The sequence below is a fragment of the Pseudomonas sp. MWU13-3659 genome (assembly GCF_023757525.1).
In the GTDB taxonomy this organism is placed as follows: Bacteria; Pseudomonadota; Gammaproteobacteria; order Pseudomonadales; family Pseudomonadaceae; genus Aquipseudomonas; species Aquipseudomonas entomophila_E.
In genome coordinates this window covers 1-90,963 of sequence record NZ_JAMSHW010000019.1, presented here as the reverse complement: position 1 = coordinate 90,963, position 90,963 = coordinate 1, and the positions used below count along the sequence as shown (strand labels likewise).

84 protein-coding genes are annotated in these 90,963 nt (G+C 64.2%); 37 read left to right on the top strand and 47 right to left on the bottom strand.

Annotated elements, in window-relative coordinates; translation table 11 throughout:
- The first annotated feature begins 74 nt into the window (after positions 1-74).
- Positions 75-407 carry a DOPA 4,5-dioxygenase family protein gene (locus tag NGM28_RS20885; protein ID WP_252091280.1) on the top strand — a complete coding sequence of 111 codons (333 nt, stop codon included), beginning with the start codon at positions 75-77 and terminating at the stop codon, positions 405-407.
- Positions 408-508: 101 nt separating this feature from the next.
- On the opposite strand, the gene trpA is transcribed toward NGM28_RS20885, so the two are convergent.
- Together trpA and trpB are read right to left on the bottom strand one after the other, a co-directional pair.
- The gene (gene trpA / locus NGM28_RS20880) at positions 509-1,318 is read right to left on the bottom strand and encodes a tryptophan synthase subunit alpha (RefSeq protein WP_252091279.1); all 810 of its coding nucleotides are present in this window, start codon (positions 1,316-1,318) and stop codon (positions 509-511) included.
- Entirely contained in the window at positions 1,315-2,532 is a 1,218-nt protein-coding gene (gene trpB / locus NGM28_RS20875) for a tryptophan synthase subunit beta (protein WP_110736082.1), read from the bottom strand. Before trpB ends, trpA begins: the two co-directional genes overlap by 4 nt.
- A 110-nt stretch (positions 2,533-2,642) precedes the next feature.
- Here trpB and NGM28_RS20870 point away from each other — a divergent pair, with 110 nt between their 5' ends.
- Positions 2,643-3,539 (top strand): LysR family transcriptional regulator, encoded by an 897-nt coding sequence (locus NGM28_RS20870; RefSeq protein WP_252091278.1) that lies wholly within the window; start codon positions 2,643-2,645, stop codon positions 3,537-3,539.
- Here the strand turns inward: NGM28_RS20870 and NGM28_RS20865 are convergent.
- Positions 3,536-3,859, bottom strand: coding sequence for an ElaB/YgaM/YqjD family protein (locus tag NGM28_RS20865; RefSeq protein WP_011531495.1), 324 nt, complete (start codon positions 3,857-3,859; stop codon positions 3,536-3,538). The genes NGM28_RS20870 and NGM28_RS20865 overlap by 4 nt on opposite strands.
- A 117-nt stretch (positions 3,860-3,976) precedes the next feature.
- Between NGM28_RS20865 and NGM28_RS20860 the strand changes: the two genes are divergently transcribed.
- Positions 3,977-4,192 carry a dodecin gene (locus NGM28_RS20860; RefSeq protein ID WP_011531496.1) on the top strand — a complete coding sequence of 72 codons (216 nt, stop codon included), beginning with the start codon at positions 3,977-3,979 and terminating at the stop codon, positions 4,190-4,192.
- A 103-nt stretch (positions 4,193-4,295) separates the two neighbouring features.
- Positions 4,296-4,517 (top strand): DUF1161 domain-containing protein, encoded by a 222-nt coding sequence (locus NGM28_RS20855; RefSeq protein ID WP_213659008.1) that lies wholly within the window; start codon positions 4,296-4,298, stop codon positions 4,515-4,517.
- Between the two features lie 130 nt (positions 4,518-4,647).
- Here NGM28_RS20855 and NGM28_RS20850 read toward each other — a convergent pair whose 3' ends face one another.
- The gene (locus NGM28_RS20850; RefSeq protein WP_252091277.1) at positions 4,648-5,643 is read right to left on the bottom strand and encodes an LLM class flavin-dependent oxidoreductase; all 996 of its coding nucleotides are present in this window, start codon (positions 5,641-5,643) and stop codon (positions 4,648-4,650) included.
- Positions 5,644-5,806: 163 nt separating this feature from the next.
- Here NGM28_RS20850 and NGM28_RS20845 point away from each other — a divergent pair, with 163 nt between their 5' ends.
- The gene (locus NGM28_RS20845; RefSeq protein ID WP_011531499.1) at positions 5,807-6,040 is read left to right on the top strand and encodes a DUF1161 domain-containing protein; all 234 of its coding nucleotides are present in this window, start codon (positions 5,807-5,809) and stop codon (positions 6,038-6,040) included.
- Positions 6,041-6,114: 74 nt separating this feature from the next.
- Here NGM28_RS20845 and NGM28_RS20840 read toward each other — a convergent pair whose 3' ends face one another.
- Both NGM28_RS20840 and NGM28_RS20835 read right to left on the bottom strand, forming a co-directional pair.
- Positions 6,115-6,528, bottom strand: coding sequence for a PA0061/PA0062 family lipoprotein (locus tag NGM28_RS20840; protein ID WP_240064147.1), 414 nt, complete (start codon positions 6,526-6,528; stop codon positions 6,115-6,117).
- Between the two features lie 55 nt (positions 6,529-6,583).
- A complete protein-coding gene (locus NGM28_RS20835; RefSeq protein ID WP_240064146.1) occupies positions 6,584-6,997 on the bottom strand; it encodes a PA0061/PA0062 family lipoprotein in 414 nt (137 codons plus the stop codon).
- 88 nt (positions 6,998-7,085) lie between these two features.
- Between NGM28_RS20835 and NGM28_RS20830 the strand changes: the two genes are divergently transcribed.
- Positions 7,086-8,204: an aminopeptidase gene (locus NGM28_RS20830; protein WP_252091276.1), complete on the top strand. Its 1,119-nt coding sequence runs from the start codon at positions 7,086-7,088 to the stop codon at positions 8,202-8,204.
- A 23-nt stretch (positions 8,205-8,227) separates the two neighbouring features.
- Here the strand turns inward: NGM28_RS20830 and NGM28_RS20825 are convergent, their stop codons facing one another.
- Together NGM28_RS20825 and NGM28_RS20820 are read right to left on the bottom strand one after the other, a co-directional pair.
- Positions 8,228-8,878: an HAD family hydrolase gene (locus NGM28_RS20825; RefSeq protein WP_252091275.1), complete on the bottom strand. Its 651-nt coding sequence runs from the start codon at positions 8,876-8,878 to the stop codon at positions 8,228-8,230.
- Between the two features lie 100 nt (positions 8,879-8,978).
- A complete protein-coding gene (locus NGM28_RS20820; protein WP_240064143.1) occupies positions 8,979-9,527 on the bottom strand; it encodes a gamma carbonic anhydrase family protein in 549 nt (182 codons plus the stop codon).
- A 102-nt stretch (positions 9,528-9,629) separates the two neighbouring features.
- On the opposite strand from NGM28_RS20820, the gene prlC reads away from it, so the two are divergent.
- From prlC to NGM28_RS20805, 3 genes are all read left to right on the top strand, one after another.
- Positions 9,630-11,681, top strand: a complete 2,052-nt coding sequence (gene prlC, locus NGM28_RS20815; RefSeq protein ID WP_252091274.1) for an oligopeptidase A — start codon at positions 9,630-9,632, stop codon at positions 11,679-11,681.
- A complete protein-coding gene (locus NGM28_RS20810) occupies positions 11,678-11,956 on the top strand; it encodes a YheV family putative zinc ribbon protein (RefSeq protein ID WP_240064141.1) in 279 nt (92 codons plus the stop codon). The genes prlC and NGM28_RS20810 overlap by 4 nt, the downstream gene beginning before the upstream one ends.
- A 201-nt stretch (positions 11,957-12,157) precedes the next feature.
- The gene (locus NGM28_RS20805; protein WP_252091273.1) at positions 12,158-13,213 is read left to right on the top strand and encodes a PA0069 family radical SAM protein; all 1,056 of its coding nucleotides are present in this window, start codon (positions 12,158-12,160) and stop codon (positions 13,211-13,213) included.
- Positions 13,214-13,259: 46 nt separating this feature from the next.
- Here the strand turns inward: NGM28_RS20805 and NGM28_RS20800 are convergent, their stop codons facing one another.
- From NGM28_RS20800 to NGM28_RS20775, 6 genes are all read right to left on the bottom strand, one after another.
- A complete protein-coding gene (locus NGM28_RS20800) occupies positions 13,260-20,207 on the bottom strand; it encodes an SPM autocatalytic domain-containing protein (protein ID WP_252091272.1) in 6,948 nt (2,315 codons plus the stop codon).
- 494 nt (positions 20,208-20,701) lie between these two features.
- On the bottom strand, positions 20,702-21,088 hold the full coding sequence (locus NGM28_RS20795) for a hypothetical protein (protein WP_096049026.1): 387 nt from the start codon (positions 21,086-21,088) through the stop codon (positions 20,702-20,704).
- 170 nt (positions 21,089-21,258) lie between these two features.
- Positions 21,259-21,789 (bottom strand): hypothetical protein, encoded by a 531-nt coding sequence (locus NGM28_RS20790; protein ID WP_252091271.1) that lies wholly within the window; start codon positions 21,787-21,789, stop codon positions 21,259-21,261.
- 90 nt (positions 21,790-21,879) lie between these two features.
- Positions 21,880-23,295, bottom strand: a complete 1,416-nt coding sequence (locus NGM28_RS20785; RefSeq protein WP_252091270.1) for an HlyD family type I secretion periplasmic adaptor subunit — start codon at positions 23,293-23,295, stop codon at positions 21,880-21,882.
- 31 nt (positions 23,296-23,326) lie between these two features.
- Positions 23,327-25,453 (bottom strand): type I secretion system permease/ATPase, encoded by a 2,127-nt coding sequence (locus NGM28_RS20780; protein WP_252091269.1) that lies wholly within the window; start codon positions 25,451-25,453, stop codon positions 23,327-23,329.
- Between the two features lie 119 nt (positions 25,454-25,572).
- Positions 25,573-26,994, bottom strand: a complete 1,422-nt coding sequence (locus NGM28_RS20775; RefSeq protein ID WP_252091268.1) for a TolC family outer membrane protein — start codon at positions 26,992-26,994, stop codon at positions 25,573-25,575.
- 437 nt (positions 26,995-27,431) lie between these two features.
- Between NGM28_RS20775 and NGM28_RS20770 the strand changes: the two genes are divergently transcribed.
- Entirely contained in the window at positions 27,432-28,151 is a 720-nt protein-coding gene (locus NGM28_RS20770; protein ID WP_213659026.1) for a carbonic anhydrase, read from the top strand.
- 188 nt (positions 28,152-28,339) lie between these two features.
- Positions 28,340-29,875, top strand: coding sequence for a SulP family inorganic anion transporter (locus tag NGM28_RS20765; protein ID WP_252091267.1), 1,536 nt, complete (start codon positions 28,340-28,342; stop codon positions 29,873-29,875).
- Between the two features lie 121 nt (positions 29,876-29,996).
- Here NGM28_RS20765 and NGM28_RS20760 read toward each other — a convergent pair whose 3' ends face one another.
- A complete protein-coding gene (locus NGM28_RS20760; protein ID WP_011531510.1) occupies positions 29,997-30,638 on the bottom strand; it encodes a hypothetical protein in 642 nt (213 codons plus the stop codon).
- A 379-nt stretch (positions 30,639-31,017) separates the two neighbouring features.
- Between NGM28_RS20760 and coxB the strand changes: the two genes are divergently transcribed.
- Genes coxB through NGM28_RS20740 form a run of 4 tightly spaced genes read left to right on the top strand, consistent with a single transcriptional unit; the run spans position 31,018 to position 35,238 of the window.
- Positions 31,018-32,145 (top strand): cytochrome c oxidase subunit II, encoded by a 1,128-nt coding sequence (gene coxB, locus NGM28_RS20755; protein ID WP_240064133.1) that lies wholly within the window; start codon positions 31,018-31,020, stop codon positions 32,143-32,145.
- 31 nt (positions 32,146-32,176) lie between these two features.
- Positions 32,177-33,766, top strand: a complete 1,590-nt coding sequence (gene ctaD, locus NGM28_RS20750; RefSeq protein WP_240064132.1) for a cytochrome c oxidase subunit I — start codon at positions 32,177-32,179, stop codon at positions 33,764-33,766.
- Between the two features lie 10 nt (positions 33,767-33,776).
- Positions 33,777-34,334 carry a cytochrome c oxidase assembly protein gene (locus NGM28_RS20745; RefSeq protein WP_240064131.1) on the top strand — a complete coding sequence of 186 codons (558 nt, stop codon included), beginning with the start codon at positions 33,777-33,779 and terminating at the stop codon, positions 34,332-34,334.
- Positions 34,335-34,350: 16 nt separating this feature from the next.
- A complete protein-coding gene (locus NGM28_RS20740; protein WP_240064130.1) occupies positions 34,351-35,238 on the top strand; it encodes a cytochrome c oxidase subunit 3 in 888 nt (295 codons plus the stop codon).
- Positions 35,239-35,324: 86 nt separating this feature from the next.
- On the opposite strand, the gene NGM28_RS20735 is transcribed toward NGM28_RS20740, so the two are convergent.
- Positions 35,325-35,528: a twin transmembrane helix small protein gene (locus NGM28_RS20735; protein ID WP_011531515.1), complete on the bottom strand. Its 204-nt coding sequence runs from the start codon at positions 35,526-35,528 to the stop codon at positions 35,325-35,327.
- A gap of 63 nt (positions 35,529-35,591) precedes the next feature.
- On the opposite strand from NGM28_RS20735, the gene NGM28_RS20730 reads away from it, so the two are divergent.
- From NGM28_RS20730 to NGM28_RS20710, 5 genes are read left to right on the top strand one after another with little or no spacing between them, the layout of a single operon-like run.
- A complete protein-coding gene (locus NGM28_RS20730; protein ID WP_252091266.1) occupies positions 35,592-36,335 on the top strand; it encodes an SURF1 family protein in 744 nt (247 codons plus the stop codon).
- Complete coding sequence (locus NGM28_RS20725; RefSeq protein ID WP_252091265.1) at positions 36,301-36,879, top strand: PA_0111/PP_0108 family redox-active disulfide protein; 579 nt, start codon at positions 36,301-36,303, stop codon at positions 36,877-36,879. Before NGM28_RS20730 ends, NGM28_RS20725 begins: the two co-directional genes overlap by 35 nt.
- Positions 36,880-36,888: 9 nt before the next feature.
- Positions 36,889-37,962 carry a COX15/CtaA family protein gene (locus NGM28_RS20720; RefSeq protein WP_240064127.1) on the top strand — a complete coding sequence of 358 codons (1,074 nt, stop codon included), beginning with the start codon at positions 36,889-36,891 and terminating at the stop codon, positions 37,960-37,962.
- Positions 37,947-38,846 (top strand): heme o synthase, encoded by a 900-nt coding sequence (gene cyoE, locus NGM28_RS20715; RefSeq protein WP_252091264.1) that lies wholly within the window; start codon positions 37,947-37,949, stop codon positions 38,844-38,846. The genes NGM28_RS20720 and cyoE overlap by 16 nt, the downstream gene beginning before the upstream one ends.
- Positions 38,843-39,475, top strand: a complete 633-nt coding sequence (locus tag NGM28_RS20710; protein ID WP_252091263.1) for an SCO family protein — start codon at positions 38,843-38,845, stop codon at positions 39,473-39,475. The genes cyoE and NGM28_RS20710 overlap by 4 nt, the downstream gene beginning before the upstream one ends.
- Positions 39,476-39,597: 122 nt before the next feature.
- Here the strand turns inward: NGM28_RS20710 and NGM28_RS20705 are convergent, their stop codons facing one another.
- The 7 genes from NGM28_RS20705 to zur all read right to left on the bottom strand — a co-directional run bounded on the left by NGM28_RS20705 (position 39,598) and on the right by zur (position 45,143).
- Positions 39,598-40,368, bottom strand: a complete 771-nt coding sequence (locus NGM28_RS20705) for a MetQ/NlpA family ABC transporter substrate-binding protein (RefSeq protein ID WP_213659038.1) — start codon at positions 40,366-40,368, stop codon at positions 39,598-39,600.
- 64 nt (positions 40,369-40,432) lie between these two features.
- The gene (locus tag NGM28_RS20700) at positions 40,433-41,104 is read right to left on the bottom strand and encodes a methionine ABC transporter permease (protein ID WP_011531522.1); all 672 of its coding nucleotides are present in this window, start codon (positions 41,102-41,104) and stop codon (positions 40,433-40,435) included.
- On the bottom strand, positions 41,104-42,111 hold the full coding sequence (locus tag NGM28_RS20695) for a methionine ABC transporter ATP-binding protein (RefSeq protein WP_011531523.1): 1,008 nt from the start codon (positions 42,109-42,111) through the stop codon (positions 41,104-41,106). Before NGM28_RS20695 ends, NGM28_RS20700 begins: the two co-directional genes overlap by 1 nt.
- A 176-nt stretch (positions 42,112-42,287) precedes the next feature.
- Positions 42,288-42,995 carry a PA5502 family lipoprotein gene (locus NGM28_RS20690; protein ID WP_213659040.1) on the bottom strand — a complete coding sequence of 236 codons (708 nt, stop codon included), beginning with the start codon at positions 42,993-42,995 and terminating at the stop codon, positions 42,288-42,290.
- Between the two features lie 117 nt (positions 42,996-43,112).
- Positions 43,113-43,895, bottom strand: a complete 783-nt coding sequence (znuB, locus tag NGM28_RS20685) for a zinc ABC transporter permease subunit ZnuB (RefSeq protein ID WP_011531525.1) — start codon at positions 43,893-43,895, stop codon at positions 43,113-43,115.
- Positions 43,888-44,661: a zinc ABC transporter ATP-binding protein ZnuC gene (znuC, locus tag NGM28_RS20680; protein WP_240064121.1), complete on the bottom strand. Its 774-nt coding sequence runs from the start codon at positions 44,659-44,661 to the stop codon at positions 43,888-43,890. The genes znuB and znuC overlap by 8 nt, the downstream gene beginning before the upstream one ends.
- Positions 44,658-45,143 (bottom strand): zinc uptake transcriptional repressor Zur, encoded by a 486-nt coding sequence (gene zur / locus NGM28_RS20675; RefSeq protein WP_252091262.1) that lies wholly within the window; start codon positions 45,141-45,143, stop codon positions 44,658-44,660. The genes znuC and zur overlap by 4 nt, the downstream gene beginning before the upstream one ends.
- 18 nt (positions 45,144-45,161) lie before the next feature.
- Between zur and NGM28_RS20670 the strand changes: the two genes are divergently transcribed.
- On the top strand, positions 45,162-46,115 hold the full coding sequence (locus tag NGM28_RS20670; protein WP_286089044.1) for a zinc ABC transporter substrate-binding protein: 954 nt from the start codon (positions 45,162-45,164) through the stop codon (positions 46,113-46,115).
- A 97-nt stretch (positions 46,116-46,212) separates the two neighbouring features.
- Here the strand turns inward: NGM28_RS20670 and NGM28_RS20665 are convergent, their stop codons facing one another.
- Together NGM28_RS20665 and NGM28_RS20660 are read right to left on the bottom strand one after the other, a co-directional pair.
- On the bottom strand, positions 46,213-47,163 hold the full coding sequence (locus tag NGM28_RS20665; protein WP_252091261.1) for a homoserine kinase: 951 nt from the start codon (positions 47,161-47,163) through the stop codon (positions 46,213-46,215).
- 64 nt (positions 47,164-47,227) lie between these two features.
- Positions 47,228-47,518, bottom strand: coding sequence for a DUF2782 domain-containing protein (locus NGM28_RS20660; protein ID WP_011531530.1), 291 nt, complete (start codon positions 47,516-47,518; stop codon positions 47,228-47,230).
- A gap of 74 nt (positions 47,519-47,592) precedes the next feature.
- Between NGM28_RS20660 and polA the strand changes: the two genes are divergently transcribed.
- Positions 47,593-50,349, top strand: coding sequence for a DNA polymerase I (gene polA / locus NGM28_RS20655; protein WP_252091260.1), 2,757 nt, complete (start codon positions 47,593-47,595; stop codon positions 50,347-50,349).
- A 408-nt stretch (positions 50,350-50,757) separates the two neighbouring features.
- On the opposite strand, the gene yihA is transcribed toward polA, so the two are convergent.
- On the bottom strand, positions 50,758-51,390 hold the full coding sequence (gene yihA, locus NGM28_RS20650) for a ribosome biogenesis GTP-binding protein YihA/YsxC (protein WP_011531532.1): 633 nt from the start codon (positions 51,388-51,390) through the stop codon (positions 50,758-50,760).
- Between the two features lie 208 nt (positions 51,391-51,598).
- On the opposite strand from yihA, the gene NGM28_RS20645 reads away from it, so the two are divergent.
- The 7 genes from NGM28_RS20645 to NGM28_RS20615 all read left to right on the top strand — a co-directional run bounded on the left by NGM28_RS20645 (position 51,599) and on the right by NGM28_RS20615 (position 58,959).
- A complete protein-coding gene (locus NGM28_RS20645) occupies positions 51,599-51,901 on the top strand; it encodes a c-type cytochrome (protein WP_252091259.1) in 303 nt (100 codons plus the stop codon).
- Positions 51,902-51,932: 31 nt separating this feature from the next.
- Positions 51,933-52,550 (top strand): c-type cytochrome, encoded by a 618-nt coding sequence (locus NGM28_RS20640; RefSeq protein ID WP_213659044.1) that lies wholly within the window; start codon positions 51,933-51,935, stop codon positions 52,548-52,550.
- A 238-nt stretch (positions 52,551-52,788) separates the two neighbouring features.
- Entirely contained in the window at positions 52,789-53,424 is a 636-nt protein-coding gene (dsbA, locus tag NGM28_RS20635) for a thiol:disulfide interchange protein DsbA (RefSeq protein WP_252091258.1), read from the top strand.
- 12 nt (positions 53,425-53,436) lie between these two features.
- Positions 53,437-54,291, top strand: a complete 855-nt coding sequence (locus NGM28_RS20630; protein WP_252091257.1) for an endonuclease/exonuclease/phosphatase family protein — start codon at positions 53,437-53,439, stop codon at positions 54,289-54,291.
- Between the two features lie 85 nt (positions 54,292-54,376).
- Complete coding sequence (locus NGM28_RS20625; protein ID WP_240064113.1) at positions 54,377-56,356, top strand: GGDEF domain-containing protein; 1,980 nt, start codon at positions 54,377-54,379, stop codon at positions 56,354-56,356.
- A 108-nt stretch (positions 56,357-56,464) separates the two neighbouring features.
- A complete protein-coding gene (locus NGM28_RS20620; protein WP_252091256.1) occupies positions 56,465-57,241 on the top strand; it encodes an N-acetylmuramoyl-L-alanine amidase in 777 nt (258 codons plus the stop codon).
- Positions 57,242-57,339: 98 nt separating this feature from the next.
- Positions 57,340-58,959, top strand: a complete 1,620-nt coding sequence (locus tag NGM28_RS20615; protein ID WP_252091255.1) for an EAL domain-containing protein — start codon at positions 57,340-57,342, stop codon at positions 58,957-58,959.
- Between the two features lie 120 nt (positions 58,960-59,079).
- On the opposite strand, the gene NGM28_RS20610 is transcribed toward NGM28_RS20615, so the two are convergent.
- Together NGM28_RS20610 and algB are read right to left on the bottom strand one after the other, a co-directional pair.
- Positions 59,080-60,858, bottom strand: coding sequence for a KinB sensor domain-containing domain (locus NGM28_RS20610; RefSeq protein ID WP_240064110.1), 1,779 nt, complete (start codon positions 60,856-60,858; stop codon positions 59,080-59,082).
- A complete protein-coding gene (algB, locus tag NGM28_RS20605; RefSeq protein ID WP_213659051.1) occupies positions 60,855-62,201 on the bottom strand; it encodes a sigma-54-dependent response regulator transcription factor AlgB in 1,347 nt (448 codons plus the stop codon). Before algB ends, NGM28_RS20610 begins: the two co-directional genes overlap by 4 nt.
- Before the next feature lie 497 nt (positions 62,202-62,698).
- Here algB and NGM28_RS20600 point away from each other — a divergent pair, with 497 nt between their 5' ends.
- The 5 genes from NGM28_RS20600 to NGM28_RS20580 all read left to right on the top strand — a co-directional run bounded on the left by NGM28_RS20600 (position 62,699) and on the right by NGM28_RS20580 (position 67,153).
- On the top strand, positions 62,699-62,983 hold the full coding sequence (locus NGM28_RS20600) for a hypothetical protein (protein WP_240064109.1): 285 nt from the start codon (positions 62,699-62,701) through the stop codon (positions 62,981-62,983).
- A 43-nt stretch (positions 62,984-63,026) separates the two neighbouring features.
- Positions 63,027-63,188 (top strand): DUF1328 domain-containing protein, encoded by a 162-nt coding sequence (locus NGM28_RS20595; RefSeq protein WP_011531543.1) that lies wholly within the window; start codon positions 63,027-63,029, stop codon positions 63,186-63,188.
- A gap of 3 nt (positions 63,189-63,191) precedes the next feature.
- Positions 63,192-63,662 (top strand): inhibitor of vertebrate lysozyme family protein, encoded by a 471-nt coding sequence (locus NGM28_RS20590; RefSeq protein WP_240064108.1) that lies wholly within the window; start codon positions 63,192-63,194, stop codon positions 63,660-63,662.
- Positions 63,663-64,392: 730 nt separating this feature from the next.
- Positions 64,393-65,727, top strand: a complete 1,335-nt coding sequence (gltP, locus tag NGM28_RS20585; RefSeq protein WP_011531545.1) for a glutamate/aspartate:proton symporter GltP — start codon at positions 64,393-64,395, stop codon at positions 65,725-65,727.
- Positions 65,728-65,923: 196 nt separating this feature from the next.
- Positions 65,924-67,153 (top strand): spore maturation protein, encoded by a 1,230-nt coding sequence (locus tag NGM28_RS20580; protein WP_011531546.1) that lies wholly within the window; start codon positions 65,924-65,926, stop codon positions 67,151-67,153.
- Here the strand turns inward: NGM28_RS20580 and NGM28_RS20575 are convergent.
- From NGM28_RS20575 to NGM28_RS20535, 9 genes are all read right to left on the bottom strand, one after another.
- A complete protein-coding gene (locus NGM28_RS20575; RefSeq protein ID WP_240064107.1) occupies positions 67,135-67,749 on the bottom strand; it encodes an ABC-type transport auxiliary lipoprotein family protein in 615 nt (204 codons plus the stop codon). The two genes, NGM28_RS20580 and NGM28_RS20575, sit on opposite strands and share 19 nt — an antisense overlap.
- Positions 67,746-68,684 (bottom strand): MlaD family protein, encoded by a 939-nt coding sequence (locus NGM28_RS20570; protein WP_240064106.1) that lies wholly within the window; start codon positions 68,682-68,684, stop codon positions 67,746-67,748. Before NGM28_RS20570 ends, NGM28_RS20575 begins: the two co-directional genes overlap by 4 nt.
- A gap of 3 nt (positions 68,685-68,687) precedes the next feature.
- Entirely contained in the window at positions 68,688-69,479 is a 792-nt protein-coding gene (locus NGM28_RS20565) for an ABC transporter ATP-binding protein (RefSeq protein ID WP_252091254.1), read from the bottom strand.
- Positions 69,476-70,609 carry an ABC transporter permease gene (locus tag NGM28_RS20560; RefSeq protein ID WP_240064104.1) on the bottom strand — a complete coding sequence of 378 codons (1,134 nt, stop codon included), beginning with the start codon at positions 70,607-70,609 and terminating at the stop codon, positions 69,476-69,478. Before NGM28_RS20560 ends, NGM28_RS20565 begins: the two co-directional genes overlap by 4 nt.
- A 178-nt stretch (positions 70,610-70,787) precedes the next feature.
- Positions 70,788-71,810, bottom strand: a complete 1,023-nt coding sequence (locus tag NGM28_RS20555; protein WP_240064103.1) for a DUF5924 family protein — start codon at positions 71,808-71,810, stop codon at positions 70,788-70,790.
- A 136-nt stretch (positions 71,811-71,946) separates the two neighbouring features.
- Positions 71,947-73,350 carry a M16 family metallopeptidase gene (locus NGM28_RS20550; protein ID WP_252091253.1) on the bottom strand — a complete coding sequence of 468 codons (1,404 nt, stop codon included), beginning with the start codon at positions 73,348-73,350 and terminating at the stop codon, positions 71,947-71,949.
- A 31-nt stretch (positions 73,351-73,381) separates the two neighbouring features.
- Positions 73,382-75,040 (bottom strand): Na/Pi cotransporter family protein, encoded by a 1,659-nt coding sequence (locus tag NGM28_RS20545; protein WP_240064101.1) that lies wholly within the window; start codon positions 75,038-75,040, stop codon positions 73,382-73,384.
- A gap of 293 nt (positions 75,041-75,333) precedes the next feature.
- Positions 75,334-76,104, bottom strand: coding sequence for a TerC family protein (locus NGM28_RS20540; RefSeq protein WP_213659062.1), 771 nt, complete (start codon positions 76,102-76,104; stop codon positions 75,334-75,336).
- A 72-nt stretch (positions 76,105-76,176) separates the two neighbouring features.
- The gene (locus NGM28_RS20535) at positions 76,177-77,484 is read right to left on the bottom strand and encodes a CitMHS family transporter (protein WP_213659063.1); all 1,308 of its coding nucleotides are present in this window, start codon (positions 77,482-77,484) and stop codon (positions 76,177-76,179) included.
- Positions 77,485-77,752: 268 nt separating this feature from the next.
- Here NGM28_RS20535 and NGM28_RS20530 point away from each other — a divergent pair, with 268 nt between their 5' ends.
- Positions 77,753-78,154, top strand: coding sequence for a GFA family protein (locus NGM28_RS20530; RefSeq protein WP_252091252.1), 402 nt, complete (start codon positions 77,753-77,755; stop codon positions 78,152-78,154).
- Positions 78,155-78,286: 132 nt separating this feature from the next.
- Here the strand turns inward: NGM28_RS20530 and NGM28_RS20525 are convergent, their stop codons facing one another.
- From NGM28_RS20525 to NGM28_RS20480, 10 genes are all read right to left on the bottom strand, one after another.
- Positions 78,287-80,245: a DUF7844 domain-containing protein gene (locus NGM28_RS20525; RefSeq protein WP_240064099.1), complete on the bottom strand. Its 1,959-nt coding sequence runs from the start codon at positions 80,243-80,245 to the stop codon at positions 78,287-78,289.
- Positions 80,242-80,562, bottom strand: coding sequence for a DUF2388 domain-containing protein (locus tag NGM28_RS20520; RefSeq protein ID WP_011531558.1), 321 nt, complete (start codon positions 80,560-80,562; stop codon positions 80,242-80,244). The genes NGM28_RS20525 and NGM28_RS20520 overlap by 4 nt, the downstream gene beginning before the upstream one ends.
- Before the next feature lie 33 nt (positions 80,563-80,595).
- Positions 80,596-80,889 carry a DUF2388 domain-containing protein gene (locus NGM28_RS20515; RefSeq protein ID WP_240064098.1) on the bottom strand — a complete coding sequence of 98 codons (294 nt, stop codon included), beginning with the start codon at positions 80,887-80,889 and terminating at the stop codon, positions 80,596-80,598.
- 89 nt (positions 80,890-80,978) lie between these two features.
- Entirely contained in the window at positions 80,979-81,296 is a 318-nt protein-coding gene (locus NGM28_RS20510; protein WP_240064097.1) for a DUF2388 domain-containing protein, read from the bottom strand.
- Positions 81,297-81,594: 298 nt separating this feature from the next.
- A complete protein-coding gene (locus NGM28_RS20505) occupies positions 81,595-81,807 on the bottom strand; it encodes a DUF1127 domain-containing protein (protein ID WP_240064096.1) in 213 nt (70 codons plus the stop codon).
- Between the two features lie 501 nt (positions 81,808-82,308).
- Positions 82,309-83,802 carry a succinyl-CoA:acetate CoA-transferase ScpC gene (gene scpC, locus NGM28_RS20500; protein ID WP_011531562.1) on the bottom strand — a complete coding sequence of 498 codons (1,494 nt, stop codon included), beginning with the start codon at positions 83,800-83,802 and terminating at the stop codon, positions 82,309-82,311.
- 186 nt (positions 83,803-83,988) lie between these two features.
- Positions 83,989-85,425 carry an NAD(P)(+) transhydrogenase (Re/Si-specific) subunit beta gene (locus tag NGM28_RS20495; RefSeq protein WP_240064094.1) on the bottom strand — a complete coding sequence of 479 codons (1,437 nt, stop codon included), beginning with the start codon at positions 85,423-85,425 and terminating at the stop codon, positions 83,989-83,991.
- Positions 85,426-85,427: 2 nt separating this feature from the next.
- Positions 85,428-85,742, bottom strand: a complete 315-nt coding sequence (locus NGM28_RS20490; RefSeq protein ID WP_008097413.1) for an NAD(P) transhydrogenase subunit alpha part 2 — start codon at positions 85,740-85,742, stop codon at positions 85,428-85,430.
- A gap of 11 nt (positions 85,743-85,753) precedes the next feature.
- On the bottom strand, positions 85,754-86,875 hold the full coding sequence (locus tag NGM28_RS20485; protein WP_240064093.1) for a Re/Si-specific NAD(P)(+) transhydrogenase subunit alpha: 1,122 nt from the start codon (positions 86,873-86,875) through the stop codon (positions 85,754-85,756).
- A 428-nt stretch (positions 86,876-87,303) separates the two neighbouring features.
- Entirely contained in the window at positions 87,304-88,218 is a 915-nt protein-coding gene (locus tag NGM28_RS20480) for a LysR family transcriptional regulator (RefSeq protein ID WP_252091251.1), read from the bottom strand.
- A gap of 168 nt (positions 88,219-88,386) precedes the next feature.
- Between NGM28_RS20480 and NGM28_RS20475 the strand changes: the two genes are divergently transcribed.
- Both NGM28_RS20475 and NGM28_RS20470 read left to right on the top strand, forming a co-directional pair.
- Positions 88,387-89,568: an acyl-CoA dehydrogenase gene (locus NGM28_RS20475; protein ID WP_213659072.1), complete on the top strand. Its 1,182-nt coding sequence runs from the start codon at positions 88,387-88,389 to the stop codon at positions 89,566-89,568.
- Positions 89,569-89,583: 15 nt separating this feature from the next.
- Positions 89,584-90,804 carry a CaiB/BaiF CoA transferase family protein gene (locus tag NGM28_RS20470; RefSeq protein WP_252091250.1) on the top strand — a complete coding sequence of 407 codons (1,221 nt, stop codon included), beginning with the start codon at positions 89,584-89,586 and terminating at the stop codon, positions 90,802-90,804.
- Positions 90,805-90,963: the final 159 nt, after the last annotated feature.

Genomic DNA, 90,963 nt, shown 5'->3' with positions numbered 1-90,963 from the left:
AAGCCGAACAAAGCCGCTCCTACAGGGATGGCGTAGACTTCGAGATGTTCGCATTACCGCTATCAGGAGCCACCGTGCAAAGGATCAAGGGCTATCACGCCCACGTGTACTACGACGCAGCGACCATGGAGCAGGCCCGTGAGCTGTGCGAGGAGGCGACACGCCTGTTCCCCGTGACCATGGGGCGCATGCACCAGAAACCGGTCGGCCCGCACCCGGACTGGAGCTGCCAGCTGGCCTTCGGGCCGGAGGTGGTGGGCGTGGTGCTGCCGTGGCTGGCGCTGTATCGCAAGGGGCTGGTGGTTTTCCTGCATCCGGAAACCGGGGATGAGCTGGCGGATCACCGCGATCATGCGATCTGGATGGGGGCGATCAGGCCGTTGGACCTGTCAATATTCGAAGGTTAGGTTGTGCTGGCTGACGCTGTTCGCCGGCAAGGCCGGCTCCTACAAGGGATCGCCGTATAACCTGTAGGAGCTGGCCTTGCCGGCGAACAAGGCGACGCGGATCAGGCCCGAGCGGCGCGCACGCCTTCAGCCAGCGCCGAGCACAGGCTCAGCACATCTTTCACCGCCTGACCGGCATCCTTGGCCTGGGCGATCTTGTCGACCAGCGCCGAACCCACCACCACACCATCAGCCAGGCGGGCAATGGCTGCGGCCTGCTCCGGCGTACGAATACCGAAACCAACGCTGATCGGCAGGTCGGTATGTCGGCGCAGACGGGCAATGGCCTCGGTCACATGCTCAGTAGTCGCCGAACCCGCGCCCGTCACACCCGCCACCGACACGTAGTAGACGAACCCGGAGCTGCGCTCCAGTACACGCGGCAGGCGCGCGTCGTCGGTGGTCGGGGTGGTCAGGCGGATGAAGTCGATGCCTGCGGCCTGGGCCGGGGTGGCCAGCTCGGCGTCGTGTTCCGGTGGCAGGTCGACGATGATCAGGCCATCGACGCCGGCTTCCTTCGCCTCGGCGACGAACTGCGCCACACCGAAACGGTGGATCGGGTTGTAGTAACCCATCAGCACGATGGGCGTGGTCTGGTTATTCACACGGAATTCGCGAACCATCCGTAGGGTCTTGGCCAGGGTCTGGCCGGCTTCCAGGGCGCGCAGGGTGGCGAGCTGGATGGCCACGCCGTCGGCCATCGGGTCGGTGAACGGCATGCCCAGTTCGATCACGTCGGCACCGGCGGCCGGCAGGCCCTTGAGGATCTGCAACGAAGCATCGTAGCCCGGGTCGCCGGCGGTGACGAAGGTGACCAGTGCCGAGCGGCCTTCGGCCTTGAGTTCGGCGAAGCGTTGTTCGAGACGGCTCATGCCTGTTTCTCCTGGGCGGCCATGTGGTTCATCACGGTTTGCATGTCCTTGTCGCCGCGACCGGACAGGCAGATCACCATCAGGTGGTCCTTGGGCAGCTTCGGCGCGCGCTTGATCGCCTCAGCCAGGGCGTGGGAGCTTTCCAGCGCCGGGATGATGCCTTCCAGGCGGCAGGTGGCGTGGAAGGCGTCCAGGGCTTCGTCGTCGGTGATGCTGACGTACTCCACGCGCTTCACTTCGTGCAGGTAGGCATGCTCCGGGCCGATGCCGGGGTAGTCCAGGCCTGCCGAAATCGAGTGGGCGTCGGTGATCTGGCCGTCGTCGTCCTGCAGCAAGTAGGTGCGGTTGCCGTGCAGCACGCCCGGCACACCGCCGTTGAGGCTGGCCGCGTGCTTGTCGGTGTGCACGCCGTGGCCGCCGGCTTCGACGCCGATGATCTGCACGCTGGCATCGTCAAGGAAGTCGTGGAACAGGCCCATGGCGTTGGAGCCGCCGCCGACGCAGGCGATCAGGCTGTCGGGCAGGCGCCCTTCCTTCTCTTGCAGCTGGGCGCGGGTTTCCTTGCCGATGATCGACTGGAAGTCACGGACCATCGCCGGGTACGGGTGCGGGCCGGCCACGGTGCCGATCAGGTAGAAGGTGTCGTCGACGTTGGTGACCCAGTCGCGCAGGGCCTCGTTCATGGCGTCCTTGAGCGTGCCGGTACCGGCAGTGACCGGGACGATCTCGGCGCCCAGCAGCTTCATGCGGAACACGTTGGCCTGTTGGCGCTCGATGTCGGTGGCGCCCATGTAGATCACGCACGGCAGGCCGAAGCGCGCGGCGACGGTGGCGGTGGCCACGCCGTGCATGCCGGCGCCGGTCTCGGCGATCAGGCGTTTCTTGCCCATGCGCTTGGCCAGCAGCACTTGGCCGATGCAGTTGTTCACCTTGTGCGCGCCGGTGTGGTTGAGCTCTTCACGCTTGAAGAAGATCTTCGCGCCGCCGCAGTGCTCGGTCAGGCGCTCGGCGAAGTACAGCGGGTTGGGGCGGCCGATGTAGTCGCGCTGGAAGTAGGCGAGTTCTTCGAGGAACTTGGGATCGGCCTTGGCGGCTTCGTATTCGCGGGCAAGGTCGAGCACCAGGGGCATCAGGGTTTCGGCCACGTAGCGGCCGCCGAACGAGCCGAACAGGCCGTTGGCATCGGGGCCGGCGCGGTATTGGGTCTGGGTCATGGGGCGCTCCAGGGCGTATTGGATGAGTGATGGGCTTTACTCTAACCACGACGCGGCTGGCTGAAAACCGATAAGATTGCGCAAACCTGTCAGGAAAACTCACAAGTCAAATGGCCCAGGACCTTCCTCCCCTCAACGCCCTGCGGGCCTTCGAGGCAACCGCCCGGCTCAATAGCGTCAGCCAGGCAGCCGAGGCGCTTCATGTGACTCACGGCGCTGTAAGCCGACAGATCAAGGTGCTCGAGGAGCATTTGGGCGTGGCTTTGTTCGTCAAGGACGGACGTGGCGTCAAACTCACAGATGCCGGTGTGCGCTTGCGCGATGCGAGCTTCGAAGCGTTCGAACGATTGCGCAGCGTCTGCACCGAGCTTTCCCGCAATGCTGACGAGGCGCCGTTCGTGCTTGGCTGCTCCGGCAGCCTGCTGGCGCGTTGGTTCATCCCGCGCCTGGGCCGTTTGAAAGCCGACCTGCCAGAGTTGCGCTTGCACCTGTCAGCGGGCGAAGGCGATCTAGATCCTCGCCGCCCGGGGCTGGATGCCCTGCTGGTATATGCCGAGCCACCCTGGCCGGCGGACATGCAAGTGCACGTGCTCGCCGAAGAGCGAATCGGCCCGGTGATGAGCCCGCACTTCGAAGGCTTCGATCGTTTGAAAGCCGCGCCAGCCGTGGCTTTGCAGCAAGAGGCAGTGCTCCACACCACCTCGCGTCCGCAGGCCTGGCCGACCTGGGCGCAGCAGCACGGCATCGACCCCGGCGCGCTGAGTTACGGCCAGGCATTCGAGCATCTGTACTACCTGTTGGAGGCGGCTGTGGCAGGGCTTGGGGTGGCCATCGCGCCACAACCACTGGTCGCGGACGACCTGAAAGCCGGCCGGCTTGCCGCGCCGTGGGGGTTCTCTCCCACCCGCGCGGTACTGGCCTTGTGGGTGCCTCGGCGCGCCGCCGACGGGCGCGCCGAGCAACTGGCGCAGTGGCTGCGCCGGGCGTTGCAGCAGCAGGCGGGTTAGTCGCGACGGCACATCAGGTAGGCGGCCAGCAGGCCCAAGGCGCCGATGGCCACGCCAGCGGTGGTCCAGGGGTGTTGCTGGGCGTAATCGCGGGTGGCGACGCCGGTCTGGCGGGTGCGGGTCTTGACCTCCGAGTAGGCATCGCTGAGCAGGCTGCGCGAATGCTTTAGGGCGTTCTCGGCATTGCCGCGTAGTGCCTTCATGGTCTTGTGGGACTCTTCCGAGGCATCGTGCTTGAGGTGCTCCAGCGTCTTGAGCAGGCTCTCGATCTCCGCTTCCATGCTTTCCAGCGAGGCGTTGCGCAGCGAGTTGTGGGCCATGGTGACTCTCCTTCGCGGTGGTGGGCTGTAAGAGTTGCGACTGCGCAGGCCGGCGAAAGTGCGATCGGATTTTGCGCTGCTAGGCTCAGTTGACACTTCACCATTAGGAGAACACTGATGTCCGATCATCACACCTACAAGAAGATCGAGCTGGTCGGGTCCTCGCCCACCAGCATCGAAGAGGCGATCAACAATGCCCTGGCCGAAGCCGGCAAGAGCATCAAGCACCTGGAGTGGTTCGAGGTGGTCGATACCCGTGGGCATATCCGCGACAACAAGGCTGCGCACTTTCAGGTGACGCTGAAGGTCGGGTTCCGGATCGCCAACAGCTGAAACCAGGCTGGGCTAGGCTTGCCCGGCGTGATGGAGTAAACAAGGTGCCAGGGCGCGGGCTTCGCGCCCTTTTCGTCTTTGATCTGTACAAGGAAAGCGATCGATGAAGAAGTTGATGTTGGCTGTGGGGCTGATGGTGCTGGCCGGTGGCGCGATGGCGGCGGGCAAGCCGTGCGAGGAGCTCAAGGCGGAGATTGCAGCGAAGCTGGATGCCAAGGGTGTGAAGGGGTACACGCTGGAGATCGTCAAGAAGGGAGAGCCGGCGGGCAAAGTGGTTGGTACCTGTGAGGCTGGACGCAAGGAGATTGTCTACCGGCGTGGTTGATGCGGTGGATTCATCGCGGCTAAAGCCGCTCCTACAGACGACGCTGCCGTCTGTAGGAGCGGCTTTAGCCGCGAAGCAAGCGACGCGGTGATTGGCACCGGCTCGCCGGTGTTCGCGGCTGAAGCCGCTCCTACAGGGCCTGCGCCATCAGCTCATAAGACCTGATCCGGTCGGCATGCTCATACAGGTCGCTGGTGAAGATCAGCTCATCCGCACCGGTCTGCTCCAGCAGCACCTCCACCTTGCCTCGCACCTTTTGCGGGCTGCCAATCATCGCCAACCCCAGGAAGCTGCTCACCGCATCGCGCTCATGGGGCAGCCACAGGCCATTCATGCTCTCTACAGGCGGGCGCTGCATCAGGCTCTGTCCACGGATCAGCGCAAGGATGCGCTGGTACACCGAGGTCGCCAGGTACTCGGCCTTCTCGTCGGTTTCGGCCACCACCATCGGGATGCCAAGCATCACGTAGGGCTTGTCCAGCGTCGTCGAGGGCTTGAAGTGGTCGCGGTAGATGCGGATCGCCTCATGCATGTAGCGCGGCGCGAAGTGCGAGGCGAAGGCATAGGGCATGCCGCGCATGCCGGCTAGCTGGGCGCTGAAAAGGCTGGAGCCGAGCAGCCACATTGGCACTTCGGTGTCGTGACCCGGTACGGCGATGACCTTTTGGTCGTCGGTGCGCGGCCCCAGGTAGCGCGACAGCTCCTCCACATCATCCGGGAAGTCGTCGGCGCTGCCGGAGCGTTCGCGGCGCAGGGCGCGGGCGGTCATCTGGTCGGAACCGGGGGCACGGCCCAGGCCCAGGTCGATGCGGCCAGGGTACAGGCTGGCCAGGGTGCCGAACTGTTCGGCGATTACCAGCGGAGCGTGGTTGGGCAGCATCACGCCGCCGGAGCCGATACGAATGGTCGAGGTGCCACCGGCCAGGTAACCGATCAGCACGGCAGTGGCGGAGCTGGCGATGCCGTCCATGTTGTGGTGTTCGGCCACCCAGAAACGGTTGTAACCGAAACGCTCGACATGCTGTGCCAGGTCCAGCGAGTTGCGCAGCGACTGTGCCGGGCCGCCGTCGGCGCGCACGGGCACCAGGTCGAGGGTGGATATCTTCAGGTCACGCAGGTGCGTCATCGGAGCCTCCGCAGTAAGTGGTGGGCCAGGGGCCTTTGAGACTCTGTATGGGCACATTCGAAGGATTCAATGCCTGCGAGCATTTGCCCCGAGGCGCAACGGCGGCGGTTTCCTGTAGTCTAACCAGCGTTGGCAGCGTGTCTGCCCTGTCAGGAGCCGTTCCATGATCCGCGTAGCAATCGCCGTGCTGGCATCCCTGCTGGCCACGGCCGCACTGGCCGCCCCCAAGCCGTGCGAAGAACTGAAAGCCGAGATCGAGGCGAAGATCCAGGCGCGCGGGGTCACCTCCTACACGCTGGAGATCGTGCCCAACAGCGAGGTCAGCGACCCGAACATGGTCGTGGGCAGCTGTGATGGCGGGACGAAGAAGATCATCTATCAGAAGAACGACCGGTAGTTCGGTTCGCCGGCAAGCCGGCTCCTACAAGGGTTGCGCCTTGTTTGTAGGAGCCGGCTTGCCGGCGAATGACTTCAAGGAATGCAGAACACCTCGCTCGGTTCATCCACCACCACTTTGCGACTGGCGTCGTATAGCAGCACCTGCGGTTGCATCACCGGCGCCCGGGCTTCCAGCCGGTAACGTTCGCCGGCCTTGAAGTCGTTGAAGCGTACGGTGAGGTAGCAGGTGCGTTCGCTGGGATCGGTGGTGAAAAGACCGGAGGACACTTCGAAGTCGAAACGCACCACCAGTTCGTGCTTGCCGGGCGTCACCTGGAAGTAGCGACCGTCATCCAGGCGCTTGCCATCCAATCGGTCGGCCATGATGGTGCGACCGGGGGTGATGGTGTAGAGGTCGACCCAGGCCTTGGACGGGTCGACCGGTGGCAAGGGGCTGGCGCAGGCCCCGAGTGCGCTGATGGCGAACAGCATCATGGGCTGGCGCATGGCGAAACTCCCGCTCGCGGTTCACAGCAAACAAGCATAGCGCCATTTGCGGGGTTCAGCTGCGTTGGCAGCCTGCTGGCTCACCTTGGCCGAGCAGTTTCTGCTGCTGGTCATAGAGCTTGATCCAGGGGCGGAAGCCGATGCTGCCCGCCTGCATCTGATAGCGCTGGCCGGCGGTGAAGTCCTTGAACGTCAGGTTGAGCTGGCAGTCGCGCCACAGCGGCTCGTCCACTGCGCCGATATTGCTGGGCGTCACAGGGAACTGGTAGCGCACCGTCAGCTCATGATTGCCGGGCTGCACCTCGAAGTAGCGGGTGTCGGCCCAGTCGCGTTCGTCCACCTGCACTGCGTGCAGCGAGTCGTTGTTGCCTGGAGCCAGGTCGATCCAGGCCTGTTTCGGGTCTGGGTCTGGCAATGTGGAGCAGCCTGAAAGCAGCACGAGCGTGCTGGCGGCAAACAGAGTACGCATGGCGAAGCTTCCCCTTGGCGAGATAGTCTTGGTCGCATTCGGCCGACGAGCGAGATAGACAGCCTCGATGTTTGGACTTTTTCTTTTCATGCGCTGCAGCCGTCGGGCTCTCGACCGCGTTTTCATCCGGTTTGTTCCCGTGACGGTCGCGTTCCTGCTGAACGGTTGCTCCAGCGTGGGTTACTACGGGCAGTTGGCCGAGGGCCAATGGCAGTTGTTGCGGGCGCGCCAGCCGGTGGCGCAGGTCGTCGCCGACCCGGCCACCCAGCCGGTGTTGCGTCAGCGTCTGCAGTTTGCCGAACAGGCCCGAGTATTCGCCAGCGAGCACCTGAAGCTTCCGGACAACGGCAGTTACCGGGTCTATGCCGACCTGAGGCGGCCTTACGTGGTGTGGAATGTGTTCGCGACCCCGGAGTTGTCGTTGCAGCCGGTGACCCATTGCTTCCCCATCGCCGGTTGCGTGGCCTACCGCGGCTATTACCAGCAGGGCGATGCCCGTGGCGCGGCGGCGCTGATGCGCCAGGAAGGGCTGGATGTCTACGTGGGCGGTGTGGAGGCTTACTCGACGCTGGGCTGGTTCGATGACCCGATCCTTTCGAGCATGGTCGCCTGGGGGGATGAGCGGCTGGCCACGGTGATCTTCCATGAACTGGCGCACCAGCGTTTCTATGTGCAGGACGACACTGAGTTCAACGAGTCGTTTGCCACCTTCGTCGAGCAGGAAGGATCGCGGCAATGGCGCATGGCGCGTGGGCTTGCGGCGGTCGAGGATGGTAGTGTGAAACAACGCGAGCAGTTTACCCGACTGATACTGGCCAGCCGTGAGCGGTTGCAGGCGATCTATGCGGGGCCACTGGATGAGGCGGGCAAGCGGGCGGCCAAACAGACGGAGTTCGAGCGGTTGCGCACGGAATATCGCGAGGTGCGCGACCGGGATTGGGCAGGGGATCGACGGTTCGATGCCTGGATCTACGCGCCGATGAACAATGCCAAGTTGCTGCCGTTTGGGCTGTATGACCAATGGGTGCCGGCGTTTTCGCGGCTGTTCAAGGATGTTGATGGGGACTGGGCGCGGTTTTACGAGCGGGTCGAGGCGTTGGGGCGGCTTTCGATCGAGGAGCGCAAGGCGGCGTTGGTGCGTTTGCTGCAACCTGGGGCCGCGTTGCGGCCCATCGCCGGCAAGCCGGCTCCTACAGGTGCGGTGTAGGAGCCGGCTTGCCGGCGAAAGGCTCAGTTGCGCATGAACGCCTGGTGCAACGCGGCCAGTGTCTCGAAGTGGAACGCAGGCGCCTCGGCCTCCAGTTCCTCTCGGCTGCCGAACCCATATCCCACCGCTACTGCCTGCAACCCATTGCTGCGAGCGCCGATCAGGTCATGCTTGCGGTCGCCGATCATCAGGGTCTGCGCCGGGTCCAGCCGTTCTTCATCCAGCAGGTGGCGAATCAGCTCGACCTTGTTGGTGCGGGTGCCGTCCAGTTCGCTGCCGTAGATCACCTTGAAGTGCTGGTCGAAGGCAAAATGCCGGGCGATTTCGCGGGCATATTCCCACGGCTTGGAGGTGGCGATGTACAGGGTGCGGCCTTGGGCGTTGAGGGCTTGCAGCAGCTCCGGCACACCGTCGAAGACCAGGTTCTCGTACAGCCCGGTCACCTTGAAGCGTTCGCGGTAGAAGTTCACCGCCTGCCACGCCTTGGCTTCGTCGAAACCGTAGAACTGCATGAAGGCCTGCAGCAAGGGTGGGCCGATGAAGTGTTCGAGGCGGGCAAGGTCGGGCTCGTCGATGCCCAGCTTGGCCAGGGCGTACTGGATCGAACGGGTGATCCCTGAGCGCGGGTCGGTCAGGGTGCCGTCGAGGTCGAAGAGGATGTTCTGCTGGTGCATGTAGGGGTTCCACTCGAATCTTGGGTCGACTGCTTCGCGGGTAAACCCGCTCCTACAGGGGCTGGGCAAGCCTGTGGGAGCGGGTTTGCCCGCGAATGGGTTATTCCGGTTGGTCGTAGCCTTCGGCCAGGTGCTGGTCCTTGAGCTTCACGTAGTTGCCGGCGCTGTAGGGGAAGAACGCGTGTTCCTGCTCGCTCAGCAGGCGCACCTGCTTCACCGGGCTGCCCATGTACAGGTAGCCGCTGACCAGGCGCTTGCCCGGTGGTACCAGGCTGCCGGCGCCAATGATCACCTCGTCCTCGACGATGGCGCCGTCCATGATCGTGCTGCCCATGCCCACCAGGATGCGGTTGCCCAGGGTACAGCCATGCAGCATGACTTTATGACCGATGGTCACCTCGTCGCCGATGATCAGCGGGAAACCGTCCGGGTTGAAGGGGCCGGCGTGGGTGATGTGCAATACGCTGCCGTCCTGCACGCTGGTGCGCGCGCCGATGCGGATGCGGTGCATGTCGCCCCGTACCACGGTCAGCGGCCAGATCGAGCTGTCCGCGCCGATCTCGACGTCGCCGATGACCACCGCCGAACGGTCGACGAAGGCCCGTGCTCCCACTTTCGGCGAGTGTTGCTGGAAGGTCCGGAGGGCCATGATAGTGTTCCTCTGCAATGCCGATAGGCAGGCTGCCTGCTGCGGTCGGCGTCGATTGTAATTAAGATGGTCCTGTGTTTCTCCTGCCAAGGTACCCGAACCGTGAGTGCGAACAACCCGCTGCTGCAGTCCCATGATCTGCCGCCCTTCTCGGCAATCCGCGCCGAGCATGTGCTGCCGGCGATCGAGCAGATCCTCGCCGACAACCGCAAGGCCATCGCCGACATCCTCGAACAGCAGGGCAAGAACCCGACCTGGGCTGGCCTGGTGCTGGCGATGGACGAGCTCAACGACCGCCTGGGCGCCGCCTGGAGCCCGGTCAGCCACCTCAACGCGGTGTGCAACAGCAAGGAGCTGCGCGAGGCCTACGAGTCGTGCCTGCCGGCCCTGAGCGCCTATTCCACCGAGCTGGGCCAGAACCGCGCGTTGTTCGAAGCGTATGAGGCCCTGGCCGCCAGCCCTGAAGCCGCCGGTTTCGACGTCGCGCAGAAGACCATCATCGACCATGCCCTGCGCGACTTCCGTCTGTCGGGCATCGACCTGCCGGCCGACAAGCAGCAGCGCTACGCTGAAGTGCAGAGCAAGCTCAGCGAGCTGGGCAGCCGCTTCTCCAACCAGCTGCTCGATGCCACCCAGGCCTGGACCAAGCACGTCACCGACGAGGCCGCCCTTGCCGGCCTGACCGACTCGGCCAAGGCACAGATGGCCGCCGCTGCCCAGGCCAAGGGCCTCGACGGCTGGCTGATTACCCTGGAGTTCCCCAGCTACTACGCAGTGATGACCTACGCCAGCGACCGCGCCCTGCGCGAAGAGCTGTACGCCGCCTACTGCACCCGTGCCTCCGACCAGGGCCCGAACGCCGGTCAGTTCGACAACGGCCCGGTGATGGAAGAGATCCTCGACCTGCGCCAGGAATTGGCCAAGTTGCTGGGCTACCAGAACTTCGCCGAACTGAGCCTGGCCACCAAGATGGCCGAGTCCAGCGACCAGGTGCTGAGCTTCCTGCGTGACCTGGCCAAGCGCAGCAAACCGTTCGCCGCCCAGGATCTGGAGCAGCTCAAGGCTTATGCCGCCGAGCAAGGCACCCCGGAGCTGGCCAGCTGGGACGCCGGCTACTTCGGCGAGAAGCTGCGCGAGCAGCGCTACAGCGTGTCGCAGGAAGCCCTGCGCGCCTACTTCCCGATCGACAAGGTGCTGACCGGCCTGTTCGCCATCGTCCAGCGCCTGTACGGCATCGAAATCGCCGAACTCAAAGGCTTCGACAGCTGGCACCCGGACGTGCGCCTGTTCGAGATCAAGGAAAACGGCCAGCATGTCGGCCGCTTCTTCTTCGACCTCTATGCCCGCGCCAACAAGCGTGGCGGTGCCTGGATGGATGGCGCCCGCGACCATCGCCGCACCGCCGCCGGCGCGCTGCAAAGCCCGGTGGCCAACCTGGTGTGCAACTTCACCCCGGCCACGCCCGGCAAGCCTGCGCTGCTGACCCACGATGAAGTCACCACCCTGTTCCACGAGTTCGGCCACGGCCTGCACCACCTGCTGACCCGCATCGAGCATGCCGGCGTTTCCGGCATCAACGGCGTGGCCTGGGACGCGGTGGAGCTGCCCAGCCAGTTCATGGAGAACTGGTGCTGGGAGCCGGACGGCCTGGCGTTGATCTCCGGCCATTACGAGACCGGCGAGCCCCTGCCCCAGGACCTGCTGGACAAGATGCTGGCGGCGAAGAACTTCCAGTCCGGCATGATGATGGTGCGCCAGCTGGAGTTCTCGCTGTTCGACTTCGAGCTGCACGCCACCCACGGCGACGGCCGCGGCGTGCTGCAGGTGCTCGAAGGTGTGCGTGACGAGGTCTCGGTGATGCGTCCGCCGGCCTACAACCGCTTCCCCAACAGCTTCGCGCACATCTTCGCCGGCGGTTACGCGGCGGGTTACTACAGTTACAAGTGGGCTGAAGTGCTGTCGGCCGACGCCTTCTCGCGCTTCGAGGAAGAAGGTGTGCTGAACGCCGAGACGGGCCGTGCCTTCCGCGAAGCCATCCTCGCTCGCGGTGGTTCCCGTGAACCGATGGTGCTGTTCGTCGACTTCCGTGGCCGTGAGCCTTCCATCGATGCATTGCTGCGCCACTGCGGTCTCTCCGAGGACGCGGCGGCATGAGCGAGGTAGCCGTGAGCAAGACCAAGCGACGCTTTATCGCCGGGGCTGTATGCCCGGCGTGCAGCGAGATGGACAAGCTGATGATGTGGAACGAGGACGGCGTGCCGCACCGTGAGTGCGTGGCCTGCGGGTTCACCGACACCCTGAACGAACAGGGCTTGTCGGTACCCAAGGAGCTGGGTACCCGGGTTAACCACCTGGAACCGAAGGCAGCGCCGGCCAAGGTGCAGACCGTGCAGTTCTTTCCCAATCCGAAGCTGAAGAAGCCAGAGTAAGCCCGGGCCCGCTTTGCGGGCTATCGCCGGCAAGCCGGCTCCTACCCTGACCGCGCTGATCCATCGACCGGCGCTGTACCTGTAGGAGCCGGCTTGCCGGCGAAGCGGCCGGTACCGGCAACGTTCATCCGTCTGACGGTCCTGGCCTTCGGAAAGAACCCGATATACTGTATTTCCATACAGTATATCGGGACCTTCACCATGACCCCTGCCCCCCTCCGTGGTCGCGGCACCGCCGCCAACCCCCACAATCGCTTCGCCCCAAGCCGCTCGGTGGCCGAAGACGACGGCTGGTACCAGGAAGTCCCGCCCACCCAGGGCACCGAGGTGCGGATCGAGACGGCCAAGACCATCATCGCCCGCAACACCTCACCCGACCTGCCCTTCGACCGTTCCATCAACCCCTACCGCGGCTGCGAGCATGGCTGCATCTACTGCTACGCCCGCCCCAGCCACGCCTACTGGGACCTCTCCCCCGGCCTGGACTTCGAAACCAAGCTGATCGCCAAGACCAACGCCGCCGAAGTGCTCGAACAGCAACTGAGCAAGCCCGGCTATGTCTGCGCGCCGATCAACCTCGGTTCCAACACCGACCCCTACCAGCCCATCGAGCGCGAGCAGCAACTCACCCGGCGCCTGCTCGAAGTGCTGCTGCGCTACCGCCACCCGGTGACCATCGTCACCAAGGGTTCGCTGATACTGCGCGACCTTGATCTCATCAGCGAACTGGCCAGCCAGCGGCTGGCGCGGGTGATGATCAGCCTCACCACCCTCGACGACGAACTCAAGCGCACGCTGGAGCCGCGTGCGGCGGCGCCCAAGGCGCGTCTGCGGGCGATCCGGGTATTGCGCGAGGCGGGAGTGCCGGTGGGCGTGCTGTGTTCGCCGATGATCCCGATGATCAACGACAGTGAACTGGAGCGCCTGCTGGAGGCGGCGAAGGAGGCCGGCGCGCAGAGCGCGGCGTACATGATGTTACGCCTGCCGCTGGAAGTGGCGCCGCTGTTCGAGCAGTGGCTGCAGGATCACCATCCACAGCGCGCCGCCCATGTGCTGAGCCTGATCCGCCAAAGCCGCGGTGGTGAGCTGTACGACAGTCGGTTCGGTGCGCGGATGCGCGGTGAAGGGGTGTTCGCCGAATTGCTGGCGCAGCGCTTTCGCAAGGCGGCCAGACGGCTGGGGTTCGAAGGGCGGGAGGAGTTGGAGCTGGATTGCAGCGCATTCTGCCCGCCAGGCGGGCAGATGGCGTTGTTTTGATCAGGATGCCGTCACCTGGAGGCTCGCAAGCCTCCAGGCATCAGCGTTAGCGCCAGTTGGCAGCGAGCACCGGCTGCAAGGCTTGCGCCTGCGCCGCGTCAAAGCTGGTGGCTGCCGCGCCGGGCGGCGCGAACGCCGCCATGGCCTGGACCAGTTGCTCGACATCGCGGTCCGACAGGCGCTGGCCGTTACCGGCAACAATGTTGCCGGCCCGGGCAGGCGAGCTGGCGTACCAGTCATCCAGGGTGACCTGCTGTTCACTGCCGATATGGCTGATCAGCAGGTCATCGCCCTGGTGCTGGAACCACAGCTGTTCGGGCAACACGGGCTTGCCGAAGGTCAGGGTGCTCATGTTGCCTTTGAACGCGACTTCGGTACGGCCTTCGCCGACCGTCACGTTGCTCATGCTGCCTGTGACGACCAGGTCGTTGTGGCCCTTGCCCAAGGTGATGTCGGCAAACGAGGAGGATGACTCGATGTGGTTGTCGCCATCGCCGACCACCAGTTTGCGCACCGCACCCTTGACGCTGTTGCGGCCGTTACCCAGTGTGATCTCGGCGAACGAACCCGAACTTTCGATCTGGTTGTTGCCATCACCGACCAGCAGATTGCCGACCTCGCCTTTGACGGTGTTGTGGCCGTTGCCCAGGGTGATCTTGGCGGATGAGCCCGAACTTTCGATGTGGTTGTCGCCATTGCCGACCACCAGCTTGTCGATCTTGCCCTTGATGGTGTTCTGGCCATTGCCCAGCGTGAGGTTGGAGAACGAGGCCGTGGTTTCGACGAGGTTGTCGCCATGGCCGGCCACCAGCTTGTCGACGCCGCCCTTGACCGTGTTGTTGCCGTCGCCCAAGGTCACCTCGGCCCTGGAGCCTGCGGCGAAGACCTGCTGGTCTTCCTTGCCGAGCAAGGTGGCCGTGGTGCCGTTACCCAGCAGCGCCAGATGGCGCCCGCCGTTGGCGGTCACCTGGGTGAACGAGTTGCTCAGGTTCACCGCGTACTGGTCGTCGGCCAGGGTCACGCTGTCGAACGTCGGCACGGTCAGCAGCGTCGGCTGGACCATCAGGTGCAGCACGGCGCTGGCTTCGCTGCCGGCATTGACCTTGATGTCGTAGATCGCGTTGAGGCCGGCCAACGGTGTTCCCGTCAGCGAAGCCTGGGCGGGATCGAAGCTCATCCAGGCAGGCAGCGGCGAGCCGTCGGCCAGGCTGACCTGGTAGACGGGTGCCTGCTCCTTCAATGCCTGACCGAACAACCCGCCCAGCGAACCGGCGCTCCAGGCCTGGCCCGCGGCGATCAGCTGGTAGGCCTGGGCCGGCGCGGTACTGGCCACGGGGCGTGTTGCAGTCGTGGTGTCGGCTGGCTTGGGACGCTTGAAATCGCTGCTTGTGTCGATGTCCGGCACCTTGACCTCGAAGTCGTGGTGATCGATGACTGTCGGCTTGATGTCCGGCAGTGTCACCGGATTACGCTCGGTCCGCTCGCGCTTGCGTTCCTCGAAACGGCGCTTCGATTCTTCGTAGAGCGAGCCGGAATCGGTGCTTGGATGCAGGTCGAGCTCCGTTCGATCAGGGATTCTGATCTCCGGGATTTCGATGGGTGTTGGCCGGATGTCAGGGATCTCGACAGGCCGGGTCGGTACGCTCGGATGGTCATCGAAGCGCTTGCGCATCTCCTCCATGCGGCGGTCGCTTTCCGCCATGATCTGCTCGCGCCGGCGCCTCGCTTCTTCGAGGATCGAGTCGATATCGGTGCTTGGGCGCAGGTCGACCGCTGGTCGGTCAGGGATTCTGACCTCCGGGATTTCGATGGGCGTTGGCCGGATGTCAGGGATCTCGACCGGCCGGGTCGGTACGCTCGGGTGGTCATCGAAGCGCTTGCGCCAGTCGTCCGTGCCGCGATTGAGCAGGTCGTTCAGATCCGGGATCCGGTGATCCGGAATGCTGAAGTCCGGAACCCGGGTATCGGGAATCTTGATATCAGGCCGCTCGATGATCGGCGTGAGCCGGTCAGGGATCTCGATAGGCTTGACTCGGTCCGGCAGCGACAGGTCGATCCCCGGCAGGCGGGTCGGCGGCAGCGCGGGCTGGCCGGTTTCCACCGGCAGGTGGGCGCTGGCGAAGATGAAGTCGCCGGCATCGAGCTGGGCCACTTCGATGGCATCGAGGTAGGCCAGGTTGACCGGCTGAGCCGCGCCACGCAGCACGTTGGTGCTCAGTTCCACACCATGGATCTGCGACAGGCCATTGATGGTGCCACGGTTCTTCTGGGCGATGCTCAGCTCTTCGAAACGGGTGACGCCGACCTGGCTCAGGTCGATCTTGTCGATGCCATGACGGAAGCCGCGCAAGGCATTGCGGTAGTCACTGGCATTGAGCTGGTGGCTGATGACGAAGCGGTCCGAGGTGGCGCTGTCGTGGCTGTACACCTTGCCGGCCAGCGCGGCGACCAGTTGGCCGTCGGCGCCGCTGCTGAAGCTTACGCCCTGGCCTCCGCCGTTGAGCACCACGGTGCCGGCGACGGTGCCGGTGTCCACGATCGGCCGGCTGCTGTCGACATAGTTGGCCGGGGCGACGAAGCGGTCCTGGAACTGGAAGTTTGCCGCGCTGATGTTGCCCAGCGACTGCCCGCTCAGCAAGATGTGCTGGCCATTGCCCAGGTCGACGCGGACATCCGCGCCCTGCTGCTGCAGGGCCAGGTCGGCAAAGGTCTTGCCGGTGAAGCCGACCAGGTCGATGACCTCCCCTTTCGCCGCCTCGAAGCGGTGCACGGTGTCCTGGCCGCCCTCGCGGCGATGGACCACGAAGTAGTCCTTGCCGCTGCCGCCGGTCAGGCTGTTGTTGCCTCGGCCACCGTCGAGCAGGGCATCGGCGTTGCCGGCCACCAGGGTGTCGTTGCCGTCACCGCTGATGAGGTTGTGCACGCCGTTCGGGTTGCGCAAGGTCAGCGCCGCGCCGCCGATGCTGGCCACGCCGGTGGCCAGGTTGACCTGGACATCGCCGCTGACCGCCGCGGCGTTGAGCGTATTGCGCCCGCCTGCGGTGCCGTTGCCGGCGTCATCCAGCACGCCGCGGCTGGCCTGGCCCTGCACCGCCTTGAGGTACTCGTCGGTGTAGAAGTAGGTGTCGTCCGCGCCGGCCTTGCTGCCATACAGGCGCAGGGCCCAGTTGTTGAGGGTCACCGGTTGGCCGTTGCTGGCGTCCTTGACCTCGAGGGTCCAGGTGCCGGCCGAGCGTTCGCCCCAGTCGCGGGTGCTCATGAAGCTGTACTTGAAGGCGCCGGAGCGTGTGCTGCCGACGTCGCTGTCGCTGGCCCCGGCCATGCCTTGCGGCACTTTGCCGGTGCGGTCGAGCAGGATGCTGCGGGTGCCGTCGGGCGATACCAGGGTGACCGTGAGGTCGCCAAGGCGGCCGACGCTGGCATCCAGGTCGATTTCCACGTGCTCGACGTTCAGCCCGGCATCCATCTGCACCGAGCTGCTCAGGCTGCCGCCACCGGCCAGGGTCTTGCCCAGGGCACCGCTGCTGGCGCTGAACACGCTTTCGTCGGCGCCGGTGCTGCGGGTCATCCAGCTTTCGGCCAGGCGCACCGCGGCGCGGGCGTCCACTTCGCCGAAGCCGTAATCGTGGCTGGTGTGCATGCCGCCGCCGTTCCAGTTGCGCGCGCCGTTGTCGTCCCAGCGGGTAGCACTGTCGTTGACCCGGCGGGCCGACAGCGCAAGGATCTGCTGCACGTCGCGGTAGCCCAGGTTGGGGTTGGCTTCGAGCATCAGTGCGGCCACGCCGGAGACGATCGGCGCGGCGAAGCTGGTGCCTTGCATGCTGGTGTAGTCGTTGCCGAAGGTCGAGCCGCGTTCGGTCTCCACCAGGCGGCTGGTGGACAGCACGTTGCTGCCCGGGGCCGAAACCAGCAGGCTGGCGCCGGGGTTGGAGAACGGCGTCGAGCCGATCTGCAAGGTCGACAGGTCGCCCTGGGCGTTGATCGCGCCCACCTCGATCGAGAAGCGGTTGTTGTTGGTCAGCGAGCCTTGGGCGCTGCCGCCGTGGGCGCGCTGGTTGCCGCCTGCGGTGACGATCACCGTGCCAAGGCCGCCGCGACCGTTGTGCGCGGCATAGCGGGCGTTGGCCGCCAGGGCGCTGGCGGTGTCGATGGCGCCGTTCTGCAGGTTGCTGATGGCGAAGTCGTTCTGGAAGCCCCAGCTGTGGTTGGCGACATCGTAGTTGACCATGTTGCCCAGGCCGGTCAGGTCGTCGCCCTTGTTGGCCAGGTAGAAGCCGCTGAGCTTGGCGCCATAGGCCACGCCCACGCCGCCCTGGTCGTTGCGCCCGGCCACCATCACTCCGGCGACCATGGTCGCGTGGTTGGAGGCCAGTTCTGGCAGCACGCCTTTGTCGCGCTGGGTCTTGAGCCAGGCCTGGTCGACGTTGGCGGCCAGGTCCGGGTGCTGGATGTCGAAGATTTCCGGCGCCGTGGCGAACTCGCCACCGGGCTCGAACATGGCGATGCGCACGCCCTTGCCGGTGTAGTCGTGCCATACCGGCAGCACGTTGGTGTCGCTCAGGTACCACTGCTGCGCGGCCAGCGGGTCATCCGGCATGTTAGCGTCGAGCAGGGTCACGCTGGCGCGCATCGGCGCGGTCTGGCCGCTGCCCAGGTCGACCACCGAGGCCGACTTGTTGCCCTGGGCATCGATGATGCCGTACTTGAAGCCCATCATGCCGGTGTAGCCGGCCAGCGGGGTGAACAGCACGTCACCTTGGGCGGTGAGGCTGACCGAGCCGCCGGTGGCATCGCCGACGTTGTCGATGCGCAGGCCGCCCTTGCTGTCGAGCAGCAGGTCGTTGGCCAGCAGGCTGGAGGCGGCGACCAGGTGCGTGCGCTGGCGGTCGAAACGCTGGCCGTCCTTGTCCAGGCGCAGCACATCGGCCACCGGCATGGCGTTGGGGGTGGACAGGTCGACGGCGGAAATATCGGCGAAGTTGAGCTTCTGGATATTGCGCAGTTGCACGGTACCGTCGCGACCGGTCACGTTGTCGGCTACCTGGTAGCCGTTGCTGGTATGGGTGATGCGGTACTCACCGTACTTGCCGTGCAGGGTGACCAGGTTGGTGCCGCCGCCGCCGTCGATCTGCGCGTTGCCGTGACCGACCTCGATCACATCGTCAGCCGCACCGCCGTGTATGACATCGTTGCCGCCACCAGCGTGGATGATGCTGCCGCCTGCGGACGCGTAGATCAGGTCGCCGTTGGGCCCGGCATAGATCACCGCCTTGCCGCTGCCGCCGATAAGCGTGTTGTGGCCGCTGCCGCCGACCAGTACATCGTTGCCGGCGCCGCCGATCAGGGTGGCATTGCCCTCCCCGCCCTTGATGAACACGCCAGCGCCACCGCCGCTGCGGATCACATCGTCGCCGCGACCGCCCTGGGCAATGGTCAGCCCGGCCTTGGCCATGTTCAGCTCTACGCCCTGGTCACCGACGATCAGCGCCGTGTCGCGGCCACCGTTGCCGTGGATGTTCTGTGGGTTGTCGCTGGCGCTGATGACGAAGACGTCGTCGCCGGCACCGCCGATGTAGGTATTGCTGCCAGCACCACCGACCAGCCAGCTGCCGCCGGCCGCCGCAGTGAGTTGGTCGTTGCCGCTGCCGCCATACAGGTTGTTCACCCCAAGGGTCGTGGCGTCCAGCTGTTCGCCCTGGTTGCTGGTGCTGCTGTAGGCGATGGTGGTGGCGCCGTCGCTGCTGGAGACCACGCGGATGCCATCGCCCTGGCGGGTGGTGGTGCTGCTTACCGGGTCGCCCAGGAAGTCCACGGCCAACGCTTCCCGGCTGGCGCCGCCGATCGTGAACGAACTCCGGGCCAGCACACGGCTGCCATCGCGGGTCTCGCCCGGCGTGCCAGCGGCGCGCACGTTGATCTGGGTGATGCCCAGTTCGGCCAGGGTCTTCAGCTCACCGCCGTCGACACGGGCGTCATGGCTGGCATCCACCCACACACGCAGCTGGTTCCAGATCGGGTCACGGGCATCGATGATGCCATCGCCGTTGCCATCCTCGCTGGCCAGCGCGGCAAAGCCGTCTTTGAAGCGGGCCTCGCCAGCCGCGCCGTTCACACCGGCCTTACCCTTGTAGTACTCGGAGAACATCTGGCTGACGTCCTTGACCTGGCCGCTGCCGTCGTCGATCACCAGCATGCCGGTCTTGCGGTCGGCCCAGGCGCTGCGCTTGAGCGTGCCGCTGTGGTCGGTGTCGAACAGCACCGCATCGCTCAAGTCGGTCATGCGCACGCCTTCGCCGCCCAGGTCGAGCAGCAGTGGGTCGACGTAGGTGTTGCGGGTGGTCATGGCCGACAGGCCGTTGAGGGTCACCGCGTTGCGCAGGCTGAAATCGAAGCTGCTGGTGCTTGGCTGGTCGAGGTAGAACTTCGACAGGTGGCTGTTGGGGCGGGCGTTCGGGTCCAGTTGCATTTCGCCAGGGCGGATGCCGCCGGAGGTCAGGCTGGCCATTTGCGTGGAGGCGAAGTCGGTCTTGTTGAGAATGCCGCCGAGGGCGAACACGTTGTGGGTCGCGGCGTTCTGCACGTAGCCGTTGCTCACGTCCTGGCGTGCCTGGTCTTCGCCCTGGATGTGTTGCTGTGGCTTGGGCGAGGCGTCGATGTGGATCTGGATCGACTGGTTGGTATCGGGCTGGACGGGAGTGTCGTCACCGGCACCGAACCACTGGAACATCTTGTAGGTGTTGTCCGCAGCGAAGCGCCTTAGCTCATTGGCATATTTCCATGCGGGAAGCATGTCCAATTCGGTGAAGCTGGAAATGTACCGACTGACCCCGGCGAGGTTCTGCATGACAGCGAGCCTGAGGTGCTTTGCGTAGGTTTCGCCTTGGCCCGGGATGGTCGAAACCTCGCGGTTGAGACCTCCCAGCAGAGGGGGGAAGGTATCGGCGATGGTGCCAGGCCATTGCCATGATTCGAGGCCAAACGCATCGACAGTCATATCCCGATCATCCTTCATGATGTCGTTGATCGGGGGGAAACCACCATTTTTGATGATACTGTCCGCAATATTCCAGGCGAGCTTATCGGAGCCTTTTTGAAATTCAGTGTCGGAAAGAGGTTTACCTTTACTTGCCGCCGCGAACTGCATTGACCCGCGGACCATCTGGTTTGGAAACTGACCATCATTCGAGTTGACGCTGATAGCTACATTCAACCACGTCTGAGCAGTAGTCAAATCGTCTAGCGCTTGAGCATCGTGAGTGATAGTTTTTTGCGTAGTCACGACCTCGAGCATATAGCGATACATGTCGGGGTAGCGTTTGCTATCGCGCAGGCGTGTGAGTTCTGACAGCTGCTCAGCTGTCATGTTTATCATGTTCATCCTTTAACCTTAATTTGAGTGCGTACGAGAGGATTCTCGCAGATGAGTGAGTTTGCGCTGGCGCGCTCCCTGATCGGCGATAAGAAGCCTAATCATGTTATGTGTGTTTTCTACTCCTGGGTGTTGATGAAAACTCTGTTCAGAAGCTTGAGCACCGCATCGTCCATTTGTTTAAAGTTTTTTATGTTTCGACTGTATTGATAGTTCACGTCCAGCCCCTTGTAAGTCCTATGGGCTACCCAGGTCTCCACGATGGCTGTCACGTAAAATTTTTCACCGTCGGACCCCGTCAAAAGATAGGTGGCATCGTCATCGCTGCCATATATCGTAATGCCAGGTTCCTCGCGTGTTGGCTTAAGTGTTGCGAACGCGGCCATCAAATTGAAATATGGACCGGCCTCACGAATGCGGACTCTGATCTTTCGGTTACGCGGGGTTTGCTCAACGACCTCGCCCGTTGGGAAGTCCAATGTCATAAAAATTTGTGGCGATCCCATTCGTTCGAGTGTCCTGCACTCTTGATCACTCAGCTCAAGGTGCGCCAAGCGGGACGGCGCAGGACCCACGTTTGGCCGGCAGTCGGCGATAACAGTAAGGGGTAGACAAGCCGCCAGCAAAAAACAAACTGGATTTAGAATGCTGGGGCGGCGGTATGATATGAGCGTAATCATTGTTCACCCTGGCGCCCGAGCATGTGCTCGAGCGCAGCCATTATGAGATTGTCAATGGTTGCAAAGTTCGTGACTCGGCGGTCGTATTGATACTGGATCAACACCCCGCTATACATGCGCTTCGCAAGCCACGTATAGCCGCGTTCTTTGATAAAGATGCGCGCGCTATCACTACCCCTGAGCAGATAAAATTCTTCGCTCGAGTCTTTATAGACATCCAGGTCGCCGATGCTTCGGATGTAAGAGACCCCGTCAAGCATGCGGTCTAACCGATGCGTCGAGTCGACATGGTATAGAAGGAGGTCAATGGTCTCTCCCCGCCATGCCGAGTCAACGACTTTACCTTCTGGGTAGCTGAGGCGCATCGGGATGATGGGCCCATCAATATACGAGATCGTACGGCATTCAGCCTCTGACAGCTTCAATTCGTAGACGGCGTTGTTACGAGTGTCATGAAACGTACAGGCGATGCTGGCATTGGAAAAAAGATACAAGAAAACTATTGGGATTAATCGGGCAGGCGTCATTGGAGTGATTCCTGGGTTGCCATATTGGGCGTACTTTGATGTTTAATGGATTTTCTCGGATTCTGGATAAACCAGCCCAGGCCTCAAGCACTACCGTTCCCGCAAACTCTCTTGCGCATGCTGTTGCAACGGGCTCAGGAAATAATCGATCACCGTCCGCTGATCAGTCTTGATCTCGGCGCTTACCGCCATGCCCGGCGTCAGCGCCACGGCCTGGCCGTTGACCTGCAGGTGGTCGCTGGCCAGGCGGATGCGGCTGCTGTACACCAGCCCGCGGCGTTCATCCTCGATGGCGTCGCGCGACACGCTCAGCACTTCGCCTTGCACGGTGCCGTAGCGGGTGTAGGTGAAGGTTTCGACTTTGACCGTCACCGCCTGCCCGACCTGGACGAAGCCGACGTCCTTGTTCTCCAGCAGTGCCTCGACCTCCACCGGCTGATCGCCGGGCACGATGACCATCAGTGCCTGGGCAGGGGTGACCACGCCACCGACGGTGTGCACCGCCAGTTGCTGGACGGTGCCGTCGACCGGGGCCAGCAGTTGCGTGCGGGCTTCCTGGTAGCGCGCCTTGGCCAGCTCCTGGCGCAGGCTGGCGACCTTCTGCCCGGCGGTCTGCTGCAGGTCGAGCAGGCTGCGCCGGGCCTGGGCCACCACGCCCTCGCGGCGGCGGCGGGCCTCGGACTGCGCGGCGGTCGACTGCAGCACGCTGGCTTGCTGCACCTGCAGCTGGCGCTCCAGGTCGAGGCGGGCCTGTTCCTTGTCGAGGTACTCGTGGCGGGCCACGTACTGCTGCTCCAGCAGGTTCTGGTAGTCCCGGGCCAGCTGCGTGGCGATCGGCAGGGTCTTGCGCAGGCTCGCCACCTGCACCTGGGCGGCCTGGATCTCGGCGCCGCGCTGCTGGATCTCGGCATCGACTTGGTCGAGGTTGTTGCGATACTCCTGGTACTGCCCCTGCAGCCAGCGTTCGGCATCCTGCACCTGCAGCGCGTCGGCGTGCTCGATGTCGCCTTGCAGCCCCTGCGGTGGCTGGCCGCTGGCGATGGCCTGGAGCATCGCGCTGCTGCGCGCCACGTCGATGCGCGCAGCCAGCAGTTCGCTTTCGCTGCGACGCACATCGGCGTCGGCGGTGGTCGGGTCGAGCTCGAGCAGCAATTCGCCGGCCTTCACCCGCTGGCCATCGCTGACGTGGATGGCCTTGACCACCGCGGTCTCGCTGGGCTGCACCAGCTTGGTGCGCCCGCTCGGCACCACCTTGCCCGTGGCCACCGCGACCACGTCGACATGACCGAGGCAGGCCCACAGCAGGGCCAGGGCGGCAAAGCCCATGATGCTCCAGACGAACACCCGCGGCGCCGGGTGCGGTGGACGCTCTTGCAGGGCCAGGGCGGCGGGCAGGAACTCGATTTCGTGGGCGGCGCGCAGGGGCGCGTCGAGCGCCTTGCGTTGACGCCAGGCGTGCTGCCAGGCCTCGCGGTAGCGCTGCCAGAGGCTGGAATAGGCGGACATGGCCTCTCCTTGGTATGAGGTGGTGAGAGGATCAGCCCTGTTGCAGGCGGTGCAGCCTGGCGTAGTGCCCGGCCTGGTGCGCGAGCAGTTCGGCGTGGCTGCCTTGTTCGACGATCTGGCCGCGGTCCACCACGACGATGCGGTTGGCATCGCGCACGGCGGACAGGCGGTGGGCGATGATGATCACCGTGCGCCCCTGGCAGATCGAACGCATGTTCTGCTGGATGATGCGTTCGGACTCGTAGTCCAGCGCGCTGGTGGCTTCGTCGAAGATCAGGATGCGCGGGTCGCCGATCAGCGCCCGGGCAATGGCGATGCGTTGGCGTTGCCCGCCCGAGAGCGAGGCGCCGTGCTCGCCCACCATCGTGTCGTAGCCTTCGGCGAGTTCGAGGATGAAGTCGTGGGCACCGGCCAGGCGGGCCGCCTGCATGACGGTTTCCAGCGGGGTGCCGGGGTCGGCCAGGGCGATGTTCTCGCGGATGCTGCGGTTGAACAGCAGGTTGTCCTGCTGCACCACGCCGATCTGCCGGCGCAGCGAGGACGCATCGGCCAGGGCCAGGTCCATGCCGTCGACCAGCACCCGGCCGCGTTCGGGCACATACAGCCGCTGCAGCAGGCGGGTCAGGGTGCTCTTGCCGGAACCGGAGCGGCCAACCACGCCAATCACTTCGCCCGGCTCGATGCGCAGGCTGACCCCGCGCAGGATCTCCGAACCGTCGGCACGGTAGCGGAAATGCACCTGGTCGAACTCGATGCCACCTTGCAACGGCGGCAGCGCGCTACGGGCCGAGGACGACAGCTCGGTGCGGGTGTTGAGGATGTCGCCCAGGCGCTGCACCGACACGCCGGTCTGCTGGAAGCTGGTCCACAACTGGGCCAGGCGCATGATCGGCTGGGCCACGCGCCCGGCCAGCATGTTGAAGGCGATCAGTTCGCCGACCGTGAGCTGGCCGTCGATCACCAGGCGCGCGCCGAGCCAGAGGGTGGCGACGGTCACCAGCTTGCCGATCAGGCCGACGCTTTCGTTGGCCAGGGTCGACAGGGTCTGGGTCTTGAAGCCCGCGGCGACATAGGCCGCCAGCTGGTTGTCCCAGCGCCGCAGGACTTGCGGCTCGACGGCCATCGACTTGAGGGTGTCGATGCCGTTGACTGTCTCGACCAGGAACGCCTGGTTCTCGGCGCCACGGTTGAAGCTGTCCTGCAGGCGCTGGCGCAGCACCGGTGTGATCAGCAGCGAAACCAGCGCGTAGAGCGGCAGCGACGCCACCACCACCAAGGTCAGCCAGCCGCTGTAGTAGAACATCACGGCGATGAACACCACCGAGAACAGCACGTCCATCACCAGGGTGATGGCGTTGCCGGTGAGGAAGTTGCGGATGTTCTCCAGCTCGCGCACCCGCGCCACCGAGTCGCCGACCCGGCGCGCCTGGAAGTAGGCCAGCGGCAGGTGGATCAGGTGGTGGAACAGGCGTGAGCCCAGTTCGACGTCGATGCGGCTGGCGGTATGGGCGAAGACGAAGCTGCGCAGGCCGCTCAAGGCGGATTCGAACAGCATGATGCCGAGCAGGCCGATGGCGATCACGTCCAGGGTGGTCAGGCCGTGGTGCACCAGGACCTTGTCCATCACCACCTGGAAGAACAGCGGTGTCAGCAGGGCGAAGATCTGCAGCACGAAGGACACCAGGGTCACTTCGCCGAGCAGCTTGCGGTGCTTGACGATGGCCGGGATGAACCAGGTGAAGTCGAAGCGCGAGGTTTCGCCGGCTACCGACGATTCGCTGCGAACCAGCAGCAACTCGCCGCTCCAGCGCTGTTCCAGGGCGGCCAGGTCGATGACCTGGGGCCGTTCGGCGCGTGGATCCTGGATCAGCACCTTGCCTTGGTCCATGCGGGCGATGATGAAGAAGCCGCCGTCTCGGTCTGCGGCGATTGCCGGCAGTGGTGTATGCGCCAGGCGCTGGGGATGGGTGTCGACGCACTTGGCCTTGAGGCCGAGCTTGCGCGAAGCCAGCAGCAGTTGAGGGGTGGTGAAGGCTTGCTGGCCATCGGTGAATTCGTGGGCCAGCTGTTCGCCGGAAGCCGCCACGTTGTGGAAACGGGCCAGCATCAGCAGGCAGATCAGCCCGGTGTCCGGGGTGTCTGTTGGGTGTTCACTCATAACGCGTCCATGCAGGCCGAACGGCCTGGTAAAGCTACCTATTTCAGTAGGTTAGCGTACTTGGAAAGAATTTGTAATCATTTTGCCATCATCGAATGATTGATATTTCACTCGATTGTTTAACTGGTGGCAGACTGCCTGGCCCTGGCCTCGGGTGGCAGGAAATCGCGGTCCGGGTCGTAGTCGCGGCTCAGGTAGTGGGAGAGGTCGAGCAGGTCCTGGGGGGCCAGGCTGCCGGCAGCCTGCTTGAGCTTGAGCGAATCGATGATGTAGTCGTAGCGGGCGTCGTTGTACTCGCGCACGGCCCGGTACAGCTGGCGTTCGGCGTTGAGCACGTCGGCGGTGTTGCGCGAGCCGATCGCCCGGCCCACCTGGTTGGCCTTGAGCGATGCCTGGCTGGAGCGAATGCTCTGCTGGCGTGCCTGCACCTGCTCTACGTCGGCATTGACCGCGCGGTGCAGGTTGCGGGTTTGCAGTACCACTTCGCGGCGGCGATCTTCGCGCTCGTCCTCGCTCTGGGCCAGACGCTCGCGCGTTTCGCGTACCTGCGAGCTGGTCAGCCCGCCAGCATAGAGCGGGATGTTCAATTCAAGGCCCAGGGTGCCCTGGGCGATGTCGTCGCGGTAACCGTTGCGGCCGAAATCGGTGGGGTTGCTGTAGCCGAAGCGATCGTTGTCGCCCTTGCGGTAGGACGCCACGGCATCGAGGGTCGGGGCATGCCCGGCCTTACGCTGACGGTTGGCCTGTTCGGCGGCATCGACTGCCTGACCGCTGGCCAGTAGCGCGAGATTGCCTTGCACCGCCTGGTTGACCCAGGTGCTGGCGTCGTTGGGTATCGGCGGCTGGACCGGCAACTGATGGGCAATGCCAGCGATTTGCGCGTAGTCCTGGCGCGTGAGGCGCTGGAGCGCCTCGAAGGCGTCCTCGACCTTGCGTTGCGCCAGCTTGCGGTTGGCGCTGGCGTTGTCGAAGGCGGCCTGCGCATCGAGTACATCGGTGATGCTCGAGGCGCCATTGTGCAATCGCCCTTGGGCTTGCTCCTGCTGGCGTGCGAGCGCTTTTTCCTCGGCCTTCGAGGCGGCCAGCGCATCAAGTGCGCGCAGGGTGTCGAAATAGGCTTCGGCGGTTTGCAGGATCAGCGCCTGCTCTTTCGACGCCAGCTCCAGGCCTGCCTGGGCCGTGCCGGCCTCGGCGGCCTTGAGTGCATACCAGCGATCCAGGCGCAGCAGGGGCTGGTTGAGGTTGGCCTGGTAGACCATGCCACTGCGGGTGCGGGTAAGGGCGGGCTCGTCACGCTGCAGGCGAGTGCTTTCGAAGGTGGCCCCGGCATTGAGGCTGGGCAGCAGGCCTGCCCGGGCTTGCGGCACGCGCTCACTCAGTGCCTGGTACTCGTGGCGGGCGGCGCTCAGGCGGGCGTCCTGCTCCACTGCATGGCGATAGACATCCAGCAGTTCGGCGCGGTGGGGGTCGGCATGCAGTGCGGTGGAGCAAAACAGGCAGGTCAGTAGGGTGGCACGAGCAAAGGCGGTACTGCGGGGCATGACGATCCGTGTCTGGCATTTGTAAAAGGGGGCGCATCCTATACTGGCAAAGTGCTTTAAATAAATCGGAACAGCGACATGTTGTTTGTCTGAAAGCTCGTAGTAGAGCGGTTGAAAGCGGATTTGCCGGCCATCGCCCTGGTCAAGCGAGAGCGGCCTCGCTATGTTCAGCCAGGCTAATCGACGCCATTATTTTCACTCATGCCTCTTGGCACCTGATGTAATTTTGCTATTATCGAAAGCCCGCCAAGATCTTCTGGAACGCCCGTTCTAGAGCCTCCGGAATTAAGTTTCAGTTAAGATTTCTCCGCTAGCGTAGGAATCCAGTCCACAGCGACTGTGATCATTTGCCTGTGCGCGTCATCTAAATCCCCGCATAGCCAGAATCTTTCCCCGGTAAACTGGAACTTACCTTCAAACCGTCAAGAGGATGAATCATGCCCATCAAGGACCCATCCAAGGTTGTCCCGGCCGCACCCGCCGAAAGCGCCGATGCCGCCCTGAAGCATATCGTCGACGGCTTCCTGCGGTTCCACACCGAAGTCTTCCCCGAGCAGCAGGAGCTGTTCAAGAAGCTGGCCACCGCGCAAAAGCCGCGGGCCATGTTCATCACCTGCGCCGACTCGCGCATCGTCCCCGAGCTGATCACCCAGAGCTCGCCAGGCGACCTGTTCGTCACCCGTAACGTCGGCAACGTCGTACCGCCGTATGGCCAGATGAATGGTGGTGTCTCCAGCGCCATCGAATACGCCGTGCTGGCGCTGGGCGTGCATCACATCATCGTTTGCGGCCACTCCGACTGCGGCGCGATGCGCGCGGTGCTCAACCCGCACTCGCTGGACAAGATGCCGACCGTTTCCGCCTGGCTGCGCCATGCCGAAGTGGCGCGCACCGTGATCGAGGACAACTGCTCCTGCGGCAGCGAGCACGAAAGCATGCAGCTGCTGACCAAAGAGAACGTCATCGCCCAGCTGCACCACCTGCGCACCCACCCTTCGGTCGCCTCGCGCCTGGCGGCTGGCCAGTTGCACATCCATGGCTGGATCTACGACATCGAAACCAGCCAGATCGAAGCCTACGATGCCGCCAGTGACCGCTTCCTGCCACTGACCGCAGGCGAGCCGATCCCCTCCGCTACTCCGAGAGGCCGCTACTAAGCGACCCGAACACGCTGAAACGACCTTGATAGCCGGCTGCACCCGATGGGTGCGGCGCGGTCTTCGCCTGCCTTGAATTTCCCTGGACGCCTTGCCGGCAAGCTCGCTGGCGGCCCGCGCCTGCGCGCGATCCAGGGATCCCGTGCCTGCGGCCAGAGGAATGGCCGTGAACTTGAGAAAGGAGCGTCATGGTGAACAAGACACAGATCAAAGCGGCATTGCCGCGTGAGTTGCTGGCCTCGGTGGTGGTGTTCCTGGTGGCCCTGCCGTTGTGCATGGGCATTGCCATCGCCTCCGGCATGCCCCCGGCCAAAGGGCTGATCACCGGTATCATCGGCGGCATCGTGGTGGGCTTCCTGGCGGGCTCGCCGCTGCAGGTGAGTGGCCCGGCGGCGGGTCTGGCAGTGCTGGTGTTCGAACTGGTGCGCCAGCATGGCATGGCCATGCTCGGGCCGATCCTGTTGCTGGCGGGGTTGCTGCAACTGCTGGCCGGGCGCTTGCGGTTGGGGTGCTGGTTCCGGGTGACCGCGCCAGCGGTGGTGTATGGGATGCTCGCCGGCATCGGTGTGCTGATCGTGCTGTCCCAGGTACATGTGATGTTCGACACGGCCCCGCAACCGTCGGGTGTGGATAACTTGCTGGGTTTTCCGGCGACGCTGGCTTCGGCCCTGCCGCTGGAAAGCGCGGGCAATGGCTGGCAGGCCGGCGCGTTGGGCCTGGGCACCATTGCCATCATGTGGGCCTGGGAGCGCTTTCGCCCGCAACCTCTGCGCTTCATCCCCGGTGCATTGCTCGGGGTCGCGGCGATGACCGCCATCAGCCTGTGGCTGGCGCTGCCGGTCAATCGCGTGCAGGTACCCGCCGATCTGTCCCAAGCCATCGACTGGCTACGCCCGGACGATCTGCTCAAGCTGGCCGACCCAACGCTGCTGGTGGCAGCTTTCGCCCTCGCGTTCATCGCCAGCGCCGAGACCTTGCTGTCCGCGGCCGCGGTGGACCGCATGCACAGCGGCCAGCGTTCGGACTTCGACCGTGAACTGTCGGCGCAGGGCATCGGCAACATGCTCTGCGGCGTGCTCGGCGCGCTGCCGATGACCGGGGTGATCGTACGCAGCTCGGCCAATGTGCAGGCCGGCGCGCAGACCCGGGCTTCGGCGATTCTGCATGGTTTGTGGTTGCTGGCCTTCGTGGTCGCGTTGAGCAGCGTGCTGCAGCAGATCCCGGTGGCGAGCCTGGCGGGCGTGCTGGTGTACACCGGTGTGAAGCTGGTGGACTTCAAGGCGTTTCGCGGCCTGGGCCGCTATGGGCGAATGCCGATGTTCACCTATGCCGCCACGGCACTGGCGATCGTCTTCACCGACCTGCTGACCGGTGTGTTGCTGGGCTTCGCCCTCACCTTGCTGAAGCTGGCGTTCAAGGCGGCGCGGTTGAAGATCAACCTGGTGGCGTTGGACGCGCCGGGGCACATGGAGCTGCGCCTGAGCGGGGCGGCGACGTTCCTCAAGGTGCCGGCGCTGACCCAGGTGCTGGAGACCGTGCCGGAAGGGACGACGCTGCATGTGCCTTTGGGCAACCTGAGCTATATCGACCATTCCTGCCTGGAGTTGCTGGAGGACTGGGGGCGCAGTGGCGCGGCCAAGGGCGCGCGGCTGGTGTTGGAGCAGCGGCGGCTGAAGCGGCGGGTCGAGGGTAGGTTGAGGACAACCGCTGGGGTTGGGGTCTAGCCGGTAATTCTGGGGCTGCCTTGCAGCCCTTTCGCGGCACAAGGCCGCTCCTACAGGGATCGCGGTTGTCTGTAGGAGCGGCCTTGTGCCGCGAAAGGGCCGCGCAGCGGCCCCCGCAATCTCAAGCCGACTGCCCCAGCTCAACCCCGAGCTGGCGCGACAGGCACGGCCAGCGTTTCCACGCCGCGCCGGTTTCCGGGCTCGACAGCTTGTCGCGATAAGCCTCCACCGATTCGGCGGCAAAGCTCTCGTCATCAAGCATTTCATCCACTGAGTGATGCACCACCTCGTCCAGCTGGTTGGCGAACGTCTCGCCGATCAACTGGTGGGCGATCAGGTTGGCCACCGTGGTATCCACCGGAATCAGCGGCTGCTGGAAGTGGCGGATGTACAGGTCGTTGACCTCCTCGACCAGGCGGTGCGCCAGGTAGGCCTCGTCCAGCAGGCAGTCGAGACCGACATGCCCGGCCATCACGCTGGGTGGCTGCAGGAAGTAGGCTTCGGCGATTTTCAGCACCGGTTTGATCTGCGACTCGATACCGGCTTCGAGCGCCACGTTGTGCGCGGCCTCGAGCAGTTCCGGAACCTCGTTGATGTAGGCGCCGACAAAACGCGCCAGCGTACCCTGGGCATCCTGCTGGGGTAGTTGGATCGAGGGATGCAGGTGGGGCAGTTGCAGTTCGAGGCGGGCTTTCAGCTGGCCTGTGCGGCTCTCATGTTGATGGGCGGTTTCGATCTGCTCGCGTACAGCAGCGATGTTCATGACAACTCCAGGGACAAGGCGTTACAAACGGAAGACACTAAGTTAGCTTGCTTACGAGAATGCCTAAGACGCATTTGTTATATCTCTGAGACACGTGTAGGAAATTGGCTATATCAATGTGCCATCATTGTGCCCCGCCCCAGTATTCATGCGGCTTTCAGCGCAAACGTTTGGATGGATGAAGATCATTTAAAACCCTTCATTGCGCACCATTGGTCGGTGTCTATACTCCGCTTGAAACGTGATTCGTTGATGAGGCCCGACTGCCGTTTGCAGGGGGCTCGGTCGTCGAAGCCAGGCAGTCTTGGCCACCGTTCCCCCCTATGTCGTAAGGTCGTCCGCGCCTCCGGGACTACAAGAACGATAAGGGGAACCCGCAATGATGCGACATCCACATGTCTGGATGGGCCTGTTGCTGTGGTCAATGTTTGGTCAGGCACAGGCGGCATGGACCGTGAACATGGCTCCCGGGGCGACGGACGTCTCCCACGCCGTGTTCGACCTGCACATGACCATCTTCTGGATCTGCGTGATCATCGGCATCGTGGTGTTCGGCGCGATGTTCTGGTCAATGGTCATCCACCGCCGCTCCACTGGCCAGCAGCCCGCGCATTTCCACGAGCACACCTGGGTGGAAATCCTCTGGACTGTCGTCCCCTTCCTGATCCTCGTGGCCATGGCCATCCCGGCCACCAAGACCCTGATCGACATCTACGACGCCAGTGAGTCCGACATCGACATCCAGGTCACCGGCTACCAGTGGAAGTGGCACTACAAGTACCTGGGCCAGGATGTGGAGTTCTTCAGCAACCTGGCCACCCCCACCGACCAGATCCACAACAAGGCGCCCAAGGATGAGCACTACCTGCTCGAAGTCGACCAGCCGCTGGTGCTGCCGGTGGGTGCCAAGGTGCGCTTCCTGGTCACCGCCGCCGATGTGATCCATTCCTGGTGGGTGCCTGCCTTCGCGGTCAAGCGCGACGCCATCCCCGGCTTCGTCAACGAGGCCTGGACCCGCATCGAGAAACCCGGCATCTACCGTGGCCAGTGCACCGAGCTGTGCGGCAAGGACCATGGCTTCATGCCGGTGGTGGTGGAGGTGAAATCCAAGGCCGACTACGAGACCTGGCTGGGCGAGCGCAAGGCCGAGGCGGCCAAGCTCAAGGAGCTGACCAGCAAGGACTGGACCCTGCAGGAGCTGGTCGAGCGCGGCGACAAGGTCTACCACACCACCTGCGTGGCCTGTCACCAGGCCGAGGGCCAGGGCCTGCCGCCGATGTTCCCGGCGCTCAAGGGCTCGAAGATCGCCACCGGGCCGAAGGAAGAGCACTTGAGCGTGGTCTTCCATGGCCGCCCTGGCACCGCCATGGCCGCATTCGGCAAGCAGCTCTCGGAAGTCGACATCGCCGCCGTGGTCACCTACGAGCGCAACGCCTGGGGCAACAACAAGGGCGACATGGTCACGCCGAAGGACGTGCTGGCGCTCAAGCAGGCGGAAAGCAAATGAACCGGTGCCTTAGGGTTGCAGGAGACAGGACATGAGTGCAGTGATCGACGACCACGCCCACGGTCATGAACACGCCCACGGCCCGGCCAAGGGCCTGATGCGCTGGGTGCTGACCACTAACCACAAAGACATCGGCACGATGTACCTGTGGTTCGCCTTCACCATGTTCCTGCTCGGCGGTTCGTTCGCCATGGTAATCCGTGCCGAGCTGTTCCAGCCCGGGCTGCAGATCGTCGAGCCGGCGTTCTTCAACCAGATGACCACCATGCACGGGCTGATCATGGTGTTCGGCGCGGTGATGCCGGCGTTCGTCGGGTTGGCCAACTGGATGATCCCGCTGATGATCGGCGCCCCGGACATGGCCCTGCCGCGGATGAACAACTTCAGCTTCTGGCTGCTGCCGGCGGCGTTCCTGTTGCTGGTCTCGACCCTGTTCAGCCCCGGTGGCGGGCCCAACTTCGGCTGGACCTTCTATGCGCCGCTGTCGACCACCTACGCCCCGGCCAGCGTCACCTTCTTCATTTTCGCCATCCACCTGATGGGCATCAGCTCGATCATGGGCGCGATCAACGTGATCGCCACCATCCTCAACCTGCGCGCCCCGGGCATGACCCTGATGAAGATGCCGCTGTTCGTCTGGACCTGGCTGATCACCGCGTTCCTGCTGATCGCAGTGATGCCGGTGCTGGCCGGCGTGGTGACCATGATGCTGATGGACATCCACTTCGGCACCAGCTTCTTCAGTGCCGCCGGCGGCGGTGACCCGGTGCTGTTCCAGCACGTGTTCTGGTTCTTCGGCCACCCCGAGGTGTACATCATGATCCTGCCCGCCTTCGGCGCGGTCAGCTCGATCATCCCGGCGTTCTCGCGCAAGCCGCTGTTCGGCTACACCTCGATGGTCTACGCCACCGGGGCTATTGCCTTCCTGTCGTTCATCGTCTGGGCCCACCACATGTTCGTGGTGGGTATCCCGGTGGTGGGCGAGCTGTTCTTCATGTACGCCACCATGCTGATCGCCGTGCCCACCGGGGTGAAGGTGTTCAACTGGGTCAGCACCATGTGGGAGGGCTCGCTGACCTTCGAGACACCGATGCTGTTCGCCATCGCCTTCGTCATCCTGTTCACCATTGGCGGGTTCTCCGGGCTGATGCTGGCCATCGCCCCGGCGGACTTCCAGTATCACGACACCTATTTCGTCGTGGCGCACTTCCACTACGTGCTGGTGCCCGGGGCGATCTTCGGCATCTTCGCCTCGGCCTACTACTGGCTGCCGAAGTGGACCGGGCACATGTATGACGAAACCCTCGGCAAGCTGCACTTCTGGTTGTCGTTCATCGGCATGAACATGGCCTTCTTCCCCATGCACTTCGTCGGCTTGGCCGGCATGCCGCGGCGAATCCCCGACTACAACCTGCAATTCGCCGATTTCAATATGGTCTCGTCGATCGGCGCCTTCATATTCGGTGCCACGCAGATCTTCTTCCTGTTCATCGTCATCAAGTGCATCCGCGGCGGCGCGCCGGCAGCGGCCAAGCCCTGGGACGGTGCCGAAGGGCTGGAGTGGTCGATTCCGTCGCCGGCGCCTTATCACACCTTCCAGACCCCTCCGGAAGTGAAGTAGGAGCCTGCCTATGGACGGCCTGTCGCTCAAACGCCTGGTCACCCGCCTGCTGATGCTGACCGTGGTGATGTTCGCTTTCGGCTTTGCCCTGGTGCCGATCTATGACGTGATGTGCAAAGCATTCGGCATCAACGGCAAGACCGGTGGGCAGTACGAGGGCAGCCAGGTGAGCGACCTGTCGCGTTCGGTGCGTGTGCAGTTCATGTCGACCAACGCCGGTGACATGAGCTGGGAGTTCCACTCCACCGCCGACCAGCTCGAGGTCAACCCGGGGGCGGTGAACCAGATGATCTTCATCGCCCGCAACCCGACCGACAAGCCCATGAGTGCCCAGGCCATCCCCAGCATCACCCCGGCCGAGGCTGCGGCGTACTTCCACAAGACCGAGTGCTTCTGCTTCACCCAGCAGGTGCTGCAGCCTGGCGAGCGCATCGAGATGCCGGTGCGCTTCATCGTTGACCGCGACCTGCCGGAGTCGGTGAAGCACCTGACCCTGGCCTACACCCTGTTCGACATCACCGCTCGCCACCCCCCGGTCGCCCATGTCGCGACCGAGGCCGCCCGTTGAGGGAAGGAGATCAACCATGGCAAGCCACGAGCATTACTACGTCCCGGCGCAGAGCAAGTGGCCGATCATCGCCACGATCGGCATGTTCATCACCGTGTTCGGCCTGGGTACCTGGTTCAACGACCTCAAGGCCGGCCACCCGGAATCCCACGGGCCGCTGATCTTCTTCGTCGGCGGGTTGTTCCTGGCATACATGTTGTTCGGCTGGTTCGGCGCGGTGGTCAAGGAGAGCCACGCGGGGCTGTACAGCTCGCAGATGGACCGCTCGTTCCGCTGGGGCATGAGCTGGTTCATCTTTTCCGAGGTGATGTTCTTCCTGGCGTTCTTCGGGGCGCTGTTCTATGTGCGGGTGCTGGCAGGGCCCTGGCTGGGAGGCGAGGGGCACAAGGGCGTGGCGCACATGCTCTGGCCCAACTTCGAGTTTGTCTGGCCATTGCTGCACACGCCGGACCCGAAACTGTTTCCGCCGCCGAAGGAAGTCATCGATCCGTGGCACCTGCCACTGATCAACACCATCTTGCTGGTGAGTTCCAGCGTGACCGTGACCATCGCCCACCACGCCCTGCGCAAGGGGCATCGCGGCACGCTGAAACTGTGGCTGGGGCTGACGATTCTGCTGGGGCTGTCGTTCCTGGCATTGCAGGCCTACGAGTACCACGAGGCCTACACCAAGCTGGGGTTGACGCTGGGATCGGGGGTCTATGGCGCGACGTTCTTCATGCTAACCGGGTTCCACGGCGCGCATGTGACGTTGGGGACGGTGATCCTGTTCGTGATGTTCTGCCGCGTGCTGCGGGGGCATTTCAACCCCGAGAAGCACTTCGGGTTCGAGGCGGCCAGCTGGTACTGGCACTTCGTCGATGTGGTGTGGGTGGGGTTGTTCATCTTTGTGTATGTGCTGTAGGAGCGGCTTCAGCCGCGAAGCAGGCGTGGCACCCGCTTTGCGGGTGATCGCGGCTGAAGCCGCTCCTACAAAGGGTGGTGGGGATTTCAGAAGGGGGCGTGCGACACCAGCTGGCCGCTGATGAAGCCCCAGGCCACCAGCCCGATGGTCAGGGCCGCCAGGGTGACACGTACGGTCAGGGCCTTGAGCAGGCGGGTCGAATGGTCGTCGTCCTTGACCAGGAACACCAGGCCACTGAACAGGCTGGCGACCGTGGCCAGCAGCATCAGGACTATCGCGGCCTTGAGCATGGCGCTACTCCGGGGGGATGTGGTGATGCGGACAAGTATAGCGGTTGCCCCGACGAGGCCCCGATGAGGCCGTTTCGTCCGGGCTGGATCCCGACCCTGGTGGTGCTCGCGCTGCTGCCGGGGCTGCTCTCGCTCGGCTGTTGGCAACTGCGTCGCGCCGACGAAAAGCGCACCCTGCTCGATACCTATACCGAGCGCCAGATCGAGGTGCCGGTGGCCGCCGCGCAATTGCGCCAGTTGCCGGATCCTGCCTTCTACCCCGTACACCTTTACGGCCGCTTCGACGCCGAGCACAGCCTGCTGCTGGATAACCAGATGCGCGATGGCAAACCCGGTGTCGAACTGCTGCAACCCTTCCACGACCAGGCCAGTGGGCAGTGGCTGCTGGTCAATCGCGGCTGGCTGCCCTGGCCGGATCGCCGCGTGCCGGTACGCTTCGACACCCCCGACCAGCCGCTGGCGCTGGAGGCCTCGGTGTATGTCGCGCCCGGCAAGACGTTCCAGCTCCACCCCGACTCGACCGAAGGCCGGTGGCCGCACCTGCTCACCGCCATCGACCCGGCCGCGCTCTGGCAACAACTGGGCCGGGATGGCTTCGCCCATGAACTGCGCCTGCAACCGGGCCCGGCCAGCTATCGACTGGACTGGCCGATAGTCGCCATGGGGCCCGAAAAGCACCTGGGCTATGCCGTGCAGTGGTTCGCCCTGGCGACGGCATTGCTGCTGCTCTACCTCTATTTCGGCTGGCATCACAACGACAAGGAGAACCGCCATGGCCGCCGCCACGAGCCCGTTGCACGCACCTGAAGGCCGCAAGGCCCGCGGGCGCTTGCAGTTGCTGCTGATCCTGTTCGTCGTGCTCGGGCCGATGATCCTCGCCACCAGCATGTACAAGCTGCAGTTCTGGGTACCGGACGGGCGCAGCTACCACGGGGTGATGATCGGCAACGGCCTGGGCCGTGCCGACATCGGCATCGATGCCCAGGATGAACGGTGGCAACTGCTGGTCAGTGCCCCCGAGGCCTGTGCCGAAGACTGTCGGCAGTTGGTGTATCTGGCCCGGCAGATCCAGATCGGGCTGGGCCGCGACGCCAGCCGCGCCAGCCATGCCCTGGCCTCGGCCGAAGCGCTGGATGGCGATTACCAGGCCGTGCTCGACCGTGAGTACCCGCAGTTGCAGCGCTATCCGCTGGAGGCCCAGCGTTACCGGCAAAAGGTTGGCGAACCTGGCCCGCAGCTGTGGATCGTCGACCCCCACGGCAACCTGGTGCTGCGCTATGACGCCAAGGTCAACGGCAAGCAGGTGCTGGACGACCTGCGCCACCTGCTCAAGCTGTCCAACATCGGCTAGGAGGCCGCCATGGCCAGACCCGGATTCCGCCTCGCTGTGTTCGCCACCCTGCTGGCGCTGCTGGTCGTGCTGCTCGGCGCCTACACCCGGCTGACCCACGCCGGCCTCGGCTGCCCGGACTGGCCTGGCTGCTATGGCTTCATCAGCGTGCCCAAGACCGATGCTCAGTTGGCCCATGCCGAGCTGCATTTCCCCGAGCACCCGGTCGAGGAAGCCAAGGGCTGGGCGGAGATGGTCCATCGCTATTTCGCCGGGACGCTGGCGCTGGTGATCGCCCTGCTCGCCTTCCAGGCCGTGCGCCGACATGCCCGCGATGGCCAACCCTACCGCTTGCCGCTGCTATTGCTGGGGGTCGTGCTGGCCCAGGCGGCGTTCGGTATGTGGACAGTGACCTTGAAGCTCTGGCCCCAGGTAGTGACGGCGCACTTGCTTGGTGGCTTCACCACGGTCAGCCTGCTTTTCCTGCTATCCCTGCGTCTATCCCGGGCCTTTGCGCCATTGCCGAAGCTGCCCCTGAGCCTGCGCCGTCTCGCTGCGTTGGCACTGCTGGTGGTGATCGGCCAGATCGCCCTGGGCGGCTGGGTCAGTTCCAACTATGCGGCGGTGGCCTGCATCGACCTGCCCACCTGCCATGGCCAGTGGTGGCCGGCGGCGGACTTCAGCAACGGTTTCCACCTCACCCAGCACGTTGGCCCCAACTACTTGGGCGGGCAGCTGGACAGCGATGCGCGCACGGCGATCCATATCAGCCATCGCCTCGGTGCCTTGCTGGTGACGGTGGTGCTGCTGATGCTCAGCTGGAAGCTGCATCGCCATGGCCTGACCGGCCTGGCGCGCTTGGTACTGCTGGCGCTGGCGCTGCAAATCGGGCTGGGCGTGAGCAACGTGCTGCTGCACTTGCCGCTGGCCGTGGCCGTGGCCCACAACGCTGGCGGCATCCTGCTGCTGCTGAGCATGGTGCTGGTGAACTACCGCATCCGCGTGGCTGACAAGGTACGTGTCGGCCTTGGCTGGCGCCTCACCCCGGTGAGCAACGTCGGGCTCTCCCATCACATGAGGAATGATTCGTGGCGACGCTTCTGAGCACGGAACGCCCGCGCGCCGGCTGGCGCGACTACATGGAGTTGACCAAGCCCAAGGTGGTGGTGCTGATGCTCATCACCTCGCTGGTGGGCATGTTTCTCGCCACCCGCGCCGGTGTCGCCTGGAGCGTGCTGCTGTTCGGCAACCTGGGGATCGGCCTGTGCGCCGGGAGCGCGGCGGTGGTCAATCACGTGGTGGACCGGCGCATCGACGCGCTGATGGCCCGCACCCACAAGCGCCCGCTGGCCCAGGGCCGGGTCGCGCCGTTCCCGGCCCTGGCCTTCGCCTTGCTGTTGGCCGTGATGGGCTTGGCCTTGCTGCTGGCGTTCACCAATACCCTTACCGCCTGGCTGACGCTGGCCTCGCTATTGGGTTATGCGGTGCTCTACACCGGCTTTCTCAAGCGTGCCACGCCGCAGAACATCGTGATCGGCGGCCTGGCCGGCGCGGCCCCGCCGTTGCTGGGCTGGGTGGCGGTGAGCGGGCATGTGGGCGCCGAGCCGCTGTTGCTGGTGCTGATCATCTTCGCCTGGACCCCGCCGCACTTCTGGGCCCTGGCCATCCACCGCAAGGCCGAGTACGAAAAAGCCGATATTCCCATGCTGCCGGTGACCCACGGCGAGCGTTACACCGCACTGCATATACTGCTCTACACCCTGATTCTGCTGGCCGTCAGCCTGTTGCCCTATGCAATCCACATGAGCGGCCCGCTCTACCTGGCCTGTGCCCTGGCCCTGGGCCTGCGCTTCCTGCATTGGGCCTGGGTGTTGTACCGTGGCACCCGGCCGCACGCGGCGATCAAGACGTTCAAGTACTCTATCGGCTATCTGTTCGCCCTGTTCATCGCGTTGCTCGTTGACCACTACCTGTTGCTGAACCTATGACCCGAACCCAGAAAACCGTCTTCATCCTCGTTGCCCTGGTCGCGCTGATCATGGGCCTGACCGTCAACAAGGTGCTCAGTGACCGCGGTCAACTGAACCCTACCGAACTGATCGATGCCGGCATCATCCTGTTGCCTCAAAGCCGCACGGTGCCGGATGTGAAGATGACCGACCAGAACGGCCAGCCCATCGCGCTGGACCAGCTCAAGGGCAAATGGTCGTTGCTGTTCTTCGGCTACACCTACTGCCCGGACATCTGCCCGACCACCCTCGCCCAACTGCGCCAGGTGAAGAGCGAGCTGCCCAAGGAGGCCATCGAGCGCCTGCAGGTGGTGCTGGTGAGCGTGGACCCGAACCGTGACACGCCGAACCAGCTCAAGCAGTACCTGGGCTATTTCGACAAGGATTTCGTTGGTGTGGCGGGGTCGATCGAGGATACGCAGAAGCTGGCCAATGCCTTGAGCATTCCGTTCATTCCGGCGGATACCAGCAAGCCGGGGTACACCGTGGACCACAGCGGCAACCTGGCGGTGGTCGGGCCGGATGGGCGCCAGCGCGGGTTCATTCGTGCGCCGTTCAACAACCAGAAGCTGGTGGCGCAGTTGCCGGGGCTGGTGAAGCGGGATTGAGCATGTTGGGCCTGCTATGCAGGCCATCGCGGCACAAGGCCGCTCCTACAGAAGATCGCATGCCTCTGTAGGAGCGGCCTTGTGCCGCGAAAGGGCCGCAGAGCGGCCCCGAGGGTTTCAGGTCAGAACGCCGGAATCACCGCGCCCTTGTACTTCTCGGTGATGAACTGCTTCACCTCAGGCGAGTGCAGGGCCGCGGCAAGCTTCTTCATGGCATCCGCGTCCTTGTTGTCCGGACGGGCCACCAGGATGTTCACGTAAGGCGAGTCGCTGCCTTCGATGACCAGCGCGTCCTTCTCAGGGTTCAGCTTGGCTTCCAGCGCATAGTTGGTGTTGATCAGCGCCAGGTCGACCTGGGTCAGCACACGCGGAATGGTCGCCGCTTCCAGCTCACGGAACTTCAACTTCTTGTCGTTGCCGGTGATGTCCTTCACGGTCGACAGGATGTTCTTGTTGTCCTTGAGCTTGATCACGCCGGCCTTGTCCAGCAGCAACAGGGCGCGGCCGCCGTTGGTGGCGTCGTTGGGGATGACCACGGTAGCGCCGTCAGCCAGCTCGTCGAGCTTTTTCAGTTTGCTCGAGTAGGCGCCCAGCGGCTCCAGGTGAACGCCGGTGACGCTGACCAGCTGGGTGCCCTTGGCCTTGTTGAACTCGTCCAGGTACGGCTGGTGCTGGAAGAAGTTGGCGTCCAGGCGCTTTTCCGCGACCTGCACGTTCGGCTGGATGTAGTCGGTGAATTCCTTGACCTTGAGCTCCACGCCTTCTTTGGCCAGCTGTGGCTGGACGAACTTGAGGATCTCGGCGTGCGGCACCGGGGTAGCGGCGACGGTCAGGGTCTCGGCGTGGGCCGAGAAGGCCGCGACAGCGGCGACAACAGCAAGCAGCTTCTTCATTGATCACTCCTTGTGAGGGCCGCGACGGCCCCCGAACGGGTCGGCCAGGCCGACCCCATTGGGGTTACTTACGGGAAAAGTGCACGACCAGCTTGTCGCCGACGCTCTGCAGCACCTGCACCAGCACCAGCAGCAATACCACGGTGACCACCATCACGTCGGTCTGGAAGCGCTGGTAGCCGAAGCGGATGGCCAGGTCGCCCAGGCCACCTGCGCCCACCACGCCGGCCATCGCGGTGTAGGAAACCAGGGTGATGGCGGTGACGGTGATCGCTGCAAAGATGCCCGGACGGGCCTCAGGCAGCAAGGCGTTGGTGATGATCTGGCGGGTGGTGGCACCCATCGACTGGGTGGCTTCGATGATGCCACGGTCCACTTCGCGCAGGGCGGTCTCCACCAGGCGGGCGAAGAACGGCGTGGCGCCCACTACCAGCGGCGGGATGGCGCCGGCGACGCCCAGCGAAGTACCGGTGATCAGCACGGTGATCGGGATCATCACGATCAGCAGGATGATGAACGGCAGCGAGCGCAGGATGTTCACCACCAGCGACAGCAGCGCGTACACGCCCTTCTGCTCGAACATCTGCCGCGGCCCGCAGAGGAACAGCAGCACGCCCAGCGGCAGGCCCAGCAGCACGGTGAAGAACAGCGAGCCGAACAGCATGATCATGGTATCGACGGTGGCCAGCCAGATTTCGGCCCAGTCGACGTTGGCGAAGAAATTCAGGGCGTCCATCAACGCAGTACCTCCATATGTACGTCAGCTGCCTTGAAGCGGGCGAACGCCGCTTCCATGTCACCGCCGATCAGGGCGAGGGTGAGCTGGCCATAGGGGACATCCTTGATGCGGTCGATGCGCCCGGCGAGGATGCTGTAGTCCACGCCGGTCTCGCGGGCCACGGTGCCCAGCAGCGGCGCGTAGGTGGCGTCGCCCTGGAAGGTCAGGCGCACGATGCGGCCCGGCACGTGGGCAAAGTCGTCGCGTTGCTCGCCTTCGTCGACCTGCTCGTCTTCCTGGACGAAGCGCTTTGTTGTCGGGTGCTCGGGGTGCAGGAACACCTCGGCGACCGGCCCTTGCTCGACGATCTTCCCGGCGTCCATCACCGCCACGCGGTCACAGACCCTGCGGATCACGTCCATCTCGTGGGTGATCAGCACGATGGTCAGCTTCAGCTCGCGGTTGATCTCGGCCAGCAGTTGCAGCACCGACGCGGTGGTCTGCGGGTCGAGGGCGCTGGTGGCTTCGTCGCACAACAGGATCTTGGGGTTGGTGGACAGGGCGCGGGCAATGCCGACGCGCTGCTTCTGCCCGCCCGACAGCTGTGCCGGGTACTTCCTGGCGTGGTCCTGCAGGCCGACGCGGGCCAGCAGTTCGGTGACGCGCTTGTCGATTTCACCGCGCGACAGCTCGCCAGCCAGCACCAGCGGCAGGGCGACGTTGTCGGCGACGGTCTTCGAGGCCAGCAGGTTGAAGTGCTGGAAGATCATCCCGACCTGCTGGCGGAAGCGGCGCAGCTGGTTGGCATCGAAGGCGGTGACGTCTTCGCCATCGACGATGATCTTGCCGCCGCTCGGAGCCTCGAGGCGGTTGATCAGGCGCAGCATGGTGCTCTTGCCGGCACCGGAGTGGCCGATCAGGCCGAACACCTGGCCATCTTCGATGGTCAGGCTGGTCGGGTTCAGGGCCGGGATATCCCTACCGTCGACACGGTAGGTTTTGTGGACATTTTGAAACTCGATCACTGAGCGAACCTTGTGGGGCGCATGGAATGTGGGCCAGCGGTTAGCCGGGGTCGCGCATTTTAGCCTTTTCCAATAGCCGTTCTTATCATTTATTTCTGATTCGTCCAATCAGTTGGGCATAACGCGACGATTGGTGCGCCTGATCGAAGGCAATCGCGGGCTTGCCCCGCGATTGATCATTGCTGATGAGGAACCAGCACCACCTGCGCGGGCAACGAGCGCTGGATCTCATGCTTCTGTTGCAGCGCGAAGCCGCTGTCGAGCTTGCGCACGCGCTTTTCCAGCAGGGTCTTGAGCCACGGGGCGTCTTGGGTGCGGGGCACCTGGAACACCACGTCGCACTGGTAGTTGACCACGTCCAGGGCGATGTCATCGAGCTGGCGACGCAGGGCGCGGCTGTCGGTGGTCTTGAGTGCGACAACGGTGTTCGGCGCAGTCGGATCGATCAACCGAGCCCGTGGTTGTTTCTCCGCAGCCTTGAGTGCTGCTTCGGCTTTTTCCAGCTCAGCCTTGCGGGCATTGGCCATGGCATCGCCACCCGTCAGCGCAGGGGCTTTGGGCATCAGCGCGCGGGCACGGGCCAACGCGGTGGCGGCGGCATTGACATCACCCTTCTGCAGGACGATCTGGCTACGGCGCAGATACGCTTCAGCCAGTTGCCGCTGGTGGGGCTCCAGGCGCGCGTCGTCAGGCGACTGTGCCTGCAACGCGGCGAGCTGGTCCTCGGCGGTGGCCAGCTCGTTGGCGGCGATGGTTTGCTCCAGCTGCTGCCAGGCATCCGGTTGGACAGGCGCGACCGGCTGTTCGGCGGGCTTGCTGGAGCAGGCGGCCAGGAACAGGGAAAACGCGGCAACAAGCAGATAACGTGAGGCGAACGGCTTCATTCCTGCGACTCTCTATTTGCGCAAAAAGCGAGCAAGTCTACACCCAGGTGCGCACGCTCGAAAACAGGCCATACAGACCTTGCACCCACGGAAAGGTTGCGTGCGTCCCCTGAATTTTCAGCGTTTGGGCAGCGCCAGGCTCAGCAAGAATAGCACTGCCGCACAGACCACGATCGACGGCCCGGCCGGTGTGTCCTTGAACCACGACATGGCCAGGCCACCACATACCGCGGTGACCCCCAGCAGGCTGGCGCCCAAGGCCATCTGCTCGGGCGAGCGGGCGTGACGTTGTGCCGCGGCGGCGGGGATGATCAGCAGCGAGGTGATCAGCAGCACGCCGACGATCTTCATTGCCACCGCGATCACCACGGCGATCAGCAGCATCAGCGCCAGGCGCAGCCCGGCCACCGGCAGGCCCTCGACCATCGCCAGTTCCTCGTGCACCGTGACGGCCAGCAAGGGGCGCCAGAGTGCGGCCAGCAGCACCAGCACCAACGCGCTGCCGCCGAGGATCCAGGCAAGGTCGGTGGTGCTGATCGCCAGCAGGTCGCCGAACAGGTAGGCCATCAGGTCGATGCGTACATCGTGCATGAAGCTCAGCACCACCAGGCCCAGCGACAGGGTGCTGGGGGCGAGGATGCCGAGCAGCGTGTCGGAGGCCAGCGGTTGACGCTGCTGCAAGGTCACCAGCAGGATCGCCAGCAGCAGGCAGCCGACGGTCACCGCCAGCGCCGGGCTGACGTCCAGGGCGAAGCCCAGGGCCACGCCGAGCAGTGCGGCATGCGAGAGGGTGTCGCCGAAATAGGCCATGCGCCGCCAGACCACGAACGAACCCAGCGGGCCGGCGACAAGGGCCAGCGACAGGCCGGCAAGCAGGGCGTAGAGAAGAAAATCAGCCATGCTTGCAGTGCTCTCCGTGGACATGGGCGCCGGGGGCGATCACCGAGCCGTGCAGGTCGTGGCTGTGATCGTGATGGTGATGGTAGACGGCCAGGCTCTTGGCGTTCTGGCCGAACAGCTCGACAAAGGCCGGGTCGTTGCTGACCTGCTCCGGATGGCCCGAGCAGCAGACGTGACGGTTGAGGCAGACCACCTGGTCGGTGGCGCTCATCACCAGGTGCAGGTCGTGGGAGACCATCAGCACGCCGCAACCATGGCGGTCGCGCAGGCGAGTGATGAGGTTGTACAGCTCGGTCTGACCGACCACGTCGACACCTTGCACCGGCTCGTCCAACACCAGCAACTCGGGTTCACGCAACAGCGCGCGGGCTAGCAGCACCCGCTGCATCTCGCCGCCGGAGATGGTCTGGATCGGGCTGTCGATCACCTGTTCGGCGCCGACTTCCTGCAGTGCCGACAAGGCCGCTGTGCGGTCTACCCCGGGCACCAGGCGCAGGAAGCGCAGCACCGACAATGGCAGCGTGGCGTCCACCTGGATCTTCTGCGGCATGTAGCCGATGCGCAGCTTCGGCTTGCGCCATACCTTGCCGCGATGGGGCTTGAGCAGGCCGAGTACTGCGCGCACCAGGGTGGTCTTGCCGGCGCCGTTGGGGCCGATCAGGGTGACGATCTGGCCGGGCGCGACCGCCAGGTCGATGTTGTCGAGCACCGCTTCACCGGCAAAGCTGACCCCGACCTGCTCGAGGCGGATCAGTGCGTCGCTCATGCCTTGCCCCGGCAGTTGCCGCACAGGCCGACCACTTCCACGGTCTGTGTTTCGACGGCGAAGCCGACGGCCTTGGCGCTATCGACGATGGCGTTGCTGATGCTGTCCTGCTCCAGTTCGATGGCCACGTGGCACTCGCGGCAGATCAGGAACTGGCCCTGGTGCGCGTGCTCGGGGTGGCTGCAGCCGATGAAGGCGTTGAGCGAGGCGATGCGGTGCACCAGGCCGTTGTCCAGCAGGAAGTCCAGCGCGCGATAGACGGTCGGTGGCGCGGCGCGACGGCCGTCCTGCTCGCTGAGCACGGCGAGGATGTCGTAAGCGCCCAGCGGCTTGTGGCTCTGCCACACCAGCTCCAGCACGCGGCGGCGCAGGGCGGTCAGGCGCAGGCCCTGACGGTTGCACAGCGCGTCGGCCTCGGCCAGCGCGCTGTGGACGCAATGGGAATGATCGTGGGGGCGGTGGGCCAGCGGCGTGATGGACATGGGCAGCGACGGTTCAGGATGGAGACGTTATTATGTTACCTGTTTCTGACGACCCGAGTATCCACCGTGTCCCGATTCCTTGTCCTCTTTGTCGCTTTCATCGCCTGCTCGGCCCAGGCCGACGTGCGCGTGCTGACCAGCATCAAGCCCCTGCAACAGATTGCCGCGGCCGTCCAGGACGGTGCTGGCAGCCCAGACGTGCTGTTGCCGCCGGGCGCCTCCCCGCATAACTACGCGCTGCGCCCGTCCGACGTGCGCAAGGTCGGCGATGCCGACCTGCTGTACTGGATCGGCCCGGACATGGAAGGTTTCCTGCCCCGCGTGCTGGCCAGCCGCGGCAAGCCCAGCGTGGCGGTTCAGTCGCTTCCAGGCCTGCAGTTGCGCCACTTCGGCGAGGACAGCCATTCCCACGAAGAAGACCACGACGATCATGACCATGACCACCGCCCGGGCAGCCTCGATGCGCACCTGTGGCTGTCGTCGGCCAATGCCCGGGTGATTGCGGCGAAGATGGCCGCTGACCTGGCGGCAGCCGACCCGGCCAATGCCGCGCGTTATCAAGGCAATCTGAAGCTGTTTATCGAGCGGATGGACGCCCTGGATGGGCGGATCAAGCAACGTGTGGCTGGGATTGCCGGCAAGCCGTACTTCGTGTTCCACGAAGCGTTCGATTACTTCGAAGCCGCCTATGGCCTCAAGCATACGGGCGTGTTCAGCGTGGCATCGGAAGTGCAGCCGGGGGCGCAGCATGTGGCCGCGATGCGCAAGCGCCTGCAGGAAGTGGGCAAGACCTGTGTGTTCAGCGAGCCGCCGCTGCGGCCGCGCCTGGCCGAGACGCTGACGGCGGGGTTGCCGGTGCGCCTGGCGGAGCTGGATGCGCTGGGCGGGACCGATCCGGTGGATGCCAGGGGCTATGAGCGCTTGCTGGAGAAGCTGGGCAGCGACCTGACAGGTTGCCTGGAACAACTGTAGGAGCGGCTTCAGCCACGAAGCAGGCGCCACGGTGCATGGCACCCGCTTTGCGGGTGATCGCGGCTAAAGCCGCTCCTACAGGTTTTGTAATCGCCCGTTAGAGCGCGAACGGCAGTTTCAACGCCACTTGCTGGCGCTGCACCAAGCGCACTTCGAACTCGCTCGGATCGTGGATCATTACATCCATCCCGGCAAATGCCTGCGCCGCGATCAGCCGCGACAGCCAGAAGCGCACGCACGCCACCCGCAGCATCACCGGCCACAGCTCGGCTTCGGCCGCGGTGAACGGCCGCAACGCCGCGTAGGCGCCCAGCAGCGCCTGGGCCCGTGGCAGGTCGATGCCACCCTGTTCGTCCAGGCACCAGTCGTTCACGGTGATGGCCACGTCATACAGCATCGGCCCGGAACAGGCGTTGTAGAAATCGATCACGCCGGTCAGGTGGGTACCTTCGAACATCACGTTGTCACGGAACAGGTCGGCGTGCAGGTTGGCCTTGGGCAGGGCCAGGATCTGCGCCTTGTGCGCGGTGATCTCATCCAGTGCGGGCTTCAACAGCTCGGCTTGCGCGCTGTTCAGGCCGGTCAGCAGCTCGGCGCCGGACGCCAGCATCCAGTCCAGGCCGCGGTCGGTACGGCGCTCGATGATGCGCTCGCGGGTGGCCAGGTGGATGTGCGCCAGCAGTTCGCCGACCTGGGCGCAGTGCTGGTTGTTCGGCGCCTTGACGTGTTTGCCGGACAACCGCGGCTGCAGCAGCGCCGGCTTGCCGCACAGCTCGCGCAGGCCATTGCCGTCGCGATCACGCACGGCGTACGGCACCGGCATGTCGGCCTCATGCAGCACATCGAGCAGTTCGATGAAGAACGGCATGTCCTCGGCCGGGCCGCGCTCGATCAGTGTGAGGACGAACTCCCCTTGTTCCAGGCTGACGAAGAAATTGCTGTTCTCGGTACCGGCGGCAATGCCCTGGAAGTCGAGCAGACGGCCCAGCTCGTACGGCGCCAGAAAGGTTTCCAGCTCAGGCCGGGACACAGGGGTGAAGACTGACATGTTGGAAAATTGCCCATGCGGGCACTTCCGCCGGGAAGTGCCTGGTTGATGTGAACGGTACGCGCTACTTCCACTCGAAGATTTTCCAGGAAGGAATCAGCATGTCTGGTTGGTCTGAGCGAATGAAGTTGGCGTCAGTGCCATCGGCGCGTACCAGGAAATAAGGCTTACCACCTTTAGGGGTGACCTTGATCGCATACAGGAAGCCATTCTGCCGGTATTCCTGGATGGTTTTGTCGCCTTCCGTGCGAATGGTCACATCGGGATCTGCCGATGGGGCGTCGTCCGCCGCCAGGGTGACGGCTGGCAGGGTGGCCAGCAGACCGAGCAGTAACAGGCGATTGGGTGTACGCATGATAACCTAGTCCTTTTGTCGTCATTGATCCGGCTATTCTAGCTCCGGACCCGCCGAAAAGGTTGATTCTCCTCATGAGCCAAGCGCCCCTCGTCCTGGTGGACGGTTCCTCCTACCTCTACCGCGCCTTTCATGCGCTGCCGCCGCTGACCACCTCCAAAGGCCTGCCGACGGGCGCGGTCAAGGGCGTGCTGAACATGCTCAAGAGCCTGCGCAAGCAGTACCCGGATAGCCTGTTCGCGGTGGTTTTCGACGCCAAGGGCGGCACCTTCCGTGATGCCATGTTCGCCGAGTACAAGGCCAACCGCCCAAGCATGCCCGATGACCTGCGGGTGCAGGTCGAGCCGCTGCACGCCAGTGTGCGCGCCCTGGGTTACCCACTGTTGTGCGTCGAGGGCGTGGAGGCCGACGACGTGATCGGCACCCTTGCGCGCAGCAGCGCGGCGGCCGGCCGCCCGGTGATCATCTCGACCGGCGACAAGGACATGGCCCAGTTGGTGGATGGCCACGTCACGCTGGTCAATACCATGACCGGCAGCGTGCTGGATGTGGCTGGCGTGCACGAGAAGTTTGGTGTCGGTCCTGAACACATCATCGATTTCCTCGCGCTGATGGGCGACAAGGTCGACAACATCCCCGGTGTGCCGGGCGTTGGCGAGAAGACCGCCGTCGGCCTGCTGACCGGCATCGGTGGTGGCCTGAGCGACCTGTACCAGAACCTCGACAAGGTCCCGGGCCTGGCCATCCGCGGCGCCAAGACCCTGCCGGCCAAGCTCGAGGAGCATCGCGATGCGGCCTTCCTCTCCTACGAACTGGCCACCATCAAGTGCGATGTGGAGCTGGATGTCGAAGTCGACGCCCTGGTCTGCGGCGAGCCGGACCGCGAAGCTCTGTTGGCGCTGTACACCGAGATGGAGTTCAAGAGCTGGGTCGCCGACGTGCAGCGCAGCGCGCCCCGCACAGGTGATGGCGACGCCGCCGTTGCAACCGAGCAAGCGCCCACGGTCAAGGTCGAACCCAAGTACGAGACCATCCTCGACCAGGCACGTTTCGACGCCTGGCTGGAAAAGCTGCGCAAGGCGCCGCTGTTCGCCTTCGACACCGAGACCACTGGCCTTGATGCCCAGCAGGCCAGCATCGTCGGCCTGTCGTTCGCCGTCGAGCCCAATGAAGCGGCCTATGTACCGCTGGCCCACGACTACGAAGGTGCGCCGGCCCAGCTGGACCGCGACGCCGTGCTGCTGGCGCTCAAACCCCTGCTGGAAGACCCGGCCAAGGGCAAGGTCGGCCAGAACGCCAAGTACGACATCAATATCCTGGCCAACGGCAGCCCGGCCATCCTGATGCGTGGCGTGGCCTACGACACCATGCTCGAGTCCTATGTGCTCGACTCCACCGCCACCCGCCACGACATGGACAGCCTGGCGCAGAAGTACCTGGACCACACCACCATCGGGTTCGAGGACATCGCCGGCAAGGGTGCCAAGCAACTGACCTTCAACCAGATCCCGCTGGAGAAGGCCGGCCCCTACGCCGCCGAGGACGCCGACATCACCCTGCGCCTGCACCACGCGTTGCAAGCGCGCCTGGCGAAGACCCCCAGCGTGCTGCCGGTGCTGATGGACATCGAGATGCCGCTGGTGCCGGTGCTGGCGAAGATCGAGCGCCAGGGCGCGCTGGTCGATGCCGCGCTGCTCGGCGTGCAGAGCGGCGAGCTGGGCGCGAAGCTGGTCGAGCTGGAGCGCGAGGCGTACGCGCTGGCCGGCGAAGCATTCAACCTGGGCTCGCCGAAGCAGCTGGGCTCGATCCTTTACGACAAGCTGGGCATGCCAGTGCTGAGCAAGACCGCCAAGGGCCAGCCTTCCACCGCCGAGGCGGTGCTCGACGACCTGGCCGAGCAGGGCTACCCGCTGCCCAAGGTGCTGATGCAATACCGCAGCTTGAGCAAGCTCAAGAGCACCTACACCGACAAGCTGCCGGGGCAGATCAACCCACGCACCGGGCGTATCCACACGTCCTACCAGCAAGCAGTCGCCGCCACCGGGCGGCTGTCGTCCAGCGACCCGAACCTGCAGAACATCCCGGTGCGCACCGCCGAAGGCCGGCGTATTCGCCAGGCCTTCGTCGCCAGCCCCGGCTACAAGCTGCTGGCGGCGGACTATTCGCAGATCGAGTTGCGCATCATGGCCCACCTGGCCAAGGACGAAGGCCTGCTGCATGCCTTCCGCAACGACCTGGACGTGCACCGCGCCACTGCCGCCGAAGTGTTCGGCGTCGCTCTGGCGGATGTCACCGCCGATCAGCGTCGCAGCGCCAAGGCCATCAACTTCGGCCTGATCTACGGCATGAGCGCGTTCGGGCTGGCCAAGCAGATCGGCGTCGACCGCAAGCAGTCCCAGGATTACATCGACCGTTATTTCGCCCGCTATCCCGGCGTGCTGGCCTACATGGAGCGTACCCGCGCCCAGGCCGCCGAGCAGGGCTTCGTCGAGACCCTGTTCGGCCGTCGCCTGTACCTGCCGGACATCAACGCCAAGAACCCGGCCCTGCGCAAAGGCGCCGAGCGCACCGCGATCAACGCCCCGATGCAGGGCACCGCAGCGGACATCATCAAGCGCGCCATGGTTGCGGTGGACAACTGGCTGGTCGACAGCAAGCTGGATGCCCGGGTGATCCTGCAGGTGCACGACGAACTGGTGCTGGAAGTGCGTGAGGACCTGGTCGAGCAGGTAAAAGATGAAATTCGTGGCTACATGAGCGGTGCCGCGGAACTCGATGTGCCGCTGCTGGTGGAAGTGGGAGTTGGCTCGAATTGGGACGAAGCTCACTAAACGCCGTGTGAAAGCTGTGTAGGATCTGCGGCGTAGTGTCGCGGATCCGTGCTGGCCTCGGGCCGTTAGATCCGGAGTTTCATGAAACTATCGCAAATAGTTTCGAGGGGCTCGGAACTAAATCGGTGAAGCGCTACTCAGAGGTACTGAATGGCTGGTGAAGCCTTTCGATGCTCCTATGTTGTGTTAAGTGTTGGCAGATATCTGGACCCCGCCCTAGCGGTCCGGACTTGAACCCCGAACTTCCCCCTCCCCATATGAAGTCCGGGGTTTTTTTTGCCCGGAATTCGGCGGCTGTTGGTTTGGCACTGTAGGAGCCAGCCTTGCTGGCGAACCAGACACCGCGGTGGGTGGCACCGGCTGTGCCGGTGTTCGCCGGCAAGGCCGGCTCCTACAGGGGTTGCGCTATCAGGCCACCGGCTTGTCTTCCAGCTCCATCCAGTCCGCCAGCACGCGGTAGGCCTCTTCCAGCCCCAGGCGTTTGGGTGCCGAGAACAGCTGGATGGTCGTGCTGTCGCCCCAACCCTTGCGAATCTCCGATTGCACCTTGAGCAAGGTGTTCTTGCCCGCGCCGTGGGTCAGCTTGTCGGCCTTGGTCAGCAGGATGTGCATGGGCATGCCGCTGGCCCGGGCCCAGTCGAGCATCATCTTGTCGAAGTCGGTCATCGGGTGGCGCACATCCATCATCAGGATCACCCCGCGCAGGCACTCGCGGCTGCCGAGGTAGGCCTCCAGGTGCTTCTGCCAGTGTTGCTTGAGCGGGATCGGCACTTTTGCATAACCGTAACCCGGCAGGTCGACCAAACGCCGTTCATCGTCCAGACTGAAGAAATTCAGCAGCTGGGTGCGGCCGGGGGTCTTCGAGGTGCGTGCCAGGCTGGCGTGGGTCAGGGTGTTGAGGGCGCTGGACTTGCCGGCGTTGGAGCGGCCGGCGAAAGCCACCTCGTAACCCTGGTCTTCCGGGCATTGTTCGACCTTGGCGGCGCTGAGGGCGAATGTGGCTTTCTGGCAGAGGCCGAGGATGGGGTTCTTGACTTGCATGGGATATCCGATGTGGGTGTTGCCCAGCTCTGGAACGGTTGGCCCAGGCGCGGCAAGCGGTGTCGTTTCCGTTTGGATGGCGGAAGTATATAATGCCCCAGTTTTTGTGTGCTCATTCTCCCAGCGAAGGCGTATGAGCATGGGGTGTCGAACAATAGCTCGCGCAACAGAACGCAGCGCGGCCCCCAACCCTGTCAGGTCGTTCCGCATGGCGAAATGGCTACTAGCTGTCGGTTTGTTCCTACCGTTATTCAGCGCACAGGCTACACAGGATCCCGAGGCGTTGTACAACCGCAGCTGTGCGGCCTGTCACGCCGGACAGTTGCCACAGGCACCCAGGCAGGGTGACCGGGCAGCCTGGGAGCCACGGCTGGCGCAAGGCATGGAGCAACTGGTGGTACATGTTACACAGGGTTTCAAGGCTATGCCGCCGCGTGGATTGTGCATGGACTGCAGTGCCGAGGACTACCAATTGGTCATTCTCTGGATGAGTGGCAGTCCCGATACATAACATTTCACCCTTAGCCGTGTTGGATTAGCTGATGAACAAACTATTCGTGAGTCTGCTGTTGACCATGGGGGTCGCAGGTGCGGCAAGTGCTGCGGAACCCATCAAAGGCGATGCTGCTGCCGGTCAGGCCAAAACCGCTGTCTGCGGGGCCTGTCACAACCCTGACGGCAACAGCCTGGCACCGAACTTCCCCAAACTCGCCGGCCAAGGCGAGCGGTATCTGGAAAAGCAGCTGCACGACATCAAGTCCGGCAAGCGCACCGTGCTGGAGATGACCGGCATGCTGGCGAACTTCAGTGACCAGGACCTGGCCGACATCGCCGCCTACTTCTCAAGCCAGAAAGGCAGCGTCGGCGCCGCCGACCCGAAACTGGTCGAGCGTGGCCGCGCCCTGTTCAATGGCGGCGACCTCGAGAAGGGCATGCCGGCCTGTACCGGTTGCCACTCCCCCAATGGCGCAGGTCTAGCCCTGGCCGGCTTCCCGCATCTGGGCGGCCAGCACGCGCAGTATGTCGGCAAGCAGCTGACCGACTTCCGCGAAGGCAACCGCACCAACGACGGCGACGCCATGACCATGCGCACCATCGCCGGCAAGCTGAGCAACAAGGATATCGAGGCCCTGTCCAGCTACATCCAGGGCCTGCACTGAGTCATGTGTCGTGGATGGCGTCGCTTTGGTAGGAGCCGGCTTGCCGGCGAAAGCGCCCGTCCAGGCACTGCTATCCTCGCGTTAACACTCGGTTAATGCTTCAGCGCTAAAGATGAAAAGGGCAGCCCAGGCTGCCCTTTTTTCTATCCGTAGCCGTTACACTACAGAACTCGAGCCCTTCCCGACCTGTCTCATCAAGGTCGCGTCGAGGCGACCAAAGACTGCTCAGGAGTAAAGCATGCGTAAACTGATTCTCAGCGCTGCGCTGGTCGCCGCCAGCGTATTCGGTATGGCCGCCGTGCAGGCCGCAGAGCCTGCAACCGCCGGCAAGGAATATATCGAGCTGAGCAACCCCGTCCCGGTGTCCGTGCCAGGCAAGATCGAAGTCGTCGAGCTGTTCTGGTACGGCTGCCCGCACTGTTACCACTTCGAACCGACCATCAACCCGTGGGCTGAAAAGCTGCCGAAGGACGTCAACTTCAAGCGCGTCCCCGCCATGTTCGGTGGCCCGTGGGATAAACACGGCCAGATGTTCCTGACGCTGGAAGCCATGGGTGTCGAGCACAAGGTCCACGAGGCCGTCTTCGAAGCCATCCAGGTCCAGCGCAAGAAGCTGATGGAGCCTGAGGAAATGGCCGACTTCCTGGCCACCCAAGGTGTGGACAAGGACAAGTTCCTGGCCACCTACAACTCCTTCGCTATCCAGGGCCAGGTCAAGCAGGCCAAAGAGCTCGCCAAAAAGTACGAAATCACCGGTGTTCCAAGCCTGGTGGTCAACGGCAAGTACCGCTTCGACCTGGGTACCGCTGGCGGTCCTGAGGGCGTGCTGAACGTCGCCGACCAACTGATCGCCAAGGAGCGCGCCGCTAAGTAAGCGGCGACCGCCATGGGCCGGATCCGCTCGACACGTGGTATCGGCCTGCACCAGCCGCAGGTCAACGAGCGTCACCTGCAGGCCCCGGGCCTGCCTGAGGACGGTCGTCTGCGGCTGCTGAGTTTCAATATCCAGGTCGGCATCAGCACCGAGCGTTACCGCCACTACCTGACCCGCAGCTGGCAGCACCTGCTGCCGCACGCTGGCCGGTCCGGCAACCTGCAGAAGATCGGCGACCTGCTCAACAATTTCGACCTGGTCGCCTTGCAGGAAGCCGATGGCGGCAGCCTGCGTTCGGGCTACGTCAACCAGGTCGAGCACCTGGCGCAACTGGGGGCTTTCCCCTACTGGTACCAGCAGCTCAATCGCAACCTCGGGCGCTTCGCCCAGCACAGCAATGGCGTGCTCAGCCGCCTCAAGCCCCAGCAACTGGAAGACCATCCCCTGCCCGGCCCGGCCGGCCGCGGGGCAATCCTGGTGCGCTTCGGCGAGGGCGAGGATGCGCTGATCGTGGTGATGATGCACCTGGCGCTGGGCGCCAAGACCCGTGCCCGGCAGCTGGCCTATATCCGCGAGCTGATCGGTGGCTACCGCCACCAGATCCTCATGGGTGACATGAACACCCATGCCACCGACCTGCTCGATCATTCGCCGCTGCGCGATCTGGGCCTGGTCGCACCCCAGGTCGAAGCTACCTTCCCCAGCTGGCGGCCGCAGCGCTGCCTGGACCATATCCTGCTCAGCCCGAGCCTGACGCTGGAGCGCGTCGAGGTGCTGGCGCAGCCGATTTCCGATCACCTGCCCGTCGCCGTCGAGATCCGATTGCCTGAAGCCCTGACTGTGGATACGCTGCCGGTCCTGAGCTAGCGCCTGCAGCACTCAAGTCTTCGGTCTGTTCGCCGAAATCGAGTCATTACAGGACTAGATGCGATCACCGGATGCGGATCCTGGCATGACCGAAGAAGCCGAGCGCTGGAAAGAAAAATACCTTAAAAGCATCGAACAGCAGGAAAAGCTCGAACGGCGCTGGGCCGCTCGTCTCGACTTGCTGCGTCGTGGCCTGGTGCGCAGCACCCTGGCGGCCGAAGGTAGCGACAAGATTGTTGACCAGTGCATGAAGGAAATGCGCGAGGTCATCCGCAGCGACAATATGGACGCCGGGCTGGCCGGGCTGATTCCACGCCTGGAAAAAGCCGTGCTCGACTCCGAGCAACGCCGTGAAACGCGCATGACCCAAGTCAGCGATGCACTGACCGCGCTGGTCACCCAGTTGCAGACCCTGCCCCTGCCTGGGGAAGTGGCGCGCCCACTGAAGAAGCTGGCGAAGAAGTTGGATGGCGGCGTCAGCCAGTCCCGTGAACTGCCCCCGCTGTTGGGCGAGCTCAGTGGTTTGCAGGGGCGCGCCCTCAACGCGGTGCAAAAGCCTGATGAGGAAGCCAGGCCGGGCTTTCTCCAGCGCCTGTTCGGCGGGCGTGACGAGTCTCAGGCCGAGATGGCCACGGCGGCTGTCGCCGTGACGTCCCCGGCGCTGGCGCCGGTCCCGGTCGAGGCACCCGCGGCGCAACCTGCCCTGCCCCAGGATGCGGACGAACTGCATGCCCTGAACGCTGCACCTGCGCCTGCGGTGGAGGAAGAACCCGAACCTGTGCCGGACATCGAAGTACCGGGCCCCGCGCTGGTCGAAACCGTCGCGGTGATTCCTGTCGAGCCCACGCCTGTGCCCGAGCCCGCCCTGGTGGTCGAGGAGGCAGCAGCGCCCGAACTTGCCAGTGTCGAGCCCGAGGAGCAACCCGCCGAAGAAGTTGAGCCGGCACAACTCCCCGCGCTCGCGGACATCATCGAAGGCGAGGACGGCCCCTACGCCCTCCCCGATGCGGTCGAGCCCCCATACAGCCAGGTAGCCGCCCATATCGAGCAGACCCTGATCGGCCTGCTCGATGACCTCAGCCTGCCCGAACGCCACAAGGCCCAGGCCCTGGAGATGCGCGAACGCGTTGCCCGCGGCCTCAACTGGTACGAGTTGATCCCGGTGCTGGACGACCTGGCCGTGCTCATGCTGGCCATTACCGACAGCGGCCAGCACGAGTTCGAAGCCTATCTGCAGCAACTCAACGAGCGCCTGGAAACCTTCCAGAGCCACCTGCACGAAGCCAGTGCCGGCCACGCGGACAACAGTTCCGCCGCCCGTGAACTGGATAACCAGTTGCGCGAGCAGGTCGACGGTCTGCAGAGCAGCGTCCAGGGCGCCGCCGACGTGGACAGCCTCAAGCACATCCTGGAGAACCGCCTCGAGGGTTTGCTGGTGACCATGGATGAGCACCAGCATGAGCGTGACCGACGCGAACAGGAGCTGGCTGGCCGTCTGCAAGGGTTGGCCGAGCGGGTGGCGAGCATGGAGCAGGAAGCCCTCGGTTACCGCGAGCACCTCGAGGAACAGCGGCAGAAGGCGATGATCGACCCCCTCACAGGCCTGCCCAACCGCGCCGCCTGGTCGGAGCGTGTCGAACATGAAGTGCTCGACTGGCAGGAGAACGGTGGTCACCTGGCCATGGCGATTCTCGACCTCGACCACTTCAAGCGCATCAACGACGGTTATGGCCACCTGGCCGGCGACAAGGTGCTGAAGATCGTCGCCGACCAGTTGCGCAAGCGCCTGCGTGGTCGCGATTTCATTGCCCGTTTCGGTGGCGAGGAATTCGTCCTGCTGTTGCCGCAGACCTCGCCGCCCGCAGCGGTTCAGGTCGCCGAGGGGCTGCGCGCGGCGATCGAGGCCTGTCCGTTCCACTTCAAGGGCGAGCGTGTGGTGATTACCGCGTCCATCGGTATCAGCGCCTTCCGCTCCGGTGAGCGTGGCGACCAAGTGCTCAAGCGCGCGGACGATGCACTGTATCGGGCCAAGGACAAAGGACGGAACCGCATCGAACAGGGGTAGCCGGACTGCGGGGGTGCGTAACAAGGTGTTGCGCATTCACAGCGATATCCCGCCCTTAGCACGTTATACTGTAGCGCTGTTGTCGCTTACCCTGACGTGCGTCCTGCAATGAAAAAACTCATCACCGCCCTGCTTCTACTCACCCTTGCTGGTTGCTCCAGTGGCCTGCGCATCGATCGCAGCCACCCTTCGGCCAACCAGGACAGCCGTATCCAATTCGTCGTCCTGCATTACACCAATGCGTCGCTGGAGCGCTCCCTCGCCTTGCTTACCCATGGCGAAGTCAGCAGCCACTACTTGATCGGCGACGGGCCGGCCACGGTCTATCAACTGGTGGATGAAAACCGCCGGGCCTGGCACGCGGGCGACAGCCAGTGGCAGGGGCGTACCTGGCTCAATTCCAGCTCCATCGGCATCGAGATCGTCAACCAGGGCTACACCGACACGCCGAGCGGCCGGGTCTGGCACCCCTACAGCGAGGCGCAGGTCCAGTCGTTGGTCGCCTTGCTCAAGGACATCGTCAAACGCAACAACATCGACCCCCGGCACATCATCGGGCACAGCGATATCGCGCCGCTGCGCAAGCTTGACCCAGGCCCACTGTTCCCTTGGAAGCGCCTGGCCGACGCCGGCCTTGGGGTCTGGCCGGAGGCTGGCGCGGTGGCGCGGCAGCAGGCGTATTTCGAGGTCAACCCACCCAGCATTGGCTGGTACCAGCAGCAGCTGGCGCGCTTCGGCTATGCCATCGAGCAGACCGGCACCCTGGATGTGGCAACTCGCCATGTGATCGCGGCCTTCCAGATGCGCTTCCGCCCGCAGCGCTTCGACGGCATGCCGGACGCCCAGACCGCCGCGATGCTGCAGGTGCTCAACCGCAAGCGTTGACCCCGCCTCGAGGGGTTGCCCCTCGAGCGTCGCGCCAAACGGCCAGGCCGATCATCGATTCCGTTGCTATACCTTTGGTAATCAACCGGATGCCGCGCATGTCTGCCCTGATCGCTTCGATGCGCCAATTTTTTTACCATCCGTGGCTGCTTGCCGTGATCGCGGCACTGGCCAGCGCCGCCCTGTTGCTGGCCGCCAGCGTCGGCCTGACCCTGCAGCAGATGAAGCAAAGCGAAATCGAACAGATGAACGCACGGGGTGAGCGTTTCCTGGATCGCCTGGAGCAAGTGTTCGGCCAGTTGCGTGAGGGCGTCGACCAGCTTGAGGGGCAGAACCTGCGCGGCTGTGGCCCGGCGATGCTCGAGCAATTGCAGCAGGTGGCACTGAAGTCGCGCTTCATCTACGAGGCGGCCTATGTGGATGGCCGGGACAGTTGCTCCAGCCGGGGGGTGGATCGACAGGTCGATTCGCTGCGCAGGCCAGATATCCGTGGGCCCACCTACAGCTATTGGCTGAACACCACCACCGAACCCAATGACAACCTTGCCGCGCTCATGCTTGGGCGCGGCAGGTTCCTGGTGTCCACTTCCCGGGGGCATCTTTCCGATGTGGTCGACCTGCCTCCCGGTGGCAGCCTGCTGGTGGTACTTGACCGAGGCAACCGCGCGATCCCGGTGCTGGGCCCGGAACAGCGCTGGCCGCCGACTGCCGACTGGCCACCTCCCCTGCATAAATCGCTGCTCGAATTGCCCGACCGCCTGGTCTACCTCATGTCGACCAAGTCGCCGGACTACCAACTGGTGCTGATCGCCCCCCGGGCCAGCCTGCCGCTGAGGCTCAATGGCCTGCTCTGGCTGCTGTTCCCGGGCAGCGTAGTGCTCGCCGGCTGCATCGGCTGGCTGGTGCTGCAACTGATCCAGCAACGCCGCTCGATGAGCTCGGAGCTGCAACAGGCCCTGCGCCGGGGCGAGCTGCAGGTGCTCTACCAGCCGATCTTCGAGCTGGACAGCCGCCGTTGCGTCGGTGCCGAGGCGTTGGTGCGCTGGCGGCGCCCGGACGGCAGCCTGACCAGCCCGGACCTGTTCATTCCTTTGGCGGAAAACACCGGGCAGATCCGCGAGATCACCGATTTCGTGTTGCAACGGGTTCTCGAGCAATTGGGGCAACTGTTGCGCGCCAACCCGCGTCTGTATATCTCGGTCAACCTGGCGGCCTGCGATGTCATGGAGCCACGCATCGGTCGCGTGGCCCAGCGGCTGCTGGCCCAGCACCGGGTGGCCGCCAGCCAGATCGCCTTCGAGGTCACCGAGCGTGGCCTGATCGATGTGGTGGTGGCGCGGGACAACCTGCAGACCTTGCGCGCCGTGGGGCATCAGGTGCTGATCGATGACTTTGGCACGGGTTACTGCAGCCTGGCCTACCTGCAGACCCTGCCGGTGGATTGCCTGAAGATCGACAAGGCCTTCATCGACGCCCTGGGGCACGATGCCGCCAGCAGCGGCGTGGCGCCGCACATTATCCGCATGGCCCACGACCTGCACTTGCGGGTGATCGCCGAAGGGATCGAGTCGGAGGACCAGGCGGAATTGCTCAACAGTGAAGGGGTCAACTACGGGCAAGGATGGCTGTTCGCCCACCCGCTCAACGCCCGCCAGTTCGTCGAGCTGATCACCCGGGGGCGCCGGGTGGCGGGGCGGCGGATCGATGATGAGCCGTGAATAGAGGCATCTGCGGCGCTCGACCGTAGGAGCGGCTTCAGCCGCGATCACCCGCGAAGCGGGTGCCATGCAGGGTGATGCCTGCACCGCGGATGAATCCGCTCCTACAGAGGGGTTGGTTCAGACAGGCAGCGCCATGTAGAACTGCGTCCCCTGCCCCGGCCGCGAGAACACGCCCATGCGCCCGCCATGCAACTGCACGATCTCCTTGCACAGCGCCAACCCCAATCCAGCCCCGCCCTTCTTGCGGCCGACCTGCACGAACGGCTCGAAGATCCGCCCCTGCTGCCCATAGGCGATGCCCTCGCCGTTGTCCTCGACGCTGATGATCACCCGCTCGGCATGGCGCCGCGCATGCAGGCGGATGCGCCCGCCGACGGCGGTATGGCGGATGGCGTTGTGCAGCAGGTTGTCCAGTACCCGGTCGAGCTGCGCCGCGTCAGCCTGGATGCGTGGCAGGGGCGGTTCCAGCTCGCGGAGCAGTTCGATCTGCTTGTTCGCCGCCTGTTCGGCGAAGCGGGTCTGTGCGCGTTCGAACAGCTCGTCGAGGGCGCAGGGGGCCAGTACCAGCTTTTGCAGGCCGCTCTGGTAGCGAGAGAAGTTCAGCAGGTCATTGATCAGTTGGGTGAGGCGCTGCATTTCCTCAGCGATGGTGTCGAGCAGGTCGTTCTCCCGGGCGCCTGCCGGAAAGCTGACGCGCTCGCGAAGCAGGCCGAAGGCCATGTGCATCCCCGTGACCGGCGTGCGCAGCTCATGGGATGCACGCAGCACGAACTCGCTACGCACGCGTTCGAAGGCCCGCTGCTCGGTGACATCGTGCAGCACCATCACGGCACCGAGGATAGGCCCCTGGGGGTGGCTGACCGGGGTCAGGCTGTAGGTCAGCAGGCGGCTTTCTTCGTCCACTTCCAGGTTCAGGTCGTCCGGTGGCCGATCCAGGCTGCCGCCACGTAGCACCTGACGCAGCTGTTGTTCCAGCTCCGGCCGTTGCAAGGCTTCGGCCAGGCTCACGCCCAGCCGGCTGGGGTCCCAGCCGAGCTGGCGCTGGGCTACGGGGTTGAGGTGCTCCAGGCGGCCCTGGCGGTCGATGATCAGCAAGCCGTCGTCGATGCTGTCGAGCACCGCCTGCAAGCGCTGCTGACCGGCCAGCAGTTCGTCGATGTTGGTGGCCTGGTGCTTGCGCAAGGCGTCGGCCATCAGGCCGAAACGTCGGGTCAGCTGGTTCAGCTCGGTGGCCTGGGTGACGGGCAGGGTGACGTCGAAATTGCCCTGGCCAACCTGGTCGGCGGCCTTGGCCAGTGCTTCGATCGGCTGACCGAAGCGGCGCGCGATGTTGTGCGCGGTGATGAAGCCCAGCACCAGCACCGTCAGGCCCATCAGACCCAGCAGGCCACTGACCAGCAGGGCGTGGTCGCGGGATTTCTCTTCGCTGCGGATGATGTGTTCCAGCGCCTGCCGGTGGGAGTCGAGCAAGTCGGCGCGGACTTGGTTGAATGCCGCGCCTAGTGGTTGTTCGACGCCCATGCTGCGCGCGGGGGCCGGGCTTTCACGGTAGGCCTGGACGAATGCCTGGTAATTGCTGGCGGCCTTGCTGAAGCCGGTACGCTCGCCGCCCTGCTCCAAGCCCTGGTTGAGCAACGCCTGGAACTGGTTCTGCAGGGTGACCAGGTTATTCGGGTTGGTGTCCTCGTCGAGCATCAGATTCAACTGCTCGCCCAGGTTCTGCCGCAGCTTAAGGCCCAGGTCCAGCGAGTGGGTGGTGTCCTGGACCAGGCGCTGTTGCTGGGTGGCCATCTGCATCACGCTGACCAGGCCCAGGAGCAGCCCGAGCAGCGCCACCGTGATCAGCGCCGAGATGCTGAGGAACAGGCGCGTGCGCAGCTTCATCGGCCATTTCATAAGTTGTACTGCTTGCGCTTGCGGTACAGCGTGGAGGCGTCGATACCCAGGGTCTTGGCGGCCTGGTCGAGGGTGTCGCTGGTGGCCAGCACCGCGCCGATGTGGGCGCGCTCAAGCTCTTCCAGGCTCAATGCTGCGCCGACCCGTGGCGTGTTGCCGGCAGGCTGTTCACCCATGCCCAGGTGGCTGATTTCCACCCGCTCCTGGGGGCAGATGATGCTGGCGCGCTCGACCACGTTGCGCAGTTCGCGGATGTTGCCCGGCCATCGGTAGTTGAGCAGCGCCGCGCGGGCCTCATCACTGAAACCCTTGGCCGGTCGTGAGTACTCCTTGACGAAACGGGCCAGGAAACGATCGGCCAGGGTCAGGATGTCCTCGCTGCGCTCGCGCAGCGGCGGCAGGTGCAGGGTGATGACGTTGAGACGGTACAGCAGGTCTTCGCGGAAGCGGTTTTCGCGGACCATTTCCTCGAGGTTGAGGTTGGTCGCCGCGAGGATGCGCACATCGGCGCGGCGGGTGACCGGGTCACCGACCCGCTCGTATTCCTTGTCTTGGATGAAACGCAGCAACTTGGGTTGCAGGGTGAGGGGAAAGTCGCCGATCTCGTCGAGGAACAGCGTGCCGCCATCGGCCTGGCTGACCCGTCCCAAGGTGCTTTCGCTGGCGCCGGTGAACGCCCCGCGGGTGTGGCCGAACAGTTCACTTTCCATCAGCTCGGCGTTGAGCGATGGGCAGTTGATGGTCACGCAGGCCTTGCGAGCGCGCTTGCTCCAGCCGTGGATGGCGCGGGCCAGTTCCCCCTTGCCGGTTCCGGACTCGCCGAGGATGAGGATATTGGCGTCGGTGGTCGCTACCTGCCGGGCGGTTTCCAGCACGGCCATCATGGCCGGGCTGTGGGAATCCAGGCCATCCTTGGGTTTGCGCACTTCGCCTTCGAGGGCTTCCAGACGCGCCGACAGCTGGCGCACTTCCAGTTGTTTGGCGGTGGCCAGGCGTAGCTGGTCGGGACTGCAGGGTTTGACCAGATAGTCGGCGGCGCCGGCCTGGATGGCGTCGACCGCAGTGTCGATGGCCGAATGCGCGGTGACGATCACCACCCGCATCCAGGGGGCCTGAATGCGCATCTGCGCCAGGACGTCGAGGCCATTGTCCTCGCCCAGGCGCAGGTCGAGGAAGCATAGGTCGAACACCTGGCGCTGCAGCAGGGTCTCGGCCTGGGCGGCGCTATTGGCGGTGGCCACGCTATAGCCTTCGTCTTCGAGGCAGTAGCGGAAGGTGCGCAGGATCGCGGACTCGTCGTCCACCAGCAGGATGCGGCCTTGGTTGTCCTGGGCTGGTTCCATTTCCTGCGCTCCTTTGGGGGGTGGTCTGAGTTAGTGTCGGAAAAATCGGGCAAGTTGCATGGTTGATTCTGATTGATTCATCTCCCTGCATGCTAGTCGCTTGCCAGGATGATGACCAAGTGCCTGAAAATCATGGGGTTGTGCGCTTTTGTGGGCTTTGGTGTTTTTGAGAATTGGCGCTGCTGTGCAGCGCATCGCGGATGAATCCGCTCCTACAGGCACGGTCACGTTGCAATAGAGGTAGGAGCGGATTTATCCGCGATGCGCCGCATGAGCGGCGCTCGATCCCACAGGCGCTACAACTCCTGAAGACGGCAACGTGAATCGTGCAAAGTGCACGGCGTACAGGAGCGCATCGTGCAGGATACGTCCCAAGTGGTTACCTAATAAATATATAACTTATTGAATTTAAAGCATTTTTATTTGTGTGAAAGACTGGCACGCCGGCTGCACCTACCTGTTCAAGACAGACAACAGGTCCAGCAGGAGGAGCCGGCATGAATCGCCAACCCGTCAACCGCACGCAGAGTATCGCCCTGCCCCTGCGTCAGCTGCTGTTCCTCGCCATGGCCGTGCTGCTCACCCTGGCGGCCGGGCAGTTCTACTACAGCCTGCAGACCGCCCGCCTGGCCGAACAGGTAGCGATGCAGACCGCGCTGTTGACCCAGTTGAAGGCCAATCATGCCAGCACCCTGGTAAAGGCGGCCGAACCACTGCCCGCCCCCGACGCCACGCCTGCTGCCGTCGAGAACATCGTGCCCCAGGACCGCTGGGTGTTCTGAACCCAGGCCAACGACCGATTTCGCACAAGAAAGGAGAGACATCATGCTGAGTTGGGCCATCACCTTCCTGATCATCGCCATTGTCGCCGCAGTACTGGGCTTCGGTGGTATCGCCGGCGCAGCGACCGGCATCGCGAAGATCCTGTTCATCATCTTCCTGGTGCTGTTCGTGGCTTCCTTCTTCTTCGGACGCGGCAGGGGTTGAACCATGAGCCGGATGCTTTGCACTGCCCTGGCCGGCGCCCTGCTTCTGGGCGCCGGTACGGCGGCGATGGCGGCCAATGACGGCCAGGTCCGTGCCGACCAGTTGTTGGGTACGGACCCTGAATACCGGGAAACCTGGCAGGACACGATCAAGGGCGAGGAGCGCCTGCCCGAGTGGGTGATCAACCTCAGTGGCAGCGCCCCGCTGCAGATGTCCGCAGTGACCGAGGACGGTGACAAGTACCTGGTCGGCCCGCTCTGCGAGTCCCAGGGCAACTGCACCTACAAACGCCTGATCGTGGCCTTCAGCTGGGACAAGGACCATGCCTACGGGATGCTCGTGGAAGTGCCCGAAGGCCTGCCTGGCGACAAGTCGCCCACCCGTCATGCCGAGTACCGCTGGCTCGGCAAGCCGGACGACGGCATGCAGGCGCTGCTGCGTGAGCAGCTCAAGCGCGACCCGAACTGGTACTGACCAGCGGTCACGCTCTGTAACGCAATGGAAGCTGAACCTTTTTATCGTTCTGGCTTCTATGATGCGCGGCCCCGAGGACGGGCTGCGCATGACCAGGGGGCCGGGCCGTTCTGACTGTTGCAGGGTCGGAGTGGCCTAGGGGTACAGGGAGTGCCTCCGCAATGGGCCGGGTCAGGAGAGGGTGGCATCGGAAGCTGCAGATCGGCCGTGTCGAGCACGATGCGCTGACCGGTCTGGCTTCCGAGGCGCCTCCTGTAGGAATTCTTCCTTCTATATGTACGACTTTTTACCAAGACACATTTTGTCTCGACCGTATATCGAAATTTTTTAGGCTGTCCGATAGGTCAGGTCGGAGGGCATTTCAGCCATTCGGATTGTCGAACACGCCATTCGAACCCCCGCATGCATACCTCTAAATCTGCCTAAAAATGGCGCTTTGGTCTTGTTCGGAAATCCGAACGTTGAAAATCAAGGCCTTGGCGATGCCCGATTTACGGGTTGAGTCTCATGCCGATTCGGCATAGGGTAGTCGTTTCCGGCATTAGACTGCCCCCCTTCCCATCGCAATAGTTGCCGCCTTTTTCCCTGGCCCGAGCACCTGAAACATTCGCTCGCGGTGTCCTTACATGGGGTCACCGGACGGCAAGCTTTGCAACCAAAATGCTGTTAACAGCTCTGGGACGCGGCTTTCCGCTTGGTGCCCGTGACCACTACAACAAAGGGTAATGACATGAAGAAGGCAAAACTGAGCCTCGCCTGGCAGATCGTGATCGGTCTGTTGCTGGGCGTTGCAGTCGGCGCGCTACTGAATCATTTCAGTGCGGAAAAGGCATGGTGGATCAGCAACGTCCTCCAGCCCGCTGGCGACATCTTCATTCGCCTGATCAAGATGATCGTCGTCCCGATCGTGATTTCGTCGCTGATCGTGGGCATCGCCGGGGTTGGCGACGCGAAGAAACTGGGCAGCATTGGCCTGAAGACCATCATCTACTTCGAGGTGGTGACCACCATCGCCATCGTTGTCGGCCTGGTTCTCGCCAACGTGTTCCACCCGGGCGCCGGCATCGACATGAGCACCCTGGGCACCGTCGACATCTCCAAGTACCAGGCCACCGCGGCCGAGGTGCAGCATGAGCACGCGTTCATCGAGACCCTGCTCAACCTGATCCCGTCGAATATCTTCGCGGCGCTGATGCGTGGCGAGATGCTGCCGATCATCTTCTTCTCGGTCATGTTCGGCATGGGCTTGTCGAGCCTCAACGCCGACCTGCGCGAGCCGCTGGTGCGCACCTTCCAGGGCGTGTCGGAGACCATGTTCAAGGTCACCCACATGATCATGAACTACGCCCCGATCGGCGTGTTCGCCCTGATCGCCGCCACCGTCGCCAACTTCGGCTTCGCCTCGCTGCTGCCGCTGGCCAAGCTGGTGCTGCTGGTGTACTTCGCCATCGCCTTCTTCGCCTTCATGGTGCTGGGCCTGGTAGCGCGCGTGTTCGGCTTCTCGGTCATCAAGATCATGCGCATCATGAAGGACGAGCTGATCCTCGCCTACTCCACCTCCAGCTCCGAGACCGTGCTGCCGCGCGTGATCGAGAAGATGGAGAAGTACGGCGCGCCGAAGTCGATCTGCTCGTTCGTGGTACCGACCGGCTACTCGTTCAACCTCGACGGCTCGACCCTGTACCAGAGCATCGCGGCGATCTTCATCGCCCAGCTGTACGGCATCGACCTGTCCTGGAGCCAGCAGCTGCTGTTGGTGCTGACCCTGATGGTCACCTCCAAGGGTATCGCCGGCGTGCCGGGCGTGTCCTTCGTGGTACTGCTGGCCACCCTGGGCAGCGTGGGCATTCCGCTGGAAGGCCTGGCCTTCATCGCCGGTGTCGACCGCATCATGGACATGGCCCGTACCGCGCTGAACGTGGTGGGTAATGCCCTGGCCGCCGTGGTCATCGCCAAGTGGCAGGGTATGTACGACGCCGAGAAAGGCGAGGCGTACTACAAGTCGCTGGTGCTGGACAAAGGCAAGAGCGAGGCCGTGGTGGCGGGCAAGACCGTCAACCAGTAAGCCTTTGCGCTGAACGAAAAGCCCCGACTCGTCGGGGCTTTTTGCATTCCGCTGCCCTGTAGGAGCCGGCTTGCCGGCGAACACCGGCACAGCCGGTGCCAGGCATCGCGTCGTCTCCTTCGCCGGCAAGCCGGCTCCTACAGGGGGGTGAGCGTTTGCGCTATCATTCGGGCATTTTTCACGGGGGAACACACGGATGCTCAACGGCCTGTGGCTCGGCTTTTTCCTGGTGGCGGCCATCTCCGCCCTGGCCCAGTGGCTGGTGGGTGGCAACGCGGGCATCTTCGCCGCCATGGTCGAGAGCATCTTCGCCATGGCCAAGCTGTCGGTGGAGGTCATGGTCCTGCTGTTCGGCACCCTGACCCTGTGGCTGGGCTTCCTCAAGATCGCCGAGAAGGCCGGCATCGTCGAATGGCTGGCCAAGGTGCTTGGCCCGCTGTTCGCCCGGCTGATGCCTGAAGTTCCGCCCGGCCACCCCGCCCTGGGCCTGATCACCATGAACTTCGCCGCCAACGGCCTGGGCCTGGACAACGCCGCCACGCCCATCGGGCTGAAGGCCATGCGTTCGCTGCAGGAGCTCAACCCCAGCAGCACCACGGCGAGCAACGCGCAGATCCTGTTCCTGGTGCTCAACGCCTCGTCGCTGACCCTGCTGCCGGTGACCATCTTCATGTACCGCGCCCAGCAAGGCGCGGCCGACCCGACCATGGTGTTCCTGCCGATCCTGCTGGCCACCAGCTGCTCGACGCTGGTCGGGCTGCTGTCGGTGGCGGTGATGCAGCGCTTGCGCCTGTGGGACCCGGTGGTGCTTGCCTACCTGATTCCCGGCGCCCTGTTGCTGGGCGGCTTCATGGCCTTTCTTGGCACCCTGTCGGCGGCCGCGCTGGCCAGCCTGTCGTCGATCCTCGGCAACCTGACGCTGTTCGGCGTGATCATCCTGTTCCTGGTGATCGGTGCATTGCGCCGGGTGCAGGTGTACGAGGCGTTCGTCGAGGGCGCCAAGGAAGGCTTCGACGTGGCCAAGAGCCTGCTGCCATACCTGGTGGCGATGCTGGTGGCGGTCGGCGTGCTGCGCGCCTCGGGGGCCCTCGAGCTGGCCCTGGACGGTATCCGCCATGCAGTGAACTGGATGGGCCTGGACACCCGCTTCGTCGAGGGGCTGCCCACCGCGCTGGTCAAGCCGTTCTCCGGCAGCGCGGCGCGGGCCATGCTGATCGAGACCATGCAAACCCAGGGCGTGGACAGCTTCCCGGCACTGGTGGCAGCGACCATCCAGGGCAGCACCGAGACGACCTTCTACGTGCTGGCGGTGTACTTCGGCGCGGTGGGCATCCAGCGGGTGCGCCACGCGGTGGGCTGTGCCCTGCTGGCCGAGCTGTCCGGGGTGATCGCGGCGATCTTCGTCTGCTACTGGTTCTTCGGCTGAGCCTGGCTGACGGTCCAGTCGATCACCTGGCGCGCCAGCTGGTCGCTGGCCGTGCCGAAGCCGGCGACCACTGCCGGCACTTGCTGTTCGCCTAGCGGCTGGCGCACCTCGAAGCGCTTGCTGGCGAGGATGCGCTGGCTGCGCCCCTGCACCAGCCGCGCGTCATAGCGGATCACCACTTCCACGCTTCCTCCAGGCCGGTATTCGGCCTGGAAGGCCTGCAACTCACCCCCCAGCTCATAGTCGGCTTGCAGGTTGCTGTCGTCGGCGCTCAGGCGCTGTACCCGGCCGTCGCGCTGGAAGCCATCGAGCAGGCGGTTGCGCACCAGCATCGGCACGGGGTCGCTCCAGCGTGCGCCCTTGTAGCTGCTAATCACGTCACCCTGGGGGATCACCGCGATGCGTGGCCCTGCCAGGGCTTCGCTGGCCAGAGGCTTGTTCAGGCGCAGCGACCAGTCCAGCGGCGAGGCGCCACGGGCCGTCTGGCTGACGGGCAGGCGGTAGATATCCACAGGCTCGCCCTGGGGCAGGATCGAGCAGGCCGACGCCAGGTTCAGGATGGCGGCCAGGGCGACCAGGCGCAGGGACGGCTTCATGGCTGAAACTCCTTGTTGTTGTCGCGGCCCAGCAGATAGCCGCTGGGGTCGGCCTCCAGGCGCCGGGAAATGCCCTTGAGCGAGTTGAGGGTTTCACGCAGTTCACGGATCGCCGGGGACAACTGGTTCAGGCCCTGGGCACCGTCGTCGATGGACTGACGGTTGTCCTGCAGCAGGCTGTTGAGGGTGGCGGCGCTTTCGGCCAGCGCCTGCATGGCCTGCTCGGCGCTGCCAATTGCCTGCTTGCCCTGGTTGCCCAGCAGGCCGTTGGCGTTGCGCATCAGGGCCTGGGTCTCTGCCAAGGTGGCGTTGGCCTGCTTGCCGACCTGGGCCAGCTGTTCGATGGCCGCGGAAATCCCGCCCTTCTGGTTGGCGAAGGCGCCGGTGGTCTGTTCCAGGTTGGCCAGGGTGTTGCTCAGCCGCTCGATATTGTCCTCGGAGAACATCTGGTTGGCGTTGTGCAGCAACAGGTTGATGTTGGTCACCAGGTCGCTGCTGTCATTGAGCAGGCGTGAGATCGGCGAAGGCGAGGCGACAATCACCGGCAGCTTGCCGTCCTTGCCCTTGAGCTCGGGGCTCTGCGGGGTGCCGCCGCTGAGCTGGATGAACGAGTTGCCGGTGACACCGGCCAGCGTGAGCTTGGCCTGGGTGTCCTCCTTGACTGGTGTGTCACCGCTCAGGCGCACGCGGGCCAGGACCCGGCGCGGGTCCTTCGGGTCCAGGCGCAGGCTGCTGACATCGCCGACCTTGATGCCGTTGTATTGCACCGGGCTGCCGCGGGACAGGCCTGACACTGCCTCGTTGAACACCACTTCGTAGTCCTTGAAGGCCGTGTCGACGCTGGACTTGGTCAGCCACAGGCCGAACAGCATGGCACCGGCCACCACCAGCACGGTGACCAGGCCGATCAGGACATGATGAGCTCGGGTTTCCATTGTTCAGCGCTCCTGGCGGGCGCGCAGGGCGGCGTTTTCGGCTGCCCGGCCGCGCGGGCCGTGAAAGTATTCGTGGATCCACGGGTCGTCGGCCTGCTCGACTTGGCTGAGCGGCCCGGCCACCAGCACCTTCTTCTGCGCCAGCACCGCCACCCGGTCGGTGATGGTGTAGAGGGTGTCCAGGTCGTGGGTGATCAGGAAAACCGACAGGCCCAGGGCGTCGCGCAGGGTGAGGATCAGTTGGTCGAAGGCGGCGGCGCCGATCGGGTCGAGGCCGGCGGTGGGCTCGTCGAGGAACAAGATGTCGGGGTCCAGGGCCAGGGCGCGGGCCAGGGCGGCGCGTTTGATCATGCCGCCGGACAGCGACGCGGGGTACTTGTCGGCGGCGCTGATCGGCAAGCCGGCCAGGGCCAGCTTCACCCCGGCCAGGTGTTCGGCGTCGGCGCGCGACAGCCCAGCGTGTTCTATCAACGGCAGGGCGACGTTCTCGGTGACGGTCAGCGAAGAGAACAGCGCGCCCTTCTGGAACAACACGCCGAAGCGCCGCTCTACCAGCGAGCGCTGCGCTTCATCCAGCGTGGCCAGGTCCTGGCCGAATACCCGGACCTGGCCTTCGTTGTGCCTTCGCAAGCCGATGATGCTGCGTAGCAGCACCGACTTGCCGCTGCCCGAACCACCGACCACGGCGAGAATTTCGCCGCGGTACAGGTCCAGGTCGAGGTTTTCATGCACGCTCTGGCTGCCGAAGCGGTTGCAGATGCCCCGCGCCTCGATCACCGCTTCCCGGCCCGTCACCAGCCCATCTCCATGAAGAACAGCGCGGCCACGGCGTCCAGCACGATGACCACGAAGATCGACTGCACCACGGCGGAAGTGGTGTGAGCACCCACCGACTCGGCGCTGCCGCTGACCTTGAAGCCTTCAAGGCAGCCGATGGCGGCGATCAGGAAGGCGAAGAACGGCGCCTTGGCCAGGCCCACCAGGAAGTGCTGCACACCGATGTCGCTCTGCAGCAGCGAGAGGAACATGGCTGGCGAGATATCCAGGGTCAGGGCGCAGACCACCGCGCCGCCGACCATGCCGCAGATCATCGCAAGGAAGGTCAGCAGCGGCAGCGCGATCAGCAGTGCCAGCACCCGTGGCACCACCAGCAGTTCGATGGGGTTCAGGCCCAGGGTGCGGATGGCGTCGATCTCTTCGTTGGCCTTCATCGAGCCGATCTGCGCGGTGAAGGCGCTGGCGGTGCGGCCGGCCATGAGAATGGCGGTCAGCAGCACGGCGAATTCGCGCAGGAAGGAGAAGGCCACCAGGTCGACGGTGAAGATCGTCGCGCCGAACGCGGCCAGCACGGTGGCGCCGAGGAAAGCCACCACGGCGCCGACCAGGAAGGTCAGCAGGGCCACAATCGGCGCGGCGTCGAGGCCGGTCTGTTCGAGGTGCGCGACCACCGGGGTGACTCGCCAGCGGTGGGGCTGGAACAGGCGCAGCAGCAAGGTTTCGAGGATCAGGCCGATGAAGCCCAGCACCTGGCGGGTGTCCTGCCACAACTGGTCGACTGCCCGGCCGATGCGTGCCAGCAGCAAAAGCAGCACCGGTTGCTCGGGTTGCTTGACCGGGATGCAGTAGTCTTGCACCGAGCAGTAGACATTCTTCAGCAAGGCGCGGCTGGCCTCGGGGAGGCCGTCGGTGCAGCGCGACAGGCGTTCGGAGCCCAGCAATTCTGCGAGCAGCGAGGCACCGGCGGTGTCCAGGCGGCCCAGTTGGCTGAGATCGACCTGGGTATCATCGCCATACTGGCTGCCCAGGCGCTCACATTCGCGCTTGAGGTTGGCGTAGTGGGCCAGGGTCCAGTCGCCGGCGATGTGCAGGCGGGTGGGCTGCTGCTGGGTGTCCAGGGTAGCGCTCGGGGCGGTCATAGGCTCCATGCATCTGACTGGGGGCATAGAGGCTGATCATAGCGCACTCTCATGAAGCAAAATCCAACCCATTGACCAGACACATCCACTGTAGGAGCGGCTTCAGCCGCGATCACCCGCGAAGCGGGTGCCAGAGACCGCGTCGCCTGCATCGCGGCTAAAGCCGCTCCTACCGGCGAACAGGGGCCTATTTGGCCATTGCGTCGTCCACCACCTTGAACCGCAATACCCCGATCACCTGGCCATCCTCGGTCAGCACCCGCACCTGCCACTTGCCCACCGGGTTGGGCGGGAAGTTCTGCTTGTGGGTCCAGGCGCGGTAACCTTCCTTGCGCCCGCCGTGGATATCCAGGGCGATGCGGTCGACCTCTTTGCCGTTGAGCTGCCACACATGGTAGATGCGCTCGTTCAGCCCGCGCGGCGCATTGATCGCGGTATAGGCGTACAGCCCGCCGCTGCGGATTCGGCTGGCGGCGACTTCGTCCAGCGACGCGCCTGGCTGGCGGTTGAGTACCTCGGTGCTGATTGCCACGTCGGTCATCCACAGGGTGGCCGGCGGCACCCAGGAACGCAGCAGCCAGCCACCGCCCCCCACTGCCAGGGTGACCAGCACCAGCCCCACGCCACGGCGCCAGTTGTTGATCGGGAAGCTGCTGGCCAGGCTCGGGAACGAGAGCACCATGGCGGCCACCAGCGCCAGCTTGAAGCTCTGCGCGGTGGTCAGGTTGAGGATGATCGGCAGCGCCGTGAGCATCGCGGCGAACAGCGTCAGGGTGTGCAGCGCCAGGAACAGCCAGCGCCGTGGTGCCAGCCACTTGTGGTACAGCGGGTCGACGATCGAGATCAGCCCGGCGGCGCCGAGCAGGCCGGTGAACACCAGCTGGCCGCTGTTCCAGGTGGTGGTGATGAAGAAGAACGGCAGGACGAAGAACAGGCTTTCCTGGTGGATCATCTGCGTCGCGAAACGCAGCAGCGGCTGCGGGATCTCGCGCTTGAAGGTGCGGGCGAACAGCTCGGTGAGGGTGTTCTCCAGCATCAGCCAGACCCAGCTGACCAGCATCACGATGGCGATCCAGCTGGCCAGTCCAGCCTGGCGGTCGACCAGGATGAAGCTGCAGATCCCTGAGACGAAACCGTAGAGCGCGATGACGCCGGGGTAGCGCTTGAGCAGTTCGATCACGCGCAGGACGAAGTTGGGTAGTGGGGGCATGGGTCTACAACAGGATGGATGGGTAACTGCGCCGGCCTTATCGCGGCTAAAGCCGCTCCTACAGGATTCGCAGTGAAGGAATTCTGTAGGAGCGGATTTATCCGCGAAGAGGTCGACACAGGATACCGCTGAATCACTACTCCCGAGTAGCACCGCTGGGGCGATTCGCCATCACGCGGCGTCGGCGGACCAGGCCGATGGCCAGAAGTACACCCAGTATCAACGCTATCAGCCCATACAGCTCGTCATACCCCAGCAGCGGTTTCTCGATCCGCAGGTAACCCGGCTCCTTCAGCAGCTCGCGCAACGCCGCGTCGGCCTCTTTCAGGGTGACCTGGCGCAGCTTGCGCATCGGGTCGCCGAAGCGCCCGTTCTCGTAGTCGTTGAGCGCCCCCCAGTAATAATCGGCCAGTGCCGTGTTGCCCTGGGTGCTCCAGCTTTCGCGGGCGATCGCTGCTTCCTTGATCCGGGCGAAGGTGTCTGGATCAAGGCCATGCTTGCGCAGATGGTCGAACAACTGCGTGAGCACTTTCACCGCAGTGTCGATGTCCTGGCGTTCGAGGTCGGCGTTGAGGCTGAGCATGCCACTGTCGCCGAAGCTCTCGCGTTGCGCCGAGGGGCCGTAGGACAGCCCGTGGCGCAGGCGCAGCTGGTCATACAGCGCCCAGTCCAGGTAGCGCGAGAGCAGCTCCAGGGTCTGGTCGTGGCCGTTGTCCAGGGTAGGTTCTATGAACAGCCAATGCAGCTTGACGCTGTCGCCCAGCCAGCCGCGGGTCAGGTCACGGCGCTGCTCGGCCTGCTGGCTGATGCTCTCGAGATTGCGCCGTTCCTCCGGCTCCGTCGCCGGCAGCTCGCCGAAAGTCCGTTCAAGATAGGCCGGCAGCAGGCGGTCTAGGCCGCCGACGACGATCAGGGTCATGTTGTTGGCGACATACCAGTGCTCGCGCAGGTGCTGGACCTGCTCGAGGGTCATGTCGTCGACGTCGGAGCGCTCCTTGCACTTGAGGCCCAGTTCCGTCGCCAGTTGTTCGCTGGCCGGGTGGCCGACCTCCTGGCGATCGAGCCAGCGCTGCAGGTGACCGTAGTGGCCGCCGTCCTCGCGCTCGATGATCTTCTTCGCCGTGGCCAGGGCCTTGGCGTCGATACGTGTGTCGCGCAGCAGCGAGAGCAGCAGGTCGAGCACCTTGCGCTGGTTGCGTGCCGGGGCCTCGATGACGAACGTGGTGTCGGCGCTGCTGGTGAAGGCATTCCATTCCCCGCCCAATTCCTGGATGCGTTCCTCCAGGCCGCCCTCCCCGGTCTCGTCGATGCCGCTGAACAGCAGGTGCTCCAGCAGGTGCGGCAGCTCGCGCTGGTCGCAGCCGAAGTCGTCGAGGCCTACGCCCACCACCAGGCGGATCGAGACATGGTCACGTTCGTAGCCGGACTTGAGGATCACCTGCAGGCCGTTGGGCAACAGGTAGCCTTCGACCCGCGAGCGATCGAGGGCAAGGCTGGGCAGGCTGCAGATCAGCAGGCAAACGAACATCAGGCAACGCATGGGCGAGCTTCGGTCTCCGGGGTGGGTGAATTCAGGGTTGGCGGGCTTCGTCCGGCACGCTGTCGAGCATCAGCCCGCCGGTATCGGTGCCGCCCAGTACCACATAGGCACTGCTGCAGAACAAAGAGTTCAACCGTTTCATGTCGGCGATGAGCTCCAAGTGTAGCGAACTGGTCTCGATACTCTGCACCACTTTACGTTGCAGGCGGCTGACATGGGCGTGGGCCAGGCGCCGCTCCTGGGCGCGGAAGCGGCGTTTTTCCCGCAGCAGCTGATGCGCGCTTTCCGGGTCGGCCGTGAGAAACACCGTCAGGCCCAGGCGCAGGTTGGCCAGCAGTTGCTCCTGCAGGCCGGTCAGCTCTTCCAGGCCGACCTGCGAGAACTCCCGGCGCTGCGAGGTCTTCTGCTGCTGCACCTTGCGCAGCATGCGTTCGATCAGGTCACTGGCCAGCTTGAGGTTGATCGCCAGCTCGATGATCTCGGCCCAGCGCCGGTTGTCCTGGTCGCCAAGGTCTTCGCGCGGCATCTGCGCCAGGTACAGCTTGATGGCGTTGTACAGGGCCTCGGCGTCCTCGCTCAAGGCCCGCACCTGTTGTGGCATGGCGGCCTGGGTGCCACGCAGGGCGGCGAGCATGGCGCTCAACAAGCTGTCGACGATATCGCCCAGGCGCAGGGTTTCGCGTACGGCGTTGGCCAGGGCCAGCGTGGGGGTGGTCAGGGCGGTCGGGTCGAGATGACGAGGCTGGTAGTGGCCGTTGCCACTCTCCCGTTCGGGCAGCAGGCTATCGCACACGCGGCCCATGAGCTTGGTCGTGGGCAGCATGAGCAGGCAGCGCAGGGTGTTGTAGAGCAGGTGGAAGCCGATCACCAGCTCCTGCGGGCTGAAGCTCAGGCTGTCCATCCATTCCACCAGCGGGTGCAGCACCGGAATGATCAGTACCAGGCCGATTATCTTGTACAACAGGCTGCCCAGCGCCACCCGCCGCCCGGCGCTGTTCTGCAGGCTGGTGGTGAGGAAGGCGAGCAGGCCGCTGCCGATGTTGGCGCCGATCACCAGGCCGATGGCCACCGGCAAGCTGATCACCTCGGCCCCGGCCAGGGTGGCGGTGAGCAGCACGGCGGCGAGGCTGGAGTAGGAGATCATCGCGAACAGCGCGCCGACCAGGGCATCGAGGAGGATGTCGCCGGTCAGGGAGGCGAACAGTACCTTCACCCCCTGGGCGTGGGTGATGGGGGCCGCGGCGTGCACGATCAGCTGCAGCGCCAGGATGATCAGACCCAGGCCGATGCCCACGCGACCGAGCTGGCCAGCGCGTGTCTGCTTGCGCGAGAGGAAGAAGATGACCCCGAGGAAGATCAGCAGCGGCGACAGCCAGGACAGGTCGAAGGTCAGCACCCGGGCCATCAGCGCGGTACCGACGTCGGCCCCAAGCATGATCGCCAGGGCCGGGGTCATGGCCATCAGCCCCTGGCCGACGAACGAAGTGACCAGCATGGCGGTGGCGTTGCTGCTCTGCACCATGGCGGTCACGAGGATGCCGGCGATGAATGCCAGCGGGCGCTTGTTCATGTTCTGGCTCAGCACCCGGCGCAGGTTCGCGCCGAATACCCGCAGGATGCCGGTACGCACGATGTGCGTGCCCCAGACCAGCAGGGCGACGGCGGAAAGCAGGTTGAGCAGGGTCAGCATGTTCGGGGCCCCCTTCTGTCTTGTGCCCCAGCGCGGGGCCAATGGGTGAAGCGGCGAGCCTGGCCCGGGGGTGGGCGGTTTTTTCAGTGCTCACTGAAGCTTTAGTTGTTTTGCGCGGCAGGTGCCAGCTTGGCATGGCTGGAATCTATTTGAAACATTCAATGGCGGTTCGCCGGCAAGCCGGCTCCTACAGGAAGTGTGTTCCATCGTAGGAGCCGGCTTGCCGGCGAACCGCCTTTGGCAAAAACGCAAAAGGGCCCCGAAGGGCCCTGTCATGACTGCGCCACCTGGTCTTACTGACCCGGAATATCCTTGCGCAGTTTCACCGGGTCATGCTCCTTGCCCTTTTTACGTGCCATCGCCGTGCGCATGCGGATGTTGATCGCTTCTACCGCCAGCGAGAAGGCCATGGCGAAGTACACATAGCCTTTCGGTACGTGCACGTCGAACGATTCGGCGATCAGCACGGTACCGACGACGATCAGGAACGAAAGCGCGAGCATCTTCAGCGAAGGGTGCTTGTCGATGAAGTCGCTGATGGTGCCGGCGCAGAGCATCATCACCAGCACCGCGACGATGATCGCGGCGATCATCACCGGTACGTGGGAGACCATGCCCACGGCGGTGATCACCGAGTCCAGGGAGAACACGATGTCGATGATGGCGATCTGGATGATGGTGTAGAAGAACTTGCCGCCCGCGCCTTTCGGCTCGTCCGCGCTCTCGTCCTCGCCTTCCAGGCCGTGGTAGATCTCCTGGGAGCTCTTCCACAGCAGGAATAGGCCACCGAAGAACAGGATCAGGTCGCGCCCGGAGATGCCCTGGCCCAGCACATGGAACAGGTCGTCGGTCAGGCGCATGACCCAGGTGATCGACAGCAGCAGCATGATCCGCGTGACCATGGCCAGGGCCAGGCCAAAGATCCGCGTGCGCGGTTGCATGTGCTTGGGCATGCGGCTGACCAGGATCGAGATCATGATGATGTTGTCGATCCCGAGCACGATCTCAAGGGCCGTGAGGGTGAAAAAGGCAACCCAGATTTCCGGGCTGGTCAGCCATTCCATGTGTATTCCTTCGAGCGGTAAAGGCAAAGCGCCCGGGCATTGGGCGCTTTGCGGTGGAGTGATGCGGTTGTCTCAGAGTGTGCTGAACAGCGGGAACGTCCCCAGGGCCAGCGCGCCGAACATTATGCACAGGCACACCAGCACTGCCCACTTGAGGGTGAAGCGCTGGTGGTCGCCGAACTCGATGCCGGCCAGGGCCACCAGCAGGTAGGTGGAGGGTACCAGCGGGCTGAGCAGGTGTACCGGCTGCCCGACGATCGACGCACGGGCCATTTCCACCGGGGTGACGCCGTAGTGGCTGGCGAACTCCGACAGCACTGGCAGCACACCGTAGTAGAAGGCGTCATTGGACATGAAGAAGGTGAACGGCATGCTGACGATGGCGGTGATCACCGCCATGTACGGGCCGAACGCCTCCGGAATCACCGCCAGCAGGCTCTTGGACATGGCGTCGACCATGCCGGTACCCGACAGAATGCCGGTGAAGATGCCCGCAGCGAAGATCAACCCGCTCACGGCCAGCACGCTGGAGGCGTGGGCGGCGATACGGTCCTTCTGCTGCTGCAGGCACGGGTAGTTGACGATCATGGCGATACTGAAGGCGATCATGAACAGCACCGGCAGCGGCAGCAGGCCGGCAATCAGCGCGACCATCAGTGCCGCGGTTAGGGCGCCGTTGAACCAGATCAGTTTCGGGCGGCGGGCCTCCGGGAACTGCGACACGCTGATTTCGCTGTGGTCGATGTCGTCGGTCGGCAGGTGCAGCTCGCCCAGGCGGGCACGTTCACGCTTGCCGTACCAGTAGGCGATGGCCAGGATCGCCGCCACGCCGAAGGCCATGGCCGGGATCATCGGCACGAAGATGTCCGACGGGTCCACGTGCAGGGCGCTGGCGGCGCGGGCGGTAGGGCCGCCCCACGGGGTCATGTTCATCACCCCGCCGGCGAGGATGATCAGGCCGGCCATGATTCGCGGGCTCATCCCCAGACGGCTGTACAGTGGCAGCATGGCGGCGCAGCAGATCATGTAGGTGGTGGCGCCGTCACCGTCGAGGGAAACCACCAGGGCCAGCACGGCGGTGCCGACCGACACTTTCAGCGGGTCGCCCTTGACCAGCTTGAGGATCTTGCGCACGGCCGGGTCGAACAGGCCGGAGTCGATCATCAGGGCGAAATACAGAATGGCGAACATCAGCATCACGCCGGTGGGCGCGAGCTTGCTGATGCCTTCGAGCATCATCGGGCCGATCTTGGCGGAAAAGCCGCCGAACAGGGCGAACAGGATCGGTACCAGGATCAGGGCAATCAAGGCCGACAGGCGCTTGGTCATGATCAGGTACATGAAGGTGATGACCATGGCGAAGCCGAGGAAGGTCAGCATGGCGGTACTCCAGGCGTGGCGCGGCGAAAGAAAAGACGATTCGGGCGGATCAGCGCGTCAGGCGCTGCGCGAGGAGCAGGCGGAGGGGGACTGCGAAAAGGCGGGCACAGGAAAACATCAGAATCACCATTGTTGTTGTTGATTGGGCCGGGCGCGGACGTTTCCGGGTGCCCTGGCTGACCGGTCTGCTGCCGGTGGTGGCGCTATCCTATGTGGGCAAGCTTTCAGCCAGCTTTCGCCAGGTACGAGGCGACGGGAGGTCGATTCGATGTCGAATGTCGAGGAAGGCGGCTGCCATTGCGGCGCGCTGCGGTACCGTTTGGAAGGGGAGCTGGGCGATGTTGCCCATTGCCATTGCTCGATCTGCCGGCGGGTCAGCGGTGGCGCCCTGGTGACCTGGGTCACCCTGCCGCTTGAGGGTTTCCAGTGGTTGTCGGGGTCACCCCAGCGTTATGTGGCGCCGGCCAGTTGCAGCCGGTATTTCTGTGGCCGGTGTGGTGCGCATGTGGCGTTGATGACCACCCTCAGCCCGCAGACCATCGATGTGACGGTGGCCACGCTGGATCATCCGGAGCGGGTGCGGCCGAACCGGCATATCTGGGTAGGTAGCCGGTTGCCGTGGTTGAAGGTGGATGACGGGTTGCCTGCGGAGGACGAAGAGCACCTGTGATGTCGCTATCTGTGTCACGCACTTCCCTGTAGGAGCGGCTTCAGCCGCGATCACCCGCGAAGCGGGCGCTGGTACCGCGGTGTCCGCTTCGCGGCTGAAGCCGCTCCTACAGGGATCCGGTTCGATTCGACATCACGGCAGCTGCAGGCCCCCGGCGGCCTTGTGCAGCGCCCGCAGGTGCTCACCCACCTGCTTGATATTGGCTTCCACCGCCTTGATCTCCCGGCCCCGCTCCGGCCCCAGCAGCGCCCTCACCTGCTGGTCCAGGTCGGTGCTCAGGCGCAGCAACTGCGCCTGGCGCTCGCTGCTCACCTGCTCCAGCTGCTTGCGCTCTTCAGGTTGTGGCAAACCATAGCCACCGGCCCCCAGCAACTCAGCCGGGCGGCTGAGGAAGCCGCTGTTGGCCAGCATCGCCTGCAGGGTTTCGTTGGCCTTGTCGAAGCTGCCGTCCTTGAGCGCACGGCCATTCAGGTAGCGTTGCTTGACCTCGTCCTGGGCCAGTAATAGCTGGCGCCGCAGGCTGGCCTGTTCGAGCAGCAGCAAGGCGGCGCTGGTGCGCAGGTCGGCGCGGTCGAACCACTGCCTGCGTTGTTCGGCGTCCAGGGCCAGCCAGTCTTCCACGGCGGCCTGCTTGATCGGCAAGTGTTTGCGCAGTACATCGAACATGGCCTGGTAGCGGTCGCGGTAGGAGTCGAAGCGATAACCCAGGCGCAACGCCTCCCGAGGGTCGTCCAGCACGCGGGTGTCCGCCAGCCCCCTGCCCTTCATGACCTCGAGCAGGCCATTGGGCATGATGCTGTCCAGGTCGTTGAAGCGGGGGTTGCCGGTGCCGCTGCGCAGCAGCTTCAGCGATTCCACCGCGCAGTTGTTGGACAGGAAGTAGTAGTTGCCGTCGTAGCTCCAATGCATCTCGGCGGCCTGGCGCACCAGGTTCTCGATTTCATCACGGCTGAGCTTGATGGGCACCGAAGCCAGGCTGCGCAATTCGGTCTTGGTGTACTCGTCGATCACCTGCCCCAGTGGTAGCACGAACAGGCGCGAGGGATAGGCGCCGACCAGGCCGTCCCAGCTGGACAACTGCACATCGTTGACGAAGGCGCGGTACGACAGCACCAGGTGCTGGTCGAGGTCGAGCCGGCATGCCGGGCCACGTGGGCGGCCGGGGGCGCAGATCACCAGGCGCAGCATGCTGTGGCCCCAGCGGCTGACCCAGTTCTGATTGGCTTCGGCGAGCAGGTAGTCGACTTCGTAGACGCGCTCCGGGTCGATCTCGCCGAGCGGTTGGCGGGCGAAGTCGTTGCCGGCGTTGAGGAACGGCAGGCCCTTGGCGCAGGCGTCCTGTTGCGGCGCCCAACCGAAGTGGTCACGCAGGTACTGGTTCAGTGCCGGGCGGCGGCAGCCGTAGCTGGGGTCGAGGAGGAAGTACTCCATGTTGACCGCAATGAACTCTTTCGGGCTGCTCAGTTCATAGCTGTCAGGGCTGCGCACGAGTTGGCCGTTGTGCTGCTCGCGCTCGCCGCGGCGGCCGACGTATTGCGGCCAACCGGCCAGGTCGAGCAGGCGCGGGTCGTCACTCAAGGTGAAGCGGCGTTCTGCCTGGCCTCGACAATCCTCCGGCAGGCCGATCTTGCCGAGCGTGCCCTGCTGGCGCTTGCAGCGCGAGATCATCTGGCGCTCGGTGGCCGGCCACAGGCGGGCGCGGTCGTAGATGTGGGTCAGTTCATGCAGGACGGTGGCCAGCAGTTCTTCGCGGACCGTGCCATGGGGGCGGTTGGTCTTCTCGCGGGCGGCGCTGCCGTCGGCGAGGCTGGGCAGCAGGCGGCGATTGAGGTCCAGCGTGGCGACCGGCGACGCTTGGCCGTAAGCGTCCTCGGGCATACGCTCGCTCCAGCTGACCAGGATACGGCGGTCCAGCTGTTGCTTGAAACGCGGTGGCAGCTTGGCCATGGCTTCATCGAGCAGCGCCTGGCTGGCCTGTTGCTGCTGTGGGTCGAGGCCGTCTGCCTGCAGTACCAGTTGCAGGTCGGCCAGGGCGGGCGTGCCGAGCAGCGTCAGGGCGCAGCCGAGCAGCCAGGCACGCGCGCGCTTCACAGGGCGAGGATGGCTTCGGCCAGGACCTGGTCGCTGGCGTCGCGCGCTTCAGGCACGCGGGCGCGCAGGGTGTCGAAGGCCGCTTCGAGCTGGGCGCCGCGGATATCGCCGTTGCTGGCGACGAAGCTGGCGGCGTCGTCATGGGCTTCGCGCACGACCTTTGAATCGCGGATCGAGGTGGTGGTGTCGGAGGTGAAGTCGATCGAACGGCCGAAGGCACGGACGATGATGTTGCTGGTGGCCACCAGGGTGTGGGCCTGGGCAAGGTCGGCCAGTAGCAGCATGCCGAGGGTGGCGGCGATCAGCGGTTTACGCATGGAGCATCTCCGGGAATACGAGGAGTGGTGTGGTTATTGGACGAGAATCGCTTCGGCCAGTTCAAGGTCGCCGACGGAGTGCCGCGAACAGCCCTGGCGCAGCATGTTGAGCGCCGCTTGCAGGCGGGCTCCACGGATCAGGCCGTCGCTGGCGACGAAGGCTGCGGCATCGTCTCGAGCGCCCGCGACCAGCTTGCGGTCGAAGGGCGCGCTGGTCACCTGGCTGGTGACGAAGCCGGTCAGGAACGGTGCCTGGGTGGTGGCATCCATGGCATGGGCGCTTCCCACGCCGGCGAGGGCGAACAACAAGGGCAACAGATAACGCATGGGCTTTCTGGGGCGATGATCTCGGGCTGCGAAGGCTACTCCGGATTCCCTGGGCAGGGCCAGTGAATCCGGGTGTGGAGCCGGCTCTATCAGAGGGCGAGGATGGCGCGTGCCAGCTGCGCGTCGCTGGCTTGCAGCTCGGGCAGTTGCTGGCGGATGTGCACGAATGCGCTTTCCAGCTTGGCGCCGCGGATCGCGCCTTCGCTGCCGACGAAGCTGGCGGCATCGTCGCGGGCGGCCTGGACGATCTTGTCGTCACGGAACGACGAGGAAATGTCGGACGTGGCGTCGGTGGTGGCGGCGACGGCGCCCACCACGGCATCGGTGGTGACGACGAAGCTGGTGGCGTTGGCTGCGCCGGCGAAGGCCAGCAACAGGGCGGCGCCAAACAGATGATTACGGGACATGGTCGAGGGACTCCTGCACAGGGGCTGGGTGGATCTGCTTATCGGACGCTGGCTGGGTTCGTCACGGTACGTTTTCTACCAGGCGTGTAGGACAAGCGTAACACGCCGTGGTTCTGCCGCTCGGGGCGGAGAAACATCACAATTCGTAACTGTACCTGTCGATAGTTGTTAATACAAAACTGTTACGGTTCTTGTTGTGACGCGTCTAATACGGGCCATACAAACAGAAAACCCGTCGCAGTTGCCTGCGACGGGTTCTTCTGAATTCGCGGTGCCGACGCGGGTCGGCGACCGAAGCTTAGCGCCAGAACGGCTTGCTGAGCTCTTCGTAGCGCTGCGACTCGCTGATACCGGCGTCGGCCAGCAGGCGGGAGTCCAGGCGCGCCAGTTGGCGGCGGCTGGCCATGCGGCGCTGCCACAGAACCAGGGTGGACAGGACGCGCAGCGGCAGGGCAGCGTTGGAGGCTTGGGTGTTTTCGAAAACCAGGTCGGAACTGAGGGTACGTTCCATGATGTGTCATCCTTCCGCTTGTGGCGGCATTAGGGAGTGATTTAACTGGTGCCCATCTTCCTCCTCCGTTGTCCATAACAGTAGATACAGTTCTGCTGTAATACGATGACTCAGTTAACTGTGTAACCCTACTGTTGCACTCGAAAGTGACGGAACTGTACTGGTCTGCACGTTATTGGTGCGTTTTGTGAAGGGGTTGAGAAATCACTTGGCGGGAAGTGTGACTTTTACAGGTACAGTAGAACAGTTTATGTCGTTGCTGGTGGTGGCCTGTAGGAGCGGCTTTAGCCGCGATGCAGACAACGCGGTGTCTGGCACCCGTTTCGTGGGTGATCGCGGCTGAAGCCGCTCCTACGGAAGCGGTGTCAGGTCGGTAAATATATGAGAGCCGGCCCGGCTATGCCGGGCATCGCCAGCAAGGCTGGCTCCTGCGGGGAGCGTGGCGAGGGGCTGGGATCGCGGGGCAAGGCGGCTTGCTCCGCGATCGGTACAGTTGTGGCGTCAGCCGACGAGCATGCGCCCGGTCTCTTCCAGGTTCTCGTGCCAGCTCAAGGCCTCGCGCAGGATGTGCGGGGTATGGCCGCCGCGCTGGCAGGCGCGCTCGAAGTAGTCGTTCAGCGCGGCGCGGTAATCCGGGTGCACGCAGTTGTCGATGATCACCCGGGCGCGCTCGCGGGGCGCCAGGCCACGCAGGTCAGCCAGGCCTACTTCGGTCACCAGGATGTCCACGTCATGCTCGGTGTGGTCGACGTGGCTGACCATCGGCACCACGCTGGAAATCGCGCCACCCTTGGCGATCGACTTGGTGACGAAGATCGCCAGGTGGGCGTTGCGGGCGAAGTCGCCCGAGCCACCGATGCCGTTCATCATCTTGGTGCCGCAGACGTGGGTCGAGTTGACGTTGCCGTAGATGTCGAACTCCAGCGCCGTGTTGATGCCGATGATCCCCAGGCGACGCACCACTTCAGGGTGGTTGGAGATCTCCTGCGGGCGCAGCACCAGCTTGTCCTTGTAGCGCTCCAGGTTGCCGAACACATCGGCGTTGCGGCGGCTCGACAGGGTGATCGAGCTGCCCGAGGCGAAGCTCAGCTTGCCTGCGTCGATCAGGTCGAAGGTCGAGTCCTGCAGCACTTCGGAGTACATGGTCAGGTTTTCGAATGGTGACTCGATCAGGCCGCACATCACCGCGTTGGCGATGCTGCCGATGCCGGCCTGCAGCGGGCCGAGGTTGTTGCTCATGCGGCCGGCGTCCACTTCGCCTTTAAGGAAGGCGATCAGGTGGTCGGCGATGCCCTGGGTTTCGTGGTCGGGCGGCAGCACGGTGGACGGCGAGTCCGGCTGGTCGCTGATGACGATGCCGACGATCTTGGCCGGATCGATCGGGATGGCGGTGCTGCCGATGCGGTCGTCGACCTTCACCAGCGGGATCGGCGTGCGGGTCGGGCGGTAGGTCGGGATATAGATGTCGTGCAGGCCTTCGAGGTTGGCGTTGTGCGACAGGTTGATCTCGACGATGACCTGCTTGGCGAAAATCGCGAAGCTGGCCGAGTTGCCGACGGAAGTGGTCGGCACGATGTGGCCCTGTTCGGTGATCGCCACCGCTTCGATGACCGCGATATCCGGCAGGGTGAGCTGTTTGTTGCGCAGCTGCTCGACGGTTTCCGACAGGTGCTGGTCGATGAACATCACCTTGCCGTCATTGATGGCCTTGCGCAGGGTGCTGTCGACCTGGAAGGGCATGCGGCGAGCCAGCACGCCGGCTTCGGTCAGTTGCTTGTCCAGGTCGTTGCCCAGGCTGGCGCCGGTCATCAGGCTGATCTTCAGCGGCGACTGTTTGGCGCGTTCGGCCAGTGCGTGAGGCACGGCCTTGGCTTCGCCGGCGCGGGTGAAACCGCTCATGCCGACGGTCATGCCGTCCTGGATCAGGCCAGCGGCATCAGCCGCACTCATTACCTTGCTGTGCAGGGAGGACAAGCGGATACGATCACGGTACATGGATTGTTATCTCGGGCTACTGAGGCTACTGGAAGCGCAGTCTAGAGATTTCGCCTGGTGCCGTCCCGCGACCATGGTCGTAGGCGAAGGCCGGAAATAGAGCCGTTGATCTGGATCAAGCAAACGAAAAGGCCCCCGGGAATATCTCCCGGGGGCCTTATGCGCTTCTATATATAGAAGGGCTGATCAGTCCACCGCCTTGACCATGTCCTCGATGACCTTCTTCGCGTCACCGAACACCATCATGGTCTTGTCCAGGTAGAACAGTTCGTTGTCCAGACCGGCGTAGCCGCTGGCCATGGAGCGCTTGTTGACGATGATGGTCTTGGCCTTGAAGGCTTCGAGGATCGGCATGCCGGCGATCGGCGATTTCGGATCGTTCTTCGCCGCCGGGTTGACCACGTCGTTGGCGCCCAGCACCAGTACCACGTCGGCCTGGCCGAACTCGGCGTTGATGTCTTCCATCTCGAACACCTGGTCGTAGGGTACCTCGGCCTCGGCCAGCAGCACGTTCATGTGCCCAGGCATGCGCCCCGCCACCGGGTGGATCGCGTACTTCACGGTCACGCCGTTGTGGGTCAGTTTCTCGGTCAGCTCCTTGAGCGCGTGCTGGGCGCGGGCCACCGCCAGGCCGTAGCCGGGGACGATGATCACGCTGTCGGCGTTGCTCAGCAGGAAGGTGGCGTCGTCGGCCGAGCCGGACTTCACCGGGCGCTGCTCCTTCGAACCCTGTGCCGCGCCGGCATCGGTATCGCCGCCGAAGCCGCCGAGGATGACGTTGAAGAACGAGCGGTTCATTGCCTTGCACATGATGTACGAGAGGATCGCACCGCTGGAGCCCACCAGCGAACCTGCGATGATCAACATCGAGTTGTTCAGCGAGAAGCCGATACCGGCCGCCGCCCAGCCCGAGTAGCTGTTGAGCATCGACACCACTACCGGCATGTCGGCGCCGCCGATGGGGATGATGATCAGCACGCCCATGACGAAGGCCAGGGCCAGCATCAGGGTGAAGGCGCTGTAGTGGCCGGTGAAAGTGAACAGCAGCCCCAGGGCGATGGTCGCCAGGCCCAGGATCAGGTTCAGCTTGTGCTGGCCGGCGAACTGTACCGGTGCGCCCTGGAACAGGCGGAACTTGTACTTGCCCGACAGCTTGCCGAAGGCGATCACCGAACCCGAGAAGGTGATGGCACCGATGGCCGCGCCCAGGAACAGTTCCAGGCGGTTGCCGGTGGGGATCGGGTCGCTGATGCTGGCGACGATGCCCAGCGATTGTGGCTCGAGCACCGCGGCGATGGCGATGAATACCGCGGCCAGGCCGATCATGCTGTGCATGAAGGCGACCAACTCGGGCATCTTGGTCATCTCGACGCGCTTGGCCATGATCGAGCCGGCGCTGCCGCCGACCAGCAGGCCGACGATCACATAGCCGATGCCGGCGGTTGCCAGTTCAGCGCCAAGCTTGTAGATCAGCCCGACCGTGGTGAGGATCGCGATCCCCATGCCGATCATGCCGAACAGGTTGCCGCGGCGTGAGGTGGTCGGGTGCGAGAGGCCCTTGAGCGCCTGGATGAAGCAGATCGAGGCGACCAGGTACAGAAGCGTTACCAGATTCATGCTCATGCTTACTTCTGCGCCTCGTTCTTGGTTTTCTTCTTGAACATTTCCAGCATGCGGCGGGTGACCAGGAAGCCACCGAACACGTTGACCGCGGCCAGCGCCACGGCCAGGGTGCCCATCACCTTGCCGGCCGGGGTGACGGTCAGCGCGGCGGCCAGCATGGCGCCGACGATGACGATCGCGGAGATGGCATTGGTGACCGCCATCAGCGGCGTGTGCAGGGCCGGGGTGACGTTCCACACCACGTGGTAGCCCACGTAGATGGCCAGCACGAAGATGATCAGGTTGTAGATCCCGTGGGAAATCAGCATGTCTTCCATTGTCGTGCTCCTCAGCCGTTCTTGCGCACGACCTGGCCGTCGCGGCACATCAGGCACGCGGCGACGATGTCGTCTTCGAGGTTGATGACCAGGTTGCCGTCCTTGTCGAACAGCAGCTTCATGAAGTCCAGCAGGTTGCGGGCATACAGTGCCGAGGCGTCGGCACCGAGCTGGGCCGGCAGGTTGGTCGGGCCGACGATGATCACGCCGTTCGACTGCACCACCTGGTCGGCGACGGTCAGCGGGCAGTTGCCGCCCTGGGCTGCCGCGAGGTCGATGACCACCGAGCCGGGTTTCATTTGCGCCACGGTCTCTGCGCTGAGCAGGGTCGGCGCCTTGCGCCCGGGAATCAGCGCGGTGGTGATGACGATGTCGGCCTGCTTGGCGCGCTCGTGCACGGCCTGGGCCTGGCGTTGCATCCAGCTGGCCGGCATCGGCCGGGCATAGCCGCCGACACCTTCGGCGCACTCGCGTTCTTCATCGGTCTCGTAGGGCACGTCGATGAACTTGGCCCCCAGCGACTCGATCTGCTCCTTCACCGCCGGGCGCACGTCGGACGCCTCGATCACCGCACCCAGGCGCTTGGCCGTGGCGATGGCCTGCAGGCCGGCGACGCCTGCGCCAAGGATCAGCACGCGGGCGGCCTTCACAGTACCAGCGGCGGTCATCAGCATGGGCATGAAGCGCGGGTAGTAATGGGCGGCCAGCAGCACGGCCTTGTAGCCGGCGATGTTGGCCTGGGAGGACAACACGTCGAGGCTCTGGGCCCGCGAAGTGCGTGGCGCGGCTTCCAGGGCGAAGGCGGTGACGCCGCGTTCGGCCATCTTGCCGATCAGTTCGCTGTTGAAGGGGTTGAGCATGCCCACCAGCAGGCTGCCGCTGTTGATCAGCGCCAGTTCCTGGTCATTGGGCGCGACCACCTTGAGCACCAGCTGCGCGCCGAATGCGTCGGTGGCTTCGCCTAGCTTGGCGCCCACGGCTTCATAGGCACTGTCCGGAATGCTGGCGTTGAGCCCTGCCCCCCGTTGCACGGTGACCTGATGGCCCTGGCCTACCAGTTTCTTGATGGTTTCCGGGGTCGCGGCGACCCTTGTCTCACCCGTCTGCGTCTCGAGAGGAACACCAATGTGCACGACTATGTCTCCTTCGGTGACCTTTATTGTCTTTATGGAAACCAGCGCACTTCGGGTGGTGCGGCTGGGCGGCCGTAGAGCACGACTCCGCCTGAATCGGGGCGGGGGAGGCATTTTGCAGACGAACCCGAGGGCCTTCAACCGGTTCTGAAGCGAAACGAACTTAAAACTACAAGTCACCCTGTGACCCTATGTCGCAACGAATCGGTAAGAAAGCGTCAAGCACGCGCTATCCGGAGCTTAGGAGAAAATTTGAAATTTTTTCCGCTGTTTTCGTCAGCGGCTTGGTGAATGTCGCAAAATAAGCTGCAAACCCGCATGGTTGCTAGGGTTGAAAGGGTTTTTAACGCACAGCGGAACAGATTACGGATTTGCGACAAATCCATACATCTGTAGGTGTTTAAAATAATTGACTACGGGGTCAGCCTCTATGGTTTCCCCAATGGATTCGCTGCCGTGTACTGCACTGCCTGGGCTATCAGCCAGTCGCGGAAGGCCCGTAATGACGCGGATTCGACCTTTCGTTCGGGAATCATCAGATGGTAGGCCTTGTCGCTGGCCAGGGCATGCCTGTTAGCGACCACCAGCCTGCCCTCCTCCAGTTCGCGTTGGATCAGGAACGGTGGAATCAGCGCGATGCCCATCTCGTGCATCGCTGCCTGGGCCAGCATGGAGAATAGTTCATAGCGCGGGCCGGTCATGTCGCGTTCCACGCTCATGCCGAGGCAGGCGAACCACTGCCGCCAGGCGTAGGGCCGGGTGGTTTGCTGCAACAGGGGCAACTCGGCGATTCGTTCGGCATCAAGGCTGCCCTGCCCACCCAGCAACGCCGGACTGCACACGGGCATCGGGTTCTCGCCCATCAGCCTGTGTGCCTGGGTGCCCGACCAGTCGGCGTCACCGAAATAGATGGCGGCGTCGAAGGGGGTGTCGGCGAATAGGAACGGGCGGGTGCGGTTGGTCAGGTTGACCGTGACTTCCGGGTGCTGCTGCTGGAACTCCTTGAGGCGTGGCAATAGCCACTGGGTGCCGAAGGTCGGCACGACCGCCAGTTCGATCACATTGGCGCCCTGCTGACGCATCACCGACAGGGTGTCGCGCTCTACCGCATCCAGTTGCGCGGCCACCTGTCGGCTATAGGACAGCCCTGCCTCGGTCAGCTTCACACCCCGGCGTGAGCGGCGAAACAGCTCCACATTCAGGAAAGCCTCCAGTCCACCAATCTGCCGACAGACGGCGCCCTGGGTCAGGGCCAGTTCCTGGGCGGCCTTGGTGAAGCTCTCGTGCCGGGCGGCCGCCTCGAAGCAGACCAGGGCGGTGGTGCTGGGGATCTTGCGGCGCATGTACGTCAACCTCACTTGTTCGCCGTTTATTGCGGCTTTGCACTGATCACGGAGTGAGAAAATATCACTAAACCGTGCGCAATCCTCGTTTGTCCCGATGGCCGAACAGGCCTAGGATCAATGCAACAAAAAAATATCCGCCCCCACCTTCTCTCGAGGCATCCGCACATGGCCGGTAAAGCAAGCTTCAACTGGATCGACCCCCTGCTGCTTGATCAGCAGCTCACTGAAGAAGAGCGCATGGTCCGCGACAGCGCTTATCAGTTCGCCCAGGACAAGTTGGCGCCACGTGTGCTCGAAGCTTTCCGCCATGAGCAGACCGACCCTGCGATCTTCCGCGAGATGGGCGAAGTCGGCCTGCTAGGCGCAACCATCCCCGAGCAGTACGGTGGCAGCGGCCTCAACTATGTGTGCTATGGCCTGATCGCTCGCGAGGTCGAGCGCATCGACTCCGGCTACCGCTCGATGATGAGCGTGCAGTCGTCGCTGGTGATGGTGCCGATCAACGAGTTCGGTACCGAAGCCCAGAAACAGAAGTACCTGCCCAAGCTGGCCAGCGGCGAGTGGATCGGCTGCTTCGGCCTGACCGAGCCCAACCATGGCTCCGACCCAGGCTCGATGATTACCCGCGCGCGCAAGGTCGAGGGTGGCTATCGCCTGACCGGCTCGAAGATGTGGATCACCAACAGCCCGATCGCCGATGTGTTCGTGGTGTGGGCCAAGGATGATGCCGGTGACATCCGCGGTTTCGTCCTGGAGAAAGGCTGGGCGGGCCTCAGTGCCCCGGCGATTCACGGCAAGGTCGGCCTGCGCGCTTCGATTACCGGCGAAATCGTCATGGACAACGTGTTCGTGCCGGAAGAAAACATCTTCCCGGATGTCCGCGGCCTGAAGGGCCCGTTCACCTGCCTGAACTCGGCCCGCTACGGCATTTCCTGGGGTGCGCTGGGCGCCGCCGAAGCTTGCTGGCACACCGCGCGCCAGTACACCCTCGACCGCCAGCAGTTCGGTCGCCCATTGGCCGCCAACCAGCTGATCCAGAAGAAGCTGGCCGACATGCAGACCGAGATCACCCTCGCCCTGCAAGGCTGCCTGCGCCTGGGGCGGATGAAGGATGAAGGCACTGCGGCGGTTGAAATTACCTCGATCATGAAGCGCAACTCCTGCGGCAAGGCGCTGGATATCGCCCGGATGGCTCGCGACATGCTCGGCGGCAACGGCATCTCCGACGAGTTCGGCGTGGCTCGCCACCTGGTCAACCTCGAGGTGGTCAACACCTATGAAGGTACCCATGATGTGCATGCGCTGATCCTGGGGCGTGCACAGACCGGCATCCAGGCGTTCTATTAATAGAGGAGCCAGGCCATGGGTGCGCTTTCCCATCTGCGGGTGCTGGATCTTTCCCGGGTACTGGCCGGCCCATGGTCCGGCCAGATCCTGGCTGACCTTGGCGCTGACGTGATCAAGGTCGAGCGTCCGGGCTTGGGTGACGACACCCGCTCCTGGGGGCCGCCCTTCCTGCGTGACGCCCAGGGCGAGAACACCAGCGAGGCGGCCTACTACCTGTCGGCCAACCGCAACAAGCGTTCGGTGACCATCGATTTCACCCAGCCGGAAGGCCAGCGCCTGGTGCGGGAGCTGGCGGCGAAGTCGGATATCGTCATCGAGAACTTCAAGGTCGGCGGGTTGGCTGGCTATGGGTTGGATTACCAGAGCCTGAAGGCGGTGAATCCGAAACTCATCTATTGCTCGATCACAGGCTTTGGCCAGACGGGACCGTATGCCAAGCGTGCGGGCTATGACTTCATGATCCAGGGGCTGGGCGGGCTGATGAGCCTGACCGGGCGTCCGGAGGGTGAGGACGGCGCAGGTCCTATGAAGGTGGGCGTCGCCCTGACCGATATCCTCACCGGGTTATATTCCACGGTGGCGATCCTGGCTGCCCTCGCCCACCGTGACCAGGCTGGTGTCGGCCAGCACATCGACATGGCGTTACTGGATGTGCAGGTGGCCTGCCTGGCCAACCAGGCGATGAACTACCTCACCACGGGTACTCCTCCCCGTCGACTGGGTAATGCGCATCCCAACATCGTGCCTTACCAGGATTTCCCGACGGCGGATGGTGATTTCATTCTTACCGTGGGTAATGACGGGCAGTTCCGCAAGTTTGCAGAGGTGGCTGGCCAGCCGCAGTGGGCGGACGATCCGCGGTTTGCCACTAATAAGCAGAGGGTGGCCAACCGGGCCGAGCTGATTCCATTGATTCGTCAGGCCACGGTGTTCAAGACCACGGCGCAGTGGATCGGTGAGTTGGAGAAGGCGGGAGTGCCTTGTGGCCCGATCAACGACCTGGCGCGAATGTTCCAGGACCCGCAGGTGCTTGCGCGCGGGCTGGCGGTGAAGATGGATCATCCGTTGGCGGGCAGTGTGCCGCAGGTGGCCAGCCCGATCAGGTTGTCGGAGACGCCGGTGGAGTATCGACAGGCACCGCCGTTATTGGGGGAGCATACCGAGGCGGTGTTGGGGGATGTGCTGGGGTTGGATGCTGGGGCTGTGGAGCGGTTGCGGGCTGCTGGGGTGTTATGAAGCTATATAGAGTGGGGAGGCCGGCAGGCCTCCCCGCTTTGTTTTTTGGGGGCTCCTTCTTCTATATAGATAGGTGTCGGAGCCGCCAGGCACCTGTCTTGAGATCGTGGTGACCTTGATAGATGCCCGCCTTGGTTTCTCCGGCGCTCTCCAGATCGA

Excerpts from the sequence above, each read along its gene's own strand:
- trpA (WP_252091279.1), bottom strand. The coding sequence starts at position 1,318 with ATGAGCCGTCTCGAACAACGCTTCGCCGAACTCAAGGCCGAAGGCCGC.
- trpB (WP_110736082.1), bottom strand. The coding sequence starts at position 2,532 with ATGACCCAGACCCAATACCGCGCCGGCCCCGATGCCAACGGCCTGTTC.
- NGM28_RS20870 (WP_252091278.1), top strand. The coding sequence starts at position 2,643 with ATGGCCCAGGACCTTCCTCCCCTCAACGCCCTGCGGGCCTTCGAGGCA.
- NGM28_RS20865 (WP_011531495.1), bottom strand. The coding sequence starts at position 3,859 with ATGGCCCACAACTCGCTGCGCAACGCCTCGCTGGAAAGCATGGAAGCG.
- NGM28_RS20860 (WP_011531496.1), top strand. The coding sequence starts at position 3,977 with ATGTCCGATCATCACACCTACAAGAAGATCGAGCTGGTCGGGTCCTCG.
- NGM28_RS20855 (WP_213659008.1), top strand. The coding sequence starts at position 4,296 with ATGAAGAAGTTGATGTTGGCTGTGGGGCTGATGGTGCTGGCCGGTGGC.
- NGM28_RS20850 (WP_252091277.1), bottom strand. The coding sequence starts at position 5,643 with ATGACGCACCTGCGTGACCTGAAGATATCCACCCTCGACCTGGTGCCC.
- NGM28_RS20845 (WP_011531499.1), top strand. The coding sequence starts at position 5,807 with ATGATCCGCGTAGCAATCGCCGTGCTGGCATCCCTGCTGGCCACGGCC.
- NGM28_RS20840 (WP_240064147.1), bottom strand. The coding sequence starts at position 6,528 with ATGCGCCAGCCCATGATGCTGTTCGCCATCAGCGCACTCGGGGCCTGC.
- NGM28_RS20835 (WP_240064146.1), bottom strand. The coding sequence starts at position 6,997 with ATGCGTACTCTGTTTGCCGCCAGCACGCTCGTGCTGCTTTCAGGCTGC.
- NGM28_RS20830 (WP_252091276.1), top strand. The coding sequence starts at position 7,086 with ATGCGCTGCAGCCGTCGGGCTCTCGACCGCGTTTTCATCCGGTTTGTT.
- NGM28_RS20825 (WP_252091275.1), bottom strand. The coding sequence starts at position 8,878 with ATGCACCAGCAGAACATCCTCTTCGACCTCGACGGCACCCTGACCGAC.
- NGM28_RS20820 (WP_240064143.1), bottom strand. The coding sequence starts at position 9,527 with ATGGCCCTCCGGACCTTCCAGCAACACTCGCCGAAAGTGGGAGCACGG.
- NGM28_RS20810 (WP_240064141.1), top strand. The coding sequence starts at position 11,678 with ATGAGCGAGGTAGCCGTGAGCAAGACCAAGCGACGCTTTATCGCCGGG.
- NGM28_RS20805 (WP_252091273.1), top strand. The coding sequence starts at position 12,158 with ATGACCCCTGCCCCCCTCCGTGGTCGCGGCACCGCCGCCAACCCCCAC.
- NGM28_RS20800 (WP_252091272.1), bottom strand. The coding sequence starts at position 20,207 with ATGACTGTCGATGCGTTTGGCCTCGAATCATGGCAATGGCCTGGCACC.
- NGM28_RS20795 (WP_096049026.1), bottom strand. The coding sequence starts at position 21,088 with ATGGGATCGCCACAAATTTTTATGACATTGGACTTCCCAACGGGCGAG.
- NGM28_RS20790 (WP_252091271.1), bottom strand. The coding sequence starts at position 21,789 with ATGACGCCTGCCCGATTAATCCCAATAGTTTTCTTGTATCTTTTTTCC.
- NGM28_RS20785 (WP_252091270.1), bottom strand. The coding sequence starts at position 23,295 with ATGTCCGCCTATTCCAGCCTCTGGCAGCGCTACCGCGAGGCCTGGCAG.
- NGM28_RS20780 (WP_252091269.1), bottom strand. The coding sequence starts at position 25,453 with ATGAGTGAACACCCAACAGACACCCCGGACACCGGGCTGATCTGCCTG.
- NGM28_RS20775 (WP_252091268.1), bottom strand. The coding sequence starts at position 26,994 with ATGCCCCGCAGTACCGCCTTTGCTCGTGCCACCCTACTGACCTGCCTG.
- NGM28_RS20770 (WP_213659026.1), top strand. The coding sequence starts at position 27,432 with ATGCCCATCAAGGACCCATCCAAGGTTGTCCCGGCCGCACCCGCCGAA.
- NGM28_RS20765 (WP_252091267.1), top strand. The coding sequence starts at position 28,340 with ATGGTGAACAAGACACAGATCAAAGCGGCATTGCCGCGTGAGTTGCTG.
- NGM28_RS20760 (WP_011531510.1), bottom strand. The coding sequence starts at position 30,638 with ATGAACATCGCTGCTGTACGCGAGCAGATCGAAACCGCCCATCAACAT.
- coxB (WP_240064133.1), top strand. The coding sequence starts at position 31,018 with ATGATGCGACATCCACATGTCTGGATGGGCCTGTTGCTGTGGTCAATG.
- ctaD (WP_240064132.1), top strand. The coding sequence starts at position 32,177 with ATGAGTGCAGTGATCGACGACCACGCCCACGGTCATGAACACGCCCAC.
- NGM28_RS20745 (WP_240064131.1), top strand. The coding sequence starts at position 33,777 with ATGGACGGCCTGTCGCTCAAACGCCTGGTCACCCGCCTGCTGATGCTG.
- NGM28_RS20740 (WP_240064130.1), top strand. The coding sequence starts at position 34,351 with ATGGCAAGCCACGAGCATTACTACGTCCCGGCGCAGAGCAAGTGGCCG.
- NGM28_RS20735 (WP_011531515.1), bottom strand. The coding sequence starts at position 35,528 with ATGCTCAAGGCCGCGATAGTCCTGATGCTGCTGGCCACGGTCGCCAGC.
- NGM28_RS20730 (WP_252091266.1), top strand. The coding sequence starts at position 35,592 with ATGAGGCCGTTTCGTCCGGGCTGGATCCCGACCCTGGTGGTGCTCGCG.
- NGM28_RS20725 (WP_252091265.1), top strand. The coding sequence starts at position 36,301 with ATGGCCGCCGCCACGAGCCCGTTGCACGCACCTGAAGGCCGCAAGGCC.
- NGM28_RS20720 (WP_240064127.1), top strand. The coding sequence starts at position 36,889 with ATGGCCAGACCCGGATTCCGCCTCGCTGTGTTCGCCACCCTGCTGGCG.
- NGM28_RS20710 (WP_252091263.1), top strand. The coding sequence starts at position 38,843 with ATGACCCGAACCCAGAAAACCGTCTTCATCCTCGTTGCCCTGGTCGCG.
- NGM28_RS20705 (WP_213659038.1), bottom strand. The coding sequence starts at position 40,368 with ATGAAGAAGCTGCTTGCTGTTGTCGCCGCTGTCGCGGCCTTCTCGGCC.
- NGM28_RS20700 (WP_011531522.1), bottom strand. The coding sequence starts at position 41,104 with ATGGACGCCCTGAATTTCTTCGCCAACGTCGACTGGGCCGAAATCTGG.
- NGM28_RS20690 (WP_213659040.1), bottom strand. The coding sequence starts at position 42,995 with ATGAAGCCGTTCGCCTCACGTTATCTGCTTGTTGCCGCGTTTTCCCTG.
- znuB (WP_011531525.1), bottom strand. The coding sequence starts at position 43,895 with ATGGCTGATTTTCTTCTCTACGCCCTGCTTGCCGGCCTGTCGCTGGCC.
- znuC (WP_240064121.1), bottom strand. The coding sequence starts at position 44,661 with ATGAGCGACGCACTGATCCGCCTCGAGCAGGTCGGGGTCAGCTTTGCC.
- zur (WP_252091262.1), bottom strand. The coding sequence starts at position 45,143 with ATGTCCATCACGCCGCTGGCCCACCGCCCCCACGATCATTCCCATTGC.
- NGM28_RS20670 (WP_286089044.1), top strand. The coding sequence starts at position 45,162 with ATGGAGACGTTATTATGTTACCTGTTTCTGACGACCCGAGTATCCACC.
- NGM28_RS20665 (WP_252091261.1), bottom strand. The coding sequence starts at position 47,163 with ATGTCAGTCTTCACCCCTGTGTCCCGGCCTGAGCTGGAAACCTTTCTG.
- NGM28_RS20660 (WP_011531530.1), bottom strand. The coding sequence starts at position 47,518 with ATGCGTACACCCAATCGCCTGTTACTGCTCGGTCTGCTGGCCACCCTG.
- polA (WP_252091260.1), top strand. The coding sequence starts at position 47,593 with ATGAGCCAAGCGCCCCTCGTCCTGGTGGACGGTTCCTCCTACCTCTAC.
- yihA (WP_011531532.1), bottom strand. The coding sequence starts at position 51,390 with ATGCAAGTCAAGAACCCCATCCTCGGCCTCTGCCAGAAAGCCACATTC.
- NGM28_RS20645 (WP_252091259.1), top strand. The coding sequence starts at position 51,599 with ATGGCGAAATGGCTACTAGCTGTCGGTTTGTTCCTACCGTTATTCAGC.
- NGM28_RS20640 (WP_213659044.1), top strand. The coding sequence starts at position 51,933 with ATGAACAAACTATTCGTGAGTCTGCTGTTGACCATGGGGGTCGCAGGT.
- dsbA (WP_252091258.1), top strand. The coding sequence starts at position 52,789 with ATGCGTAAACTGATTCTCAGCGCTGCGCTGGTCGCCGCCAGCGTATTC.
- NGM28_RS20630 (WP_252091257.1), top strand. The coding sequence starts at position 53,437 with ATGGGCCGGATCCGCTCGACACGTGGTATCGGCCTGCACCAGCCGCAG.
- NGM28_RS20625 (WP_240064113.1), top strand. The coding sequence starts at position 54,377 with ATGACCGAAGAAGCCGAGCGCTGGAAAGAAAAATACCTTAAAAGCATC.
- NGM28_RS20620 (WP_252091256.1), top strand. The coding sequence starts at position 56,465 with ATGAAAAAACTCATCACCGCCCTGCTTCTACTCACCCTTGCTGGTTGC.
- NGM28_RS20615 (WP_252091255.1), top strand. The coding sequence starts at position 57,340 with ATGTCTGCCCTGATCGCTTCGATGCGCCAATTTTTTTACCATCCGTGG.
- NGM28_RS20610 (WP_240064110.1), bottom strand. The coding sequence starts at position 60,858 with ATGAAATGGCCGATGAAGCTGCGCACGCGCCTGTTCCTCAGCATCTCG.
- algB (WP_213659051.1), bottom strand. The coding sequence starts at position 62,201 with ATGGAACCAGCCCAGGACAACCAAGGCCGCATCCTGCTGGTGGACGAC.
- NGM28_RS20600 (WP_240064109.1), top strand. The coding sequence starts at position 62,699 with ATGAATCGCCAACCCGTCAACCGCACGCAGAGTATCGCCCTGCCCCTG.
- NGM28_RS20595 (WP_011531543.1), top strand. The coding sequence starts at position 63,027 with ATGCTGAGTTGGGCCATCACCTTCCTGATCATCGCCATTGTCGCCGCA.
- NGM28_RS20590 (WP_240064108.1), top strand. The coding sequence starts at position 63,192 with ATGAGCCGGATGCTTTGCACTGCCCTGGCCGGCGCCCTGCTTCTGGGC.
- gltP (WP_011531545.1), top strand. The coding sequence starts at position 64,393 with ATGAAGAAGGCAAAACTGAGCCTCGCCTGGCAGATCGTGATCGGTCTG.
- NGM28_RS20580 (WP_011531546.1), top strand. The coding sequence starts at position 65,924 with ATGCTCAACGGCCTGTGGCTCGGCTTTTTCCTGGTGGCGGCCATCTCC.
- NGM28_RS20575 (WP_240064107.1), bottom strand. The coding sequence starts at position 67,749 with ATGAAGCCGTCCCTGCGCCTGGTCGCCCTGGCCGCCATCCTGAACCTG.
- NGM28_RS20570 (WP_240064106.1), bottom strand. The coding sequence starts at position 68,684 with ATGGAAACCCGAGCTCATCATGTCCTGATCGGCCTGGTCACCGTGCTG.
- NGM28_RS20560 (WP_240064104.1), bottom strand. The coding sequence starts at position 70,609 with ATGGAGCCTATGACCGCCCCGAGCGCTACCCTGGACACCCAGCAGCAG.
- NGM28_RS20555 (WP_240064103.1), bottom strand. The coding sequence starts at position 71,810 with ATGCCCCCACTACCCAACTTCGTCCTGCGCGTGATCGAACTGCTCAAG.
- NGM28_RS20550 (WP_252091253.1), bottom strand. The coding sequence starts at position 73,350 with ATGCGTTGCCTGATGTTCGTTTGCCTGCTGATCTGCAGCCTGCCCAGC.
- NGM28_RS20545 (WP_240064101.1), bottom strand. The coding sequence starts at position 75,040 with ATGCTGACCCTGCTCAACCTGCTTTCCGCCGTCGCCCTGCTGGTCTGG.
- NGM28_RS20540 (WP_213659062.1), bottom strand. The coding sequence starts at position 76,104 with ATGGAATGGCTGACCAGCCCGGAAATCTGGGTTGCCTTTTTCACCCTC.
- NGM28_RS20535 (WP_213659063.1), bottom strand. The coding sequence starts at position 77,484 with ATGCTGACCTTCCTCGGCTTCGCCATGGTCATCACCTTCATGTACCTG.
- NGM28_RS20530 (WP_252091252.1), top strand. The coding sequence starts at position 77,753 with ATGTCGAATGTCGAGGAAGGCGGCTGCCATTGCGGCGCGCTGCGGTAC.
- NGM28_RS20520 (WP_011531558.1), bottom strand. The coding sequence starts at position 80,562 with ATGCGTAAACCGCTGATCGCCGCCACCCTCGGCATGCTGCTACTGGCC.
- NGM28_RS20515 (WP_240064098.1), bottom strand. The coding sequence starts at position 80,889 with ATGCGTTATCTGTTGCCCTTGTTGTTCGCCCTCGCCGGCGTGGGAAGC.
- NGM28_RS20510 (WP_240064097.1), bottom strand. The coding sequence starts at position 81,296 with ATGTCCCGTAATCATCTGTTTGGCGCCGCCCTGTTGCTGGCCTTCGCC.
- NGM28_RS20505 (WP_240064096.1), bottom strand. The coding sequence starts at position 81,807 with ATGGAACGTACCCTCAGTTCCGACCTGGTTTTCGAAAACACCCAAGCC.
- scpC (WP_011531562.1), bottom strand. The coding sequence starts at position 83,802 with ATGTACCGTGATCGTATCCGCTTGTCCTCCCTGCACAGCAAGGTAATG.
- NGM28_RS20495 (WP_240064094.1), bottom strand. The coding sequence starts at position 85,425 with ATGAGCATGAATCTGGTAACGCTTCTGTACCTGGTCGCCTCGATCTGC.
- NGM28_RS20490 (WP_008097413.1), bottom strand. The coding sequence starts at position 85,742 with ATGGAAGACATGCTGATTTCCCACGGGATCTACAACCTGATCATCTTC.
- NGM28_RS20480 (WP_252091251.1), bottom strand. The coding sequence starts at position 88,218 with ATGCGCCGCAAGATCCCCAGCACCACCGCCCTGGTCTGCTTCGAGGCG.
- NGM28_RS20475 (WP_213659072.1), top strand. The coding sequence starts at position 88,387 with ATGGCCGGTAAAGCAAGCTTCAACTGGATCGACCCCCTGCTGCTTGAT.
- NGM28_RS20470 (WP_252091250.1), top strand. The coding sequence starts at position 89,584 with ATGGGTGCGCTTTCCCATCTGCGGGTGCTGGATCTTTCCCGGGTACTG.